Here is a 115,343-nt window from a genome sequence, read left to right on the forward strand (position 1 = left end):
GCCTTTTTTGAAAATTCAGGAGCAGCGCCTGTATTTTCTCTTTCTCTAAAATAGGTGTAATGTAATTTTATTATCCTTCGATAAATTCCTGGTATGCTTTCGAATCTAATAATTCCTCTAAATCTGCTTCATTCTCAAGTTCAATAACAATCATCCATGCTTTTTCATGCGGTGATTCATTCACAAGCTCTGGGCTGTCTTCCAGTTCTTCATTTACTTCTACCACTTTTCCGCTGACTGGAGCATACAGCTCGGATACCGTTTTAACAGATTCCACACTTCCAAATGGCTCTTCCAGCTCTAAAGAATCGCCGACTTCCGGTAATTCTACGAAAACAATATCGCCAAGCTCATCCTGTGCAAAGTCTGTAATTCCTATACGAACTTTTCCATCTTCTTTTTTTACCCATTCATGTTCTTTTGAATATAAATAATCATTTGGCAAGCTCATTTCGTATCCCTCCAACAAAACTTTATTCTCTTCAACTATACATGGAAGTCAGTTACATTTCTAGCACTATTTCCAGACAGATTCATAGGTTTCTTCTTTAAATCCGACAGTTACTTTCTTGCCGTCGGTTAAGACCGGTCTTTTGATGAGCATACCATCAGAAGCTAAAATCTCCGCCATTTCCTGCGGGGATAAATCATTTATTCTTTCTTTCAAATTTAATTCCCGATATTTTTTACCGCTGGTATTAAAGAATTTTTTAGGCGGCAGGTCGCTTGTTTCCATCCAAGACAGCAGTTCATTCGCACTTGGAGGCTCTTCAGCAATCGGAATCGCCTTATAATCAATTTGGTTTGCATCCAGCCATTTTTTTGCATTTCGACAGGTGCCGCATTTCGAATACCAATAAAAAGATAATGTCATTATTCTTCCTCCGCTTCTTCTATTGATCCTCTTTCGTTGGTCCCATAACGCCGGGCACCTCTAGGCCAGCCTGTCTAAGCAGCACAGTCATCTGACCGCGATGATGGATTTGATGACTGACCAGCATACGTAAAATACTTCCTTTCGGAGCAGGTCCGCCGAAATCACCTACTTCATTTACTAATGCTTCATCCGTCAGCTGCTCTTTTGCTTTCTCTGCAACGCTAGTTGAGATATCCTCATATGCTTCCAGTATGTCACTTGCTTTTGTTGGAACGGCGTCTGGATCATAAGAAGAGTCTAAATCAATTCCGACCAGGCTCATAAAGAAAACAGGACTATTCACCAAATGCCAGCCCAGCCAGCCAAGGCTGTTATGTCCTTCTACTATTGACTGATTTAATTTGTCATCCTCTAAAGCTTTTAATACAGATTTTGTACCATCAGCAGACTGTGACCATTCTGTTAAAAAATCATTTAAATTTCGATACATGCTAGTCCCTCCTAAGATAATGTTTCTTTTTTATTAGCGTACCACGAAACTTCTGCTTTAATCCAATATATTGAATCCATATCTGCTGGCCGTAAATGTAATCAGAAGTGACAAAATAAAAAAGTATTCGTACAATAATAGTTGTGGAAAAAAGAGGTCTTTTAAATTGTAATTCAAATTATTTTACATATCGGATGAACACTTAATAGAGAGAGGATATTTATTATGATAAAAAATTCTTTTCAAGCAAAATGTGCTGCGATTGCAGAAAACAAAATATTTACGAACACGATTATCGGATTAATTATCTTTAATGCTATTATTGTAGGCTTTGAAACGTACCCTGCTATTTCCAATCAATTCCCTTCTATCATTTATTGGCTGGATACTTTATTATTAGCTGTATTTACAATTGAAATTATTATTAGATTAATAGGAAGCTCTTCTCTTACAGCTTTTTTTAAGAGCCCGTGGAATGTGTTCGATTTCATCATTATATCGGCCAGTTTCGTATTCCTCGGCTCAAGTTACATCATGGTATTACGTATCCTGAGAGTTCTTCGTGTATTAAGAGCGATATCGATTATTCCGTCCTTAAGAAAAATGGTTAATGCGTTACTGCTGACGATACCTTCGATGGGAACAATCATGATTCTTTTAGGGCTGTTCTTCTATGTCTATGCCGTTATTGGTACCACTCTTTTTGCATCCATTTCTCCTGAATACTTCGGTTCTTTGCATCGAACCCTGCTCACCTTATTTCAGGTAATTACATTAGAGTCATGGGCAAGTGGTGTGATGTACCCTATTTTAGAACAAGATCCTTCCTCCTGGTGGTATTTTGTAACCTTTATTTTAATTGGCGCATTCGTTATTATTAATTTATTTGTCGGGGTTGTTGTCAATAATGTGGAAGAAGCAAGCCGGGAAGAGACACCATCGCCAACTGATTTAAAGTTGGAAGAAATGGAAAAAGAGCTGAAAGAAATTAAAGCTTTATTAAAAGAAAAATCCACGAGGGATTAGAACACGGGAGCTGTCATCAAATGCATCCTATGCATTTTGCGACAGCTCCTTTGTGTTAGTTAAACAATATATTTTTCTTCCTCAATAATCTTCGCAGCAATTTCACGTTTCTTCTTAACTACATTGATTGGTGTATGCCTTGTCAGCTTACGTAAAGAAGATAGCATGACGCGCAGTGAATCCCCTTCTTCCGCAGTAATCAGAATTTCTTTTGCTGCTGCTTCCATTCTGTTAAATGCTTCCTGTACATACACTTCCGTATATAGTAATTTCAGCTGTGCTTTTTCTGAACCGGCATTGGAAATGGCTTTTTCCGTACGAAGGATAGCAGATTCCATATTAAATACCTCTGCTGTCATGTCTGCTAATTTAACAAGGATTTCCTGCTCCCGGTCTAATTTTTTGCCGTATTTCTGTGCTGCCAATCCAGCTCCGAGCAAGATGAGCTTTTTCGCGTTCCTCAATAAATATTTTTCCTGCTCTAAGGCTTCTGTGCCGACTTCCTCCGGCATCATCATCATTAATTCTTCCTGCAGTCCCTGTGCCTTTTCCAATAATGGCAGCTCACCTTTCATTGCTTTTTTCAGCAATGTTCCCGGCACAAGCAGGCGATTGATTTCATTCGTTCCTTCAAAAATACGGTTAATACGGGAATCGCGATAAATCCTTTCTACTTCGTATTCCTGCATAAATCCGTATCCGCCATGGAGCTGCACCGCTTCGTCCACTGCATAATCCAGCAATTCGGAAACCATGTATTTTGCCATCGAGCATTCAATTTGATACTCCGCTATTGCTCTGGCAACCTCACGTCCATCCTGCAGCTGCTCTTCAGATAATGCGCCCATCCGCTGTTCAAATAATCCTACAATCCGGTAAACGGCACTTTCATTGGCATACAGTTTGGAAGCAATCGTTGCTAATTTTTCCTGAGTCAGCGAAAAGCTTGAAATCGGTGTTTGGAACTGCTTGCGCTCACTTGCATATTTTACAGCTAATTCCAGAGTACGCTTCGATGCTCCGATACCGCCGACAGCCAATTTATAGCGGCCGACATTCAAAATATTAAAAGCAATCACGTGTCCGCGGCCTTTTTCACCAAGCAGATTTTCTACTGGAACCTCGGCATCCTCTAAGACCAGTGTTCTTGTAGAAGAGCTCTTGATTCCCATTTTCTTTTCTTCCGGCCCTGTAGATACACCCGGATATTCTCTTTCCACAATAAAGGCGCTGAAATGCTCGCCGTCAATTTTAGCGTAGACGATAAAGACATCTGCAAAAGCAGAGTTGGTAATCCACTGCTTCTCGCCATTTAAAATATAATGCGTGCCGGCATCATTTAGTTTGGCTGTTGCTTTTGCACCAAGCGCATCAGAACCTGAACTTGGCTCAGTCAGTGCATACGCAGCAATTAACTCACCTGTGGCTAATTTAGGAAGATATTTTTCCTTCTGTGCATCGTTCCCAAAGAAGACGATTGGCAGCGAGCCGATTCCGACATGTGCGCCATGCGTAATAGAGAAACCGCCGGCGCGGGAGAACTTCTCTGCAATCAAGGAAGAACTGATTTTATCTAATGCGAGTCCTCCATATGCCTCCGGAACATCAGCACCTAATAAGCCTAATTCCCCGGCTTTTTTCAGCAAATCCACGGAATGCTCAAATTCTTGATTTTCCAGATTATCGATTTTAGGAACGACCTCTCCTAATACAAAATCCTCCGTTGTTTTCGCAATCATCTTGTGCTCATCGGTAAAATCTTCCGGTGTGATAATGTCTTCTGCCGTAATATCCTCTACTAAAAAACCGCCGCCTTTAAATAGTCTTTCTTTTGTTTCACTCATCGCAATTTCCCCTTTTCAAATAGATTATAGAAGTTCAAATACACCGGCTGCTCCCATCCCGCCGCCAATACACATCGTTACAATTCCGAATTGCTCGTTTCTCCGCTTCATTTCATGCATTAAACTGACTGTCAGCTTGGTTCCTGTACAGCCCAGCGGATGCCCTAATGCAATGGCACCGCCATTTACATTCACTTTAGCCGTATCTAGATCTAACGCCCGGATAACTCGAAGTGCCTGGGAAGCAAAAGCTTCATTTAATTCAAATAAACCGATATCCGATAATTCCAACCCTGCCATTTTCACTGCTTTCGGAATCGCCTCCACCGGTCCGACTCCCATGATTTCCGGTGCTACGCCAGCTACTGCAAAGGAGCGGAATTTTAAAATCGGTGTGAGTCCTTCCGCTTCTGCTTTCTCTTTATCCATCAATAAAACAGAGGCTGCTCCGTCACTCATTTGAGAAGCATTCCCGGCCGTGACACTGCCTTTTATATGGAAGGCTGGACGCAGGGAACGGAGTGTCTCTGCATTCGTTCCTGCCCGGACGCCCTCATCCATTTCAAAGGAAAATGATTTCTCTTCAATCTTATTGTTCTTCCCGACATAGCGCTCCTTCACCTCTACTGGAACGATCTCCTCTTGAAATAAACCGTCCTCTATGGCTTTAGCAGCACGTGCATGACTCTGTACTGCAAAAGCATCCTGATCGCTTCTTGAAATCTCGAAACGGTTGGCTACTTCTTCGGCAGTATGCCCCATGTTCATATAATATTCTGGTGCATGTTCCACCAAGGCCGGATTAGGCTTAATCACATGTCCGCCCATTGGGATCATCGACATCGATTCAGCCCCGCCAGCGATAATCGTATCTGCAGCGCCAACCATAATTCGTTCCGCACCGTAAGCAATCGTCTGTAATCCGGAAGCACAGTAACGATTTACTGTGATGCCCGGTACATCCTGGCTTAATCCGGCAAGTCCGGCAATATTCCGGGCCATATTCATTCCCTGCTCTGCTTCCGGCATCGCACAGCCAATAATCACATCATCGATCGAACCCTGATAATCGCCAGCTCGTTTTAACGTTTCTTTCACCGTAAGCGCTGCCAAATCATCTGGTCTGACATTCCGCAATGAACCTTTATTTGCTTTTCCTACTGGTGTTCTTGCACCAGCTACAATCACTGCTTCTTTCACGGATGTATCCTCCTTTGAACTTTCTTTAATTCCGTAATGGCTTTCCTTTCACAAGCATATGCTGCATCCTCTGCTGAGTCAGCGGTTCGGCAATAAGACTTAAGAAGGCCTCTCTTTCTAAATCCAGCATGACCTGTTCATCAATCTCCGTACCTTCTTTTATTCTTCCGCCAGATAAGACATAGGCCAGTTTTTCAGCAATTTTTAAATCATGCTCCGAAGCATAGCCGCTGTAATGCAGCGATTTAGCTCCCATGACCATGGCTGCATAGCCCGCCTCTCCGACAACTGGAATTTTCTCACGCGCAGGTTTCTCATATCCCTCATCGGCTAAAGCTAATACACGTTTTTTCGCATCATGGAGAACATGATCCGGATTCCTGCTGATACGGTCATTTTTATTGAGATAGCCATTCTCCATTGCTTCTCTTGCAGAAGTAGAAACTTTTGCTGTTGCTACTTTTTCAAATACATCATTCGCTACCTTGGTTAAATCAATATCTACACCTTCTGGGATATTACGAAGCTCTTTTAAATAAAGCTCTTTCGTTCCTCCCCCTCCAGGAATAAGACCGACACCAAATTCAACCAGCCCCATATATGTTTCCGGAGAAGCCTGAATCGCAGCAGCCGGCAAGGATACTTCTGCCCCTCCGCCTAATGTCATATTAAATGGAGCAGCCACCACAGGTTTATCAGCATATTTAATATTCATCGCCATGTTTTGAAATTGACGGACAACGAGATCTAATTCAAATATATTATCATCCTGTGCCTCCATCAGCATCATTGCTAAATTGGCGCCAACACAGAAATTCTTGCCCTGGTTTCCAATCACCAGCCCTCTGTAATTTTTATTTACTTCCTCAATGGATTCATTGACCATCTGGATAATATCAAGACCGATCGCATTACTTCTGGAATGAAATTCTAATAAAGCAACATCATCCCCGATATCGATTAGACTGGCGCCGGTATTTTTCTTGATGACACCTTTTTGCTCCTTGATTGCCGCTAAGGAGATTTCTTTCTTATTGACGTCCTTTTGTTTATAGGCATCTTCATGAAAGAAGTAAATAGCTCCATTTTCTTTTTTATAGAAGGTTTCGTCCCCTTCCTCCAGCATATCCAGCACCCAGCTTGGCACCGCTGTCTCTTCATCCTGTATTCGTTCCACTGCAGCCCTTACGCCAATTGCATCCCATATTTCAAATGGTCCTGACTCCCAGCCAAATCCCCATTTCATCGCATCATCAATGGAGACGACATCATCGGCAATCTCTCCGACTAAATCAGCAGAATATAATAATACCGGCTTGATAATAGACCAAATAAAATCGGAAGCTTTATCTCCCTTTTGATTAATAAGCGCTTTCATTTTTCTGTTTAATCCTTTTTCCTGCTTAGCTAATTCAACAGCAGCTGTTTTCAGCTTCTTTCTTTCCTGATACTCCAGCGTGCTTGGATTTATTTCTACAATGCTTTTATCCCTCTTCTTTTCATAGAATCCCTTCCCGCTTTTCGCACCAATCCATCCTTTTTCAATCATTTGCTTTAAAAAGTCCGGAACCGTAAAAATGGCTTTCTCTTTCGGGTCGGATACATGGTGGTAAACATTATTCGCAACATGGTAAAAGGTATCAATTCCAACGACATCCAGCGTCCGGAACGTAGCGCTTTTGGGTCTGCCAATAAGCGGGCCGGTAACCGAATCTACTTCACCGACACTTAATCCCTGCTTCTCCATTTCCTGGACAGTTACTAACAGTCCGTAAGTTCCAATCCGGTTTGCAATAAAGTTTGGCGTATCCTTCGCTTCGACAACACCCTTGCCTAATACATCCTCTCCAAATGTTTTCATGAAGGAAAGCACTTCTGCCTTCGTTTTTTCTGTCGGTATAACTTCTAACAGCTTTAAGTATCGCGGCGGATTAAAAAAGTGCGTCCCTAAAAAATGCTCCTGCATATCTTCTGAGGAATCTGCAATCATGGCGTCCACAGAAATCCCGGATGTATTAGAGGTAACCAGGCTACCTTCCCTGCGATGTGCATCCACCTTTTTAAACAGCTCTTTTTTCGCCTCTAAATTCTCAACAATCACCTCGACGATCCAATCTGCTTCAGATAATAATGCCAAATCATCCTCCAAATTGGCAATCCGAATCAAATCTAAGCTTTTTTTTGATGTAATCGGTGACGGCTTTTGTTTTAATAATTTCTTTTTACTCTCACTCACAAGCCGATTCCTGACCTGCCTGTCTTCTAAGGTAAAGCCCTGCTTCTTTTCCTTGTCTGTCAAGGAATCTGGTACTCTGTCAAACATTGTTACAGATATTCCCACATTTGCTAAATGAGCGGCAATTCCAGAACCCATCACACCTGAACCTATTACTGCTGCATGTTTAATCGAATAAGTCATTTCACAATCCTCCAGCCTCTCTTGAATGAATGCTCATTCATTTTTAAGCCAAAAAATAAAGATATTGGCAAATCGCATATCTCACGTTACTTATACTATAACGGATTATTAATTTTTTGGCAATATATTTAGCAATTTTTTGTAAGGGGTTTCAAAGTGAAAGTTTATTATTTTCTTTTTCAAAATAAGGCCTACTCCTGAAAACTGCTTACATGCTCTTCCTTTCATACAGCTTTTATATAAAACCGTTATTCAAAATAAGCGTGAAAAGAATTCCATTGCTATTCCAGCAGTAATAATCGCAGCTAAACATAACGTGTTCCTTCTATATTAATATGCATTTTCATTCAGGTGTTTCTAAAAATCGTAATCGTTCCTATTTACAAACAGAAATCCTTACGATATCATAGGTAGAGTACGAACTTGAAAGTACGTTCCATTATTATTTTAAAATGAATGGGGGAATACGATGACAACACCAGTTGTGTCTATGTCAAATATTAACTTCCATTATGAATCTCGTAAAGTCTTAGATAATATAAACTTTGAAATCCCTCAAGGAGCTTTCATGGGATTAGTCGGACCGAATGGCGGCGGAAAAACAACATTGATCCGGCTCATTCTCGGCCTGGAAAGACCGGAAACGGGAGAAATAATGGTTTTCGGACAATCGATTCAAAAGCTTAAAAATAGAGATCGAATCGGCTTTGTCTCGCAAAAAGCAAATGCATTTAATAAAGGATTTCCTGCAACCGTATATGAAGTAGTTGCTTCCGGGCTTACTGCACAGCTTGGTTATTTAAAATTCTTAACCAAAAAAGATAAGCAAAAAATTCATGGAGCAATTGCCCAGGTTGGTATGACAGAGTATACCAAACAGAACATCGGGAATCTGTCAGGTGGTCAGCAGCAGCGCATCTTTATCGCACGCGCTCTGGTCAGCGACCCTGAGCTGATTATTTTGGACGAACCTACTGTAGGAATCGACTATGAAAATGTAAAAATTTTTTATGAGCTGCTTTATAAGCTTAATACAGAATTCAAGAAAACATTACTGCTGGTAACACATGATACAGGCACAATGACCCAATATGCGACAGATATTGTTTGTTTAAATAAAACACTGCATTTTCACGGAAATCCGGATGAATATGCATCACTTACAGAAGCAGACTTTTCTCAAATATATGGTCATCCAGTCAGCCTGGTTACGCATTAATTATCGTTGGAGGAAAGACAATGCTTTTGGATTTTTTAACTTACCCCTTTTTAAGATATACGTTTCTCACAGGTATCTTAATCGGTATCATCGCACCATTACTAGGAACTTTTATTGTTGTCAGAAGACAATCATTAATAGCAGATGCTTTATCGCACGTTACTTTAGCCGGAATTTCATTTGGGCTGATGACTGAGAAGGTATACGGCTGGGTTATCTCACCGATATACAGCGGCATGTTTTTTTCCGTACTCGGCTCTATCTTTATTGAAAAGCTGCGTACCGTGTATAAAGCGTATCAGGAAATTTCCATTCCTATCATTTTGTCGGCCGGCGTCGGCTTGAGTGTTATCTTCATTTCCGTTGCAGACGGGTTTAATACGGATTTATTCAACTATCTATTCGGATCTGTATCTGCCGTAACGGTTAATGATTTTTACGTCATTTCTGGAGTCGCCGCCTTTGTACTTGTCATTATCTGGCTTTTCTTTAAAGAACTATTTACCATGTCCTTTGATGAAGAGCAAGCAACGATTGCCGGACTGCATGTCAAATGGATCAATATGCTGTTTATTGTATTAACAGCGCTTGTCATTGCTGCTTCCATTCGTATCGTCGGCGTGCTGCTGGTTTCCGCTTTGATGACACTCCCTGTTGCAGCAAGCATGCGAATCGCTAAAGGATTTAAACAAATGATATTCCTGTCAATTCTCTTTGGTGAAATTGCCGTGATATTTGGAATTATTTCAGGCTATTATTTAGATATTCCACCTGGCGGAACAATTGTCATGACGTCGTTAATTTTATTATTAATTGCTATAGGAATGAAAAAACTACGAAAGTAAACGGAGGTTTTTTCGATGAATCTTCAAGATGCCATCACTGTTTTAAAAGAAAAAGGATATAAAACTACCGGAAAACGGAAGGATATCTTAGAATTTTTTGCATCCGAGGATGGATATCGTCCTGCTAAGGATTTAATTGTCCATCTCGAAAAAAAATATGGGACAATCAGCTTCGATACCATTTATCGGAACCTGCACCTATATTATGATTTAGGGATATTAGAAAAAACAGATTTAGAAGGTGAAAAGCATTTCCGCCTAAGCTGCAGCCATCATCATCATCACCATTTTATCTGCAAGGATTGCGGTAAAACAAAAGAAATTGAAGTATGTCCAATGGATTCTGCTTCTGCGGAGCTGTCAAATTATGAAATTGAAGATCATAAATTTGAGATTTATGGCAAATGCCCGGAATGCCTTCACGCTTAACATGTTTCAATTAATATAAGAATAAAACATCAGAAAAAAACTGCGGATTCGCTATTGTACGAGCAAACCCGCAGTTTTTCTCATGATTTACACATTTTTTTTGGAAATTCTATTTCTTTATGTCGAAAAGTTATGTATACTACTTTTAGAACAATTATATTAGGAGCAGAGTAGTATGCGTAAAAGTAGTAAATTTCGATTATTGTTATTATTCATCGCAGGAATTATCTTTATTGTATTTGTTTTAGTGATGCAAAGACAATTTAACAATCCAGATTTCGACTTTCAAAATGAAGCATCTGAAGTAAACGAATTGGAAAATGATGAAGAAACGGAAAAAGCAGATGCAGCAGATGAGGATGCAGATACAGATGAGGAATCGGGGGATTCTGAATCGGAGGAGGAATCTGAAGAAACGGATGCGGACACTGGCGACTCCAATGAAGAGGAGTATGAGGTTACTGCAGAGGTATTAAATATCCGAAGCAGCCCCAACGCAGACAGTGAGGTTGTAGAAACGCTGGTTAACGGGGATATTGTCCAGCTTATCGGTGAAGAAGACGAGTATGAATGGGTTGAGATTTCTTATCAAGACGTCACTGGCTATGCAAATGCCGGATACCTGGAAGCTGTTGAGTGATTAAAAAGATTTTTTCTCTTGACTGAAATTATTAAAGGATTATCTAAGCTTCCTATCCTCATAAAAAAAACGAACTTAAATCTCCTTTTCATTTATGGAATGGATAGAGATTTAAGTTCGTTTTTTTATTTATAGAGAAGATAGTTTAAGAGATTTTGCATCATTATCTATTTAATCGAGTACAGTATCTAAAACCTTACTCTCCTCGTGATCCAGCATATTCTTTAAGATGACCTCTTCTACCTCTTTATTCATTTCTGTTTCCAGTGTTTTGGAAGCAGGTGCCTCGCCGACAATGAAAATACGTTTCCATTCTCTGTCTTTTGCCTGCTTATCCAGTTTAGGCGCAATACTTTTATACCATCGATATTGGTTCGCTTCATAGCGGTCATTGAATAGATCTTTTTGTACACTGCTTGCTCCAAGTCCCTGCTTCGCTCTGCCATGACGAGGGCCTTGTTTCATCTTCCATGTATCCTCCTCCACATCCAGTTCATATTCTGCTGTATCCTTTACCTGATTTAGATTGGTGTCCATCAGTTTGACCTGATTTTGCTGCACTAGAATAATTCCTGTTTTCGGATACTTTTCAGACAGTGTCTTTAATTGATCTAATACAGGTGTCTCCTGCCACTCAAATTCATTTTGCAGATGCATTTGTACACGCTCAGCAAACCAGACCTCGCCGTCAGCTGAAGCAATAATGATAACTCCGCGCATGAGATCTCTTTCTATTTCTCCCATAAAATCTTTCACACGCTGTTTTATTTGCCTAAAATTTTTGAGTTCTTCCTGATCATCTGCTTCTTTTAAATAATGCTCAAAATTATTCAAACCATTTTTCAGATGAATCTTCCACTCCCCGCTTTGCTGATCCGGGTCGCTTAAATCTGTATTTAGGTACATGGTAAATATCTTATTTGCTCCTGTTCCTCTCACATTCTCTAACTCTTTCACAATATCTTGAATATCCTTCATGATAAGCCTCCTCGAAAATCAGTATCTATTTAGTGTGTAACCAAAATAAAAGGAGTTTAAACTTTAATATCTGAATAAAGGATATGATAGAGTTATTTTAAGCTATAAAAAAGGAAAGAGCTTCATCACTCTTTCCTTCTTCACCATCAAACTTTATTGTTTCAACTTTTTTTATTTACGTTCTAATCTTGTTCCATTTCTTCTTCTGATAAGGTTTTAGTGATTCTCACTCTTTTAATCTGATACCCGTCTTTTTCAATCAGAGTAAATTCATACCCCTCAACCTCCATCACCGTTCCTACATCCGCTTCAAGGTTATGGGTGAAGAACCAGCCGCCGATGGTGTCCACTTCATCATCTTCCAAAGTAATACCCAGCTTTTGATTGATATCATCCAAGCTGACACGGCCTGCTACTAAATAAGTAGTATCATCAATCGTTTCAAAATCAGGTACTTCGTCTTCATCAAATTCATCCCGGATATCGCCAACGATTTCTTCCAGTATATCCTCAACCGTTACTAACCCGGCCGTACCGCCATATTCATCATTGACAATCGCCATATGGATGCGCTCCTTTTGCATTTTTAAAAGGAGATGACGAATTGGGGTAGCTTCGGATACATGAATAATTGGCCGAATATAATCTTCAATCGTCGCAGGTTCATCCTTGCTCAGCTTTCCAGTAAACACTTCTTTTAAATTTACCAGACCGATAATATTGTCCTTATCCTGATCAGCAACCGGGTACCGGGTAAACTGGCCTTGATGAATCGTTTCTAAGTTTTCTTCAAAACTGGCTTCTGTCGAGAAATAAATCATTTCTGTTCTCGGTGTCATAATTTCTCTGGCTACCCGTTCATCAAATTCAAATATATTGTTTACATACATCATTTCAGATTGATTGATTTCACCACTTTTATAGCTGTCAGCCAGAATTAAACGCAGCTCCTCTTCTGTATGTGTTTCCTCATGCCCGCTCATTGGCTGTAAGCCAACTGCTTTGGTTAATAATCGTGCGGATCCATTTAATAACCAGATAAACGGAAACAACAGGCGATAGAACCAGGTCAGCGGTCTGGCTACAGCCAATGTGACCTGTTCTGCTTTTTGAATTGCTAATGTTTTCGGCGCAAGCTCCCCGACAACCACGTGCAAGAACGTTGCAATCAGGAAGGAAATAAAAATGGAAAGGGTTGTAACAAGACCTGCTCCAAGATTAAATTCCTCCAAAAGGGGATGTAACATTCTCTCAAATGTCGGTTCGGCTAAGCGCCCAATTCCAAGTGCTGTAATTGTAATCCCCAATTGACAGGCAGATAAATACTCATCAAGATGGGTAATGACTTTCTTAGCTGAAGCAGCTGAACCTCTTCCCGCTGCAATATGAGGCTCCAGCTGAGTACTTCGAATTTTTACTATAGCAAATTCTGACATAACAAAAAAAGCAGTTAATGCGATTAAAATAGCAACCGCAAATAAATTAATCATGGTCGATATGTCCAATTAAGATCCTTGTGTAACATTACACAAGGATTTCACCTCCTGAAATTTTAAAAATTATTATAAGTTCATGTTCAAAAGTATCCAATTGTGTTTGAAAATCAAGAAGCTTCTTAAATACAGGACGGCGATTGCAATTATTCGTCTCACTGAAAATTAATTTACTCCTTCCGCAATTCCATTGGATAAAAACTTTTTGAACATCCTCTTATTATCTTTTCTGCACGCAGATAATCCAAATGATTAGGCGCAATGGATAGTCCTGCATGATAAACATATATAAAGTTCCATATTACCTTCCCATCGAATCACCCTTTCTCTTATTCTTTATTATAATGGAAAGGGGCACACTGTGTCTACTTGACTATGAAAGTGCTGCAGATAAATATTAATACAATAAAATAAACCGGCTGTTATCAAAAAACAGCCGGTTTATTTTATTTCACAGATTATTTTTTTAGCTTGTCGTTCTCTTCTCTCTGCAATATTTTAATAAAGGAAATCATCAGCATGATAATAATTATGACAAAAGGAAGCGCTGATGTGAGAGATGCTGTCTGCAGCGCTTCTAACCCTCCAGCAACTAAAAGGACGACTGCAATAGCTGTAATGAGTCCTCCCCAGATAAATTTTGTAATCAATGCCGGATTCAAACTTCCTCTTGATGTCATGCTTCCTAAAATATACGTTGCAGAATCTGCTGAAGTAACTAGGAACGTAAAAATCAATACTATCGCCATCAACGAAGTGATGGTACTTAATGGCAAGGTACCAAACGTTTCAAATAAGGCGACAGCTAAATCTTGATCAACAGCTTCAGCAATCATCGTTCCATTTTTCAAATCACTATATAAGCTGGTTCCTCCAAAGACAGCGATCCAAATACAGGCAATGGCAGGAGAGGTGACAAGTACGCCAAAGATATACTGACGGATAGTACGCCCTCTCGATACACGAGCGACAAAAGCTCCCACAAATGGCGACCATGAAATTGCCCAAGCCCAATAGAAAATAGTCCAATCTACTACCCAGGTGTCTCCAGTATACGGAGTTAAACGTAAGCTGTATTCGACAAAGTTAGTTAATAATCTCCTAATCCCAGCACAATGGTTTCTAATATAAATACAGTTGGTCCCATCAGAAAAACAAAGACAAGCAGAATTAAACAAAAGGATAAGTTAATGCTGCTTAACCATTTCATTCCGCGGTTTAAACCACTGACAGATGAACCTAAATAAACAAGAAGCATAGCTAATGCAATTGCAATTTGCATCCATACCCCGTCTGGCAGCCCAAAAACAGATGACAGACCGCCGCTCATTTGCATAATTCCTAATCCTAGAGAAGTCGCTACTCCCATAACAGTAGCAATTACAGCAAGCGAGTTGATAGAAGTGGCCGTAATAGGGTTATTTCCGACAACGGGCTTTACTGCTGTTGAAATTAACCCGTCTTTTCCTTTGCGAAATTGTAAGTATGCAATAACCAGTCCGACTAACGCAAAAACAGACCATTGGCTAATGCCCCAGTTAAAGAAAGCATATCCCATAGCCACCCTCGCAGCTTCTTCTGTTTGCGGTTCCAAGCCTGGAAATGGTGTATTAAAAAAGTGACTCATTGGCTCTGCTACGCCCCAGAATACCAGTCCAGAGCCGAAGCCTGTGGAAAATAGCATTCCAATCCAAGGAAAGAAACCGAATTCTGGTTTCGAATTTTTTGGACCTAATTTTATTTTACCGTATTTACTAATCGATAAGCCAATTAGAAAGAGGACAAACACAAAAACGGATATTAAATAGAGCCATCCAAAATTCTGTGTCGTCAAATCAAATAATAGAGTTGCTACACTTTGAAAGCCTGTAGAATTAAACGCACCAATTATAACGAATGCTAAAATTACTGATGCAGAAATAAAAAATACAGGATTTAAAAAACGTTTATTTCTTTTTTTCATACCTCCATCCTTTCTATGTTTATTTACTGCGAAAATGGGATATATAATTCTATACCCATTAGCCGAGATAGTAAACGATTTAAATGAAGTGGTTAGATTGGTTATTGAAATAGTCTCTTATGAAGGAAGATTATTACCGCATTCATTCAGATAAAATTCAATAACCGCTTGAAATAAATAAATAGATTTAAGGGAGTTTATTTCCATTCATACAGGGAATGGATACATAAAAGAGCCACTTGTCATTAGTTTTTAATTTATTATATAAAAAAGCCCTCACATGAAGCTTATCTTCATGCAAGGACCCTTGGGATTAAATATTTATTGTACGCGGCGTACTGTTCCGCTAAATTCTCCGCCCCAGTAGCTTCCTGGTGACATATCAGCAACAGCAACTCCTGTACTGCTTTGTGAACCGATAAATTTATTTCCGCCAAGATAAATACCAACATGGCCATTTGTTCCATTCGTATTGAAGAATACTAAGTCTCCAGGCTGCATATTACTTGCAGATACAGATGTACCTGTATTAACTAATGCACCTGTGTAAGACGGGATGGAATATCCAGCTTGAGCGAATGCCCAAGATACAAATCCGGAGCAGTCAAAACCAGTGCTAGGGCTTTTTCCTCCCCAAACATACGTGTTTTGGTGTGTTTGGCTCTGTGCAGCACTAAGCACTCCACTGATTCCAGAACCGGTTGATGGTGCAGGCTCTTCTGCTTTTTCTTCTTTAGGTTCTGATTTATTTTGATCAGAATTGCTGGAACTACTGTTGGACCCGCTATTAGAGCTTGTATTAGAGCTTGATTCATTTGAGCTCGCAGTGCTACTACTGCTTTCAGAATTGTTATTGCTGCTATTATTACTGCTGCTATTGTTGTTATTGCTGCTGTTATTATTGCTTTCGCTATTTGAAGAAGTTTCTTCTTGGTCTTCATTGGAAGAAGTTTCTTGCTGTTCTGGTTCACTTGCTTCTTCTTCAGCTTCATTTGCAGATTCAGTTTCTTCTTCAACCTCTGCTTCTGCTTCTTCATTGCTGCTTTCATCGCTAGAGCCTACGCTGACACTTGCTACCAATGTTTCTGGTGCTGGAGCAGTTGCTACTTCCAAACGATCTGCTACATCCTGCTCAATAGCAGCCAAGCGGGAATCTTCAATTTCTAAATCTTCAATAAGTGCTGTTAAATCTGCTTCTTTATCTTTTAATGAAGCTTCTTTATCCTCAGCAGCATCTTTTTGCTCTGTAATTGTATTATTAATTCCTGTTAAATCTGTTTTCAATTGTGTTAATTCATCCAATTTTGTTTCAACTGCTTCTTGTTTATCTGCAACTTCTTGTTTATCTGCTTCTTGCTGTTCAAGTAAAGCTAAATCTGAATCAGTAATTTTATTCACTGCAGAAACACGATTTACAAAATCACTGAAATCCTGTGCTCCGAACAATACCTCAATATAGCTAATATCTCCGCCATTTTGCTGTAAAGCAACCGCACGTTCTTTTAAGATATCCGTACGTTTTTCAATTGCTTCTTCTAATTCTTTGATTGCATCTTCCAATTCACTAACTTCATCTTCCGTAGTTGAAATATTTTCTTCTGTTTCATCTAATTTCTGTTCATTTTGTTGAAGAGCAGAATTTAAATCATCAATTTCTTTCTGTAAATCTTGTAAATCAACTAAAACATCTGCTACTTGATTTTCAGCATCTGATAGATTAGATTGAACAGAATCACGATCATCCTGTACTTCAGTCTGTCTGTTTTCCAGGTCTTCTACTGATTCTGCTTTTACCGGCCCTGCAAAAAATACACTGCTCAAACCTACTACGGAAGCCGCAGTCAATGTCATTACTGTCTTTTTCAACTTCTATTCCCCACTTTCAAATTTTGCACCGCAAATATATTATCTATGTATTTGAGTTCCCGAACATTTGCGATTAGTTTTTTATATTAATATTTTTTATATTCTTCTTCTAATTTGTAACTTTGTAAAGCTTAACATAAGAAAATGTCATGCATATTATAGAAATATTACATTTATGTTTCAATAACGACAAAACTCTTTCAAAATCGTCATAGAATACGCAATAACACCCGTCTGACAATGTTTTTCATTTTAGTAGATTTGTCTGGTGCTCCCCAATAAATATACCTAATCTAATTTTTTTCGTCATTTAATTTACGCAATAAATGATACAATACAATATAATAAATGAAAATATCTTATTAAATTTATTTGTTACAAATTATTTAACATGAGGAAAAGTAGGGATTGACGTGAAGGTTCAAACTATCATTGGAAATAGAGTGATTAAAACGGGGATTGCTGTATTTTTCACAGCGCTTATTTGTAAATGGTTCAATTTCCCGCCGACATTTGCCGTTATTACAGCTATCGTTACAATTGAACCAACTGTGACAGATTCTATTAAGAAAGGACTTGTCCGTTTTCCTGCCTCGGCGATTGGCGCTGCCTATGCCGTTATATTTCTGGCTATATTCGGTAATTCACCGTCTACTTATATGTTAGCTGCAATACTTACTATTTTCACTTGCTTTCGCTTAAACCTTCATGCAGGGTTACTGGTTGCAACCTTAACAGCAATTGCAATGATTGAATTAGTGGACGACAGTTATTTTCTTAGCTTTCTTATTCGACTGGCAACAACAACAATTGGATTGTCTGTCTCCACACTGGTAAATATGTTTGTTTTTCCGCCAAATTACCATCGTTCGATTGATAAACAGATTGTACCTATCCGCAAGCAATTAAGTAATCATATGAAGCGATGTTATTATGAATTGATTTTCACAAAAACACCTCTAGATTTTGGTGTAAATGAAAAAGTCGGCAGTGTATACAAAGAACTTGAAAGAGTAGAGTTGCTTTCACTCTACCAAAAGAAGGATTTGAAATTCCATCATATTTTAGAAAAACGCGAGGATGAATTAACACAATTAAGACAGCAGATTCATTATCTGCGAATGATTCAATATCATGTTACTAATATAGCAGAGCAGCCTACAATGAAATTTGAATGGGATGCACTGAAACAAAAACACGCTTTTGAAACAGTATGTTATTTTGCAAATGTGCTGGCTGGCAAAATCGACTTTGAGAAAGAAGAATGGATTGCTAAACGCGGACAGCTCAATCAGCTATTTCAAGAAATGTTAAAATCCAATCAAATGAGCAGTACAGAAAAATTGCCGATAGAATTAGTTGCTATCTATGAGTTGATTTCTATTGTGGAAATTATAGAAGATTATTTCTCATTGGATGAATAATTTATGAAAAAGAAACAAAGTTTTTCAGATAACTTTGTTTCTTTTTCTAATACTTTACCCAAAGATAAAGAGCATAATAATGTTTCTACTCTCTGTCTAATTCTTCTTTTATCATCGCTGTTTCCTTATCTGACATTCCAGTTATATTTTTTACAAATAAATTATCCATCCCTTGTTCAAATAAGTTACGTGCAACGACTTTTCCATAACGGATAACCACCTTCGCCGCTTCCCGATTAGCAAGCACTGCATTTTCTTCTGCTTTTATTCTTTTCTCTCTCTCCTCTATCAGTTTAATTTTTTGCTGTTTATATTGATTTTTCATTTGATTATAATTCAGCTCTGCAACTGTTGCTCTTTCTTCTGCTTCCTGTCTTTTTTCTTCTGATTTTTCTATCTCTTTTAAAAAGTGCTGTTCTATCATATGTCGATACCTGTCCTGATAGGTCAATTGATTTTTTTCCGTATTGCTGATATCTCCCCAGTATTTCATAGCGATATTTAAATCTTGATCAACCATTGCCAGTTTCTCCAGTTCTTTATAGATATCCAGATGAAAATAATTATTACCTGCATCCACCGCAGCTAAAAGCAATAACCATCTCGCTAAAGTATCTTTCTCCAGATTTAACTTTCCTTGTTTCCAGCTGCGGATCAGCTTAGGTATCTCAACAAATTGATTTTCCTGCAGATTGGTCAGCGGGATATTTTTATCTTTATCTGACAATCTGAATACGCTATGGAATTCATCACTTTCATGGAATATTTCAAAATTCATGATGCTTATGGTTACCACGGAATGCTGGCTTTCCAAATCTGAATCTGCTTCAAATTGCCGGCGGTACATTTTTGACCAAAAATATAAAGATTGATTTTCCGGGGTATCTTGATCCGGGAAAAGTATTTCTACAAAAACCGCTTCTTTATCTTCTGTCTCAACAAACAATGATAAAGAAGTGTTCTCGCCTTCGTCAGCTGCATTCTTATTTTGAAATTCAAGATTCTGGATTTGTGCTCTGTCGGAATTGGTAAAAAAAGCATTTAAAAAGGCTATTATAATCTTCTTATTGCGCTCATCACCAAACAGCATTTTAAAGGCATAATCAATTTTTAAGTCCATCAGTCGATTTGGACCATTTTTAGGAATAGCATTTTTGTATACTTCGCCATTTTCGCATATCTGAGGGAATAATAGTGTTGCGTTGCGAGGATAAATCATGGAAACACATCCTTATGTTTTAGTAGAGGACTTACCAAGAAGAGGTTCTAAATACAGTTAACCAAACATATGTTCTTTTGTCAACAAAAAACTTAAAAAAACTGCAGGAACATCCCTACAGTTTTTCTTTCTTTCTTTTCCTGATATACCAGGCAATGAAAATGAATATTCCTGCAATGATAAAGGTATAGACAACATTAGAATAGATATCCATAAAAGCTGCTACACGATGCCAATTCTCTCCCAAAATGGTTCCAATACCGATGAGGATACTGTTCCAAATAATAGAACCTGCTGCTGTTAATAGCATAAACATCCAGAAGTTCATTCTTGCCATCCCTGCTGGAATAGAGATTAAGCTCCGCAGCAGCGGCACCATCCGGCAAAAAAATACAGTCCAATAGCCATACTTTCCGAACCATTCATCTGCCTTATAAATATCTGTTTTTTTCAAACGCAATAGATGCCCGTACCGGTCAACAATTTTCTCCAGCCGCTCCACATCGAGTATCATCCCAATACAATATAAAAGCATGGCGCCAATCAGCGCTCCTAATGTGGCTGCTGTTAATACACCGGTATAGGTTAATGTACTGCCTATTGTCATGAATCCTCCAAAAGGCAGGATGATTTCAGATGGTATCGGCGGGAATAAATTCTCTAACGTCATCATCAGAAAAATTCCAAAATACCCAAATTGCTCCATCATGGCTGTAACCCATTGTCCCATAATATCCTCCATTTACGCTTGTCCTCTTTATTAAGGTATATTCTATCATGCTGCAGCCTATGATTTTTATTTCATTTTGAAAACAAGTGTTAAGAATTTAAGGGATGGCAGCTTTATTTGGTCTGGTTCATTATTTCTGCCAGCTGACGGTAAGAATATTCTCTTGCTTTATACGTTGGCGCCATCGTGAGCACCATTATTTCATCACATTGATATGCTTCCTGCAGTTTCGTGAGTTTTTCTTGTACGAGGGCTTTATCTCCAATAATTTGTTTATCGGCAAATTGGGCTTGCTCCTCCTGATCTGCCTGCGGAGATGGATCCTGCTCTTCTCTTTTGCGCTTTGCTTCTTCTGCTAATTCCAAAGCTTCCTTTTCTGTTTCAGCGCACAGAACAGATACCGCAACGATAGCGGAGGGACTCTCAGCTTGTCTCAGGTAGCCGGCCATAATTTCCGGTCCATTATCAGCGCCCATAAAGTGACCAAAAACATAAGGCAGTTTTTTAGTTACGGCCAGCTGAGCACTCCGCTGGCTTGTCCCCAACAGCCAAGGCACAGGCTGAACAGGAGGTACGGGGGCAGCGGTCACACGTGAATAAAGATGCTCCGGCGAAAAGTCATCCTGAAGGAAATGAAGCAATTCATCTATATAATCCGGCATTGCTTTCACCTTTTCCAAAAAGTTTCCAGCAAGGGCTATAGAAGCTTCTGCGGAACCGCCCGGCGCCCGGCCGATTCCTAAATCTACCCGGTTCGGATACAATGCAGCCAGCATCCGGTAGCGCTCAGCAATATTAAACGGCCGGTAATTCGGCAATAGCACTGCTCCTGAACCGATTCGGATTCTTTCTGTTCTGCTGCCGATAATCCCCAGCAATATATCCGGAGCAGTGCTCGCCAAGCCTTGCATGTCATGATGCTCCGCAACCCAATAACGTTCATAACCTAATTGGTCGGCCAGGACTGCCAGATCCATACTTGCTTCCAGCGCCTGCTTTGCGTCCGCATCTGCAAATAATGGAGATTGATCCAAGATACTTAATTTCATTCTTCGTGCTCCCCTTTCTGCTCTAATTGATCTACCAGGTTTTCCGCTGCCCTGCGGTAAAAGTTACTCATCCCTGTCAGACTGGTAATCAGTAATACTTGTTTTAGATATTCATCATCTACAATATCTTTGTCCAATTCTGTCTCAAATATTTCTTCCTGGTTCTTCATATGTTCTTCAAAACTCGCTGCGTTTCTATCCATTAACTGAATGTAATTGGTATAAAAATTCGCCAGGTCAAAATCATCATCCTGCACTCTCTGATTCATCTCTTCAAATGTTTTCCCGATATCCTTTATAGATAACACACTTTTCATTTGATAAATCATACTAATCAGCAGCAAATGCTCTTTCGAATATTTTTTATTATTGATAGGGAAGAATAACTTAGCCTTCGCATAATTGTTAATCATGGTTTTCGTTAACACTTTATCTTCTTCATACCGCTTGGAAGAAGCAAATTTACTTTCAAAAAGTTGAATAACCTGATCCATATATAAATCTAAATCGGGTATTTCTTCCGATTTCAACTGGTTCTCTAAATGAAGTCCTTCTAATTGCTTTTGTATATCCACGAAATGACCTCTCTCTCATAATATAAAGATAGTAAGCAAAGCAAGAAATTTAATTATTTATCGTTCAGCTATCTACTTTTCATTATAGACGTAATTCGTTAAATTTCAAACATTGACTACTTGATGAAACAGGTATATAGTTATTACATAGTATTTGAAACTACATAACGGATTGGAGATGTTTTTTTGAATAAATTTATTCGGGAACCAATGAATGCTTTTACTCATTTTATTGGGATTGTTTTATCTATCGTCGGACTGATATTACTTGTTGTCAAAGCAGCACGGGTCGGAACGCCATTAGACGTCGGTGCTGTCGCAGCTTTTGGTATTAGTTTAATTCTATTATATACTGCTTCAACGGTTTATCATTCTGTGATTGCCGGTCCAAAAACAATTGCTTTTTTGAGAAGAATGGATCATTCCATGATTTATGTACTGATTGCCGGCACGTATATTCCACTATGTCTGATTGCTCTCGAGGGAACGGTTGGCTGGGTACTATTCTGGGTAGTTACGGGATTGGCAGTCCTTGGCGTTCTATTTAAATTAATATGGTTTCATTCCCCGAGATGGCTGTCTACCCTTCTCTATGTTTTAATGGGATGGATTGCCATATTTTATACAGGCCCGCTTGCTCCAATTATCGGGACTGGCGGAATAACCTGCTTAATTGTGGGAGGAATATTTTATACGATTGGGGCATTTATTTACTGGTTAAAGCCGGAGTTTCTGCGTTCCCGCTATTTCGGCTTCCATGAGATATTTCATATTTTTATCCTGCTTGGCAGTATTTCACACTTCTTGTGTATTTATCTGTACGTCATTTAAATAGGCTAAAACCTCGAATTCATTCTTGGAGAATTCGAGGTTTTTTTCGAGTTTATTCGAATATATTTATTCAAGCACTCTTACTTTATAATACAACTTCTACTTTACTATTTTCGTAACCATTTTAATTAATTCCTGCTGATAATTCTTTATATCAAAGCTTTCACTTTGCAGCAGCATACTCTCACTCGCAGCGCCATTTATCAGTATAGCCGTTGCTTTGGGGTCAAAGTCAGCTGAAAAGATACGTTTCTCCTGTCCTTCTGACAAAATGGTTTCTAATCGCAGGTAAAGCGGATCTTCTTCCTCTTCATTCAATTTATAGTAAGGAATATTATCCTCCGTCCGGGCATTAAAGATGATTTCAATCAGTGCTACATTATTTTCAACATATTCATTTTGGTACGTGAGCGTTGCTGTTATATAAGCCAGCAGCTGCTCAAAGATATCTGTCTCTGCCTTCATCCGTTCTTCAATAAATTCGAGCTGGGCACCAATTAAGTAATTTAAGGTATGCTGGATCAGCTCTTCTTTATCGGCAAAATGATAGGAAATCAATCCCGTGCTGATTTTCGCTTGTTTTGCTATTTTAGCAAGACTTAATTTGACATAGCCAATATCATTCAACACATCAATCGTCGCTTTTAAAATTTGTTCTCTCCGCGCTTCAGAGATAAATGTTTTTTCCTTCGTCACTTCATATCACCCTCTTATCATTCGGACATACTGCCGCTTGTCCTCATCACGAATCACAGCTCCCTTAGCCGCTAAATCCTTCCGCAGCACCGCTGCTTCTTTTACATTATCTTCCCTCAGCACCTTTTCTCTCGCAGCAAGCAAACTGTTCACAGAAGCAGGAAAATCAGGATGCTCCGGAATCCAGCGCTGGTAATCCGCTTGATAAGGATCCTGAGACTTCCAGGGAAAATAGTGTTCCAAAAAAGCTGCTTTTATTTTCGGCTGCTTTACATCTGTTTGCGACCGATACAGCTCCTCTCCTTTTTGGCCTAAAACGACAATATCCTTTCTATCCATATAAATTGCTGAAATATCATTTTTTTGCAAGGTAACTTCTTGATCATACCTTTTCATTGTAACTTCTTGATCTGCAATCGTCATTTTTAATGATTCACTGAAGGCATACACCGCAAAGAGAATTCCTGCAATCAAACCAACAATTACTCCGATAATCGATACCCAGGAGCTATTCCAGGATACAATCCATTCAAAAAACGGACCAAACGGGACAAATGGAATTTTAATCAGCCAGCTCGAAATAATTTGAATAAACCAGCCAATAATTGCTCCAAGAAGCGGACCTCCTATAATAATAATCGCTTTATCCATTTTTGATAAACCAAGTACGGTTTCATTTTGCATATTTTATATTCTCCTCTGGATATAGTTTATTTTTTGATTGGTTAATCAAATTCTAACATAAATAATTAAATTTCACTAGTTAAGAGGAAGCAATCCGTATTTTAAAATAGAATAAAAGGTTAAATTGATTTCAGCCATAAATGGATATGTTTTAATTCACTTAAACCGGGAAAACACATGATAGAACAAACATTAACAGGAAGGATGATTATTCATGAGAAATACACAATATCAGCCAGCAAAAAAGAGAGACATTGCTGACGCTCAAGAGGTCCATTACTCTAAAGAATTTAAGCAGGCAGATATTGCTGGCGGCTATCGGAAACCTCGTGTTAATGAGGCAAAATCCGAGAACCCTAAATTAAAACAATAACTAGTTACCTTTTTGACAATATAAAATTTTTAAAAGGAGCTGCAGCACAATCAGTAACTGATTGTGCTGCAGCTCCTTGATTTTTATCTTAAACTCTGAATTCTTGCATCCCCTTCATGCACCACTATATTTTCGCGAGAATGATAAAGAAAAACCAGAATACCGCTTGGTCTTTAAATCACAGGTGTCCTCGCCAAAGCGATGTCCGCTGCGGGAAGTCGCTTTCCGCGGGCAACGCTTCAGTCTCCTCGGAAGAAAACCGCTTCCTGCGGGGCATAAGTGCGACTATGCTTGTGTCTGTTCCTGCCGGCTTGCCAATCAGCAAGTCTTCTTTAAAGGAGATGAGCTCGGGGCCTATGGAAAGCGTAGTATTTTTCCGCAGCGGCTATATTCAGCTTTTTTTATATACTTTCTTATTCTTTGAAAAAAACAATATTCACGATCAGATTGATCTTTTCTTCATTCTTCCTATCGATTCATTCTTACAATTGCCAAAAAGCTGCCTTTTGCGTTGAACAAAAGACAGCTTCCTGCTTCTTAACGTCTATTAACAATAGTGATTTTCCGCATAAACGGAAAACCTATCAAGTAAAAAACAATACCGATGAAAAACATGCTTACAAAGGTCATTATAGTCACATCAGAGAACAGATTGACAACGGCATCAACCAGCCAGCCTTCAAAAGCACCATATAGGGTAACAACCATCAGGACTCCCAGCACAGTTCCTCCACCGACTAATCCCGTCCGGTAAAATAGTAATGCAATGTAATACAATACAGCCATAATTAGGAACATGACAAGGGCATCCACGACAATCCGCATAATCCAGTTATCTGTCAAAAACATAGCCGGATGAACATAAATATAGTTTGTCACACCAACTGCCTGGAATAACCATTCTGTTACCTGCTGCAGGGTGCTTCCAATAAAAGCTATCGCCAAGGAGTATGCAAACATAAAATACAGCTGCATGACATACATGTTTTTACGGGTAGCTCCCATTTTTAATCCAAACGGAACATTGCCTTTCACTAATTGAAACCCGACAATACCAACGTTAAAGTATGTTGCAAACGGGATGGCGAAATACATTTTAAATTCATCGACTCCCAATAATAAATAACAAATAATAGCTGATGCAATGATGATACCTGTTAATATGGAAAAAAATATTTTAGCGGTTCGAACCACATCAACCGTATAATAATAAAACATGCCTTTTATTTGATTGTTCATGGATTAAGCCCCTTTCTTCTTCTCTGTTAAATGAATCATCAGCTCCTGCACCGGAACACCTTCCACTTCTAGACCGGCTTCTTCTGCTTCTTTCCTGCTGCCGAAAGCATATGCCATGGAGCTGCCTGCTAAATCCGTACGCTGGATAATATCCTTATCCACTAAATAAGCATCCACTTTATCCTTTGGTCCAGAAACAGCGACTGTCTTTGCCCGCAATTCTTCCGAGCTTTCCTGGAGCACGACAGCACCCTTTTTAAGAATAATAACCTCTTCAAACATTAAACTGACTTCATCAATCAAATGCGTAGAAAAAATGATTGTCCGGGGGTTTTCCTGATAATCATCCAATAGGATGTCATAAAACATTTTACGGGAAGGAGCATCCATACCGATATAGGGCTCATCAAATACAGTGATAGGTGCTCTGCTTGCCAGACCGGTTGTAATTCCTAACGCAGACTCCATTCCTTTTGATAACGTCTTTACTTTTGCAGATTGCTTCAAATTAAACGTCTCTAATAATTCTTCCGCCATTTCCTGGTCCCAGTTCGGGTAAAAATAAGCAAAAATCTTCAATACTTGCTTTATCTTTAACTCTGGACTGAAATTATTCGCTTCTTTGATCAGACAGATGGATTCTGTGAGCCGCTGATTTTCAAATGGGTTCTCTCCATCAATGGTGATATCTCCCGAAGATGCTAACATTTGACCACTTAAAATATCCATGAAAGTCGTCTTTCCTGCTCCATTTCTGCCAAGCAGACCATAGATTTTATTTCCTTCCAAAGTAAAGGAAACTTGATCCAAAGCATGATTGTCACCATAGGTTTTACTTAATTGATTCACTTTAATTTCCATGTGCCTCATCCTCTCGATTAAGCATATTAATTAGTTCCTGTCTATCCATTTCCAGCTTCTCCGCTTCCCTTTTCATTGGAAGCAGGTAATTCTCATAAAATGTCTGCTTTCTTTTTTCAATCACAATGCTTTTCGCTTCCTCTGTCACAAACATGCCAACGCCCCGTTTCTTGATTAAAATACCTTCCAGGACAAGCTCATTGATTCCCTTGCCTGCTGTAGCCGGATTAATCTGATAAAATTTCGCAAATTCGTTGGTGGAAGGCGCCCTTTCTCCGCCATTCAATGAGCCATCGATAATGGAATCTTCAATTTGCTCTTTTATCTGCAGGAAAATCGGTTTGTTTTCATCTAATTCTTTTTTCATTAGCCTCATTCCTTAATTGGTTAATTACTTATGTAACTAACCCTATAACATAATCAGTATAAAGTCAACTTGTTTATTTAAAAATAATCTGCTTATATTCGTAGTGAAACCTTGTGTACAAAGGGGGATTTACACACTTTTATTTTTCATTTTGAATTGTACAGTTTTGTTAGAGAGGTCTATTTTTCACGCAAAAAAATAAGACCAGGTAAGGTACCCGGTCTTATTCTTCATTCCATTATTCCTCTGCCATTTCCGACTGCACATAATGATAAACCAAATTCTCCGTATGTTTAAGAGATAATTCGTGTGTGCGTTCGAACGCATGCGATGCATCAATTCCCGGTCCAATTAAGCCATGAACGACATCATATCCAGCTCGGATAGCTGCTGATGCATCGGATTGATAGTACGGATAAATATCTAATTGATATTCGATGCCGTTCGCCTTAGCAATTTCTGTAAGATAATTGCGCAGACCGTAATGGTACGGCCCGGAAGCATCCTTCACACAAATCGATACTGTATATTCATCGGTTCTCTGTCCGTCTCCGATAGCCCCCATATCAACCGCTAGGTATTCTACCGTTTCCGGCGGGATATTCGAATTGCCGCCATAGCCGATTTCTTCATTATTGGAAAAGAGAAAATGTGTTGTGTAAGGCAGCTCTGTCAGATCTGCTGCCAGCTTTTCAATCACGTTAATTAAGATTGCTGCACTTGCTTTATCATCCAAATGACGCGATTTAATAAAGCCGGATTCTGTTAATTCTACTCGCGGGTCAAAGGAAATAAAATCGCCTACTTCTATTCCCAATTTACGGGTGTCTTCTTCATTCTTCACCACTTCGTCAATACGCACTTCCATATTTTCCGTATCTCTTTTCAGTTCGCCTGCTTTTCGATACACATGGACAGCGGTTTGATGCATTAAAATCGTTCCCGTATATTTTTCTCCGCTCACGGTATGGATGGTACAATATTCCCCTTCCACAAAATTTAGCGGGAAGCCGCCGATGACTTGTATTTTCAGGCGGCCGTCTGCTTTGATTTCTTTAACAATGGCTCCTAGTGTGTCTACATGCGCTGTCAAGAAGCGATGTTTTGAAGTATCCTTCCCTGGCAGCGTTGCAATCAGACCGCCTTTATTGTTGCGTTTGGTTTGTACGTTACTTTTCGCTAATCGGTTTTCAATAAATAGAATGGCATCTTTAGTATAGCCGCTTGGACTTGCTATTTTCACTAAATCTTTAATTAGTGTTTTTGTTTCCTCTACATTGGGAAAACTACTCATTATATTACCTCCTCCAGGTTTTGAAATGAAGATGAACTTGTCTATTACAGTTTATCAGAAAACGCAGCGTTCGATAAAGCGCATCTCAACAGCTCATTTCACTTTCTTAGCGGCCTTACGCACAAGTCTTCAGGTGCGCACAAAATTACATTTATACCAAAATAGAAAAGCCTTCCTTTTATGTTTGCCTGGAAATTGCATTGTCATGAATTGTTCATAGTTCAAGGAAATGTTACTTTTTTGATTTGACTATACTTGTCTTACACTTTATTCTGCTATAAGCTTAAATCTGGAGAAATTATACTGAATTCAATAAATAGAAGGAGGAAAAACGATGAAAAAACTTACAGGGGCGTTCGCTTTTGTTGTCTTACTTTTCGCATTTAGTGCAAGTCCTGTCTTTGCACATACACATCTTGATACGTCTGATCCAGAGGAAGGCTCAACGGTAACAGATACGTTAGACGATATTACGCTATATTTTGAAACAGTGATTGAAGATAGTGCTGTGATGGAGCTTCATGCTGAGGACGGCACAGAAATCGCGCTTGATAATCTGACTGTCAATGAAGATGAGTTTTCTGCTGATGTCACGGAGCCTTTAGAAAATGGAACATATACCCTCAGCTGGGATATTATCGGTGTAGATGGTCATCCAATGGAAGACTCTATTTCATTCGAAGTGGACATAGAGGAATCTGCCGTTGAGGAAGAGGAAGACACCAATACTGCGGAAGATGAAGAGAATACAGCGGATACACCCGAAGAGCAGGCTGATGAAAATGAAGCAGCCGCAGAAAATAATGTGCAGGAAGAAGCTGCAGATGATACGAATTCCAATACCTTGCTAATTGCTGTGCTGGTTATTGCTATTGTCGCTGTCATCGCCATTGTACTACTAAAAAGGAAGAAATAATGTATGTTTTATGTAACCATTTTTACAGAAACGTTCTTATATCTTTGCCTTGCATTTTTAGCGGGAAGCTTTCTGATTCGACTGCTTCCTGCCACTTCTCATATCAGGGTTAACATATCTTCCAATCTGCAGCTTGCTGCAGTCTGGGGGATTGCTTTATTTGCATTTGTCCCTCTTATCCAGTTAATAACTCATATCGCAGGCCGTTCTACCTTAGGCTCCGCGTTTGAAGATGTTCTATTATCCTTTCGAATTGGAAATGCATGGCTATTCTTATTTATTATTTGTATTCTTTTCAGTGTTTACATTGCTTATATCAAAAATACAGACAGTAAACAGGCAGCTTGGGTCGGAATGGTGTTCACAGGCTTTGCGGCATTTGGAGTCGGCTGGGCAAGCCACGCAGGTTCTTTCGAGGGATTTCTTGGCGTCTTCACACATGGCGTACACATGCTGGCAGTCAGCGCGTGGATTGGAACGCTGTTGATGGCCTCGTGGTTTGTACCAAAGTCTATGGATTGGCAGCGTTTTGTCACCAGCTACCATCCCTTTGCACTTATCTGTTTTGTCATTGTTGTCTTAAGCGGTATTTTATTAGCCCAATTCACCGTGGATTTCAGACAGTATGATGAAGCCCTGCTCGTTTCTTACGGCCAAAGTTTATTCTTAAAACAATTATTTATCATTCCATTAGTCATATACGCTATCTTTAACGGGATTTGGATGAAACGGCGTTTACAGGCCGATGCAAGCCTTCAGGCAAGACCTTGGATACGTGTAGAGTTCTTTATTATTTTATTTATCCTGCTGCTGACAGGCATCATGAATGAGCAATCACCGCCGCTTTACATGGAAAGCCTTATCGAACATAGCGGTTACGCTCCTATTTTAAATATGTTTTATGATGGAACCATGGATGGCGCAGCAATTAGCTTAGCTTTAGACGGCTCTGTTTTCTTCTTTATTGCCTTAGCACTTGCTTGTATTGCCGGCAGTATCTATATTTTTAAAGCTAAAAAACACCCGGCGCTTTCTTGGCTGACCTCGCTGCTCTTTGTCGTCATGGGATACTTTGCTTTTATTCAAAGCATTGTAATCAACTGATTGTCTTTTATTAAACTGAAAAAAGTCTCAAAATGGATAGAAGTGCATTTTGCGACTTTTTTTGATGATAAAAATTTACCTAGATGCAGGTTCTTATTAAAAGTACTCTGACTGCTGATATATCCCTAACAAAAACGCATGTGTTCCAAATAGTATTCAGAACACATGCGTTATATTTACATTATCTCAGTATCGTAACTTTTACATCTTTTCTTCCCCAGCTGAGTGCTTGAGATTGATCCGATACGAATACATCAATTTTATTTCCATTGATTGCTCCGCCGGTATCACGTGCTACAGCTACACCATAGCCTTCCACCTCTACCACACTGCCAAGCGGAATAACGCTAGGGTCAACAGCGATTACTTTTGCACCTGGATTGTTCTTTAAATTAAATCCAGTTGTTGTAATGCCGGTACATCCGCTGCAATCAGCTGTATAAGCTGTTGATGAAACGGTAAATGTTTTACCTGAGCTTTCTTCCTTACTTGAACTCTCTTCTTTTTCTGCAGAATCTTCTTTCGGCTTAGAAGTCTCTTCCTTCGATTCTTCTTTCTTTTCAGGCTCTTCTTTTTCTGCAGGAGCCTCTTCTTCTTCCGGGTCATTTGTGATTGTTTTTGATGCTACACTTGTCTCTTTTTCTTGATGGACTTTAGTTTCTTCTTCCTCTGCTGCTTCCGCTTCTTTAGCTGCTTTTTCTTCTGCGGCTGCGAGCTTAGCCGCTTCCTCTTCTTTTGCTTTTTCTTCCGCCGCAGCAATTTCTGCTTGCGTATCCGCTTCTAAAGAGGCTAATTGGGAATCTGTGATTTCCAGTTCATCTACAAGCGCTTCTAGGTCTGCCTGCTTCGTTTCCAGTTCATCCTTTTGTGCATTGCTGTCAGCAAGTGCAACTTCTACGTTATCTTTTGCAGCGCTTTGCTCTTCTTTTAAGTCATTCAAAGCATTCATTTTTTCAGTTTCTTCTTTTTGCTTGTCTTCTAAAGAAGCAATATCTGTTTCCTGCTGTTCAATTAACTTCGCATCGGAATCTGCTATTTTATTCACTGCATTTGCGCGTGAAATAAAATCTTCAAAGCTCTGTGCGCCGAAGAGAACTTCCAGATAATTGATGTCTCCGCCGGATTGCTGAACAGATACCATCCGCTCTTGTAATAGTTCAAAACGTTCCTCTATCTTTTGTTCAAGCTCTTGCATTTCATCTTCTAAAACAACAATATCGTCTAATAAAGCATCAATCTGTTGATCTGTTTCATCAATCTCCTGCTGCTTTGCTTCTAATTCATTTTCAGTACTTGCGATCTCACTCTTTAACTGCTCCAGTTCTTCTAATACGGAAGCAATCTGTTGTTCAGAATCAGATAACTCTGTTTTAACATCTGAACGCTGATCGCGAATTTCTTCAAGATCATCAGCAGTTTCTGCTTGAACTGGTATAATACTTGAACTCATGAAACCAACTATCATTACTATCGCTAGCAAAAATGATTTCTTCAATTCTACTCCCCCTGTTCCTGCATCACTACTACATAGCTCTCTCTCTGTAAAAGGACATTGATCCTTTTGCTATTATGCAGCTTTGTGAATCATAGGATAAATTTAACACTATATAAATTCCTAATGAAGTGTAACATCTACAGATTGCAGAAAGGTTATAGAAATATTACAGTTTTGTATCGCCGGAAGCTGGTTTTCACCTTAAAGCCTGTCATACGAATGCTTATGGGTGTAATATTACATTCTAATTACAATACAGAATATAAATGAATTTCCCATGGTGAATCCTGGTCTTCAAATGTTTCCTCCAACGATAATCCGATATCTTCCGCATTTTCAATCGGGACAGCAGACAGGATGTAATCTCCTCCCAGATCCTTCAGTGCGTCTGTATCAATAGCCAAGTCCTGAATCGGTTCATTTTTGTTTCTAGTATACATATAATCCTTTCCATGCTCGGCTACATACATGTACAGCCTTCCGCCCCATGTATCAAAATAGTGTTCTAATGTCGGACTCTTATCCAGCTCTCCGGCAATTACTTCGCGAAAACGATGCTTATAATCCAGCGGGAAGCTATTGTTATACGTATCCAACGTGTAGAAGCCATTAAATTGAGCGATGGTCGGATGTAATCCGATGCTGACCACGCGGTAATCACTCGGATCTTCTCCAATATAATCTTGAATCGATGTAAACAGGTCCTCTGAATAAAACTCTTTAAAGGTCGGTGTGTTTACTTCCCGGTACTTAAACTCTTCTGACTGCCCGAAAAGCAGTATACTCTGCCAGATAATCAGGACGGCAACAAGAACCTTCCCGACTTTTTTCAGCTGCCACAAAATAAGTAAGGCTAGTGCAAAGGCAATATACCAGATTGGCGGATCCATAAAATGAATCCGTGCAAAATTAAATGTATTCAAAACAGAAATGCTCTCTTTTAATGGCTGCCAGCCTTCCCAATACCAGAAAGCGTACCAGAAGGAGAGGGCTAAATTAATCAAAAACAGGGTGAAGAGCCATTTTGGCTGCCTGTTTTTAAATAAGGCAAGCAAGATAGCTATTAAAATAACCGGAATAATAATATAAGCCTGTACGGCCTCGTCATGGGTGTGCCCATATAAAAAATTCTCCCATGCTAATTCATAGCTTCGTTCAAAGGTATTTCCGCTTAACTCCAGCTCCTCCCGGTGAGAAGTAAAGCTGTCATCGAAAAACATGGAGGTAATCAATAAATAATCCTTCATCACAAAGATACCTGCCATGATGGCAATGGCAGCAAAAAAAGCACCATTCCATTTTTTATTGCGAATCCAGTCAATCAGCCACAGCAAGCCAATAACTGCTAAAAAGAAAACAAAGCTGAGGACAAAATTAGCAAAAAACGGAATCAGGCATAGCAGTATCCATGTATGCTTCGGCGCCTCTGTCCGGTATTTGCGAATCATTAAAAAGACATATAAAGCAAGCGGCATCCCTGCAATGGAAAGAACTCCCGAAGGCCAGTAAGGAAGCATCGCAAACGCAAGCGAAACGCCTACCGTTATCCAAGGTGTTGTCTCTTTTTTCACAATAAAACGCGTTAATAATAAATACATGCCAAAAAACGCTGCAAAGCGCATAATAGTCTGGCTGATGGTATAGGCTGTGATTGGTTCAAACAGTACATAGAGCCAAAGCGCCGCATCAAAAGCAGACGGCAATGCACTTCTCGGCAATCCGTCAATCGCATACGGCAGCGGCACGTCTGTTAACGTGAAAATAGACCCGCTCTCTGCAAGTACTTTATACCAGACAATATTAGAGTCCATGTTGTCATGGACTCTAATATGTACATCTTCTCCATAAATCACATAAGGAGATAAGTAGGCAAGCAAAACAAGGCAGCCCACCCATATCCATTTATTGTGCATAAAATTGCTGAATGCTTTGAATGACATATGCTACATCCCCTTTACTTATCCCATAGTAAAGTGGTAATCGTATCAAACGTTCACTTTCTATCGTTGTATATCTGTCTTCTCCAGAGAAGACGCCGCATGCTTTTCCTGCGACAGATGAATGCAGCGGGACATAGTGCGTTGCTGTCATAATACCAAGCTGCTTTAAATAACGGATCAATTGACTCCGCACTTCTATATTTCTTGTTTTAATAAAGAATATGTGTCCATTGAAGGCTCTACCTTCTGGAATATAAGGAAGCTCTATCTTTCCTGCATCTGCAAGATCAGCCAATCCTTCTTTATACATTTGCCAGGTTCCGAGACGATTATCATTTATTTCCTTCGCATGCTCCAGCTGTACAGACAGATAAGCTGCATTCAGCTCGCTGAGCAGATACGAGGAACCAATGTCTCTCCAAGAATATTTATCCACTTCTCCACGGATAAACTGTGAACGGTCCGTCCCTTTCTCTTGAATCATCTCCGCACGCTCAACGAGAGAAGGATCATTAATATATAATGCCCCTCCCTCCCCGCAAACATAATTTTTGGTTTCATGAAAGCTGATCGTTCCCATGTGGCCAATCGTTCCCAATGCTTTTCCTTTATAAAAGCTCATTAATCCTTGTGCAGCATCTTCGACCACCCATAGGTTATGTTTCTCTGCAAGCTCCATAATCCGGTCCATATCACAGGATACGCCGGCGTAATGAACGACCACGATGACTTTTGTCTTTTCGGTAATTGCCGCTGCAATTTGTTCCGGGTCGACATTCATTGTCCTTGGTTCGACATCTGCAAAGACAATGTTCGCGCCTCGGAGGGCAAATGCATTTGCTGTCGAAACAAAGGTGTATGAAGGCATAATGACTTCATCTCCTTCTCCAACCTCTGTGAGCAGCGCAGTCATTTCCAGTGCCGCTGTGCAGGATGGAGTAAGCATGACTTTTTTCACGCCCATATTTTCTTCCATCCATTGCACACACTTTTTCCCGTAAGGGCCGTTTCCTGATAATTTCTTTCCTGCGATGGCATCTTTGATTGCTGTATTTTCTTTTCCTATATAACATGGTACATTGAATGGTATCATGGTATCACCTCATTATCAGAATACCTGCTACTACAAAAGCAAAGCCGATGATTTTCTGTGTACTGATTGGTTCTCCAAATAAAAAAACCGAGAATATAAAAACAAGAATAAAAGAAAGACTCATAAATGGATAGGCATAGCTGATATCAAATTTAGTCATCGCAGCCATCCAGCTTAATGCCGCTAAGAAAGCAGCAATAAAACCGGAGAGTATCCAGGGGTTCCAGACAAGCTGAAATAAAAATAGAAATTTATCAAAGAGCCCATCCGGCAATTCCCCTTGCCGATCCATTGTCCACTTAATAATTAATTGTCCATAAACGGTAAACAAAACGGTTCCAGCAATATAAAAATAACCCAAACCTCTCTCCCCCTGACATTCCTTTGTATACTTCTACCGCGATACAAAATAAATGGATATGTGTTTAATAGTATCTGTTTAATAGAAGGAACCGTTCACCTTATGATAAATATCCTTCCCAGCCCGCAACCGGAATCCTAAGCCGATGAAAACATTTAATGACGCCGGATTGCTGGGTGAAATCGATGTAACCAGCTGCTCCCTGCCAGTACGCTCAAATTGCTCTTTGACGCATGCAGAAGTAAAAGGTTTAGCAAATCCCTGTCCGCGAATGTCCTTATGCATTGCTAAAAGCAATACATTTTCTTCCTGATAAGCAAAGAATCCTTTCACACGGCCATCCTGCTTATAAGCAAGAATCAGCTCCTGATCAATCAAGTCCTTTACCCAATTTCGGTAGCGGAGATCGGCCATTTCATTCGGAACATGAAAATCACGGTGATACCTGCCGCCTTGAAATGCTTCTTCGGCAATCGTTAAAATGTCAGCTGCATCATAATTTTCATGGAAGGTAACATCTCCAGCTTCTTCTTCTAAAAATTTATTGCGGTAACAATAGGGCTCCATTAATGTATCTGCATAATAAAAACCATATTTGTGAAGCAATGCCTTATCAGCCAGCGGATCTACTTTAACGGTAAAATGCCCCTCGACATCTGCTGCAGCCTGCAGCGCAGCTTCACTATATTCGGTTAATTGAAAGGTATCAAGCGGGAAATTCCGGCTGTCCCAAGGCGTCGGCTTTAAATATTCACTCATTTTCCTCTTCCTCCCTGTTTCACTTCTAACGTTTCATTTTTTTGGATTTCCCCTTTTATGTCCTTAATTAAATAAATAGGACGGTTCTTCGCTTCGTTGAAAATTTTCCCAAGGTAGAGACCAATAATTCCAAGCTGGAAGAATAGTAAACCGCCAATAAAAAAGATGGACACCATCACACTGGTCCAGCCTTGAACAGGCTCATCCAAAAAGAAATAGCGGGAAAATAAATACAGCGCATAGATAAACGAAGCGAATGCCATCAGAAAGCCTACACCAATCGAAAGCCGGAGCGGTTTATTCGATTGGGAGACAATCGCATCTGTTGCTAAAGCGAATAATTTTTTCAATTGATAGGAGGACTTTCCTTCTTTTCTGGCATCATGCTGTACTTCTATTTTTGTCTGCTGATATCCCATCCATTGAATAAAGAAAGGAAAATAACGATTTTGCTCGCGCAGCTTACGAAAGCTCTCCACTACTTTTTTTCGGGATATACTGAAATTGGCAATTGTTGCATCTGTCTTCTTCCCGGTAAAATAATCATAGACTTTATAGAAGGCTTTTGATGTGAGTTTTTTTACATTCTTATCCTGCCTTTGCATGCGCTGTGCAAAGACAACATCATAGCCGTCCTGGGCCCGTTCGTACAGCGAAGCAATTTCTTCCGGCCGGTCCTGCAAATCACAATCCATCACAACCACCCAGTCTCCTGAGGTAAAGTCAAGACCTGCCGTGATGGCATGATGCTGTCCAAAATTACGGGACAAATTAATTCCTTTTATTTTTTTATCTTTCTGATGAAGCTTAAGCATTGTTTCCCAGGCATGGTCCGGGCTCGCATCATTTACCATAATGATTTCATAATCTGCCGGAATGGACTGGATAGTTTGAATAATGCGTTCTGCGAGCTCGACAAGGCAGCGTTCACAGCCATAGACCGGGACAACAACTGAAATCAAATCGGTACGTTTGTTTTCCATTTTGCTACATACCATTCCACAGTTTTTCTCAGTCCATCCTCTAAATCAACTTGCGGCTGCCAGCCTAGTTCCCTTTGAATTTTACTTGCATCGATGGCGTATCTCTTATCATGTCCTTTTCGATCCGTCACAAAGGTAATCAAATCAGAAAAATGCGCTAAACGATACTTTTGCAGTAAATCTGGTCTTTGCTCGTCTAATAAATAACAAACGGCATTGGTGATGGTGATATTTTCCTGTTCATTATTTCCGCCGACATTATAGGTTTCCATCGTTTTACCCTGATGATAAACCATATCGATTGCTCGGCAGTGGTCCTCAACAAACAGCCAGTCACGGATATTCTTCCCATCCCCGTAAATCGGTATCGGCTCATTTGCCAAAGCCTGCCGGATAATCGTAGGCAGAAGCTTCTCATCATGCTGTCTTGGTCCATAATTATTCGAGCAGGAGGAAATAATCACATTCATCCCATACGTATGACCAAAGCTTTTTACTAAAAAGTTCGCTCCAGCTTTCGATGCGCTGTATGGATTTCTTGGGTCATAGGGCGTGTCCTCTGTAAATTTTCCAGATTCACCTAATGAGCCATAAATTTCATCCGTGGATATGTGATGAAATCTGCGCTCACCAAGCTCTCCTTTTTCCTCCCAATCTGCTCTCGCCGCCTGCAAAAGATTCAACGTACCAACGACATTTGTATCGATGAACGGGCTCGCATCATGAATCGAACGGTCTACATGGGATTCTGCAGCAAAATGAATAACCCCTTCAATATCATACTCTTTGAAAATCGCTGCTACGGTTTTCATATCTGCAATATCGCCATGAATAAATTGATAATTCCCGTTATTCTCGACTTCAGTTAAATTAGCTAAAGAGCCGGCATAGGTTAGCTTATCTACATTAATCAATTGCTGATCAGGATATTTCTGCTGGTAATAGTGGATGAAGTTGGAGCCGATAAAGCCAGCTCCGCCAGTAATTAAGATAGCCCTACTCATTTTCAACCAGTCCTAACATCGGATGATGGTCGATGGTATCCCAGTATTGCTGGCTATGCTTGCGATTGGCAATTTCTATTAAATATTGCCCATAATCGGTTTTTTCCATCGACTTTCCTTTTTCATATAATACATCTCTTGATATATATCCCAGATAGAAAGCAATCTCTTCCAGGCAGGCAATTTTAAATCCTTGGCGCTGCTGGGTCGTTTTGATAAATTCCGCTGCATCAAACAACGACTCCTGGGTGCCTGTATCCATCCACGCAAAGCCTCTGCCTAACAGCTCTACATGAAGCTGATTCCATTTTAAATATTCTTTATTTAAGTCGGTAATTTCTAATTCCCCTCGTTCTGAAGGTTTGAGCTTTTTAGCAATCTTCACTGCTCTGGAATCATATATATACAGCCCTGTTACGGCAAAGTCTGATTTTGGATCATCTGGTTTTTCCTCAATCGAAATTGCTTTTTGATGATGATCAAATTCAACCACACCAAAGCGCTCGGGGTCTTTAACCCGATATCCAAATACAGTCGCATGCTGATGGTTCTTTATCGCATTCCGCAATAAGGTGGTAAACCCTTGGCCATAGAAAATATTATCCGCAAGAATCAGCGTAACATTATCCTTTCCGATGAATTCTTCAGCAAGAATAAAGGCTTCAGGAATTCCTTTTGGTTCAGCCTGTTCTTTATAGACAATTTGAATACCTAATGCCGATCCGTCTCCCAGTAATGTCTCGAAACGAGCAATATCTTCTGGTGTACTAATAATCATCACTTCTTTAATACCACCCAGCATCAAGACAGATAGCGGATAATAAATCATCGGCTTGTCATAAACAGGCAGCAGGTGCTTATTCATACTATCTGTACTCGGAGACAGACGTGTTCCACTTCCTCCAGCCAGAATAATTCCTTTCATGATACACACCCTCCATCAAAATATATTTTTATTGTTTTTAAAACATAGGTCTTGTTATTATCTACATTATTCCTTTAAAGACCGTTTTGTAAACTTACATTCTTGTTTCAAATTTATTTCGTGAATAGAAAAGCTGTTGCAGATTTACCATGAAATTGCCACAATTGTATAGAAACAGGAAATGATGCGGATTTATTTTATCGCAGGTGCCTGTTTTTAATATAATAAACCATCTCTATGTTTGCTAAAAATGTGTATGCGAATAATTTAAAACGCACTATTACAAACAGAAATCTGTTAGAGTAATAGCTAAAATAGAAATAGATTAAGTAAGGAAGATTTTAAATGAACAGACAGCAATTAGAGAAAAACATATACAAATATGCCTCTGAGTTACTTACGGAGAAAGGTTATGTCAGTCCAATCGATGTTTTGATGAAAATGGAGAAATTATCAAAGAAGCAAGCTGAGGATTGGCACTTTAAACGGATTCCTTATTTGGAAAAATGCGGCTATCCCATGCCAAAAAAGCGATATCCTGCTTTAAGAAACTCACAAACGATGAGAGAAAAACAATCGAATTATAGATGGATAGAAAATGACGCAGCCTATGGATTGTACACATAAGCTGCGTCTCTTTGTATTACATTTACCTGCCTATCGTTGAACGCTATCTTTCTCTTTTGCGATACATTTCCTAATATCCATCATCGCCTGCAAATGCATGCCTTCATGAAAAATCGTCCGTATTAAAACCTGTTCTATTGTATAATTCCCCATATCAATCGGTGCAAATTGCTCTGTCAACCGGTGCTGATACTGCTTTTTAATCACATTGGGCTGGTCTCTCAGCAAATTCTTCAAGGCTTCAAAAGCTGGTGTTTCTGATGTAAAGTCTTTTGGCGATGTACCAAACCCAAACCATTGATTAAAATATTTCGTTGCTTCGGAGGTTTCTTGAGTCAATGCTTCTATCCAAAGAAATTGATCCAATTGAACTACCCCCACTTATCAACCTTATAGGCTGCTTGAAGTAGGAGATTCCTAAGAACACCAACCCATTGGTCAGTTATGGATTAGGCTAGCCCCGCAGTCCCTGCGGTTATTCGTAATGCTTCCTTACGAAGATTCCTGCTTGCGTTAATATCTCTTTGATGATGGCATTGACAGCTACACGTCCATGCACGCAAAGCAAGGTTTTTAACGTCTTTGTTTTGGTGCCCACAATGAGAACATAACTGACTGGATGGATAGCTTTTCGAAACTACAACAACCTGCTTTCCATACCAGGCCGCTTTATATTCCAGCATCGTTCGGAACGTTGACCAGGATACATCGCTAATCGCTTTTGCAAGATTATGATTTTTCAACATGTTTATCACAGACAAATCTTCTATTTCGATGATATCGTGGTTTTTGATTATCTCGGTGGAGATTTTATCTAACATGTCTTTTCTTTTATTAGCAATTTTTTCGTGAAGTCGAGCTACTTTTCGTTTTTGTTTCTGCCAATTCGACGAGCCCACCTGTCGCCTTGAAAGAATCACCTGCGCTTTTGCCAGCTTTTTTTCTAATGTCCGGAAAAACCTTGGATTTTCATACACCGTCCCATCGGAAAGGGTTTCAAAATCGGTTAATCCGACATCGACGCCTACAGAGGAACCTGTTTTTTCATAGTGCTTAACTTCCGTTTCCGCCACAATCGAAACAAAGTATTTTCCTGATGCGTTGCGCCTAACTGTTACATTGATAATACGCCCTTCCACTTCCCGACTTTTGGCAAAACGGACAAGCCCGAGTTTGGGCAGTTTGATATGTTTATCCAATACAGCAATATTTCCATTGACATGTTTGGTTGTATACGATTGAATAGGGTTCTTCTTTGATTTAAAACGAGGAGCCTTGTTCTGTTTCTTGTAATAACGTGTATAGGAATCATTCACGTTTTCAACAGCTTTTTGAAGGGCAATACTATCGACTTCTTTGAGGAAGGGATAGGTTTTCTTCAATTCTGGAACCGCTTTGATTGCCTTATTTTTATTGAAAAATTCGCTCTTCCAATTATTTTGAAGAAGCTGTCCGTTTTGTACCATTTCATTCACCGTATGCCAATAGTGGTCTTTTTCTTTTTGTTTTCCTGTAAAATAGTTGTAGACAAAGCGGGAGCAGCCGATTGTCTTATGGATGAAGGTGATTTGTTTTTTGTTCGGATAGATACGAAAACGAAATGCTTTTTTTACTTTCATGGCTTCTTACCTCCTCCTGTCTATTATATCAGAAGAAGGATGTTTTTGGAACGTTTGTTCGATTCGATGTTGAACAATTGAGACACTCTAAAGCAAGCTTTTGTGCATAGGAAATTCACCTCCCCCTTACCTCTACGCGCTTGAAGAGGGAGTTTTCCCTCCTTTTTTCGATAAATAAAAGGCATGACGCTCATCTCTTAAAGAGCAACATACCTTTTATTCAACATCTATCTATGCTTCCCTCTTGTATTTCTTATCCGCAGCTGACTGCAAAGTTGATTTTTTCTCTGTTATTCCATACCAATAAGCTGCACCAATGAAAACTGCCCCGCCGACAAGATTTCCAAGGGATACCGGAATCAAGTTAGCAGCAAGACCTGCAAAAGTAATTGTTTCCGGATGCGGGATCATTAAAGCAGTTGACAGCACAGTCATATTTGCCACACTATGCTCAAAGCCAGATGTGATAAAAGCGAATAAACACCAGAAAATCATGATGAGCTTTGCTGTTTCATCCTTTAATTTAACAGAGCACCAGACGGCCAGACAGACCAGAATATTACAGAGAATCCCGCGAACAAACAGCTCCATAAATGGTCCGCTCATCTTGGCGCTTGCAGAGGAAATAATGAAATCTGCCGTTCCTCCCGTAGCCAATCCCGAATAAAAGAATAATCCAGCTACAACAATAGACCCGGCAAAGTTGCCAAAATAACTGAATACCCATATCCGCAGCACATCTAAAACCCTTGTTTTCTTTGTTAAAAAGCCAATTGTCATTATCATATTATTTCCCGTAAACAAGTCAGATCCAGCCATAATGACCAGACTCAAAGCAATCCCAAAGGAAACACCCATGACAATCGATGTTCCGGCAAACTCTGTCGGAGCAAGCATCCCGCCGATAGTAAAAATTAAAATAATTCCTAGACCGACAAAAAATCCTGCCAGCATCGTCATGATGAGATATTTGCTTTTACTATGATTCAATTGTTTTACCTTGGAAACAGCTGTGTTACTGAAAGTGGTTATGGTCTCCATCATTTTTTGTTCCTCCTCTTTGCATCCCATTCTATCGCATTCTCAGTCCTACTTCTATCCTGTTTTTCCAGCTTCTCTTTCAACTCTTTGGTAAGTACCAGGCCGGCGTCAGATGTTGAAAGTGCCACTGTCAATTTTTCCTGACTGAGTCCTGCTAAAGCAATAAAATTAGATAGCTCATTTTGACTTGTATCATGGACCCACTGGTTATCTGCCGCACATCGGCAAACATACGCGTTGACTGCTTGATTATCCGTTGCCGCAAAAATGAGATGTGCATTTTTTATGTCTTGTGCTTCAAATTTTTTCTGCTTCCAGACCACATCATGCATTTTAAATAGCTCCTCCCGTATCCCCGGACTGATTACGGTGATTTTGGCTCCTGTTCCTGCCAGTTCTTTTGCCTTACGCAGAGCTGTCTCCCCGCCCCCGATAATTGCCACCCTTTTTCTGTCGAGGTTCATCATCACCGGATACATCTTCTCCATCACACGCTTCCTCCATTCGCTTGATTAACGTTTTTTTCATCAGCTCATCAAATTCTAAGTTTGGGCAAATAACAAAAGTATCCTTTGAAGAGAAAACAATCTGTTCTATTTTTTCAAGCTGCAGACCAGTAAATAACAAATATGGCATCACATAAACTTTTTTATATCGATAAGGAAGAAATTCCAATGTTTCTTCCAGGCTGGGTTTCCCCAGCTGCAGGAATGCTGTATACACCGGAATATCCAATTTCTGCTCAACGCTCTTTCCAATCTGCTGCAGCTCTTGAATAGGCCTGAGATGACTGCTCCCGCCGCCAACAAGCATAATTGCTGTATCCTTTTCATTTTTTTCAGCTCCGATACGTTTCACCACAAGATCAACCATATATGGATGCGCTCCAAACGGCTCCGAGATTTCAAACGAAATAAAGGGATATTTCCTTTGAACCGCACGCAGCTCCTCCGGAATATCCAATTGGTGTTGAATTGCTGAAAAAAGAAGAACAGGCACAATCAAAAACCGCTTTGCCCCATCAGCAATTAACTTTTCCATTGTCTCTGCAATGGTCGGAGCGGTTAATTCCAAAAAAGCTATTTCCTGGTTTGGAGAAGCAACCTCCTCCTTCACAGATTCAATAAATCTCTTAAACTGAGCTTCTCCTTCTTCACAACGGCTTCCATGACCAATATAAACCACTGCATCAAACATGTGTATCCCTCCCATTTATTCGATTTATTTTTGGCTGTATCCGCTTCTCCAGTTTTATAGAATCTTTGTTACATCATGTATTCTAATATTCTCACATTTATCAACCTGCTTTTTAGCAGCGATTACACGTCCCGCCAAGATCATTTCGCTTATTCCTTACATTCTTTATACATTATTAAATCTGTAAAATTATTTGTGAATAAATTCACAAATATAGTTAAAAAAAAGAGACCTTCCAGTTTTTCTTTCCAGAGAATAACTCCCTCACTGTTAGTGTAGCACATTCTATTTTTGAATTGCGTTGATTTTTTGAACAGTTTGTGTCTGGTTTAGTAATGTTGGGTGAATCAGCGGAAAATGCCAGCTGCCAAACAAGCAAGATGCTTCATTCTGATTTCCGGGACACAGATATGTTTAACATCGTGTTTCATATATTCGGCAGGAAAGAAGCATTTCTTCCCTGTCGAAATACAATGCAAATCATCTATTTGCGGATAATAAATACATTCTCATACAGGAACATTTAAGGCCAAAACCCCAGCCATTTCCACCACGTAAAAGCAACAAGAAGCGTTATGAGCGTGCTGGCAAGCGTGGATAATAAACCAGGCAGGTAAAAGTCCTGTTGATTTATCATTCCGGTTCCGTGAACGACAACGTTGGGCATCGTTTCTACAATTAACACATATCCGAATAAAATGGTTAGTGCAGAAGTAAAAGCAATCACTACCGGATCAAGATTTGCCTGAAACGACAGACTGATAAGCACAGGAAGTAATGTAACTACCGCTGTTGATACATTCGTAACCCCTAAATGGTAAAGCTGCGATATTAAAATAACGATAAGTATCGCGAGCCATGGATTCGCAAATATATTTACGATTTGTTCCGAGGTAATCAGCACCTCCAGGATTTCAATGGCTCCGGATTCAATTAAGGCGAAACCTAAAGAGAGCGTTGCTCCAATTAATAGAACTAAATCAAAATTGACACCGACCAGCTTCCGCCATTCTACAAAACCTATTTTAGGCATTGCCATTAAAACGACCGCCATTAAAGCCGGGACGGTGGGGTGATAGCCATGGAGCGGCTCTGTCATCCAGAGAATAACTGTTACCAACAGGATAATCATACATTTCAGTTCTGCACCGTTTATCCTCCCTAATTCTTTCTTTTTCTGTTTCATTTCGTTCGATAAGGTTTCAAAAGAAAAATTTTCAGGCGGGTAGCATTTCCAAACAATATACGGAATAACGATAATTAATAAAGTCCATATTGGAAAAGCATATAACAGCCAGTCTAAATACGATAGGGTGCGCCCTGTATATAATTGTAAAATTTCGATGGTCAAAATATTCCCGATAGCTGCTGTTAAAATGGCTGTCCCGCTGACATTCCCTGCATAAGCTGTTCCTACCAGCATCAGCTTGCTAAAGTTGCTCCCCTTTTTCGCACCTACGGATTTCAAAATAGACAGAACAACTGGTACCATCAGCGAGGCGCGCACTGCAGTTGCAGGTATAAAAAAAGCCTGGATTTGCATAAGTAAAAACAAGCCCATAAAAATCCCTTTAGCTGAAGCTCCCCACTTAGCCAGCAATATGTAAGTAATCCTGTCCATCAAAGAAGTTTCGTTTACTCCTTTGGCAATCATCATGCCAGCCACAATTAAAAATACCGCCGGAGACCCGAAGCCGCTTAAGACAACATCAATGGAGACAGCGTGTAAAAATAGTAATAATACCATGGTAAGAACAGATGTCATTCCAAGCGGAAGGGACTCAAAAGCCCATAACAAAATTCCATACACCATGATGCTGATTGTAGCTTTTGCAGACCAGGGAATCTCTGCCGGCAAAAAAATCAATAAGCCGATAAAAATAATCGTAGATATCAAAAACGTTATAATTTTTCCATTTACATGGATTCGACCTCTTGGTTGGTTCGTTTTTTTCCTGAATAACATAAGAGCAGCCTTCTTTTTATCATTTTAATTTTTCCTATCTCAATGAGCTAAAAACTATTTTAACAGGAAATCCATACCATAACAGTACGGATTTCCAATTTACTAGTCAAGATGAGGCACTGATATCTTCATGTGTCACAGCTTGCCGAGGGTCAGACTTATTAATAAACTTTTGAATACCTATTAATGCAATTGTAAGAATAATCCCAATCACATCTGTCTGAATCCCGGAAAGCATAAACATAATTGCTGCACCTAAAAGAATGATTCGGCTATACCAGCTGGCCGTTTTTCCAAAAAACCATCCCTGAACAGCAGCAGATAATAAATATACTCCTATCAATGCTGTAATAACCGCCAGGATAATGGAGCCGGTTGTCCCGCTTTCCAGCAATAATTCTGGGCTGAAGAAAAACATAAACGGCACAATAAAGGCAGCAAGTCCAATTTTAAATGCTTCTACACTTGTTTTCATAGGATCTGTCCCTGATATACCAGCCGCTGCAAATGCTGCCAGCGCAACTGGCGGTGTAATGGCAGAAATAACAGCATAATAGAAGACAAACATATGTGCAATAATCGGTTCTATTCCTAGATTCACTAATCCCGGGGCAATTACAGAAGCGGCGACAGCATAAGCCGCTGTTGTCGGCATCCCCATGCCTAGAATAATAGAAATGGCCATGGCAAAAATTAAAGCGATAAGAAGATTATTATCTGCTATCGTAAGCAGCATCGAACTAAATCGCTGACCAACCCCCGTTAACGCGATGACACCCACAATAATCCCGGCTGTAGCTACAATGGCAATCAGTTGAATGGCATTTTTCATGCCTAATTCTAGTGCTTCTAAGATCTTCATCAGACCCATTCTATTTTCTTTACTAAATAGACTTAAAATAAAACAAGCCACGATTCCAACAGTACCTGCAAAGATTACAGAAAATCCATTTACTAACAGATAGATTAATAAAACTACTGGCGTAAATAGATAGAATTTCTTCATTAATTTTTTTAAGTTAGGCAGCCGGTCCCGAGATAAACCAACCATTCCACTTTTCACAGCCTGGAAATCTACCATAAAATAAACGGACACAAAATATAAAATCGCTGGAATGGTTGCCGCTATAATAATACTTGAGTAAGGCATTCCAGTAATTTCCGCCATCAAAAATGCGCCAGCTCCCATAATCGGCGGCAGCAGCTGACCCCCTGAGGAGGCAGTTGCTTCTGTTGCTGCGGCAAACATGGGGCGGTATCCAGTCTTTCTCATCAGAGGTATTGTCAAAGATCCAGTCGCAACAACATTACCTGCTGAAGTTCCGTTTATCATCCCCATGAGGCCCGAAGAAACCACAGCAACCTTTGCCGGCCCGCCTCTGAGTCCGCCTGCTATCCTGAAGGCTACATCAATAAAATACTGGCCGACACCAGACATTTGCAAGAATGCGCCAAAGATGATAAAAAGAATAATATATTTGGAGGAGACATCTGTCGTTACCCCAAATACCCCATCTAAACCATATACATATGTTGCGAACCTCTCCAATGAATAACCATTATGATTTAAAATCCCTGGCAAATACGGTCCTGCAAAAGAATACAGAATAAACACAAACGCCAATATAGGTAAAATCCAGCCGCTCGCCCGACGAGTTATTTCTAAAACTAACAATAAACCAAGAGCTGCAACAATAAAGTCCATCGTAGTAGGCGCTACTCCAAACCGAAAGACAAGCTGACTCAAATTGATATAAATATATAAAGCAACGAAAATAGCAACTGCAATAAGCAGCCAATCTATAATAGACACTTTATTTGACTTTGTCTTCCAGCCTTTGTAAAGCATTAAGGCAAGTACTGTGCCAAAAGCCAGATGCGTACTTCGGAATACCCAAGGGTCAATTGGATTAAAATTAAGTATATACAAATGATAGAGTGCTCCAATAACAGCAATAGCTAAAAACAGGTAGCGTACAAATCCAGATAGATTTCGTATCTGCTCTGAAGTTTCTATCTCATCTTCTCCAAGCGTGGTATCTATTTTTTTATTTTCGTTTTCCTCTTTTTTTTCTACCTGCTTTTCACCTTCTTTATTCCAATTTTTTTGTTTTTTCTCTTTTGACATATATTGCCCTCCTTGTTAACACGCCGAAATGATAATATTGAAACTTTATGATAGCTTTTTATTCAAATGGATATTATCTATTGAGCAGGGATATAGGTGGGACTTGGAGGCCCCACCATCCCTTCATGTATATGAAGTACCCTTCTCCCGCTGTTTTATTTAAGCGAATTAACCCTTCCGATAAAACGCTTTCATCCAATTCATCATTGTTTTAAACCTTATTACAATAAAAGCGTGTTTAAGATTTGCTATAACAAAGGCTAGTTATCATTGTGTCAATAAATAAAATTCATATTTTCCTTTTCCTCGCCCGCATTTATTCCCACTCGGGCGGATAAACAGCTTCTGGAAGTTCAATACCAATCTCCTCATAATAGCGAATTGCTCCAGGATGCATCGGATACTCTTCATTTCTCAGAATTGTTTCCGGATCTTCAGATTCTTGAGCTGATGCGTGGGTAGAAATCATTTGATCAATATTCTCATGATATGCTTTCACCAAATCATAGACAAATTCCTCATTCGCATCTTTTTGAACAACACCAAAATTAAACTGAGCTATGGTCTCCTCATCACTATCCAAGGAATCATACGTACCGGCCGGAATGACAAAATCCTCGAAATAAGGCAGTGCTTCTTTTACTGTTTCACGTTCTTCCCCATCGATACCATAAATGTTAATATCCATCTGTGTTTCTACCTCTGTTACCGCAGCAATTGGCATTCCTGCTGAAAAACCAATATGATCTAACTGCCCGTCAAGCATTTGAGATGCTAAATCACTTGCTCCTGCTGCAACCTGTTCACCTGTTTCAATACCAAGCGCATCATAAATCAATGGATTATATGTGCCCGGTGTACCGCCGGAAGGGCCTATACCAACCCGCTCTCCTTCATGTTCTGTAATGCTTGTGACGTCAGAATCTGCGCTGGACCACCAATGGAACGGTGTATCATACATTGGGAAGATAACACGAATATCATCATATTCTTTTTCAGCCCAATCCCCCTCATTATAATATCCTTCAAACAATGGTCCGGTTGTAACCATGCCAAGTTGAACATCGTCCACATCCAAAAGTTGAATATTGTGTACTGGTCCGCCTGTTACTTCTACATTTGACGTAACATCCAGATGATTTTCCAGCAATGTAGCTAAGCCGCCTCCCCAAATGTAATAGGTTCCGCCTTGTGAAGCTGTCCCAATAGTTACCGTAGATGGATAATCTTTTTCTTCAAACTCTCCATTATCTTCTCCACTTGCTTCTTCATCCCCACATGCCGCTAAAAATATAAGTCCTAATATAAATGCGAATAGATATAGCTTTTTTAAACCTTTCATAAGAAATCCCCCTTATATTTTTAAATATTCTGTCAAAAAAACTCAAAAATCTGGCTGTCGTACTTCTTCATTATCAGCTAACTCCAAGGTACTACGAAATAAATTTTCCAACTTAATTTTATTCCGCTTTGAAATCCAGTTCTAGAAAATCTAAGGATCAGATGGCGGTCTCTAAGAAGGCGTCCTTTACTTAAACTGCATGTTCAAAAAACTGCCCGCAGGTAATAGGTCTTTTTGATTAACTTCTTCAAACATTTCGACATTCTTCATCATGCAAATGGTATTCTATTAACTTCCCCCTTTATTCATACCTAAAATAGAATTGATGATATAAAGCGCTTACATTATTATAGGAAATATTTTCGGGATATTGTAGAACTGGATACAATTAATTGTAGAGCATAATAACTATTTTGTAAACTATTTTTAGAATTATTTGTTTTTATTAACTTAACTTGAAAATCTTATTATAGCACCGTTTGATATGCCTTCATCCTTTCATGAAATTAAAATCAATTTCTTTTACATATCAATTCATGGACCATTTCAATCATTCGGTTATATAATTCGAAATCTCTATTAAATTATTATCCGGATCTCGAATGTAAGAAGAAGTTATCGCTCCTAAAGCTCCTGTTCTTTTTACCGGACCTTCTTCAACTATCACTTCATAACTCTTCAAATGCTCTATCACATCTGAAATCGGCACATCGGTGATAAAACATAAATCAGCCGAGCCAGGCATAGGGGTTTTTGCTTTTGGTTCAAATTCTTTACCAGCTTCATGCAGATTTATTTTCTGTCCCCCAAAACGCAGTGCTTTTCTTCCCTCTCCAAATGTAATAACTTCCATTCCTAGAACCTGGCTGTAAAATGCACAGGTTTTATCCATATTCTTTACAGTCAGCACTAAATGATCTAATTTAGAAATTTTCATTGCATCCTTCTTTTTTTCTATTTAAATACATGCTTCAAGAGCAGCTAAAGATTTCCTGGCCAATTAAACCGACTAACGCCAAATCATTCGGCACTGCTTTTAAATGCAGCTTGTGATTCCTTATACCAATCCCTTCCCTCTGCATCATTAATAACCATACAAGGGAAATCTTCTACTTCTAATTTCCGGATTGCTTCCGTACCTAAGTCTTCATATGCTACTAATTCAACAGCTCGGATGCGCTTGGCTAATAAAGCTCCTGATCCGCCTATTGCGGCAAAGTAAACAGCCTGTTTAGCAGAAATCGCATCTATCACTTCCTGACTGCGGTAACCCTTTCCAACCATTCCTTTTAATCCTTTTTCAAGCAAAAATGGTGTATACTTATCCATCCTGCTGCTAGTTGTCGGTCCGGCCGCCCCAATAACTTCTCCCTCTCGTGCCGGAGTCGGGCCAACATAGTAAATAACCTGATTGGTTAAATCTACAGGAAGTTTTTCTCCCTTCTCCAATTGCTCTGCCATCCGTTTATGTGCAGCATCTCTCGCAGTAAAAATGGTGCCGGTTAGCAATACCTGATCCCCGGCCTGCAGTGATTGGATGATTGTTTCATCTTGAAATGGCACACGTATTTTTTTCGGAACCATACGCTCCCTCCTAAGTAAAAATAACGAATCAGATAACCAAATGCTTATGTCTGCTTGCATGGCAATTTAAATTAACAGCGACTGGCAAAGCAGCAATATGACAAGGGGCTGTTTCAATCTTTACATCTAATGTCGTTGTATTGCCGCCTAACCCTTGAGGTCCGATTCCTAATGCATTAATCGATTGAATTAATTCTTCTTCCAATTGAGCAATTTCTCTCTCCGTATGCCGTTCTCCAACTGGTTTAAATAAAGACTTTTTAGCCAGATACGCACAGCTTTCAAAATTTCCGCCAATGCCAATCCCTACCACTAAAGGCGGACAAGCATTCGGCCCGGCATGCTTTACCGTATCCAGAATAAAGTTTTTTACTCCCTCCAGCCCATCACTTGGTGTAAGCATTTTAAGTGCACTCATATTTTCTGCTCCGCCGCCTTTCGCAGTCATTTGAATTTCTAATTTGTCTCCTTCTGTTAATTCAATATGAATCACAGCAGGTGTATTGTCTCCCGTATTTTTTCTGCTTAAAGGGTCATCCACAATCGAATACCGCAAGTACCCCTCTTCATACCCTTGTTTAACCCCTTCATTAATTGCCTGATATAAGCTGCCGCCTGCAATATGACAATCCTGTCCAAGCTTTACAATAAATACGGAAACGCCCGTGTCCTGACACATTGGAACACGATTTTCACTGGCAATATTGGCATTTTCAATTAATTGTGTCAGCACACCTTTACCTATATCTGAGGATTCTGTTTGAACTGCTTGCTCAAACGCCTGGATAACATCCTGCCCTAAATCATAATTCGCTTCCTGACAGAGCTCTTTTACACGATCAACAATCTCTTGGTAATGAATTTGTCTCAAGAGCAAGCCACTCCTTTTTATTTTCAATCCGGTTTCGCATCATTTCGCTGTCCTTTTTAATGGATTTATTTCACTTTTGCGAATTCAAATAGATGCTCTATCGATTCAGCATTCTCTAATTGTAATAGGTTAGTGGATAGAACATGCTGCTCGTTCTCTGTTAAATCCGTTGTCAGGGACCGAAATTTCTCTAGAATCTCATCTACAGATAATTTATTCTCCGGATCTCCTTTTGGAAAGTCGATTTCCTTTTGAATCTTTTCTCCAGAGGTTAAATTCACTTCTGCGATAGCTCCCCATTTTTCAGGATAATGATTTTGAATATCCTCATCTACGCTTACCTCAATACGTTGCATCAGAGCACGAATCGCTTCATCCCAAAGGGCGTCTTCATTAAACGTATCAACACTTCCCTTGCCTTTCAGCAAACTTACAGCTGTACAGAATTGCATGCTGAATTTAGAAGCATATATCGTATCTGGTTCAGGATTATCTGTAATATCGATGGCTGCCTGATATGTTTTGACACGGATACTCTCTACATCCTCCAAACGAATATGCCGTTCTTTAGCCAAATCTATCATTAAATCCATCACATGATGTGTGTGCCTGCAGGAAGCATGGACCTTAAAGGAATTTTCTAAGATTTTAAATTCCTCTCCCAGCCTCTCTGTTACGTTTGAAAGGGTATATACCTCACTCATCGCTTCAAAAAAACCACGTTTGCCTTCTAAAATCTGACTAGCTCCAGTAAAGTTTTTTTCTGCCAAAAGCGCACTAATGACACCATTCATTGCAGCTTTTCCTGGATGCAGCTGCTTTGACATCGCTCCATCCTCTATAAATTCCCATAAACCGGCAGCCTGTGTTCCTGCACTTCCAAGCGCATGAATAATTTGCTTTTTATCTAATCCCAGTAATTTGGCTGCCGCCGCTGCTGCGCCAAATGTCCCGCACGTTGCGGTATTATGCCAATAATAGTAATGAGACGGAGTGACAGCTTCACCGATCCGGTAGCATACTTCATAGCCGATCACGATAGATTCAATAACATCTTTGCCAGAAAGATTTTTCCATTCCGCTACTGCTAATGCAGACGGGATGACAACTGTAGCTGCATGAATAATAGAGGCTTTATGAATATCGTCCTGCTCCATGATGTGACTTGCCGCTCCGTTCAATAATGCTGCATGCGTTACTGATGTTTCTCCACCTGTTATTAAAGAAGCCTGAGGCGTTCCTCCAAGTTCTTTTACCAATTCATCGATTTTTTGCACGGGATATTGGCTTGCTCCTGCAATCGCAGACGAAAAGTAATCTATGATGCATAGCTTGGTAAATTCAACCACTTCCTTTGGCAAATCCTCATAATCTGTATCAATAATATAGTCTGCAAGTTTTTCGCTTAATCCCACAGGAATAACCTCCTACTTTTTTATTTATCACACTTACTATTCAAAAAAAGGGGTTAATATGACCTCGGCATTCCAAGCACATGCTGTCCAAGGTAAGCGAGAATCAGATTATTGTTCACCGGGGCTACCTGATACATCCGCGTCTCCCTGAATTTACGCTCGACATCATATTCATCAACAAAACCGTTTCCTCCGAATGTATTGATGCAAACATTTGCTGCTTCCCAGCTTGCTTCACTGGACAAGAGCTTTGCCATATTGGCTTCTTCTCCGCAGACTTCGCCGGAATCAAATTTTTCTGCAGCTTCATAACGCAGGAGATCAGCTGCTTTAATAGATGCATAGGCACGTGCAATCGGAAATTGAACACCCTGATTCTGGCCGATTTTTCTGTCAAAGACTTCCCGTTCGTTTGCATAATCTACCGCTTTATCAATGAAAAAGTAACCGTCTCCAATCGTTTCTGCAGCAAGCAGAATTCGTTCTGCATTCATCCCGTCAAGTACGTATTTAAAACCTTTTCCTTCTTCCCCGATAATACAGTCATGCGGAACCTTCATCTCCTTATACCATACCTTATTGGTGGCGTAGTTGAACATGGTACGCACAGGTTCAACGACAAAGGAATCGGGCTGATTTTCTCTGACTTCACGTAAATCGACTAAAAAGAGGCTGATTCCATTTGATTTTTTATCTACCTGCCCGAGTGGCGTTGTTCTGGCTAATACGAGTATTAAATCAGATTGTAAAACACGGCTGGTCCAGTTTTTATGGCCCGTAATCACGTAGCCGTCCTCTGTTTTTTCAGCGAAGGTTTTGATTCCGGTCGTATTCGATCCTGCTTCCGGCTCGGTTATGGAAAAAGCCTGTAACCGAAGTTCTCCTTTGGCAATCCCAGGCAAGTATCTTTCCTTCTGATCCGGGCTTCCATGTCTTAATAATGCTCCCATCGTATACATCTGCGCATGACAAGCAGCTGCATGCCCGCCGGCCCGATGGATTTCTTCCAAAATAATGGTTGCTTCAGCAATCCCATATCCTTTTCCGCCATACTCCTGAGGAATCAATACGGATAAATAGCCTTCTTTGGTTAAGGCATCTACAAATTCATGCGGGTATTCATGAGGGACATCTAATTTTCTCCAATAAGCGTTTCCGAAAGATTCGCATAATTCACGTACAGATTCTCTTAATTCTTGTCGTTCTGTTTCATTCAATTGAATCGGCTTATCTGTTTGTTTTGCATCAATCATTCCGAACATCTCCTTTATACTTTTACACACTATCGAAACGCAGCTGTTCTATTTCTCCATACTTACTATTTGTTTTGCAGTTCTTTTTCCAGTACCTGTTCCAATAATTTATTCTCCCTTATCGGGGCAGAATCCTTTTTATAAATCATAAATGTTCGTTTAAATGTAATCACAACTTCTCCCCTTTGGTTATAACCGCTTGTTTTAACATTGACAATGCCAACATTGGGCCGGGATTTCGATTCACGTTTATCCTGCACTTCCGAATAGGAATAAATCGTATCTCCCTCAAACACCGGATTAGGCAGACGAACTTCATCCCAGCCTAAGTTTGCCATGGCATTCTGGGAGAGATCCGTCACAGACTGTCCTGTTACCAAAGCTATGGTAAATGTAGAATCGACTAGCGGTTTTCCAAATTCAGTCTGCTCCGAATAATAATCATCAAAATGAATCGGGTTTGTATTCTGTGTCAATAAGGTCATATAAATATTATCTGTTTTTGTTACCGTTCTTCCTAATGGATGCGAATAAATATCTCCTACTTCAAAATCCTCATAAAATCTGCCTTTCCAGCCTTCCTTTATACTCATTGTTATTCCTCCATTTTATTATATTTTTGATTGTGCCAATCCCAGCTCTTCTAAAATAGCTTCGGTATGCTCGCCAAGGTCTGGTATCGGATTCATCACATAATCTATTCCAGCCATAGTCACCGGCGGTTTTAGTGCAGCAATTTCTCCTTGCGGTGTCTGGACCTGCTTCCAACGCTTACGTGCTGTCAGCTGTGGATGCGCGAAGAAATCCTTCATCGTATTTAACCGTGCATTGGCTATTTTGGCCTCTTCTACCCTTTCAATAATTTGATCGGATGTAAATGCTTCAAACTTTGCTTCAATAATCTGTTTTAATTCGTCTTTGTTTGTTGACCGATCCGTATTTGTAATAAATCTAGCGTCTTCACTTAAAGCGGAATCTTCTAAAACAAACTCGCAAAAGCGCTTCCATTCTCTTTCATTTTGTAATCCGATAAATACAGTTTTGTTATCTCCGCATAGAAATGGTCCATACGGATAAATCGTTGCGTGGCTGGCTCCGGACCGTTGAGGCTCTTTTCCGCCATATGCCGCATAATAAGCAGGATAGCCCATCCACTCGCCAAGTGCTTCAAGCATCGATACCTCCATAACAGTTCCTTTTCCTGTTTTCATCCGATTAAATAAAGCAGTCAGAACGCCCGTATAGGCATACATTCCAGCAGCAATATCCGCGATTGAAATCCCCGCTTTTGACGGTGTTTCTTCACTGCCAGTTATTGAAACAAGTCCCGCCTCACATTGAACCAAGAGGTCATATGCTTTCTTCTGCTCATAAGTACCGCCTTTTCCATATCCTGATATACTGCACACAATCAATTCGGGATGCTTCGCAGTTAACTCTTCCGGTGCAAAGCCCATTCTTTCAATTGCTCCAGGAGCTAAATTTTGAATCAATACATCCGCTTTTTCTATTAAACTGCTAAGTATCTCTTTTCCTTCATCTGATTTCAAATCAAGCTCCATTGACTCTTTTGAACGGTTGCACCAAACAAAATGGCTGGACATTCCATTCACCGTAGAATCATAGCCCCTGGCAAAGTCCCCGACATCCGGTCTTTCTATTTTAATGACTCTCGCTCCTAAATCTGCCAATTGCCTCGTAGCAAATGGAGCGGCGATTGCCTGCTCTAAAGCAACAACGGTGATTCCTTCTAATGGCAACATATCCTTCTCCCCCATTTCAAAAACATTCGTTCATTACATGTCAGCATGTGATAGTACCTTTCTTGCCCGTTCAACCACGGGAGCGTCAATCATCTTTCCATCTATCTCAAGCGCACCTTTTCCATTTTTTAAAGATTCTCCATACAAAGCAATAATTTTTTCTGCTTCTTTCACCTGCTCACGTGTAGGTGAAAAAGCATGATGTACAGGCGCAATTTGTTTTGGATGAATAAGCAGCTTCCCTTGGAATCCAGCACACTTTGCACGTTCCGTTTCCTTTTCTAATCCTGCTTCATCTTTAAAATCGACAAAAACAGAATCAACCGGCGGTTCTTTTCCCGCCGCTTTGGAAGCAATCACCAGCTGTGTTCGGGCATACATTAAATTTTCTCCCATTTCCCCTGCATCGATATGAAGGTCAAGCATAAAATCCTCCGCTCCGAAACAGAGACATAAAATCCGATTACTCGCACAGACGATTTCTTGGACATTCTGAATTCCGGAAGCGGTTTCAATTAATGGTACGATAGCAAGCGAGCCTTGTTCTAAACCATACTTTTCCTCCATTTGTCCAAGCAAATAAGCTGCGATGATAATATCGTGTTGATTATTCACTTTAGGCAGAACGATTCCAGAAAGATTCTCTGCGATAATTCCATCTAAGTCTTCTATAAAATAGGGTGTAGTTAAATCATTCACACGTACAAAATTCACTTGGTGACTTATCTTACAAATTGCTTCTTTCACTTTTTGTCTGGCTATTACTTTTTCATTCACTGGTACAGCATCTTCCAAATCATAAATAATCACATCGGCCTGCAAATCCTTTACTTTGTTCAGATTTTTTTCTTGATTCCCCGGAACAAATAGCCAAGATCTGTACATCAGAATCTCTCCTTTCCACGTATGTTTCATGGGAACTAATAAATAAGCATTTTCCAGATTGGATATTGGATACAATTTAATAATAATATATACAATGCTTTCTGTAAATGTATTTTTTGATTTTTTTAAAATTTAAGTCTATGTTAACGACTCCCTATACTCTCTTATTCAAGCATACCTGTAATTTTCAGCAATAAGAAATTCAAGTCTGATTATGTATACGGGACAGAACAGAGTTAAACTTTTTCGTTCATCTATCCTTTAACGCTGCTTCTGTCCCTGCTTTTATCATGATATATGCGATAAACTAAATAGATTTTTTTAATGACAACCTTTTTACCACGGAGAAGAACAAAAACTCCCACTGAATGAAGTTTCGTTTTATGGAAACTTCATTATATCTTAATAATAATTCTGGATGACTCCCCTTTCGCCAGCTTATCAAATCCTTCATTTATCTCTTCCAGCTTAATAATATCAGTAAGCAATTTATCAACCGGCAGCCTCCCTTGATTAAATAAGCGAATATAATTCGGAATATCCCGATCTGGAACACAGCTTCCTACATAGGATCCTTTAATACTTTTTTCTTCTGCAGTTAAACTCACATACGGAAAGGAAAAATGATGGTCCGGATGCGGTAATCCTGTTGTAACTGTCGTTCCGCCGCGTTTTGTTATTCCATAAGCCACCTCCATCGCCGGAACGGCTCCAGCAGTTTCAAATGCAAAATCCAGTCCACCATTCGTTGCTTCACGGATCTGTTCGATGACATCAGGGTCCTTCGAATTAAATGTATCCGTTGCACCCAGCTCCTTCGCTTGTTTTAATTTGGATTCATTGATATCTACAGCAACCACTCTGCTCGCACCTGCAGAGATTGCTCCCAGCAAAGCACTTAATCCAATTCCTCCAAGACCAATAATCGCAACAGTACTCCCTAATTTAATATTAGCCGTATTGACAACAGCACCCACGCCGGTAATCACAGCACAACCAAATAGTGCTAGTTTCTCAAAAGGAATCTCTTTAGGGACTTTAATTAATGAATTTCTTGATACGACGGCATATTCGGCAAAAGCGGATACGCCAACATGATGATGGATGGTTTCTTCCTTTTCGTGCATGCGAATTCCTCCGCCAATCAAGGTTCCTGCTGTATTGGATTCCGCTCCAGGTTCACATAATGCCGGACGGCCTTCCTTACAAGGGATACAGTGGCCACAGCTGGGGACGAAGACACAGACGATATGATCCCCTGCTTCTAAATCTGTTACCCCTTCTCCTGCTTCTACAACAACACCGGACGCTTCATGCCCCAGCGCCATCGGCAATGGTCTTGGTCTGCTGCCGTTAATAACCGATAAATCAGAGTGACAAAGGCTGGCCGCTTTTATTTGAATCAATACTTCTCCTAATTCTGGAGCATCTAATTCGACCGTTTCAATTTTAATTGGTTTGCTTTCTGCATAGGGTGTTTCAGCTCCAGAGGTTCGTAACACTGCTGTTTTCACATTCATGATTATCTACCCCTCATTCTATTTTTGTAAATTAGAACATTATATAGTTGTTCGATGCATCCGCGGGTATTGATAAGCCAATCATAAATACTAAAATCAATAGAGCTTTATACCAACAAATTTTGTATCCAGCATGTCTTCTATCGCATATTTAATTCCTTCTTTTCCAATCCCGCTATCTTTGATGCCTCCGTATGGCATATGGTCATAACGCCTGACGGATACTTCATTAATCCAGACTCCTCCTGTTTCAATGGCATCCGCCATACGCATGGCACGGTTGATATCACGTGTAAATACGCCGGCATGCAGCCCTAAATCCGTATCATTTGCATAGGCAACGACTTCTTCTTCCGTAGAAAAGGGAATGACACTTACAATTGGAGCAAAGACTTCCATGCAAACGACCTTCATATTGGGAGTAGTGCTTCCAATGATTGTCGGCTCTAAAACTGCTCCTTTTCGATGTCCTCCGGTTAATAATGCCGCGCCTTGTGCCACAGCTTCTTCTATCCACGACTGTGCCCGTTCTGCTGCTTCTTCTGTAATCATCGGGCCTAATTCTGTCGACTCTTCACGTGGATCGCCAAGCTTTAGAGCTTCTGCTGCTGCAACTAATTTTTCTGTAAATGCCTGATAGACACTGTCGTGGACATACACCCTCTGTGCAGAAACACATGCCTGACCGGCAAAGGTATAACCGCCTTGCAGGATGGATTGGACAGCAATATCTAAATCCCCATCCTCAAAAATAATATTGGGAGCATTGGATCCTAATTCAAGTGTTACTTTTTTCTTTTTCGCCATTTCGTGAATTTTCCAGCCGACTGCTCCGCTTCCCGTAAACGTCACTTTTTTTACATCCTTATGGGTTACCAGCGGTTCTACAAGCTGCTGTCCCGGCCCCATCACAATATTCAACGCCCCTTTCGGCAGCCCTGCCTCTTCCAATACGTGATAAAGCATCATCGAAGATAACGGTGTTTTTTCTGCTGGTTTAAGAACGACTGTATTCCCGGCTGCTATGGCAGGTGCAATCTTATGAAGCGCAAGATTTAATGGAAAGTTAAAGGGAGTAATTGCTGCAACTACCCCTAGCGGTACACGCTTTGTGATCCCGATTTGATGTTCTCCGCCGATGGCACTATCCATTGGAATCTGTTCACCATAAATCGACTTTGCCCCTTCTGATGCAAAGCGCAGCACTTGAATCGCCCGAATAACCTCCCCGCGGCTTTCGTTGATTGGTTTCCCAGCCTCCAGCGTCAATATATCAGCAAATGCTCCTTCTTGTTCTTCCAAGCGTTCAGCAGCTTTCCGCAAAATAGCAGAGCGTTCATGTGCCGGCATCTTCTTCATAATTTGAACAAAAGTCTGCTGTGCAGTATCAATGGCGTCATGCACATCCTCTGTGGTTGCACATGCTATTTTTCCAATAACCTCCCCATTATATGGATTGGTTACAGCCAGTTCTTCTCTTTCTCCATTTCTTTCTTCTCCATTAATGATGGACCCGGTAATATTTTCATGGATATCAATCATCGTCGTCCCCTCCTTGCCATGCTTTCATAAACAAGCCTCATGACGTTGCTGCATACAGGTCATAAGGCTGTTTATTCTGATTATCGATTACTCATAAAATCCTTCTGTCGATTTTACAAACTCCCTAAATTGCTTGGCATCATGCCCAAACCAGACCTGAGAATTTGTCCTTTCCGCATATTTTCTAATTTTTTCTACCGCATTTAAATATCCGATTGAATCATAAATAATTCCTGGCGGCTTTACAGGAGGACCAAAGCTTTCCGAGGTATAGACTGCATCGGAAGCTAAAATAATTCCTCCCTCACCCGGTAATTCTACATGCAGGCCAAGCAAGCCCCATGCATGTCCGGGACCAAAGTTCAGAATTTTAACCCCTTTCGCCAGCTCCAGTTCATCTTCATTCGGCATAACCGTTTTCCATTTTAAATCATTGGTAATCCAGGCATTGATATCTGCCCAAATGTAAGCTCCCATGTCTTTGGTCATCGCATACTGCTTCATGGTTTTCGAGAGCTCTGTGTCATGGACGATAATGGTTGCATTTGTAAATAATTCCAAACACCCTGCATGGTCTAAATGTAAATGCGAAGCAACTACATATTTAATATCCTCCGGGCGGGTGTTCAATTGTTCTAACCGGTTGATTAAATAGCAGGATTCATCCTGAAAGGACGGAAACATTTTTTGCACGCCCTCCGGCCAGCGCCCCTCTTCTCCCATACCGTCCGGATTACATCCCGTGTCAAACAGGATTTTACCTTCCGGATGATCAATTAACACTGCATATACTGGAAATTCCACAAACTCGGCTGGCGGACTGGGATTATCCACGCTTGCCGGATTGTGCATGGCAATCATATAATTTTTATCCATTTTCATGGTGCCTGTGTCCAAAACAAATAACTTTGGTTTACTCATAAGTCACCCTCCATGTGTTAAATAGATTTTTATTTCTCACCTGATTCTGTTGACTGTTAAAACCAAAATCCAGACGCATAACCCAGCAGTACATTTATATTTAGCCGCTATCACCACCCATAATAATGGTTCCTCTCGTTACCTCTCTTGCTGCCGATTTATCCAATGCTGTTTTAATATCTTCTAATGTAAACGCGGCATCCAGCAATTTATCAAAAGGATATATATCCTTTGTCTGTGAAAGAAATAGCAGAGCCTTACTTAAATACCAAGGGTTATACCTGACAACAGGGATAATCTGAATCGATTTTCTGGTTAGCAGACCTGGATCAAACTCGACCAGCTTTCCAGGTGTTATATTTCCAATCGTGACATATTTACCTCCTGGTCTGATAAAGTGGATACCTTCTGCAAAGGCGGCAGGAACGCCGGCGACTTCTAAAGCAACATCAGCTCCTATTCCATTGGTTAAATCTAAAATAGCATTCGTTCGGTCTTCCACCGTCTCATAGTCATTTATATTTATTGTATAATCCGCTCCAAATTTCTTTGCCTGCTGTAATCTGCTCTCTACTCCATCTATCACAATCACCGTTGCTCCCCGTTCTTTTGCAACAGCTGCCGCATTTAAACCAAGTCCTCCAGCCCCTTGAATGACAATCGATTGATTAAAGGAAATACCAGACTTATCTAAGCCAAAATAAACCTGCGATAAGGCACAGTTGGCACTTGCAGCTGCGGCATCGGATACATCGTCAGGGACTTTATAAAAATACTGATTCGGATGAATATAATAATGGGACGCGAATGTACCATGGAAATGCGGCATTGCCTCTGGCTGCATATTCCAGAAATCATAGGCATGCTCACATAAATGAAAGTGTCCCTCCCGGCAGGCAGCGCATTTTAGACACGTAATATAATAGGCGGAAACAATACGGTCACCTATTTTTACGGGACTGCCTGCATAATCCGTTTCCACGCCTTCTCCAAGCGCATATACTTCCCCAACCATTTCATGCCCGAGCACGCCCCGTTTCTTCGTCGGATGCAGCCCTTTCCATATATGCAATTCAGAACCACAGATATTGGACCGCCGTACCTTTAATAAAACCGCTCCTTTCTCTACCTTTGGAAGCTTATATTCCTTATAGCTTAACTTTTCCGGCTCTTCCATCACAGCTACTCTTCCGTATTGCTCCTCCGATTCCTGTCCCATTATTCATATCCTCCTTTGTAATAGATGAATTTACTTCATAACTGCTAATAAAACAGGTATTCCATTTTTTGAAGCGCTTTCATTTACAAACAACAAAACTTTTTGGATATTGTAACTTTGGATACAATTAAATTCTATGATATATTATTTGATTTGTAAACTATCTTTTGAATTTTTTGTTTTTATTTTACTCTATGGCAAACGATTCTCTTTGAATACAAAAAAGAGTGAAGTTTATCCTCTCTGATATTCTCCACTCTTTGAATCTATTAATGGCTCTGATTTCATGCTTTTATAAATGTTGTTATTTTATTTCTCCAATATAGCAAGCAGCTCTTCCCCAGTCCGTTGAATGTGCTTTGCAAGTGCGTCCGAAGCCTTTTCAGCATCTCCGTTTTCAATTGCTTCTAAAATCGTCGCATGTTCTTTATTTGATTTTTGAATTTGACCGGGAATGATTTGCGGCGTATCCAATGCAAAGCCCATGGAAATGGTATCAATAAAGCTTACTAAGCGGGAGCTGTCACAACGGCTGATCAACACTTTATGAAATTTCGCATTATTTTCGACATAGGCTTCATTGGATGCAGTATTCAGCATCGATTGATGAAATTCCGATAAGGTTTTGAGATCTGCTTGGGTAAAATGCTCCATACTTTTCTTTAATGCCAACGCTTCTAGAACGGAGCGTAATTCATATATCTCTTGAATATCCGCTTTCTTTATCTCCCGGACGACCGCTCCCTTATGCGGCTCCATGGTAATAAGTCCCTCCAGCTCTAATGTTCGAAGCGCCTCTCTAATTGGCATACGACTTACCCCAATAAGTGAAGCAAGCTCGGTTTGCACCAAACGTTCTCCCGGTTTAAAGTCTCCTTTAAGGATTGCTTGCCGTAACACACTGCATACACGATTATGCAGCATTTCTCTATCACCGATTTCTAAATTTATATGATCAGGCATAAGCTTATCTCCTATTCTCCATTTTGAATATTGTATCCACATATTATAGCAAATGAAGAATCTAAATAAAAGATTTTACTTTTTTAAAAATTTACTAAACTAAAATTAAATAAAAGAAATGAAACAACGATTAAGTTTTCCACTGTGAAATCTTCGTTCTCGTACATATCAGAAAATCTTAACAGAGCATCTTAATCTCCAATAATACTCAACGAAAAATTCCCACACTTTCCCAAATACCAAGGAAATTTATGTTATGATTAGTAGATTATTATAGTTACAGAAAGAGAGGCGGAGATATGGGCGAAATACCAACTAATTCTAAAAGTATTTTTGTTTTGATCACATTTCTTTTCATAACAATCGGTTTTACATGGCTGTATATCCATTTCAGCAGCACTATTAAAGATGAACCAGTGGAAGAAACGATTGAATTAAAATACAGCAAAAAAGGATTGTATTTATACCCGCGTTATGAAATCCTTGTCTCCAATTCAGATCGGCCAAGCACCGTATCTAAAGAGCAATTTGAATCGATTGAAGCAGGAGATACGATTTCTGGATACATGAAAAACAAAGATACCTTTGTAACAGAAAAAGACATTCAGTTTGAAAAACTATTAGGGATTCCGATTCTTATTGCTTTATATCTAGTTGTGTTCATCTTTGGTGCTGGCTTACTGAAAAATACAACATTTATTAAAAATAAGCTGGCCTATAAAAACATCGTGCAAAAAATATTTATGACAAGCCTTTTAACGCTTTTAGGGCTCTATCTTCTGACAGGGTTAATTCTCATTGCACTAATAACAACAAATATTTTTCATAAAATAAATCCATGGAATCAAACAGAAGTAACAGCGACTGTTTTAGGCGGAGACCATAATGAAACACGATCACAAAGAGGTGCTTCTTACACAACATATGAGCTATTCCTTCATTTTCAAGATCAAGAAGGGAACGATTACATAACCAAAAAAGCAGTCACCGGTACGACATATAATAAATATGATTTAGGCGAAAGCATTCCACTGATTTATCGTAATAATAACGCAGATGATACCTTTATCGCTACGAAAAGTGCCAACGAAATCTGGCCTGCCTTTTTGAATTTATATACTTTTTTTATCGGCTTTTATTTATTTTCCGTATTTGCCATGATTAGAGGATGGCGTAAAAAGAAAAAACGGCAGCAAGAGAAGGATACTGCGCTTCATAATACAATTTGAGACTTGCATGGAATAACTTGACAAGGCTGGTTAGCCAGCTTTATCAAGTCATTCTGCAAATACTTCTCCCTTTGATTTTTTTATTGTATAATAAAGCGTAATCCTATCTATACTCAACTGCCAGGACAGTAGTTTTAATCAATTTACGCTTATATCAATAAATTCGTATTTATTTGTGAATCACGTCACAAATAAATGGAAGGGGAGAAGATAAGTGCAACGACAAATGAAAATGGGGACGATGATTCATGGTGTAGGAGAAAAAATGTCTGATTGGAGACATCCTGAGCTACCGTCAGATGCAAGTGTCAGCCTTAAATTTTATATAGAACAGGCGCAAAAGGCTGAAGAAGGTAAATTTGATTTTGTTTTTATTGCGGATGCGTTACACATTAATGAGCATTCTAATCCACATTATTTGAATCGTTTCGAGCCGCTTACGATTTTATCTGCGCTGGCAGCTGTTACCTCACATATTGGATTGGTTGGCACATTATCAACAACCTATAGCGAGCCTTTTTCAGCAGCACGCCAGTTTGCCTCTCTGGATATGATCAGCGGTGGCAGAGCGGGCTGGAATGTGGTCACATCAGGCCTTGAAAAAACAGCCTTGAATTTTAGCCAAGAGGTAAAAGATCATCCTGATCATGCGGCGCGTTATAGAAAGGCATCAGAATATATCGATGTGATGCAAGGGTTATGGAAAAGCTGGGAAGATGACGCGTTTATAAGGGATAAAGAAACAGGAATATTTATGTATAAGGAAAAAATGCATGAATTAAACCATGCTGGAGAGTTTTTCTCGGTTAAAGGGCCGTTGAATATCGGCCGCTCTAGACAAGGTGAACCAGTGATTTTTCAGGCAGGCTCTTCTGCTGATGGGAAGGATTTAGCAGCGAAAAAAGCGGATACCGTATTTGCAATCATCCCATCTATAACAAAAGCTCAAAACTATTACCATGATTTGAAACAGCGCGTCGAACAATATGGAAGAAATCCAGAAGATGTGTTTGTCATGCAAGGAATCTCACCTATTATTGGCAAAACAGATAAGGAAGCTGAGGCAAAATATCAAGAACTCGCTCGTTTAGTAGAGATAGACCAGGCACTGGCATTTCTCAGCAGACTGTTTGAATTTCATGATTTTTCAACATATCCGCTAGACGAACTCTTCCCTGATGTCGGAGATCTAGGGAAGAACAGTTTTAGAAGTGATACAGACCGAATCAAGCGGGAGGCAATCGAGGAAAGCCTTACGCTGCGTGAAGTAGCTTTACGTGAAGCAACACCTCGGCCGCTTTTTATGGGAACGCCTGAAAAAGTAGCGGACCTGATGGAAGAATGGTTTGAATCACGTGCGACTGATGGATTTATCATTATTGCTAATTTGCCAAGTTATCTGGGAGACTTTATTGATGCGGTTGTGCCTATTCTGCAGGAACGGGGCCTTTTTCGAAAGAACTATGAAGCAAATACATTGCGTGAAAATCTTGGACTACGTATTCCAAGACACTATTCTATGACAGTTATTTCCAGATAAGGGTAGATTTATATTCGATGCTTCATTTGTAACACTGCTTTTTTACGCGTTTAATGAATGAAGAAGCAAAACAGATTTATAAATAAATTGGAATAAAGAGGAAGATATAGGCAGATACACTGTGCTTGTCTTCCCCTTTATATACTTCACGCTCATAGAGGGCAATTTAAAGAAAATGACTGTGGATAGAATTCAGCATGCTCACTGTTTATTATTAAAATAAAAAGTGCCAAAACCCTATTATCAAGGATTTTGACACTTCATGAAACTAGTCGATAAAACTAAAATGGAGACGGAGGGAGTCGAACCCTCGTCCAGAGATATCGCCACTCAAGTATCTACACGCTTAGTTGGTATATTATCATTCGCTCACATGTCGGCCTGCCAACAGGCTTCCATGGAGCTAGTCTGATTCAGTTCTTCTGCCCATCCTCAGACGGTGGATAGCAGTATAGCCCGCTTCATTTGAGACCCTTCAATCTGCCACACGGGCGATGGCAGGAAGGATCGTTTTAGGCTACTTACGCAGCTGCTAAAACAGGTTGATTGTTTTCTTTGCCAGTTATATTTAGGCGTAACGTTTTACGAGCCGTAACCTCGACGTGCAACTTGAGCTCAATCTATCCCTGTCGAATCCGTAACGTCCCCGTATCATAAAAAACACAGGGAATAATTAAGCAAACTTAAATTATTCAACTGTACCCTGCTATCCTGATAGCAGCTGTTTTCTTCACAGCATACCACGAATAGGGTACCTTTCATTATAACAAACCATACCTAATTGTCAAGTATGCTCCGGATTACCGCATATGATCTTTAATGGCCCTGTCCACATCCCGTTTCATTTGTTTACGTTTCAGGTCTTCACGCTTGTCGTATTTCTTTTTCCCTCTTCCAAGACCAATTAATACTTTTGCATAGCCATTTTTAATATAAATCTTTAATGGAACTAATGCATAGCCCTGCTGCTGGGTTAAGCCGATTAATTTATCAATTTCCTTCCGATGAAGCAGCAGCTTTCTTGAACGGGTCGGGTCGTGATTATACCGGTTCCCCTGCTCATATTCGGCAATATGCAGGTTCACTAATTGCACTTCCCCTTTTCTGTCGATTCGCGCATGGGCGTCCTTAATATTTACTCTGCCATTCCGAATAGACTTGATTTCTGTCCCCTGCAGGACAATGCCTGCCTCGTAGGTTTCTTCAATAAAATAATCGTGGGAAGCTTTTTTATTTTGTGCAATGGTTTTTCCATTTCCTTTTGGCATTTGAAATCATCCTCTTCCATCGAACTTTGAAAAGTTCTTATTCACTCAAAAAGAAATTCATTTCTCCATGAATGAATCCTCATTATAGTTTACCAAAAAATACGCCTTATCTCAAAGCTTTCACATAATTAAAACGTTTCTATCGCTGTGCGAAAAAAACGATAAAATCTCCTGAAAGAGATTCTATCGTTTCGGTTTATTCTTTTTCTTGTTTTTGGGTTTTGCTTTGCCTTTGCCTTTTGGCTTGCTTTTGGATTTTTCGTTGTTCTTTCCAGGAGATTGGATAACTCTTCCTGCGGGCTTCTGCTTTCTTTCCTTCCGGCGCGGAGAACCTAAGGATGTCAATTCGAAGTCGACCGTGTATTCTTCTAAGTTTACATCAGCCACTTTAATATCGACCTCATCGCCGACGCGGAATACTTTGGCCGTCCGCTCGCCGATCATCGCCTGACTGCGTTCATCATAATGATAATAATCATCTGTCAAATAGCTGACATGAACCAGTCCTTCTACCGTATTTTCCAGTTCCACAAACATGCCAAAATTCGTTACCGAGCTGATAATACCAGTAAATTCTTCGCCGATTTTATCTTTCATAAATTCTGCTTTCTTCATATTATCGGTATCACGCTCTGCATCGACTGCCCGGCGTTCCATTTCAGAAGTATGACGGGCGATTTCCGGCATTCTGTCCTTCCAGTGCATCATCGTTTTCTTACCGATTTTCTTCTCAATCAAATAAGTGCGGATTAACCGGTGCACAATCAAATCTGGGTAACGACGGATTGGCGACGTGAAATGGGTATAAAAATCCGTTGCCAGGCCAAAGTGACCCACACTTTGCGGAGAATATTTTGCCTGCTGCATCGAACGCAGCATTAATTTAGATACAATCATTTCCTCAGGGTCATCTTTAATTGATTCTAATACCTTTTGCAGCTGCTGCGGATGAACCTCGTTAGCCGTTCCTTTGACAGAAATGCCCAGACCAGCTAAGAATTCATAGAATTTCTCCAGCTTCCCTTCATCCGGCTCCTCATGGATACGGTGGATAAATGGGACATCCATCCAATGGAAATGCTCTGCAATTGTTTCATTCGCTGCCAGCATAAATTCTTCAATTAATTTTTCTCCGACAGAGCGCTCACGAATAACCACATCGGTTGGATGGCCTTTTTCATCGACAAGCACCTTTGCTTCTTTAAAATCAAAGTCAATGGCGCCGCGTCCAAAGCGTTTCCCGCGTAAAATAGCTGCCAGCTCTTCCATATTCTCAAACATTGGAACAAGCGGCTCATATTTTTGGCGCAGCTCTTCGTCCTTGTCGACTAAAATCTTGTTCACATCCGAATAAGTCATTCGTTCATTTGAATTAATCACACTTTGGAAAATTTCATGGTTAACGACTTGTCCGCTCGTATTGATTTCCATCTGACAGCCAAGTGTCAGTCTGTCCACCTGGGGATTAAGCGAGCATATCCCATTTGATAAGCGGTGAGGAATCATCGGAATCACACGGTCAACTAAATAAACACTTGTTCCCCGCTCAAAGGCTTCCTTATCCAGTGGCGTACCTTCTTCCACATAATGACTGACATCAGCAATATAGACTCCAAGCTGGTAATTTCCATTCTCAAGACGTTTGACGCTTACCGCATCATCTAAGTCCTTGGCATCTGCGCCGTCAATCGTAACGACGACCTCATCACGCAGATCCTTTCTCCCTTGGATATCATCTGGGTCAATTTCTTCAGGAACTTTATTTGCCTGCTCGATAACTTCTTCTGGAAAATCAATCGGGATTCCATGCTTATAAATAATGGAGAGAATATCAATTCCCGGATCATTTTTATGACCAAGAATCTGGATAATTTCTCCTTCTGCACTTTTTCTTCCCTCCGGATATTTGGTAATGCGGGCGAGTACTTTATGACCGTCAATCGCTCCATGGGTATGTCCTTTAGAAATAAAAATATCATTTGGAATCCGCTTGTCATCCGCGATAACAAATCCAAAGGAACGATTATCTTCAAATGTACCGACTACGGTGACGACTGCACGTTCCAGAATACGAATAACCTTTCCTTCTGGGCGCGTGTCCTCCGTATCCTTTTTTTCCAGGCGGACGAGCACTTTATCCTTATTCATGGCAGAGCCCATATCATTTGCATGGATATACACATCTGTTTGGTCTTCATCTTCCGGAATCAGAAAAGCAAAGCCCTTGGCATGCATTTGGAGAGTTCCTTTGACCAAATTCATTTTATCCGGCAGTCCAAATCGATTTTTTCTGGTACGGACAAGGTCTCCCTCTAATTCCAGTTCATTTAAAGCGACAACCAGCTCCTTAAACGCCTCTGCGTTTTCTAAAGCCAGCGCCTCTTCTAATTCTTGGACAGACAAGGGTTTCGTGCTGTTCTCTTTAATATAATCTAAAATGCGTTCTTTCATAACGTTCACCTTCTTTCTGTTTATCTTTCCATCTTTCTACTTTATACTTCCCAATCCAGGCTCTCTAAAAACGCATAAATATCTTCGTGAAGCTGATCTTTTTCTTTATCCATTGTAATCACGTGGCCTGAATTAGCATACCATTTGATTTCTTTTTGTGTGGATTCGACATTGTCATAAATATAATTCGCACTGTCTGTATTAATCATTTGATCTTTTTCAGCCTGTACGACTAAGGTAGGTGTGTAAATCATATCAATATTTGATTTTACTTCCTTCACTGTGTCCCTGACACCGATAAAGAGGTTCTTGGAATTATCCATAATCGTATCAACTTCTTCTTTTATAACCGCTTCGTCCTTTTGTTCCAGCTGTTTAAACTCTTTAGAGAATTCCCGGAATCCTTTGGTCAGTTCTTCCTCATTATCAAAAAACATTGGAGCACACATGGATACCATACCTTTAATTTTCTCCGAATAGGCAAGTTTTAAACCTAATACGCCTCCAAGAGACAGACCGGCAACTGCAATTTCCTGATATCCAAGTTCCTTCAGATGGTTAAAAGCAGCTTTCACATCTGCCCACCATTGATCCGGATTACTTTTGATCAATTCCTCCGGCGGCAGTCCATGTCCGCGATAAATCGGCGCATGGCTTGTGTAGCCTTTCTTTTCTAGAAAACGCCCAAGCATGCGGACATCTGCAGAGTGTCCGGTAAATCCATGCAGTAATAATACAGCACGTTCTCCTGCTTCAAATGTAAACGGCTGTGGTAACTTTATTTTCACAATCATCCATTCCTTTCATCTTCTTGAAAAATAAAACTGTCCGTTAAATTGTGGGAAATCATTTTTCCCAATTCATTTCTAGTATACCCTGTATTATGAAAAGCGAAAATAAAAAAACCTTACCACACTACTGTGATAAGGAATATCATTTATTGTAATACGTACGCTGCCAAGAAAGCTAATAAAAAGAACAGCACCGCTGTAACAATTGTCATACGATGAAGCACCAAATCAATTCCGCGTGCTTTCTGTTTTCCAAATAACTGCTCTGCACCGCCGGAAATCGCTCCTGAAAGACCAGCGCTTTTTCCAGACTGCAATAAGACAAGTGCAATCATCACGATAACGTCAATTACTAATATCACATTAACCACAGTTAACAACATGTTTTCATACTCCTCCTATGTTCCGACAATCCCTATCTTATACTTTATCATACTTTGAATTTGTTGTGCAAGATTGATTTGTGAAATACTTCTTTACTATACACCCCTCGTGATTCATCCCTTATTTGAATTTGTCCAACAACCCGTCTTCAACGTATAATGAATGTAGCAGTCCCGCGTAAATAAAAAAGCATCGTGATTAATGATACCAAGGGGGAAGAAAACATGGAGATGAAAACAGATTGGCTGACAGTGTCTGACGGAACCCGCATCTATATCAAACAATGGCTTCCGGAAAGAAGACCTGTTGGCATCCTGCAGATTGCCCACGGCATGGTGGAACATATTGAACGCTATCATGATTTCGCTTCCTGCTGCACTTCTTTAGGTTACATCGTGATCGGCAATGACCATCGCGGACATGGGAAAACAGGTGATTTAGGAATACAAGGCTACTTTACAGAGAAAAATGGTTTTCAGCGCGTCGTGACAGATTTGTATGAAATCATGCAATATGGAAAAAAAGCTTTTCCTCATCTTCCCTATTACTTCTTGGGGCATAGCATGGGTTCTTTTTTAATGCGGAATTTCATTCAGCATTATAGTAATGAAATGGATGGATTAATATTAACCGGTACAGGACATTATTCCAGACTTCTTGCCACCGCAGGAAAAACAGCAGCATCCCTCCTGCCGTCAAGGAAACCTTCTCCTCTCATGAATCAGCTCGTTTTAGGGAACAGTATGAAACAGGATAAGCATTACAAACACGAATGGCTTACAAGAGAAAAAGCATATGCAGACGCTTATGAAGCAGACTCCTATACCGGCTTTATTCCGACAGCCCGTTTCTTCTATGATTTATTGGAAGGTATCTATCAGACCAGAAAGCAAAGTCTCAATCAAAACATACGTAAAAATCTTCCGCTTCTCCTTATCAGCGGTGACGAGGATCCTATTGGTCAATATGGAAAGGGAGTATGGAAAACAGCTTCTCTCTTTCAAAAAAATGGCCTGGAGAATATTGTCGTTCAGGTTTACGAGGGTGGAAAGCATGAATTATTAAATGATACCTGCCGGGAGGAAGTATATGCGTTTATCGGAGATTGGCTGAAGAATGCTGGTAAAAAATAACGGATTATATTGATTTTAACAATTGAAGAAAACCCTTTAAACTTGCACGTCAGCCCACGCTAATTTAGTATAGATATGTTATAATTAATAAGATAGTTTTATTAAAGAAAGGATGCTCTCATAATGAAAAAATTGAATGGAATTGCTGCATCTAGTGGAATTGCCATTGCGAAAGTATACGAACTGAAAGACCCGGATTTAAATTTTGAAAAAACGTCTATTGATAATCCAGGACAAGAGATTGAGCGTCTTGAAAGCGCATTAGAAGTTTCTAGACAGGAACTGGAAAAAATCAAAGCACATACATTAAAAGAACTCGGGGAAGAGCATGCAGAAATTTTCTCTGCGCATTTGCTTGTATTAGGAGACCCAGAGCTGATTAATCCGATTAAAGATAAAATCAACGATGATAAAGTAAACGCAGAAGCTGCCTTGGACGAAGTTGCTACGATGTTTATCGACATGTTTAAAGCCATGGATAACGAATATATGCGCGAACGTGCAGCAGATATCCATGATGTAACCAAACGTGTCATGTCTCACCTGCTTCAGGTTACCTTCCCGGACCCTGCTTTAATTGATGAGCAAGTGATTGTTATCGCAAGAGATTTAACACCATCTGACACCGCTCAGTTAAACCGTGAATTTGTAAAAGGGTTTGCAACCGATATCGGCGGCAGAACTTCTCACTCTGCTATCATGGCCCGCTCCTTAGAAATTCCTGCTGTGGTAGGTACAAAAGAAATTACCGGCGCTGTGAAAAAGGACGACCAGATTATTGTCGATGGCATTGAAGGTACAGTTATCATCAATCCGACAGAAGAAGAGATTAAAGTATATGAAGCGAAACAAGCTGCATTTGCTAAGCAGCAGGAAGAATGGGCAAAATTAAAGGATGAGCCTACTTTCTCTGCAGACGGTGAACAAGTTGAGCTTGCTGCAAACATCGGTACACCGAATGATGTAGAAGGTGTTCTTAATAATGGCGGCGAGGGCGTCGGACTTTATCGTACCGAATTCCTTTATATGGGTAACTCTGAATTGCCTTCCGAAGATGTTCAATTTGAAGCTTATAAAGCTGTATTAGAAAAAATGGGAGACAAGCCTGTCGTTGTAAGAACACTTGATGTCGGCGGCGATAAGGAAATCAGCTACTTAGATATGCCGCATGAAATGAACCCGTTCTTAGGATTCCGTGCAATTCGTTTCTGTCTGGAAAATGAACATGTCTTCCGCCCGCAATTACGTGCATTACTGCGTGCGAGTGCTTACGGCAACCTGAAAATCATGTTCCCGATGATTGCTACATTGGAAGAATTCCGTCAGGCAAAAGCGTTATTGCTAGAAGAAACAGACAATCTTAAAAAAGATGGCGTTAAAGTTTCCGACAACATTGAAGTAGGAATCATGGTAGAAATTCCATCTACTGCAGTGATTGCAAAACAATTTGCGAAGGAAGTCGATTTCTTCAGTATCGGAACAAATGACTTAATCCAATATACGATGGCTGCTGACCGTATGAATGAACAGGTTTCTTATCTGTATCAGCCATATCACCCAGCTATCCTGAATCTGGTAAACAATGTCATCGAAGCTGCTCACGCAGAAGGCAAATGGGCAGGCATGTGCGGTGAAATGGCAGGAGATTCTACTGCTATTCCATTGCTTCTTGCTCTTGGACTGGATGAATTCAGCATGAGCGCAACTTCTATCTTACCGGCAAGAACTCAGATTCTTAGCTTGAACAAAAAAGAGCTTGCAGCACTTAAAGATGAATTCCTTTCCTTAAGCACTGCAGAAGAAGTGGTTGCATTAGCGGAGAAGACGATTAATAAATAAGTATACTGAAAAACCCTGATTATTGTTTGCACAACAATAATCAGGGTTTTTTATTAATACATCCGCGCCATTCCCGCAGAATTCGGGGCCGTATGACGAAAGCCGAACTGTTCATATAATTTATCAGCGGGAATATCTGCAATCAAGCTGACATAAGAGCCTTTGTAGGTATGGTTATCTAAATAAGCCATAATCTCCTGCATAATGACCTTTCCAAGCCCTTGTCCCTGATAGCTTGGTTTGACCACGATATCTACTACGTGAAAAACAATTCCCCCATCTCCCACTACTCTGCCCATCCCAATCAACGTATCACCGTCATAGATGGATACAGCAAATAACGTATTAGGAAGCCCAATTTCAATCGCTGCTTTTTCTTTATTGCTTAATCCAGCCTCGACACGAAGCTCATTAAATGCTTCGACTGCTGGTGTTTGATGACTGATCTGATAACGTTCATTCATTGATTCCCATCCTTTTCATCCTATTTATTTCTTCTATTTTACCATCTAAGTCTATTTCCTATCATATTTTCTTATCTCCTTTGATTAAAAAACACGATTATCCACAGATAACAAAGAAGACTATAATGAATGATAACAACACCATTCAAGGAGGGAATGCTTTGGATTTTCACAGTAAAGATAATATGTACAGCTATACTGGCCGGGACGCGGATGCAGCGTGGAAAGAAAAAATCAGAGAACTCATTGATATTTCATCCATTCACCATGCTGCGGACATAGGCTGCGGAGGCGGAATTTATTCAAGAGCTTTAGCTGCTATCGGGATACCATCTATCCTAGCCATCGATTCTTCCAAGCCAATATTAGAAGGTGCGAAGAAAGACTGCAGCAGGTACCCGAATATTTCTTTTCAGCTTGGGCTGGCAGACAAAACCGGCCTGGAATCGGAAAGTGTTGATTTGATACTAAGCAGAGCATTGGTCCATCATCTTAAAAATCTTGATTCCGTATTTGCAGAAGCATACAGGGTATTAAACAGCAATGGCTATTATCTTATTCAAGACCGGACATTGGACGATTGTTTACTGGAAGGGAGTAAAGAGCACATCCGCGGATACTTTTTTGAAGCTTTTCCGAAATTAAGAGAATTTGAAAAGAAACGGAGATACTCCAGTGATGATATAAAAATAAGTCTTCAACAGGCTGGTTTTAAAGAGATAACAGCGCATCGCCTCTGGGAGATTAGAAAAACATATCCAAACAAACGAGCACTTCTCGCTGATATTCAATCCAGAACGGGACGAAGTATTTTACATGAATTATCAGATGAGGAGCTGCAGTATTTAAGCGATTATATCGATTATTCGATTGGGGATGATATGGAAGAAGTTGTTGAAAAAGACAGATGGACATTGATTAAAGCAGTGAAATAACTATACTGAATCGTTGAATCTCTATTACTCAAATGCCCGATATAATATCCCCTTTATTCTCTTTCAAAAAACCATTAAATACGTATTGTATATTTATACAATACGTATTATAATTAACCGAAGCTATTTTTCATCTAACCTTAAAAATAACTATAAACAGCTTAGATAAATTATATTTTATGTCTTTTATAATAATGTATATTTATCATACATCTTATGCAATAATTGTTTTATCACGGAGAACCGCCCGTAAAACTCCCGCCTCAAAATAAAGAGCGAAAATAAATTTATTTAGGCGGGAGATAACGGGCGCTAACTCCCTGAATCACTTAACTAATCATTCAGCGGGAGAAGGGCGAAAACTCCCACTGAATGAAGTTTCGTTTTATCGCAATGTAATGAAATGGAGGATTTAAAATGGAAAGAAACCAAAAAGATTGGGAGCATTTAGTTGATTCGATTGGAAACTTCCTTGCTCCGAGTATGGCAAAAGACCATCCTAACTTGCCTGTTGTAAAGGCAGAGGGCTGTTATTACTATGGGACAGACGGCAAAAAATACTTAGATTTCACTTCAGGGATCGCTGTTGAAAATGTTGGACACCGTCACCCCAAAGTCGTGCAGGCTATCAAAGACAGCGCGGATCATTTGATTCATGGACCATCCGGCGTGATTATCTATGAATCTATTTTAAAATTGGCAGAAGAGCTTCAGGAAATACTTCCGCCCAAGCTGGACAATTTCTTTTTTGGAAATAGCGGAACAGAAGCAATTGAGGGAGCCCTAAAACTCACAAAGCATGTATCTAATCGTCCTTATGTAATTTCTTTCACAGGCGGATTCCACGGACGGACCATCGGCTCACTCAGTGTTTCTACCTCTAAAAGTAAATATAGAAAACACCTTCAGCCTTCCTGGTTAACTTACCAGCTTCCATACGCACATTCGGAAGACTGTCCGGCCGGGGAAGATCCGGAGGTATTTTTTGCAGAAAAGCTTGAAAAAGAAGCAGCGAATTTATTCCGTCATCAGGTTGACCCGGAAGAAGTTGCCTGTATGATTGTAGAGCCTGTGTTAGGTGAAGGCGGCTATGTTATCCCGCCTAAATCATGGCTGAAGAAAATGCGGGAGATTTGTGACCGGCATGGGATTTTATTAATTTTTGATGAAGTACAGACCGGGTTTGGCAGGACAGGAAACTGGTTTGCAGCCCAAACCTTTGACGTGACACCAGATATCATGGCTGTTGCAAAAGGAATTGCAGCAGGGATGCCGCTTGGCGTAACAATTGCTTCCAAGGAATTAATGGACCAATGGCCAATGGGGTCCCACGCAACGACTTTCGGCGGAAATCCTATCGCCTGCGCAGCAGCACGGGCATCCATTGAAGTCATCAAGGAAGAAAAACTTCTTGAAAATGCACGTACTGTCGGGGATTACGCCCTTAACCAGCTGATACAGTTAAAAGATAAATTTTCGATTATTCATGATGTTCGCGGTGTTGGATTAATGATTGGAATTGCGCTAAAAGATGCAGAAACCGGTGAACCTGACGGAGAAGCCGTGATGAATGTATTAAACAGCTGTCTAGAGAAAGGTGTTCTCTTCTATTTATGCGGAAATGCCGGGGAAATTATCCGGATGATTCCTCCATTAACGGTAACAAAAGCACAAGTAGATGAAGGAATAAAAGTACTTGAAGAGGCATTGACTGCTGTTCAAAACGAAAAATAAGCTCACGTTTTTATAAGGAGGTAGACCATTGAACCATAATAGTGAACAAACAGAAGAGCATACCGTGTCCGAAAAACATTCCAAAAAAGATTTCCTGAAATTTTTGCTGCCCTCCTTATTTGGTATTTTTATATTTCTTTTTCCCATCGTCGATGGAGATACGTTTAATATACCGCTGGGCATTATAACTGAATTTCTTATTGAACAGCTGGAGAACCTCCTGCCTGGTATCATTACATTTACAATGGTTATTTCTACTGTTCTTACGCTCATTGCAATGCTGCTAAAGCCAGCATTTATCGTAAATTCAGAGTTTCTTTCATCCTTATTTAATGTATCTTTTTTCTGGATGGTTGTCCGAGTGCTCGGAACTATTTTCGCTGTGATGACATTCTTCGGAGCCGGGATTACATTTATCCATTCCGAAATTACCGGGCAAGTGATGTTCGGATTATTGACAACCTTGATTGTCTGGTTTTTTGTAGCCTCCTATCTCTTGCCTTATCTCATTAATTTTGGGGCGATGGAATTTGTGGGGACATTACTTCGGAAAGTCATTAAACCATTATTTACACTGCCGGGCCGTTCTGCCATTGATTTATTGGCGTCATGGGTCGGAAATGTCAATGTTGGAGTTGTTCTTACAAGAGAGCAATATCAGGATGGATTTTATACAGGACGTGAAGCAGCAGCAATTACAACCTGCTTCTCAACCGTCTCTCTGCCATTCTGTCTCGTCATCGCGAATATGCTGAATGTTGGACATATGTTTCCTGTCTTTTATTTAACGATTGTCATTGCAGGAGTCATAAGTGCCATCATTATTCCGAGAATTCCGCCTGTTTCCAGAATTCCGGATACGTATTATAAAGAAAGTCATTTCCAAGAAGAAATTCCAGCAAACACTTCCCCGCTTAAATGGGGAGTTGATCAGGCTGTCAGAAGAGCAAAAAAAGCAGGCACGTTAACAGATCAATTAAAGCAGGGCTCTGAAATATTTCTGGGAATTATTTTCGTTTTATTGCCGCAAGTCATGGCGATTGGAACCATAGCTCTTATTATTGCTGAATTCACACCTGTTTTCCATTGGATTTCCCAGCCGATGATTCCGCTTTTATATCTATTGCAGATTCCTGAAGCGGCAGCTGCTGCACCAGCATCCATTATTGGCTTTATTGATATGTTTTTACCAGCTGTGCTGGCCTCTGGAATTGAAGCCGAGATAACACGATTTGTGATTGGTGCTTTATCGTTAGTTCAAATCATTTATTTAACAGAGATGGGCACCCTGTTGCTGATTTCAAAAATACCGGTTAAATTATGGCACTTACTCGTTATTTTTATTGAACGTACCCTTATTTCATTACCGATTATTGCTTTAATCGCACATATGATTTATTAATTTTTAGTGAACAACTGGCAGGTGGATAGATTTTGTTATATGTTGAAAAACTTTACGAACAATTAGGCAGGGAAAAAGTAACGCAGCAGGAATCCGAATTAAAAAAGCACAGCAAGGATGAATCGATTCATGAAGCAGTGACCCCGGATGTGGTATGTTTTCCGGAATCAAAGAAAGATATACAAATGATCCTTCGTATCGCTTCCAAATATCAGATAGCTGTGACCGCCTATGGGGCAGGCTCCGGTTTGGAAGGACAGGCTATTCCTGTACAAAAAGGAATCAGTCTCGATTTTCGAAACATGAATCAGATTTTGGACTTTTCTCCAGAGGATATGCGTATTACCGTACAGCCGGGATTGATGAAAAGTGAATTGAATCAGTTTGTCCGTCAGCAAGGATTATTTTTTGCAGGAGGTCCTGATTACGATGCAACCATCGGCGGCATGGCAGCTACAAATGCGAGCGGAACCAGAGCTGTACGATACGGGGTAATGAGAGATCAATTACTGGATTTAGAGGTGGTACTGGCTGATGGAATGACCTTTCATACCGGAACAAAAGCAAAAAAATCCTCTTCCGGGTATCATTTAACCAGCCTTTTTGCCGGCTCAGAAGGCACATTGGGGATTATTACAGAAATCACCTTAAAACTCTATGGCATCCCGGAATATTCAACCGTAGCAAGATGTACCTTTGAAACACCGGAGCTATGTGCGATTGCAGCGCAAACCATACAATTAAAAGGCATCCCGGTTATGCGGATGGAATTGATAGATTCTGTCAGCATCGGTATCATCAATGAGCAATGCGGACTTGATTTCCCTGTAAACCATTCTTTATTTTTAGAGTTTGCCGGGCCAAAAAATACGGTTGCGGAAGAGGTAAAGCTCGCTTCCGAAATCATGCATGAGCTTGGCTGCGAGGACTGGGCAGCAGCAAGTGATCCGATCGAGAAACAGAAGCTTTGGGAAGCGCGGGTAAAATTAGCTGTTTCCTTTCAACATTTAAAAGAATTAAAGGAAATTGGCGGAGATGTATGTGTTCCTATTTCTCAGCTCCCAAAGCTTGTTTCTTTCACCCGTCACAGCATGGATACAAGCAGATTAAAAGGAGCAATCTGGGGGCATATTGGAGATGGTAATTTCCATACCAGCATTATGTTTAATCCAAATGCAGATGGAGAACAAGCATTGGCAGAGCAAACCAATGATGCCATTGTCAAGCTGGCCATTGAATCAGGCGGAACCTGTACTGGTGAACATGGAGTTGGTCTTGGCAAGAAGAAATTTCAGGAAGCGGAGCACGGCACCGCTTTAGAAATGATGCGGCGCACGAAGCAGCTTTATGACCCTAAAGGGATTTTAAATCCAGGAAAGATTTTTTCTTAAACATAAACCTTTTTACCGTAAATGACTAAAATAAGGCAGTTATTCTTTTGAACCCTTTTAGAGAATAGCTGCTTTTATTCGTGATAACCGTGCTGATTCCTATAAGTTTTTAGTGTTCAAATAACGATATTACGTTTCTGTATAATGCATTTTTATCATCTAAAACCTCATAAGGAACGCCTTCATTGTCAATCACATAGCCTTTTCCTACTGTATAGGATAAACTGTCCCCATTTCTTAATTCTACCTCTATCAGATACTCGTTTTCTTTGTCATCTTTCACCCTATCTACACTATTTATCTGATATATCCTGTAATCGCTATTAATATATTTGCTTATTTGCTCAGACCCTTCCATCACAAATCTTCTCTCATCCTCTGGAGGGATATAATCCGATAGATTATTAAAATCTTCTGGTATTTCACCAGTCATTTCAATCTCTATTTTTTCAATGTCATTTACGGTAGTTCCCGCGTTATCCTCAACCACCTTATCGAAGGTAGTCGGTAAAGAAAAAGATAAATTAAATATCCACATAATGACTGTTACAACGATTGCCAGTAATAAGATAATATCAAATAACTTATTTAACCTGGACTTGGGCTCACGCAAGTTATACCTCCTTTGTTTTCAAATTTTAAATAAATTTATTTATACGAAACGCTAACTTCATACCCTTGCTACTCTATGTATACCCGAATTTTCAACACAATAAAAACCCCCTGCCTACAATGAATTTATCATCGTAAACAGAGGGTTCTGCATGTAAACTGATTTATTATTTATCAGCCAAGTTATAGAAAGAAGTCAATCCGCCATACTCGCCCATGCCAGCTAGTTCATCTTCAATGCGAAGTAACTGGTTGTATTTTGCTACGCGGTCTGTACGGGATGGAGCTCCTGTTTTGATTTGACCGGCATTTGTTGCAACTGCGATATCAGCGATGGTTGTATCTTCTGTTTCACCAGAGCGGTGAGAGATAACAGCTGTGTAGCCAGCGCGTTTCGCCATTTCGATTGCTTCAAATGTTTCCGTAAGTGTACCGATTTGGTTCACTTTAACAAGGATTGAGTTGCCGATGCCTTGCTCGATACCTCTGGAAAGTTTAGCAGTGTTTGTAACAAATAGGTCGTCACCTACAAGCTGTACTTTATCACCAAGACGGTCTGTTAATACTTTGAAGCCGTCCCAGTCGTTTTCATCTAAACCATCTTCAATTGAGATGATTGGGTATTTTGAAATCATTTCTTCATACCAGTCAACCATTTCTTCCGAAGTACGTACCACGCCTTCTCCTTTAAGGTTGTATTTACCATCGTTGTAGATTTCAGAAGCAGCTACGTCCATTGCAAGTTTCACTTCTTCGCCTGGTTTGTAGCCGGCAGCTTCAATTGCTTCTACAATGGTTTGAAGTGCTTCTTCGTTGGAACCAAGGTTTGGAGCAAATCCGCCTTCGTCCCCAACAGCTGTATTGTAGCCTTTAGATCCTAATACTTTTTTCAATGCGTGGAAGATTTCAGCACCAGTGCGCAATGCTTCTTTGAAAGAATCAGCGCCTACAGGCATAATCATGAATTCTTGGATATCCACGTTGTTATCCGCATGCTCTCCACCGTTTAAGATGTTCATCATTGGTGTTGGAAGCGTTTTGGCATTGAATCCGCCAAGATAGTTGTATAAAGGCACTTCCAGGTGATTCGCTGCTGCACGAGCTGCTGCCATCGATACGCCCAGGATAGCATTTGCACCTAATTTCCCTTTATTTTCTGTACCATCTAAATCGATCATTAATGCATCAATGATGTTTTGACGTGTTGCATCTAAACCGATTAATTCAGGAGCGATGATTTCATTAACGTTTTCAACCGCTTTTTCAACGCCTTTTCCTAAATAACGATCTTTATCGCCATCGCGAAGTTCTACCGCTTCATATTCCCCTGTAGAAGCACCGCTTGGTACGATTGCAGAGCCAAAAGCTCCAGATTCTGTGAAAATTTCTACCTCAATAGTCGGGTTACCTCTTGAGTCTAATACTTCTCTTGCGTATACGTCAGTAATATATGGCATTATTTTCTCTCCTTTAATAACATTTATTTTTATTTTTTAATTAAGGATGAACCAGTCATTTCTTCCGGTTTCTCTACATCAAGTAAATCTAATAAGGTTGGTGCTAAATCGGCAAGAATACCGCCATCCCGCAATGTTACGTCATCTTTTGTCACGATAACAGGAACCGGGTTGGTTGTGTGAGCAGTCATCGGTTGATCTTCCAAGGTGATAACCTCATCAGAGTTCCCGTGGTCAGCGGTAATAATCGCATGTCCGCCTAACTCTGTAATTTTATCAACGATTTTACCCAGACATTCGTCTACTGCTTCAATCGCATCGATGGTTGGCTGCAGCATTCCGGAATGTCCAACCATATCCGGGTTTGCAAAGTTTAAAAGAATGGCGTTTTGGGTTCCAGCATCCAGTTCTTTTAATAAAGCATCTGTTACTTCATAAGCGCTCATTTCTGGCTGCAAATCATAGGTTGCTACTTTGGGCGAATCAATCAGAATCCGTTTTTCGCCTTCAAATTCTTTTTCACGTCCGCCGCTCATAAAGAAGGTAACATGCGGATATTTTTCTGTTTCGGCAATACGTAATTGGTTAAGCTTATTCTGTTCCAGAACCTCCCCAACGGTATTGTCGAGATTAACTGGTTTATATGCAACATGGCCATCTACCGTTTCACTGAAGTTGGTCATCATGACGAATTCAAGATTTTTCGGAGCGCTCTCGCCGCGGTCGAAATCTCGGAAATCCTCATTCGCAAACGTTCTGGAAACTTGAATTGCACGGTCAGGACGGAAATTGTAAAAGACAATCGCGTCTTCGTCCTGAATTGTTGCCACAGGCTTGTCATTTTCATCTGTAATCACAGACGGAATAACAAATTCATCATAGATTTCGTTCTTGTAGCTGTCTTCAACCACTTCTGCAGCACTATGATAAGAAGGTCCTTCGCCATAAACCATAGCATCATATGCTTTTTTCACACGATCCCAGCGCTTATCACGGTCCATGGAATAATAACGACCGGATACCGTTGCAATTTTACCTACGCCAAGCTCTTTCATTTTATCCTCTGTCTGCTGCAGATATTCACCGGCAGTTTGCGGACCAACATCACGTCCGTCTAAAAATGCATGTACATATACTTCTTCTAAATCATACTGTTTTGCCATTTTTAATAACGCAAACAGGTGGTTGATGTGGCTGTGTACACCGCCATCAGATAACAGACCGAAAAGATGCAATGCTTTGCCCTTTTCTTTCGCATGTTTTACAGCATTCACAAGCTCTTCTACCTCAAAAAAGTCGCCTTCTTCAATCGACAGATTCACACGTGTCAAGCTTTGATAAACAATGCGGCCTGCTCCAATATTTAAGTGACCCACTTCAGAATTACCCATTTGCCCCTCTGGCAGGCCAACAGCATTTCCAGACGCTGTCAACTGGTTATGGGCATAAGCATTCCAATAGCGATCAAAATTCGGTGTGTTTGCTTGCTTGACTGCATTTCCTTTTTCTTCATCGCGGATCGCAAAGCCATCCAGAATAATTAATGCAGCTAATTTATCTTGACTCATTTTGTACCTGCCTCCACTAATTGAACAAATGATTCAGGCTCTAAGCTTGCGCCGCCGACTAGTGCGCCGTCAATATCTGATTGAGAAAGCAACTCATCAATGTTCGCCGGCTTAACGCTTCCGCCGTATTGAATAACAACTTGATCAGCAATGTCTCCGGAAGTAACTTCTGCAATTACCTTACGTGTTTTTGCACAAACTTCATTGGCATCTTCACTGGAAGCTGTTTTCCCTGTTCCGATTGCCCAAATTGGTTCATAAGCAATAATCGTCTGTGTTACCTGTTCATCCGATAATCCTGCTAATGCTTTTTTCACCTGGCCGCCGACAACATTCATTGTTTCGTTTGCTTCGCGCTGTTCTAACGTTTCACCTACACAAACAATTGGAGTTAAGCCATGTGCAAAGGCAGCTTTTGTTTTTTGGTTAACAGATTCGTCTGTTTCTGCATAATACTCACGACGCTCGGAGTGTCCAATAACGACATGCGTTACACCGATATCTGTTAACATAACTGGGCTCACTTCCCCAGTAAAAGCACCTGATTCTTCAAAGTGCATGTTTTGAGCAGCAACTTTTACATTGGACCCTTTTGCTTTTTCAACAAGAGCAGGTAAATGTACGAAAGGTGCACAAACAATTGCTTCTGTATTCCCGCCTGGAGCTTTTGGAATCACAGCATCCATAAAATCAGTTGCTTCTGCTAATGTTTTATTCATTTTCCAGTTTCCCGCAATAACTACTTTCCGCATGCGCTCACCTCATCCATTCTAAATTTATTATTTATCGTTAAGTGCGTCTACTCCCGGCAGAACTTTTCCTTCCATAAATTCCAAGGAAGCTCCTCCGCCTGTAGATACATGATTCATTTCACTTGCCAGACCGAATTTTTCTACTGCTGCTGCAGAGTCTCCTCCGCCGATAACAGAGAATCCTTCTGTTTCTGCTACTGCATCAGCAACAGCTTTTGTACCGCCGGCAAATGCATTTAATTCAAATACACCCATTGGTCCATTCCAAATAACCAGTTTAGATTCTTTGATAATCGAAGCATATTCTTCGCGTGTTTGAATGCCGATATCCAACGCTTCCCAATCAGCAGGGATTTGATCAATACCTACATTTTTTGTATTTGCATCTTCTGAGAAATCATCAGCTACGACAACATCTGTCGGCAATACAAAGTTAACGCCTTTGTCTTTCGCTTTTTGCATGAATTCTTTTGCTAAATCCATTTTATCTTCTTCTAATAATGACTTCCCAATTTCATGGCCTAACGCTTTTACAAACGTATAAGCTAATCCGCCGCCAATAATCAAATTATCCACTTTATCAAGCAAGTTATCAATCACATTGATTTTATCTTTTACTTTTGCTCCGCCGATAATGGCTGTAAATGGCCGTGCCGGATCTTCCAATGCTTGTCCAAGAACTTCAATTTCTTTTTCCATTAATAGTCCTGCCGCGGCTGGAAGCTTTGTAGCAATACCTGTTGTGGAAGCATGTGCACGATGTGCCGCTCCGAATGCATCATTGACATATACGTCTGCCATTTTAGCGAAGGCATCAACAAGCTCTGGATCGTTCTTCTCTTCACCAGCTTCAAAACGAACATTTTCAATTAATAACACATCGCCATTGTTCAATTGGTCGATGGCTTTATTCACTTCTTCTCCGTAGACTTCATCCGTTTTAAGAACCTCTTTGTTTAAGAGTTCACTTAAACGTTTTGCTACCGGGTCTAAACGAAGTTCATCCACAGCAGTTCCTTTTGGACGCCCTAAATGGCTCGCTAAAATAAGTTTTGCTCCTTTATCCGTCAGCTCACGGATCGTTGGCAATGCAGCACGAATACGCGTATCGTCCGTAATTTCACCGTCTTTTAAAGGCACGTTAAAATCGACACGGCAAAATACGCGTTTCCCTTCTACTTGTAAATCAGCAATGGTTTTCTTGTTCAACGGAATCCCTCCTAGTTTGGTATATGCAACTCTTGTTATTATACCATTTTATCTTGCATTCCTGCTAATTCTACAAAAATGAATGTTCTAAAATGAAAATAGAGGAGGAATTGCTCCCTCCTCTATTTCATACCGTTCGGAGAGGCTTGCCTTACAACGAACGTCAATTATTATTTTACAGTCCTTTTTCAGCCATGAATACAGCTAAGTCTACACAACGGCTGGAGTAACCCATTTCGTTATCATACCAAGAAACAACTTTAACCAGGTTGCCTTCCATTACGATTGTAGATAGAGAATCGAAAATAGAAGAGTGGTTGTTTCCTACGATATCAGAAGAAACGATTGGATCTTCTGTATACTCAAGAATTCCTTTAAGCGGTCCTTGAGCAGCTTCTTTCATTGCATTGTTTACATCTTCAACAGTTACTTCTTTATCAAGCTCTGCAACTAAGTCAGTTAATGAACCATCTGGAGTTGGAACGCGTACTGCGTTACCATTTAATTTACCATTAAGTTCCGGTAATACTAAACCTACTGCTTTTGCAGCTCCAGTTGAAGTAGGGATGATGTTTTGAGCAGCTGCACGCGCACGACGATAGTCTTTATGCGGTAAATCAAGGATTTGCTGGTCATTTGTATAAGAGTGGATAGTAGTCATTAATCCACGTTTGATGCCAAAGTTATCATTTAATACTTTAGCGAATGGCGCTAAGCAGTTTGTTGTACAAGATGCGTTAGATACAACATGGTGCTGAGCTGGATCATATTTATCATCGTTAACACCCATAACGATTGTTAAGTCTTCACCTTTAGCTGGTGCAGAGATGATAACTTTTTTCGCTCCTGCTTTAATATGCTTTTCTGCAGCTTCTTTTTCTGTGAAGATACCAGTAGATTCGATAACGATTTCTACGCCAAGGTCTCCCCATCCAAGGTTTTCTGGATCACGTTCAGAAAGTACGTTGATTTCTTTTCCGTCAACAACAAGATTAGAACCATTTACACTGATTTCTTCTTCTAGTTTGCCGTGAACAGAATCATATTTCAATAAGTGTGCAAGCATGTTAGCATCTGTTAAGTCATTGATTGCCACGATTTCCACTTGGTCATTTTTTAAAGATTGACGAAATACGTTACGTCCAATTCTTCCAAAGCCGTTAATACCAACTTTTACAGTCATATTAAATTCCTCCTAAGAATTTCTTGTTTTTTTATTTATATAAAGAGGTTATCCTCTTAATATCTTTTCTGCAGCACCTTGATCGGTTATCAGCAAATTGCTCTTCCCTTGTTTAAAGTAAGAATGAATGGCATGTCCCTTTGATGAGCCTCCGGCAACCGTAATGATATGCTTGGATTCATCCATATCCTCCAGCTGCAGTCCCACTGTTTTTACTTTGTAAACGACGCGTCCATCTGCGTCAAAGTAATAACCAAACGCTTCTGAAACAGCATTTTCTGACTCCAATACATCAATTACTTTTTCGGAAGACCTTCTTCGTTCTGCCATGCGCAGCGCATCACCAACACCGTGTAAAACAATGTCAGCATTTTTTATGACAGCTAACGCATCAATCACATGTGGTTCCTGAATAATTAATTCATATGTGGAATCACTGATTGGATCTGGTACATAAAGCATTCTATACTGGCCATTTGACCTTCTTGCCATCTCTGAAACAATACGTGATGCTTGATTCTCCACCTTTTCGCCAATGCCGCCTCTTGCTGGAACAAATAATACATCCGTTCCCTCTGGCAATGGTTTCATTGCATCAGCTACTGCCGCTATGGTGCTTCCGCCTGTCACGGCAACGGTATTGTTTTTCTGCAGAGTAGATTGCAAATGCGTCACACATGCTTTTCCCATCTCTGCCTTGATTTGAGGGTTATGATCACTATCACCAGGCACTACAATCACATTATCAATAGACAAGGTGCGTTTTAACTGATCCTCCAGATTTTCTAACCGGGACATATCTCCAATCAAAGCAGCTAACTGATCTAGAACTACTTTTCCCTCATTGGTAATAAACATACCTTTGGAGGTCACTTCGACTAAACCTTGTTCATGCAGAAAATCAATCTCTCCGCGAACATGCCGCTCTGTTAAATTTGTACTTTCTGCTAATGCCCGTCTTCCAATCGGCTGATGTAAATGCACATGCTGTAATAACGTGTACCTTTCCTGCATCAAACTTACCAATTCAGGTACGATTTTTCTCTGTAGGGCCATGATGGATTCCATATTAACCATTCTCCTCCATACGGGATTGAAAACGTCCCATGTGGTTGTTTTATGTCCCGATTCATTTGTATTATAACATACCTCTTATCAAAAGCAAAGAAAAACTCTTGAAAATAAGGCTGTTTCGCACCCCTTTTGTCTAAAAAACAAGGAACCTGTCCTGCCGCCAGTTAAATGCGAAAAAGCATAGGAGTGTTTTCGTTATACTTTTGTGATGAAGAGCAATTATGTCCCGGGGTGTGGTTACCTCCTTACCAAAACATCTGCTAAATCTTATAGCATAAAAAGGCATACAGTTTACTATTCCCATTGCATATGAACTTAAACACAGAATCGAATGTTTACAAAATTTTAATGTTTATATGCGCTGAAACATTTCTTCCGGGTCAATAATGTCCCGAAATACATGATAAGCGTTTAACCATACACATTCTGTTCTTCCATCCAGACAGGGGTACTTCTATATAACTCAACATTCGCACCTAAGAATAAGCATATATATCTTGCTATTCCAGGGTGAGCATGTTCTCCATTACCATGCTTGCTTTTTGGTTAAATATCCGTCCATTTGGGAATTAGTGATGATGCATAGCTCCGCTCCGGCCAACCACTCTCGCTTTCCGACGCAGCGGCGCTTTACACTTCACCTTCTATATCTTTATCAAGGGTGTTAGCGAAGGAACAATCAACTCCTGTTTCTATGGAAATAAAGTTACTTTTTAATGTGTGAAAGTTGAGTATATAATAAAAAGGCATTCTCTAAAGCACTTACATTTGCTTTAGAGAATGCCTTTTCCTTTATTCAGCTAACAGTCTGCTGATATTTTCTATGCTGATATCATTTCCATATAATTCATTATTCTTATAAACGATGACAGGAATCATTAATTGATACGTTTCCAGTAAATCATCTGATTGATAAATATCTATTTCCTCGACAGGAATAGGAGCTGTGTTCAGTAAATCTAATAACCCCTTCGCTTCTTCACATAGCGGACAATTCGTTTTTGTATAAAATTTAATCATTATTTCTGCTCGTTCTCCTTTTGCGCTTGGAGGAAGAGGGAATACCCAGCTCTTCCCGGTATTTCATCACCGTTCTTCTTGCTACATGCACCTGATACAGCTCTTCCAGTTTCCTGCGGATTTTTTCATCAGAAAGCGGGCGGGTCTGGTCTTCCTCCGCAATTATTTGCTGTACATATTGCTTCGCAACCACACGGGCGACTCCTCCCCCTTTCCGGGATTCACGCTGCAATAAATATTTGACTCGGAGGATACCAAAACTTGTCTGCAGATATTTATTGCTGATGGTCCGGCTGATCGTTGAAACATGCAGATCCAATACATCCGCTATCTCCTGAAGGGTTAACGGTTTTAATGCCGTTATCCCTTCTTCAAAAAAGGATAATTGTTTATTGACAATAATATGCAAAACCTGCTCCAAGGTCTTCCCACGGTATTGGATCGCCTGCTCCAGCATCTCTATCTCCTTCTTCTTCTCCTTCAAAAAGTCTGCTCCCTCTTTCGGCATATCAGCCTGCAGGATATCATCCCGAAGCTGAATAGTAGGGCTTGACCAATTGAAAAAGGACAGCTGCCACTCTCCCTTTTCCTTCAACACTGCCGCTTCCGGAATAATATATTCTGTCTCTTCTTCCTCCAATAATTTACCCGGATTCGGATGACAAAGCTTCATATTCGAAATTAATCTGCCAGCTTCCTCTTCTGTAATCCCGTAGGCTTCAGCTAAAGCCTGGGCATCCTCCTCGGCTATCAGGACCAAATCATTTTCAAAAAGCTCCTCTAAAAAGGGATAATCACAATCCATTTCTTTTAATTGCAGTTGGATACACTCCTGTAAGCTCCGGGCTCCAATTCCCGGCGGCTCAAGGGATTGTAAATAGGATAGAGCCTGTTCTATTTCTTCCATGGATAACTGACAGCCGGAAGCCCACTCTTCCATAGTAATATCCAGATAGCCATTTTCATTTAAGGAATCAATTCCAAAAAGAACCGCCTGTTTTAAATTTTCCTCCGAAATAGAAAGCATGTACACATTCTCTTTTAATTGCTCGTACATATTTTTTTTCGAAGCATTCATATTTTCAAATGCGTTTGTCTCTCCATGAAATTGACTGAGCACCTGCTGATCAATGGGACGGATATCCTCAATCAAAGGATTCTCTTCAGCAATTCTTTGTACATGATCATATAATTCAATACCAGAGAGCTGCAGGATTTCAATGGATTGATGAAGCGATTGATTCATTTTCCAAGCTAATGCTTGCTTTAACACCAGACTCTGCTGCATGCTTTAACCTCCATGCATTTCAGTAGGAAATCATTTTTTTCGTATTGCTGCCGTTCCCTGTATTACCCTATACAGATATTATACTTTCTTCACCTGGTTTTCCATAGTTCCAATTCCTTCTACTTCTAACTTCACCCGGTCTCCTTCCTGAAGCAGGCCGGATGGCTCCATTGCTAAACCGACACCATGCGGCGTTCCGGTTAAAATAATATCTCCCGGCTCCAGCGTCATGATTTCAGAAATAAAATTTATAAGGAAAGGGATATCAAAAATAAGATGCGCTGTATTAGAAGACTGGCGCACCTCCCCATTTACATAGGAGCGGATAGCTAATTCATGCGGATTATCCACTTCCTCCTTTGTCACAACCCATGGCCCTACCGGCGTGGTATGATCCAGTGATTTCCCCTGCAGCCATTGCGGCGTCCGTTTTTGCAAATCACGTGCGGAGGTATCATTGGCAAGGGTATAGCCGGCAATATAATCAAAAGCATCTTCTTTTTTCACTTTAGAAGCTGTTTTTCCAATGACAATGGTTAATTCTGCTTCATAATCTAATTTTTCAGTTATTGAAGGATAATAAATATCATCCTCCGGTCCAATAATAGCATTATCAAATTTCGCAAATAAAACAGGAAAATCAGGTATATCTGATTTCATTTCATGAACATGCTCCTGATAGTTTTTTCCAACGCAAATAACCTTTCTCGCTTCTCCGAGCGGCATTCCCAATTGCACATCCTGAAGGGAAAGGTTTTCATATCTGCCCGTTTCTGGAAGTATTTTCTGCAACGCTTCTATGTATTCGGATGCATGTGCATAAAATTCACTAGGATTCGCAGGAAGTGATTTTCCTCCAAATTGCTGCGACAGGCTTTCCACATCTGCAATGGATTCCGCATCTGTTAAAACACCAACACGATAATTTTCATCTTTGTTTTTCCGATAAGCTACTAGTTTCATGTCTATTCCTCCCTTTCCCTCATTATAGTAGAGTTAGAGTTGGAAAGGAATAAATATGTCATAATTTATTCAACCTCTCCTTTGGCTGGTCATGCTATACTAGGTGTCGGGAGACAATAATAGAGAGGGGTATACATAATAATGAAGAAAAAAATATTTTTTATCCTCATCGTTCTGATGGCTGCTTTAGCTGCTTGCTCAAATAATGAAGCGGATACAGCAGAGGAAGATGACACGGATTCCATGGAACTGCCTGTTCTGGAAGTAGATTTCGATGTGCCGGAGCATGTTGAAGTCGGAGAAACCATTGATTTAACAGCTCATGTCACCTTTGACGACGAGCCTGTAGAAGATGCTCGTGAAGTGTTATTTGAGGTATGGACACAGGGGCATGCGGATGACAGTGTGGAAATCGAAGGCGTTCATCAAGAGGACGGCACCTATACAGCCAGCTTTACCTTTGAAGAAGAAGCAGTTTATGAAATGTATGCTCATACTACCGCAAGGGAGCTGCATGTCATGCCATTGAAAACGGTTATTGCCGGTGATGCAGAGCCATCGGAAGAAGAAGCCCATGATGAGATGGATCATGAGCACCATGAACACGGTCATGATGCAGACGAACATAATCAGGAAGAGGAATAATTTAGCATCATTTTTCAAGCCATTCCTGGCCCGCACGCATTCCTTTTTGATTTAAAATTCGTTATAATATGAATATAGAAAAGAACGATTTGGCGGGGGGATATGCTTTGATTCAGGTTTATACAGACGGCGCTACAAACGTGAATACAGAAAAAAGCGGAGCCGGCATTTATATAAAGGCTGGGGAAAAGAAGCTGGAATATACTGTCCCCTTACCTTATATGTCCAATCATGAAGCCGAGTTTCACGCTATCATAGAAGCATTAAAAATTTGTAAGATGAACTTCCCTGAAGAAATCTTATCTTTTCGAACTGACTCTAAAGTAGCCGCAGACGTGATTGATAAAGGACGAACCAAAAACAAACAATTTCTTCCTTTGCTTGAAATCATCCAGGCTGAAGCAGCAGACTTTCCATTCTTATTTATTAAATGGATACCGGAAAAAGAAAATAGCAGAGCAGACCAATTGGCAAGAAAAGCAATCCATCAGCAATCATCGTAACGTGCTGGATGACGAGGGGGAATGTCATATGAGAGAAATACCATTAAAGGAACAAAGTATTGTACTAATTGGATTTATGGGTGTTGGAAAAACAACCATTGGTCAAGCTGTTGCCAAAAAACTGTATCGTGATTTTATTGATATCGATGAAGAAATTGAGCGCAGATTCGGAATGCCTCCGAAAGAGATTTTTGCGAAATATGGAGAAGCCGTCTTCCGTCAACATGAAAAAGAAATTATTTCTGAAATATGCCATAAGAAATTAAAGGTTATCTCTTTAGGCGGCGGCGCTTTTCTTCAAAAAGAAGTACAGGATGTCTGTCTCGCAACCACTACAATATTCTTTCTCGACCTGTCTTGGGACAGCTGGAAGGATCGAATCAGCCTGCTGATTGACAGCCGCCCCGTTCTACAGGGGAAGAATATGGAGGAAATCAAACAGCTTTTTGATGATAGGCAGCCAATTTATGGACAGCATCACTCCCGTGTAGTGACAGATAATCAAGAAATTGAAGAAATTGCAGATTATATTGCCGATTCCTTAAAATTAGCATGGGAGCTTTACGCTTAAAAACAAGAAATTGCACGTAAAAAACAGGCTAAGGTCACCCTAGCCTGTTTTTTTCGATTTCATGATTTATTAATGTTTACGCTTTGCGCTCAAAGATATCATCTATGATGCCATATTCTTTAGACTGTTCTGCACTCATGAATTTATCACGCTCTGTATCACGTTCAATAACTTCTAAAGGCTGACCAGTATTTTCAGACATGATGCGGTTCATACGTTTTTTAATCTCGATAATTCGATTTGCATGAATCTCAATATCTGTTGCCTGTCCCTGCGTACCGCCTAAAGGCTGGTGAATCATAATCTCACTGTTTGGCAATGCAAAACGTTTGCCTTTCTCTCCGGCATTAAGCAGGAAAGCACCCATAGAAGCTGCCATACCGATACAGATGGTAGATACATCTGACTTAATAAAGTTCATGGTATCAAAAATAGCCATACCAGCTGTGATAGAACCACCAGGAGAATTAATATATAAAGAGATATCTTTTCCTGGATCTTCTGCTTCTAAGAATAAAAGCTGTGCTACAATAGAGTTGGCTACATTGTCATCAATGCCGCTGCCAAGTAAAATAATCCGGTCTTTTAATAAGCGGGAGTAAATATCATATGCGCGTTCACCACGATTTGTTTGTTCAATAACTGTAGGTACTAAATTCATTTAAAAATCCTCCTTAAGTTGCCAACGTTAATGGCTGATGATTTTTTCTATACTTTATATGATAGCTCATTGGTCAATGAAGGTCAAACAAAAAGTTTCACCAAATTTCTACTTTAACCATCCTTCCCGATTTTATGTTTGTTAAACATGAACCATTTAAACTTATTGAAAGACGCATAAAATAATTTTTCATCTAAATTATATAAAAAGGACTTGTCTCAAAGGAACTTCCTATGTATAATTAAGATTGTGTTTTTAATTCAATGAGATGCGCCCATAGCTCAGCTGGATAGAGCACTGGTTTCCGGTACCAGGTTTGCCGGGGGTTCGAATCCCTCTGGGCGCGCTAGATAAAGTTAATAAAAAGACAAGGGATAAAGATGTTTGCTTCCCTTGTCTTTTTTTCTGTCTTCCAGAAGTTTGGTGCTATCTTTCCTCAAACACCGCCAGGCTTTTCCACTCGGTTGCGAATGAATACTCTATTTTCCTATATGTGATACCGTGATACCCCTTGCCTAATTAAAAAGAGGGACTGCCAGTTGTCGTACCTGACTCTGGCCGGTTAGAATCATTACTTGATTTATAGTTGGACTCAATAGCAGATTTAGCTTTAGCAGGCGCTGATGTCAGTCCCGTTGCCCAGCTTTCTATCGCTCTATCTGTTGATTGTTGAAATGTTTCGCTCCAGTTTACTGAACAAGTTTTTTCATCGCAATGAACACCATTTCCATAATCTGTCGAGGCTGCTTGAACTCCTGAGGTTGAAATAGCGGATAATCCTAACGTTAAGGCTGCTAACCCTAATTTCATTCTCTTTTTCATCACAGGCACTCCCTTTATATAATGATTTGTCTCTCAACCTAACATAACTTTTGCGAAGATTCAACAAGTTACCATGAAGAATGGAAAGCAAAATAGTCCGCCGCAGCGGCGCTTTACACTTCACCTTCTATTATTTAGATAGGGATTTATCCAAGATACGGTCAACTCCTGTTTCTATGGAAATGAAGTCACTTTTTAATAACAGAAAATTAAGTTTATTTATATTTGAAGCAGTCAAATTGTAATACTTATAGGTGCACCAGAAATTATATAATGCTATATAAATAAAAGCCCCCTTAAAATTGAGCAATGTAACTCGCCTTTAAGAAGGACTTTTTTAGCTGAGGTTTTACTATTTGGTGCTTTGTTTATCTGTTAAATAAAGCAAAGTTCGTTATACGGATAGCTTTAAACTTTTTCACGTACAAGGCTTGTTAAATATTCCAGCGCCTCTTCTTCATCTTCTCCTTCGATAATAAGCTTGATTTCTTCTCCTTTTGTCAGAGCCAGGCTCATTAATCCCATAATGCTTTTGGCATTAACCTTTTTATGATCATTCTCTAAAAATATGTGTGAATCAAATCGATTGGCCTCTTGTACAAAATAGGCAGCTGGCCTCGCTTGTAGTCCTGAATCTAATTCGATTTTCACTGTTTTCTCAACCAATAAATTCACTCTCCTGTCTTAAGTAAACGCCTCCATTTTTTTAGGAAGCAGAAAAAATTCTGCGTCTTTCTTTCGGCGATGTTCCATGATATTTACTGCATTATATCATATTCTTCGGATACTAGCATTAATTACCAAGCTGCAGTTCACCACGTTTGATTTTCTCTGCAAATTCATCAATTTTTTTCAAACGATGATTCACGCCTGATTTAGAAATCGTCCCGCTGGTAACAAGTTCCCCTAATTCTTTTAAGGAAACTTCTTCATATTGAATACGGAGCTTAGCTATTTCCTGTAATTTTTCCGGCAGCTGATCCAATCCAACTGTCCGTTCAATCAATTTAATGTTTTCAATTTGACGGAATGCTGCGCCGATGGTTTTATTTAAGTTCGCGGTTTCACAATTCACCAGTCTATTGACAGAATTACGCATATCACGGACAATGCGTACATCTTCAAATTTTAATAATGCTTGATGTGCTCCAATGACACTTAAAAACGTAGTAATTTTTTCGGCTTCTTTGATGTAGACGATATAACCATTTTTGCGCTCTAAGGTTCTTGCATGTAAATCATATGCATTAAACAATGTTTTTAATGCTTCTGCATGCTCCTCATAATAATTAAAAATCTCCAAATGATAGGAGGAGGTTTCCGGGTTATTCATTGACCCGCCAGCTAAAAACGCTCCGCGTAAATATGCTTTTCGGCAGCATTCTTTTCTTAAGTATTTCTCTGAAATGGTCCGGACAATCTGGTATTGATTTTCCATTAGATTCAAATCCTCTAATAAAGATTGAACACCATTTTTCATACGGACGATATATACATTATTTTTCTTCAGCTTCATTTTTTTACGGACAAGCAGCTCCACCGGCAACGTATAATTTTGTTTGATTAATGTGTAAATACGCCTTGCAATTGCTGCATTCTCTGTTTGAACATCCAGTACATAACCTTGCTTTGATATAGAAATAACGCCATTCATTCGAACTAATGCAGCTAGTTCAGCAAACTGACAGCAAGAATCCGATTGAATAGCGGTTAGTTCTTTCTTAATATCTGATGCGAAGGACATTGTATCACGCTCCTTCCCCTTTTCGAACACGCCTTGATACGTTTATTCAATGAAACTGTATTCAGCGGAATAATCCTGCATACCCCGCTGAATCTGACTTCCTTGTCTTTTTCATCGTACTTTTTGAACACTCACTACTATAAAAATTTATAAAGCATTTTAGCTATTTTATCATTATTATGACGGAGAGTTCCATCTTTATGCTTCACGACAATATTACCAGGAAAAACCTGGACATTCATCGCTTCTAAACGGGAACTATCTGCTACTACCGGAAACGCCTGTTCTTCTTTATAAATCTCCTGCGTTTCTGCATCGATTGGCTGATCATGAACAATCACATAATCAACACAATCATCGCCGACATGATCATGAATCGCTTGGACATGATCTGCTGCAGAATAATTCGTTGTTTCTCCATATTGTGTCATGATATTACAAACGTACACAATCTTTGCTTTTGTATTTAATAATGCTTCCTTCACTTCTGGAACAATTAAATTCGGCATAATTGAGGTATAAAGGCTCCCTGGAGAAATTACGATTAAATCTGCTTTTTGAATTGATTCCACAGCGTTAGGTAATGGCTGCAGCGGCTGCGGCTCTAGAAAGACCCGTTTAATCCGTTTGCCGGACAGAGGAATATTGGATTCCCCATGAATAATCTCTCCATCCTCCATAATCGCATGCAAAGACATGTTATCGTTTGAAATCGGATAGATATTTCCTTTTACATTAAGCACCCGGGAAATTTCTTTTATCCCTTGATTAAAATTACCAGTCATGGAAGTCATTGCTGCCAATAATAGATTACCTAATGAATGCCCTGTCAACCCGTTTCCCTGCTGAAACCGATGTTGAAAAAGCTCTAAAAGCATCGGCTCTGCATCAGACAGAGCTGCAATCACATTCCGGATATCTCCTGGTGCCGGCATTTCCATCTCGGAACGAATTCTTCCTGTACTTCCCCCGTCATCTGCTACCGTCACAACAGCAGTCAGATCTACGGGCAAATCCTTCAACCCGCGAAGCAAAACCGGCATTCCTGTCCCTCCGCCAATCGCTGTTATTTTCGGGAGATCGCTCATGAGGTTTTGGCCTTTCTCTTTTCAATATCTCTGTGGCTGACATGGGTAATATAATCATCGCTGAATTGCTTGGAGAAGTATTCGGCTAAAGCAACAGAACGGTGCTGTCCGCCCGTACAGCCAATGGCAATAACTAACTGTGACTTCCCCTCTTTTTTATACTGCGGGAGCATAAAACGGAATAAATCATTTAATTTCTCTACAAACAATTTCGTATCTGACCATTTAAACACATAGGAATTTACTTCCTGATTTAGTCCGGTCAATGGCTGCAGTGCAGATACATAATGCGGATTCGGCAGAAAACGTACATCGAAAACTAAATCCGCATCAATTGGAATTCCATATTTAAACCCAAAGGATACAAAATGAGTGGAAAATACTTCTTGTTTTTCTTCCTTGTACAATTGGAGAATCTTTTCACGCAAATCTCTCGGCTTGAGTTTTGACGTATCAATAATCCGCTGTGAACGGCCGCGCAGCTCATCGATAATAATACGCTCTTGATGGATGCCATTTAAAGGCAGTCCGCCGACAGCTAATGGATGAGAGCGTCTGGTTTCTTTATATCTTGTCACCAGCGTTTCATCCTCCGCATCTAAAAACAGGATATGGCTTTGAATCCATGGTGTATGGCTGATTGCATCCAATGCCTTGTATAAGGAATCAAAAAATTCTCTTCCCCGCAGGTCCATGACGAGCGCCACTTTTTGAATGGTGTTCGAAGCATCCTTCATTAATTCTAGAAATTTGGGAAGAAGCGCAGGAGGTAAATTATCTACACAATAATAACCTAAATCTTCAAAGCTTTGCACTGCAACTGTTTTTCCGGCTCCTGACATCCCCGTAATAATAACGAGCTTTGTTTCTTTTTCCTGATTCACTAAACTCTCCCCTTTCAGTCCTCTTCCAACACACAATTGCTTTTTACAGGTATAGGTACTGCAGCCCCAAAGAAGTTATCTGAGGTTTTAGCAGCCCGCCCCTTGTTATCGTGCTTCTTACATCTTAGTTCAATTATATTAGAAAACCTGACATTCGCCAAGCCTTTGAGTGAATGCCTTCGTTTGGGCTGCGAACACCGGTACGAAGATATCCCTTCTCTTATATAGCTGACCTGTGAAACTTCGCCGCAGCTGAGACACTCTCCCTTTTTCCATTTAAACAAAAAAATGGACAGGTGAGTCACCTGTCCCAAAACTAATCTATCTATTAAAAGGGGGTCAATTAGTTAACTCTATAATACCCTTTCATTGTTTCATGCGTGTTACAGCAACGTTAAGATGCAGTTACCATAGATTAATTTTTTTATACAAATCCTAACCAAAGATGGATATGATTTGTATTTTCGACAATTTCCAATAACTATCGTATTATGCATCTCCTAAAATACGACAATTTTGCTAATTAATCTTCTAATGTTTCTACATATTTAATTGCTGTTTCCGCTGCGATACTTCCATCACCTGTAGCTGTAACGATTTGTCTGAGGTCTTTTGCACGGATATCTCCAGCTGCAAAAATACCAGGTATTTTCGTTTCCATATTTTCAGATGTAGGAATATATCCTTCTTCATCCGTAATCCCTAAGTCCGTAAATGGATCATTTAAAGGAAGCATACCGACGTAAACAAATACACCGCTTGTTGGGAAATCATATACTTCATCCGTTTTTACATTTTTTAATGAAATGCTGCTGACTTTTCCCTCTGGGCCATTAATTTTTTCGGCAATCGTATCCCAAATAAATTCAATTTTATCATTGTTAAATGCGCGATCCTGAAGAATACGCTGTGCCCGCAATTCATCACGGCGGTGAACAATGGTTACTTTGCTTGCGAATCTTGTCAGATACACGCCTTCTTCTACTGCAGAGTCTCCCCCGCCAACAACAACCAGTTCTTTCTCTTTAAAGAAAGCACCGTCACAAACGGCACAATAAGACACACCGCGCCCGCCAAGCTCTTCTTCGCCCGGAATGCCGAGTTTCTTATACTGTGCTCCTGTTGCAATAATCAAAGCTTTAGTATGATAAACTTTTTTTCCTGCATAAATGGTTTTATATTTGCCATGATCTTCAATCGACTTAATATCACCGTATGCATATTCTGCGCCAAACTTTTTAGCATGATCGAACATTTTATTCGACAAGTCCGGTCCTAAAATATGGTCAAATCCAGGATAGTTCTCTACATCTTCTGTATTTGCCACCTGGCCTCCCGGAATTCCGCGTTCCAGCATCAGTGTATCTAAATTTGCCCGTGAAGCATACACAGCAGCTGTCATCCCTGCTGGTCCAGCTCCGGCAATAATCACATCATATATTCTCTCTTCGGACATTCAATCCCGCCCCTTTATCCTTATAATATTCTTATTCCACCGTATAGTGTAATGAAATTAAGATTTAACGTCTATCTTTTTGCTCATTTTTTTATCGCCCAAGGCCCTTCTTCTTCTGACAGCTTGGGATGCCGCTTCAAACCCTCTTCCCATAAACGCAATGCCTTGCTTGGGTTCCCCGATTGATAAGCTGTGATGCTATACCATTTATAATAGGATGCTCTTCTTTTAGCTTGCTCCCCAGAAATATTTTGATACCGTTCATAAGCTAAACCATAATTTGCTGTTTTCGCAAAGACTTCCGCAATCCGCAGCTTTTGTTCTTCATGCATCGGATAAATATTGTTTATAATGTCGATATGCGTCTGATAATCTGCCTCTCCCGTTTCATAATAAAACAGGGCTAAATTCAAATGGCTGTGCAAATTGTTGGGATAGTCCACGAGCATATCTTCTTCAATATGCATCGCCTGTTCTTTTCTTCCTGTATAGAATAAGGCCTGGGCATAATCATGGACAGCCAGCTTCTGCTCCGGAAAGTTTTCCATGAGCTCCTCAATAAACGGAATTGCTTTTTCCCATTCATCATGCTCCATATGATAAAATGCAGTCTCCTGCAGGACAATCAGTTCATCCTCATCCTCCAGAGAAAAATTTTCTTCCTCTTCATCCTCTATTTCAATGAAGTCAAGAAGCTGCGCAGCATCATTACTGAAGTCGCCTTCTGGTTTTTTATCTAAATACATCTGCGCATACTTTTTGGCATCTTGAAGCAATCCAAGATGCGCATAGTTGTTGGCAGCTAAATAATAACAATCAATATACTCTCCAGTCTGCAGCACTTCTGTCAGCAGCTGATTGGCTTTATGATAAGCACCGGTTTCTGTATAAATAATCGATAACTGACATTTATATAAAGGAAAATAAGGCTTGTCCTCAATGGCTTTTTGAATCCATTTAATCGCAATGTCAAACTTCCTTTTCTTAAATGCTTCGACACCCTTTGTATAGTAAAAGTCGCCTTCAGGAATAAATGGGGTTACGTTACTTGCAGTTGTCTTCTTTTTCTTCCTTCTTAACATGAATCAATCCCCCGTTCTTAAAGACAGTCGAGAAAAGTATACCATAGAATATAGCAGATTCCCATAAAAAATAAGACGCACGATCTGGCGTGCATCTTATTTTTTGTTTCCTTCATTTATTTATCTGGATGCGTTGTTTCGTATAATAGCTGCTCGAGTTCTTTTCGATAGGCTGCTGCTTCTTCCCTGGTCCAGCCGAGCTCTTTTTCCATAAATGGCAGGACAGTATCCATATGCGTCTCCACCCATGGACGGTTGAAGAATAATGCACCGGAGCGGCGAATGAAGAAGTCTACTGCTTTATATGCCATTTCTTCATTTATTGCATATATTACCTGTGCAAATACTGCCGGTTCGATGTTTTCTTTTGCAGCTGCTTCTTTATTCTCTTTATATAGTGTAAAAATTTTATCTACATTTGCGCCATAACGCTGTGTCAGCTCTGCTGCTTCATTTTCTGATAACCCAAGGCTGCTGCCTTCTTTGACTTTTTCTGCTTTAAAATTCTTGAAGCCTTTGGATCCGCCGACTTCTCCGCCGGAAATAGGCAGGTGCTTCGTTTGGCTCTCTGTATATAGGATGCCTTCTTCTTCTTTTAACTGTTTTGCTACCATATTGACAACATGCTCGCCCATTTTGCGGTAACCAGTTAATTTACCGCCTGCCATAGAAAGTAACCCGGAATCTGATTGGAAAATCTCATCCTTACGGGAAATTTCACTTGGACTGCTTGCCCCTTCTTCCGCAATTAACGGACGGATGCCGGCCCAGCTTGATTCGACTTTACTTGCATCAATACCAACAGATGGGAACATATAATTAATGGCATCTAAAATATAATCCCGGTCCTTCTCTGTCATCGTCGGATGCGCAATATCCCCTTTATAATCGGTATCGGTTGTACCTACATATGTTTTGCCGTCACGCGGAATAGCAAAAACCATTCGGCCATCCGGTGTATCGAAATACACTGCTTGCTTCAACGGGAAGACCGATTCATCGAATACAAGATGGACACCTTTTGTTAAATGAAGGGTTTTTCCTTTTTTGGAACCATCTAATTCACGGACATCATCCACCCAAGGCCCGCCAGCGTTAATAATTTTCTTTGCATAGATTGGATGCTTTTCTTTGCTGATTTGATCCTCGGCTACAACGCCGACTACTTTGCCTTCTTCATAGATGAATTCAACTGCTTTGGTGTAGTTGACTGCTTTCACGCCGTTTTCCACAGCTTTTTTAAGCACTTCAATCGTTAAACGTGCATCATCGGTTTTATATTCTACATAAAAGCCTCCGCCGCGAAGCTCCTCTTTTTTTACAAGCGGCTCACGTTCTAATACCTCTGCCGGCTTTAACATCTCCCGACGCTCTGATTTTTTTACCCCTGCTAAAAAGTCATATACACGCAAACCAATACTTGATGTAAACGGTCCTAAATTACTTCCTTTATGGAATGGCAGCAGCATCCATTCTGGTGTCGTCACATGCGGGCCATTTTCATAAACAACCGCACGTTCTTTTCCTACCTCTGCTACCATCTTCACTTCAAATTGCTGCAGATAGCGCAGGCCGCCATGCACCAATTTGGTAGAACGGCTTGAAGTACCGGCTGCAAAATCCTGCATTTCAATCAGGCCCGTACGCAGGCCTCTTGTCGCAGCATCCAGAGAAATTCCTGATCCGGTAATACCGCCGCCGATAACTAATAAATCCAGTTGATTACTTTCTAAGGCCCCTAGTGTTTCTTTACGTTCTTTACTTGAAAAATTATGCATTATTTCCACTCCCACTCCCAGTAATGATCTATTGTTTTTATTCCCTTTATTGAAGACGGTTATTCATCAAATACAGATGAAAAGCATGAATCTGCCCGACGAACATTGGCGGGCGGCTTCATTTCCAGCACAATAAAAAAGACCACAAATGCACTGGTGTCTATACACCAGATACTTTGCGGTCTCTCCTGCTTCTCCGTCCTTTATATTAACTTGATTATATCTTAACACAGATGACTTTTATTGTATAGTCACTTGCTCGATTCGGATTTTATCTATTGCACAGCCGGTATATTACTACGCGCTTGCCGATCAATCCTCTAATTTAAATACACGCGTCGCTTCCACCGCTTTCTTCCAGCCTTTATATAAGCGCTCACTTTCTTCTTTATCCATTGCCTCTTTAAATGTTTTCTCATTTTGCCACTGCTGTGAAATCTCTTCCTGGCTCTCCCAGAACCCAATTGCTAATCCCGCTAAGTAAGCAGAACCAAGCGCCGTTGTTTCCTGAACAACCGGTCGCTCCACGGTCACATCCAGGATATCACTCTGGAACTGCATCAAAAAGTCATTTTTTACGGCGCCGCCATCCACACGAAGCGTTTTCAAATCAATATTAGAGTCGGCAGCCATCGCCTCCATCACATCTCTTGTCTGATAAGCCAGTGATTCCAACGTTGCCCGGATAAAATGCTCCTTTTTTGTTCCTCTGGTTAATCCAAATACAGCACCGCGGGCTGCACTGTCCCAATAAGGCGTTCCTAAACCGACAAATGCCGGCACCACATAAACACCGTCTGTGGTATCAATTCTGCCTGCAAAGTCCTCACTCTCCGGACTCGATTCAATCATTCTTAAACCATCACGGAGCCACTGGATTGCTGAACCGGCAACAAAAATACTTCCTTCCAGGGCATAGGTTACCTTTCCGCCCAAGCCCCATGCAATCGTAGTAAGCAAACCATTTTCTGAACTAACCGGTTTTTCTCCTGTATTCATTAATAAGAAGCCCCCGGTACCGTACGTATTTTTAGCCATTCCCTTTTCAAAGCAGGCTTGCCCAAACAAAGCAGCTTGCTGATCACCAGCAATACCGGCAATCGGAATCTCTTCCCCAAAGAAATGATACGCCACTGTGTTGGTATAAATTTCAGATGACGGGCGCACCTCCGGAAGCATGGATTTCGGTACATCAAAAATGTCCAGAAGCTCCTCATCCCATTTTAAATCATAAATATTAAACATCAGTGTTCTGGAAGCATTGGAATAATCAGTAACATGTGTTTTTCCAGCTGAAAACTTATAAATCAGCCACGAATCCACTGTTCCAAATAAAAGGTCTCCCGCTTCTGCTTTTTCTCTGGCACCTTCGACATGATCCAAAATCCATTTCACTTTGGTTCCTGAAAAATAAGGATCAATCAGCAGCCCCGTTTTATTACGAACGGTGTCCTCATACCCCTGCTCCCTGAGCTCTTTACAGATACCTTCTGTTTGACGTGATTGCCAGACGATTGCCCTGTAAATTGGTCTTCCTGTATGCTTATCCCATACAATCGCCGTTTCCCGCTGATTGGTGATACCGATTCCTTCTACACTGCTCGGCTCAATCCCTGTTTTATTGATTACTTGAGCTATGCATCCCAATACGGACGTCCAAATTTCATTGGCATCATGCTCCACCCAGCCCGGTTTATCAAAAAATTGCTTAAATTCGTTTTGTGCCGTTTCTACAATATCGCCTTTTTGGTTAAATAAAATCGCACGAGAACTTGTGGTACCTTGGTCAATGGATAGGATATATTTTTCGGTCATGGTAAATTCCTCCTTTTCTAATGTAGCTTCCTAAACTAAAATAAAACAGGGATCAAAAAAAGTTCACAAAGACAAAACCATAATCTTTTAAAAGATATTCTGGCACATGATGAAGGCGCTTTACTTATGCACATGCTTTATCCTATTTATTTATACATTATAATAAATTGAAAGCGGTGTAAATAATTTCAAACCTTCTAATTAATCTGTTATAAAGTTAAGATTAATTAGGTCATTAGATAAATGACAACAGGAACAGTAACCAGACTCAGCACTGTTGATATCAAGGTTGCAGCAGACACATTATTCTCTTGTACCCGAAACTGGATAGCATACATTGTCGTATTTGCAGCAGTTGGTGTAGCAGCTACAATAACCATTATTTGCTTCGTCAATTCATCAAGCGGCAACTGCCATACGATAAATAATGCTAATAAAGGAGACAGCATCAGCCGCATAGAAAGACTGAATGAAAGTAATTTCCAATCCACTTTTCTGATTGTCATGTTTGCTAGTTGCATTCCTAAGGCAATCATAATCACTGGAATTGCAGCATCTGCTATAAAATCAATCCCTTTCATTAAAGTTCCCAAGGGAATATTCAACCAGTTAAATACGATTCCAAGTGTTGCCCCGTAAATCATCGGCATGCGCAAAATCTGTCCTGCTGCATCTATGCTCCCTACATTAAATGGACTCCCTTTCGCCGCATAATAGACTCCTAATGTGCTCATTAGTAATTGCTGTAAAACCATTAATACAATGGCTACCTTCATCCCTTCTGGCCCAAACAAAAAGAGAACTAGCGGCGTACCATAATTCCCATTATTCATAAACGCACTGGATAATATTAATCCACAACGTTGTTCCTCAGAATATTTCAAGACCTTTGTAAATAAAGTAATGAGTAAAATACTCAAAAAGCAAAGTCCAAGTAAAAAAATAATAAAATACATAAAGGAACTATCAATCGTCTGTAAATAAAAGGTACGAAAAACTAAAAAGGGAACAAGTATGTAAATCGCCAATCTCGATATCATGACAGTTTCTAACTTGAGAAAGGACTGCGCAATGTATCCGACAACAAACACAAAGAAAATAGGTAGCATAATTGATAGAATAAACACTTGATCACCTTGCTTATTTTATTTATTGATGGATAACAGGGCTATCCGCTTAGAATAGCCCTGTTATCCGTCTTGCGTTAACGTAATTATTGAAATACGATTAATTTTTCCTCTGTCATTTCTTCCATCGCATACTTCGGACCTTCTTTACCGGTGCCGCTCTTTTTCACACCGCCATAAGGCATGTGGTCTACTCTGTAACCAGAAGTATCATTAATAATCAATCCGCCTACTTCAATCTTCTCGGCTGCTTTCATCACAAAGCTTAAATCATTTGTAAATAACCCTGCCTGCAGTCCATACTCGGAATCATTTACTTTTTCAATCACTTCATCTTCATCATGATACGTATCTACCGCAACTACTGGTCCAAAGACTTCATTTCTGCATACTTTCATTTCCTGATTTACATTTGTCAAAATAGTCGGCTGATAAAAAACCCCGTCGCGTTTCCCGCCAACCTGCAGCTTAGCACCTTGGCTTATCGCTTCATCCACCCAATTTTCAACACGGACAGCTTCTTTTTCGGCAATCATTGGACCAATATTTGTTGAAGCATCCGCAGGGTCACCTACCTTGAGAGCTTTTGTTGTTTCAATCATTTTCTCCAAAAAGGATTCATAAATGGCTTCATGCACAAAAACACGTTGAACCGAAATACAAACCTGACCGGCATTATTAAAGCTTTTTTGCGCAGCCGCTGCTGCACTGATCTCAATATCAGCATCTCGATGAACAATCGTTGCTGAATTATTCCCCAGTTCTAATGCTACTTTTCTTATTCCAGTATTTTCACGTATAATTTGACCTACGCTCGGGCTGCCGGTAAAGGTGTACATGTTTATTTCTTGATTGGAGGTCAGGTACTCACCGATTTCTGCTCCCTCTCCAGTTAACACGTTTAAACGTCCGACAGGAAGACCAGCCTCTTCAAATATTTCCGCCAGCAACAGCGCGGATATAGATGTTTCTTCAGCTGGTTTTAATATCACACTATTTCCCGCAGCAAGACCTGGCCCAACTTTATGACAAACTAGATTTAAAGGAACGTTAAATGGTGTGATGGCAGCTACGACCCCAACTGGTGCTTTTATTGTCAAAGCTTTCCTATTTTCCGAACCCGGTGCTGACTCTATTGGCACTCCCTCTCCATGGATACGCTTTGCTTCTTCTGCCGAAACTTCCAATGTTAACGCCGCTCTTTCCACTTCACCAATTGATTCTGTTAAAGGCTTCCCAACTTCTTGAACAAGGACATTAGCAACGCTCTCTTTTCGTTCCAATAATAATTCAGAAGCTTTTTTTAAAACATGAAAGCGCTCGTAAGGTGGAAATGGTGTTTTTAAAGCCTTTTTAGCTGCTGCAGCACTTGCAGTTACATCGCTTTCTTCCGCTACAGAAATTTCAGCAATCACTTCTTGTGAATATTTATTGAAAACCGGAAGCTTTCTATCCCTCTCTGTCCATTTTCCATCAATGAAAAGACCATAGATATTTTTTAACAATACATTATTCATCATAACATCATCCTTTCATAACATAAGGTTACTATCTTTTGTTTTCTTATAAATCCTTTGCTTTTCCTTTGCTTCCAAATACCTTTATTTTTTCCTGAACTTTTTTCTTTAAATAATCTTTTCCGTTTCCTAATGAATTGGCTAAAACAATTTCATCCGGATTCTGTTTAAAAGTTTCTTTTACACCATTTGTAAACGCCTGACGCAATTCTGTATCTACATTAATTTTGGCAACACCTAATTGGATTGCTTTTTGAACCTGTTCATCAGGAACATCTGAGCCTCCATGGAGCACTACGGGACGTTGAACAGCCTTTGAAATAGCATCTAATCTCTCAAATCGTAATTGAGGTGTTTGTTTATACAGCCCATGAGCAGTACCAATAGAAACAGCTAAATAATCTACGTCTGTTGCTTCTACAAAGGCAACTGCTTCTTCTGTCGTTGTAATAAGGGCATCTTTTTCATCGACAGAAATATCATCTTCTGTTCCGCCTATTTTGCCAATTTCTCCTTCAGAACCGATATGAAGCGCTTTTGCTACCTGAACGACATCACGTGTAATGCTGCTGTTTTCTTCAAAAGATCTTGCAGAACCATCAAACATGACAGACTGAAAGCCAAGCTGAACAGCCTGCATTGTTTGCTCAAAACTCCTGCTGTGATCCAAGTGGATAGCGACCGGAATTGTAAATTGTTTTGCATAGATATCTATCAATGCTTTCATTGATTCCATTCCTAATGTCTGAATAACCTTTTGCCCCACTTGGATCATAATTGGCGCCTGTTCTTCTTCTGCCGCCTCTAAAATCCCTAAAATGGTTTCTGCATTATGCGCACTGAAAGCTCCAACGCCATATCCATTCTCATAAGCATGCTGAAGCATTACCTTTCCGTTTATAAATGACATGCTGTGTCCACTCCCTATCTTTTTAATTCAATACTATATTGATATTTATCGCTTCGATATCTTGTTTTGGTATATTCAATTGGACGATCGTCCATTCCATAGCTGACTTTTGTCATTTCTAACAGAGCTTCCCCCGGACGAATCCCTAAATAATCCGCTTCATCCATTGTTGCGTTAATTGCTCTGATGGTTTCTTTTGCACGCTTCAAATAAATATTATGCTGCTCTAAAATTTCATAGTAATGCGCTTCATTCAGATTATGTGTCTGCAATAATTCTCCAATGTCCTTTGGCCAGCAGGATCTTTCAATCGCTATTGGAATATCATCTGCCAGCCTGATTCTTTCCACCAGCAGGATAGGATCTTTTTCAGAAACCTCTAATATATCCTTTTCGAAAAAAAACGTTGATTTAAATTCGCTTCGTAAAACCTTTGCTCTAGGGATTTGTCCTCTTTCTCTTGCTTCTTCTGTAAACCCTTTTAGCTTGCCCAAGTGCCCTACCAGATTTTGCGGCCGGACAACAGTCCCTCGTCCCTGTTTCTTTTCAAGTAAATTATCCTGAACAAGCAAGTTTATTGCTTGTCTTATGGTCGTTCGGCTGACATCAAATTCTGAAATTAATTCTTGCTCTGTAGGAATAAGCGTATCCGCCTTCCAGATACCTTCCTGAATACGTTTATATAATTCTTTCTTCACTTGTAAATACAATGCCTCGCCTTTTTTAGGCTCAAAACGGCTCCCTGACATAACTATCTCTCCTAGGAATCGGTGAAGGATAAGAAGGAAGGTCTTCTCCAATTAATGGAGTCAACCACTCATAATATGCCTGATGATTATCAATAAAATAATCCGGCAGCAACCTTTCTCCCTCTTGAACTACTTCCTTCAAATCGACTGGTATTTTATTTATATTATAGTCGAATTGTTTCGTTCTTTGTAGGGAAACCATGATTTTATTTTTGCCTTCTCTTAACCATTTGCCCCCACAAATTCCAGCTTGAGATGCTTCCTTATAGTCCACTGGTGAAACAGACATGGAAGAACTGCGCTGGTTCATCCCCAGCAGCTCTGCTCTTGCCATTATCTTTAATTCCTTTTTTATTAAAAACTCGATTTCTGAGGAAATCCCGCCAAGTATCTTTCTGCCATCAACAACTTCCTTCTCAATTTGATCTGCTCCTTCCCATTTCACCCCCTCACTCACTACGATTACAGCACAACCATTCTTCTGAATTATTTTATCAACTTCTTTTAAGAATATTTCTTTTTTTACAGGTCTTTCCGGAATTAAGATGATATGCGGACCGTCCTCTTCATATCTGCGAAGAAATCCAGTAGCCAGCGCCAGCCAGCCGGCATTTCTACCCATCGTTTCTAAGATTCGGACCTGTTCAAAATTTCTCATGGAATAAAGATCTCTGCTGATATCTAAGGTTGATTGAGCAACATACCTTACCGCACTGCCAAAACCCGGCGCATGATCCGTTCCTCCCAAATCATTATCCACTGTTTTCGGTAACCCGATAACTTGTAATTCATACCCTGTATTTGCCGCTTCCTGTTCAATTTTACTTAAAGCTTCCATTGTGCCGTTACCACCGATTACGACAAGCGCATCTGCCTGTATGTTTCTTAATTGCTGAACACATTGTTCGATATGCTCAGCTTCCAAAGGAAATCGTCCAGACCCAAGGCAGGCTCCCGGCACATGTTTGTTTTCTACAATCCAGCTGTTTATTTCATCTGTTCCATCCAAAAAATTTCCGTAAACCAGGCCTTCGTAGCCGTTTTGTAAAAAGGTAAGGTTGTATTCATCCATCACTTCCTCTACAAAACCCGCTAATGTTGCATTGATAACAGAAGTTGGACCGCCTGCCTGTCCTATAACAACCTTTTTCATGAAAGAACTTCTTCCGAACGACTGTTATATACCACAGTTTCAATATTCAGCTGTTTGCCCAACTCGATTAATTCATCCGTTATATCTGCATATACAAGGGCGTAATGTGGTTCAAATCCTTCATCCATTAAATCATAAAGCGTATCTGTTACGTTTGTTCCCAATTCTACTTCTACAGAGGTTCCATTAAAACGCTGCGGTGTATCCAATGCTTCTCCTGACATGATAAGCATGCGGTATCCTTCCGGTGTATAGCTTACTCTGAAAATAGTTACTTTTCCCGGTTTTAAACCAAATTCCATGGTAAATCCCAGTTTTCTATTTGGATGGACCCCGGGACGTGCTCCAGTTTTTGGATTTGCTAAAGAATATGCACCTGCCCCGCAATGCCAAAATACCACAGAATTGCTTTCTTCATTAACATGTACCATATCTCCTAAATAAGGAGCACTTCCTCCTGACAGCTGCTGCAGAATTGACATCGAGATAGCCCCATGAATATCCGATTCACAAGCTGAAACGATACCGTCTTCAGTAAATTGTGATAGTGTTGAGCAGGCTGCAGCACCTAATTTATTGAAAAATTCCGGGTAACAACGTACTGCTGTTCCTGTAAGTTCCTCTTGATCAATTTGCTCTTTGACATAGGTGGTGAATTGTGCAAATCGTTCTACTGTTTCATCAGATCTGTTTAATCCAATCACCTGCTTCTCAGCTCTCTCAATGGCTCCAATCCATTTTTCCTTCGGGAGCTCCACACATTTCTCAAACGCTTCATTTAAATCAAAAAATTTCACCGAAACCCCCAGCTGTTCTCCAAGTTTTTCTTCATTTGTACCAGAGAAAAAGAATCCTGGTGGATGATCTCCAAAAACGCCAATTTTAATATTTTGAAGATCTTTAATAACTTTTTCTACTTCTGATTTTTGTTTCGTATTTACTTCAATCAGGGTATTAATTGTTTTTACGTTTCTTTCCTTTTCTTCTTGAACCCCATTTAGATAGTTCGATAATATTTCTTTGACTCTTAATTCTCCTGCATTGCCAAATACAAAGACATACGGATGTTTCGCAGCTTTTAGGTGATGGCTGGTTGCATTTCCTCCAGTTAGAGAATTTAACCGTAATCTTCCGCCAACACTAGGCTCTCTGACACTCCAGACTATAATCGGAGCTTTCACTACTTGAATCAGTTCTTCCACAGCAGCAGCATCAGCAAAAGTTGCATGTTGATAGACAACGTAGGATATATCATTTAAATCCTCTGTATTCAGAAAATCCATTACATCTTCAGTAGACGTAATAATCTCATTTGGTTCTATTAACGTATCAGCCAATTCACGTAAGAGTTTTGAGCTTTGTTCCTTCTGCTCTTCAGCAGCTTTTAAATCAAACGTTTTTCTTCCAATTGGAATATATACTATTTTATTAACCATGTAATTTCCCCTCTTTCCAAAAACATTTTATAAACACTGAATTAGAAATTGAACTTCAAAGTAACTCAGCTTTTTGAACACCTTCTTTATAGAAGGATTCTTTCTATCAGATTCTTCTTAGTTATTCACCACCGTGTCTTTCGGATTTGCAGCTAAAAAATCATTTATAATTACTTTTTCACCGGTTCTTAATGATTCTTCTGCCGCCAATCCTACAACGATAGACCAGAAACCTTCCTCTACAGTGGCAGTCGAAGTTGTTTTTCCTAAAATATTATCTACAAAGTAAACATGTTCATAATAAGTTGCTCCGCCATGTCCACTTTTTTGAATCTCTGTCGGATAAACCGGCGTAGAAGTTTTCGAAGGACTTCCTCCTGCACGAATAACCTCCAAATAGTTATCTGGTCCTTCTAATGGTACAAACCGTTCTGTTTCAGTAGCTTTCAGACGTCCTTCATTTCCACAAAGCACTAATTCTTCATAAAACATAGGTGAAAACATAGATAAATTAAAATTACATTGAATACCATTTTCATATTTTACAATGACAAAGCCGCTATCAATAATATCTGAACTTTCCCCCTCATATTGGAAGGTTTGAAAGTTTACTGCCTGGCTTCCTGTTGCATATACTTCTACAGGCTTCGATTGCGCAAATAAATTAAATAAATCGAAGTAATGACAGCATTTCTCTACAAATGTTCCCCCTGATTTTTCGGAGAATTTATTCCATTGCCCTACTTTATCAAGGAAAGGTACACGATGCTCCATAATGGAAATCGTTTTAATATCACCAACTAATTTTCTTTCCAGTGCTTCATGAATTGCTTCTACATAGATTGGTTTATAACGGTATTGCAAACCTATTTGAAAAATACTTGGGTAATCTTTAGCAATCTCCATGATTTCGTATGCATCTTCCAGGTTTGTGGTCATTGGTTTTTCTAAAAAAATATGTTTTTTCGATTTCGCCGCTACCCGCACAACATCTATATGCGTATAGTTTGGCGTACAGATTAACAATGCATCCGCTTCCGGATCATTACATGCTTCTTCTAACGATTCAAATACGTTTATATCTCCAGCCTGCAATTCATTAACAAATACGTCTTTCGCCTGCTCAATACTTTTTTCATTTGGATCATATAATCCATTAATGGTTGCCCGGCCTTCCAGTATGGTTACTTTCATATGTTCCTGCCCAATATTCCCTGTACCTATTAAATTGAATTTTAATTTAGGCTGATTCTCTGCGGTCAGATAACGATCTTCCCCTGGTAAATAATCAAATTTTGATTTATCGAAACCCGCTAAAATATCTAATTCCTGTCTTTCTACTGTCATTTCTCCATCTCTCCTTTAAATTTAGTAAATCTTATATCGTTTCTAATTTAAAATTTTCTCCAATAATTCCAGGATAGGCACCTTTAGAAATAAGCTGTGTTCTATCTGGATGTGCAAGCAGCCATTTATTTTTCATAAATAGCAGTTTGTCCTCTTCGGTTATCACTGATTTGCTGAAATCAATAGGTTCATTGGTTCCTTTAGGTAAGATAACCATACACTTAAAACCTTCCTCATTCACTTTACAAGGTGCAAAATGCAATGTAGTCTGATAAATTTCTATCATTGTTCCTTTAGGCAAATAGAAAATATCCAGATTTTCCGTTTTATACTTATTTTTGTGAATATCTCCGGTGTGTCCTAAAATAAGAATTAAATCGGTAACAGCAATGTTGATTTCACTGCCTTTATGATATTCTAACCCATTCAAATGACTATTGGGACCATTACAATATCCAACCTGTATCTCCATTCCTCCAAACAGGGTTGTTCGGATTTTTTCTGTCAGCTTTGCTTTTTCTAAAGCTGTATCAGAAGCAATATATTGATTTACATCCTGAGGAATCTCTATCTGCTTCATGGTTTCATTCCATTCGCTCCAATCAAATCCCGTTAGGATCCTGCCATATTTTTTAAATTTATCCGCTGTAATAGAGTGAATCGTCTTATTTGAATTATTTTCTTGCAATTTCTCTAGTAGATTATTCATCCTCTACCTCCCTCATATATAATGCTAAGCTTCTTTCTTTAGTTGCTCTTCATGACTGCTTAACAGTTTGTCTGCATATTTTTTATTCCACGATTTAAGTGCAATAAGATAAAGAATGATCGTTACAACGATAAGAGCAATCGTTGCCGGCCAGAACCAGCCTGAGATAATATTTTCCGGCGAAGCCACGCCAATTGGCGAGAATAAAATATAACTGAATACCATTGCACTTAATAACAGAATCGTTACTGGCAATGCATATTTCCAAGGAACCATGCTAACCTGCGCGTTAACTTTAAATACAAATGGCTCTTCTAAAGGCTTTACCATTCCAATCACAAGCATAAGCGCAACTTCAATTACAAACATTAGCCCTTGAATGTGAATGAAGTTGATAGCTAATTCCACATTAAAGAATGTTGGCAACCCCCAAATCAAGAAATAATATGCTATTACATGGAGTATAATCGTAACTTTCGGCGCTATGGAAGGAACGCGTTTAGAAAAAATCCCCACTAACACAATTGCAATAATTGGAATATTGAAAAATCCAGTAAACTGACGAATCAGAGTCCATAACCCGTCAGGAGCATTGATTAACAACGGAGAAATAAAAAACGTTATTAATGCCAAAATCGTTCCAAACCACTGACTGACACGTATCATTTTTCTATCACTGGCATCTTTGTTGATAACTACCTTATAGACATCATATACAAACAACGTAGAAGCACTATTTAATAAGGAGTTAAAGCTGGAAAAAACAGCTCCTAATAATACAGCTAAGAAAAATCCATTTAAAAATGTAGGGAAGATATCACTGATTAATGTTGGATATGCCAGATCCATTGTCTCTAACCCCGGTCCATATAAATGGAAAGCAATAATACCTGGAATCATCATCAAGAATGGAACTAAAATTTTTAGGAAACCTGTAAATAACGCTCCTTTTTGACCTTCTGCCAAACTTTTTGCACCCAGTGTTCTTTGAATAACATACTGATTTGTGCCCCAATAAAATAAATTAGCAAATAGCATTCCTGTAAAAATAGCTCCAAAGGGAACTCCATCATCACTTGATCCGATAGCATTCATTTTTTCCGGATGTTCTGTCGTAATCGTTTTCATTCCTTCGAATAAATTACCATCACCTAGAGCAATGAAACCCAGAACTGGTACAAGCAAACCAACAATCAATAATCCAATTCCATTGATTGTATCCGAAATAGCTACAGCTTTTAAACCGCCAAAAATAGCATAGATAGAACCAATAATACCGATAACCCAAACTACTACCCACATCGATTGCTCAAAACTAATCCCAAGCATATTAGGTATATCGAATAATTGTAATACCGCAATAGATCCCGAATAAAGTACAGAAGGGATTGTAATCAATCCATATCCCAGCATAAACAATAACACAATCAACAATCTCGTACCCTGGTCAAATCGGTTATTGATAAACCCAGGAAGTGTTGTGAAGGCTCCGCCCAAATATCTTGGAAGTAACACAAGAGCCAGCATAATAACAGAGAATCCAGCTGTAACTTCCCAGGCCATATTTGATAAGTTTGCACTATATCCTTGTCCATTTAAACCAATTAATTGTTCGGCAGATAGGTTTGTTAAAATTAATGATCCGGCTATAAACCCGCCGGTCAATCCTCTGCCAGCTAAAAAATAACCTGTTGAATCACTTACTGTATTCTTTGTTTTATGATAAGAATACCAAGCCACCAGTCCCATAAAGAAAGCACATGTTATTAATGTAAATGCAATACTCCCCATCCTTGCTCCTCCTTTTAGATAACACGTTATTTCGTATTTTTAAACGTCCTGCCCCTCGACTGTTTTATTTGTTATCCGTTTTTAATTACTCAAATTCAAATCTACCCCCTAGTTAACATCATTATGTTTAAACAAACATCACTATCTTTAAACATATTATATTGGAAACGTATTCAAAAATGCAAGCTTTTTTTTTATTTTTTTAATGAATTATAGTTTAACAGGGCATATTTATATAGAAAACTGTTGCAGATTCAGACAAAGGTCAGATAAAGAACTGCATTTCGATTATTATTTTTTCTTCATTACTCAACTTTCGCAGCTAGAAACAACGTTCAAATTAATTAGCTGTAAAGCTTATATCTGTTCCATTACGGCCATTGACAAATGAAATAAAGAATACGGTTTATCGACTTTTAAACAAGTCCACCTTTGCCGAGAGAAGATTTTTATTGTACCTGAGCAATCATACCATCAAAAAGTTAACAAACTTAACCGATCATAATTGGCCGAAAACATTGATTGTAGACGATTGTTCGCATAACCGTAACCACAGTAAATTGGTTGAATTATTGGCTCGCTATTTTAACCATTCATCCCAAAAAATGCGCTTTTATAAAGGATTTCGCATGCTTACTCTTGGGTGGCCCGATGGCGCCACTTTCATTCCAGTAGACTTTTCTTTATTAAGCTCGAAGGAAAGCCAAATTAACGACATTTCATCAAAGATTGACAAGCGTAGTTCAGACTATAAACGCAGAGTAGAAGCACTTCAAACTACAGCCGAACAAATACCTGGTA

The 115,343-nt window shown here is 39.9% G+C and carries 104 protein-coding genes, 1 tRNA gene, 1 other RNA gene and 2 pseudogenes (1 of these 108 cut by a window edge); 24 read left to right on the forward strand and 84 right to left on the reverse strand.

The features are described 5' to 3' along the window. Positions 1–70: 70 nt before the first annotated feature. The 3 genes from gcvH to ACZSMY_RS11025 form a co-directional block, all read right to left on the reverse strand. Positions 71–451, reverse strand: a complete 381-nt coding sequence (gene gcvH, locus ACZSMY_RS11015; protein ID WP_042530549.1) for a glycine cleavage system protein GcvH — start codon at positions 449–451, stop codon at positions 71–73. Positions 452–517: 66 nt separating this feature from the next. Continuing rightward, entirely contained in the window at positions 518–874 is a 357-nt protein-coding gene (locus ACZSMY_RS11020) for an arsenate reductase family protein (RefSeq protein ID WP_193063575.1), read from the reverse strand. Between the two features lie 19 nt (positions 875–893). After that, complete coding sequence (locus tag ACZSMY_RS11025) at positions 894–1,367, reverse strand: DinB family protein (RefSeq protein WP_042530544.1); 474 nt, start codon at positions 1,365–1,367, stop codon at positions 894–896. A 225-nt stretch (positions 1,368–1,592) separates the two neighbouring features. Between ACZSMY_RS11025 and ACZSMY_RS11030 the strand changes: the two genes are divergently transcribed. Beyond that, complete coding sequence (locus ACZSMY_RS11030; RefSeq protein WP_193063574.1) at positions 1,593–2,393, forward strand: ion transporter; 801 nt, start codon at positions 1,593–1,595, stop codon at positions 2,391–2,393. Positions 2,394–2,452: 59 nt separating this feature from the next. On the opposite strand, the gene ACZSMY_RS11035 is transcribed toward ACZSMY_RS11030, so the two are convergent. The 3 genes from ACZSMY_RS11035 to ACZSMY_RS11045 are packed head-to-tail and all read right to left on the reverse strand — an operon-like array spanning position 2,453 to position 7,856. Then, entirely contained in the window at positions 2,453–4,237 is a 1,785-nt protein-coding gene (locus ACZSMY_RS11035; RefSeq protein WP_256704952.1) for an acyl-CoA dehydrogenase family protein, read from the reverse strand. A gap of 24 nt (positions 4,238–4,261) precedes the next feature. Further along, the gene (locus tag ACZSMY_RS11040) at positions 4,262–5,437 is read right to left on the reverse strand and encodes an acetyl-CoA C-acetyltransferase (protein ID WP_193063571.1); all 1,176 of its coding nucleotides are present in this window, start codon (positions 5,435–5,437) and stop codon (positions 4,262–4,264) included. Between the two features lie 25 nt (positions 5,438–5,462). Then, positions 5,463–7,856 carry a 3-hydroxyacyl-CoA dehydrogenase/enoyl-CoA hydratase family protein gene (locus tag ACZSMY_RS11045; protein ID WP_368901419.1) on the reverse strand — a complete coding sequence of 798 codons (2,394 nt, stop codon included), beginning with the start codon at positions 7,854–7,856 and terminating at the stop codon, positions 5,463–5,465. A gap of 469 nt (positions 7,857–8,325) precedes the next feature. Here ACZSMY_RS11045 and ACZSMY_RS11050 point away from each other — a divergent pair, with 469 nt between their 5' ends. The 4 genes from ACZSMY_RS11050 to ACZSMY_RS11065 all read left to right on the forward strand — a co-directional run bounded on the left by ACZSMY_RS11050 (position 8,326) and on the right by ACZSMY_RS11065 (position 10,989). After that, positions 8,326–9,075, forward strand: coding sequence for a metal ABC transporter ATP-binding protein (locus ACZSMY_RS11050; protein ID WP_042530535.1), 750 nt, complete (start codon positions 8,326–8,328; stop codon positions 9,073–9,075). Positions 9,076–9,095: 20 nt separating this feature from the next. Then, positions 9,096–9,920 carry a metal ABC transporter permease gene (locus ACZSMY_RS11055; protein WP_212928765.1) on the forward strand — a complete coding sequence of 275 codons (825 nt, stop codon included), beginning with the start codon at positions 9,096–9,098 and terminating at the stop codon, positions 9,918–9,920. 15 nt (positions 9,921–9,935) lie between these two features. Further along, a complete protein-coding gene (locus ACZSMY_RS11060; RefSeq protein ID WP_042530531.1) occupies positions 9,936–10,349 on the forward strand; it encodes a Fur family transcriptional regulator in 414 nt (137 codons plus the stop codon). A gap of 175 nt (positions 10,350–10,524) precedes the next feature. After that, positions 10,525–10,989, forward strand: coding sequence for an SH3 domain-containing protein (locus ACZSMY_RS11065; RefSeq protein ID WP_289584333.1), 465 nt, complete (start codon positions 10,525–10,527; stop codon positions 10,987–10,989). A gap of 171 nt (positions 10,990–11,160) precedes the next feature. On the opposite strand, the gene ACZSMY_RS11070 is transcribed toward ACZSMY_RS11065, so the two are convergent. The 4 genes and pseudogenes from ACZSMY_RS11070 to ACZSMY_RS11085 all read right to left on the reverse strand — a co-directional run bounded on the left by ACZSMY_RS11070 (position 11,161) and on the right by ACZSMY_RS11085 (position 17,289). Beyond that, on the reverse strand, positions 11,161–11,967 hold the full coding sequence (locus ACZSMY_RS11070) for a VLRF1 family aeRF1-type release factor (RefSeq protein WP_042530528.1): 807 nt from the start codon (positions 11,965–11,967) through the stop codon (positions 11,161–11,163). Between the two features lie 182 nt (positions 11,968–12,149). Then, positions 12,150–13,457 carry a hemolysin family protein gene (locus tag ACZSMY_RS11075; protein ID WP_175297016.1) on the reverse strand — a complete coding sequence of 436 codons (1,308 nt, stop codon included), beginning with the start codon at positions 13,455–13,457 and terminating at the stop codon, positions 12,150–12,152. A 461-nt stretch (positions 13,458–13,918) separates the two neighbouring features. Continuing rightward, a pseudogene (locus ACZSMY_RS11080) lies at positions 13,919–15,423 on the reverse strand (BCCT family transporter). Between the two features lie 321 nt (positions 15,424–15,744). Beyond that, entirely contained in the window at positions 15,745–17,289 is a 1,545-nt protein-coding gene (locus ACZSMY_RS11085; RefSeq protein WP_193063561.1) for a C40 family peptidase, read from the reverse strand. 413 nt (positions 17,290–17,702) lie between these two features. Here ACZSMY_RS11085 and ACZSMY_RS11090 point away from each other — a divergent pair, with 413 nt between their 5' ends. After that, positions 17,703–18,713: an aromatic acid exporter family protein gene (locus ACZSMY_RS11090; protein ID WP_193063559.1), complete on the forward strand. Its 1,011-nt coding sequence runs from the start codon at positions 17,703–17,705 to the stop codon at positions 18,711–18,713. Positions 18,714–18,798: 85 nt separating this feature from the next. Here the strand turns inward: ACZSMY_RS11090 and ACZSMY_RS11095 are convergent, their stop codons facing one another. From ACZSMY_RS11095 to ACZSMY_RS11110, 4 genes are all read right to left on the reverse strand, one after another. Continuing rightward, positions 18,799–19,932, reverse strand: a complete 1,134-nt coding sequence (locus ACZSMY_RS11095) for an Rpn family recombination-promoting nuclease/putative transposase (RefSeq protein WP_193063557.1) — start codon at positions 19,930–19,932, stop codon at positions 18,799–18,801. Positions 19,933–20,047: 115 nt separating this feature from the next. Beyond that, positions 20,048–20,662 (reverse strand): DedA family protein, encoded by a 615-nt coding sequence (locus ACZSMY_RS11100; RefSeq protein WP_193063672.1) that lies wholly within the window; start codon positions 20,660–20,662, stop codon positions 20,048–20,050. Between the two features lie 113 nt (positions 20,663–20,775). Beyond that, positions 20,776–21,711 (reverse strand): MsnO8 family LLM class oxidoreductase, encoded by a 936-nt coding sequence (locus ACZSMY_RS11105; protein ID WP_465147783.1) that lies wholly within the window; start codon positions 21,709–21,711, stop codon positions 20,776–20,778. Next, positions 21,708–22,286, reverse strand: coding sequence for a DUF1836 domain-containing protein (locus tag ACZSMY_RS11110; RefSeq protein ID WP_042530516.1), 579 nt, complete (start codon positions 22,284–22,286; stop codon positions 21,708–21,710). The genes ACZSMY_RS11105 and ACZSMY_RS11110 overlap by 4 nt, the downstream gene beginning before the upstream one ends. A 186-nt stretch (positions 22,287–22,472) precedes the next feature. Between ACZSMY_RS11110 and trhA the strand changes: the two genes are divergently transcribed. After that, the gene (gene trhA, locus ACZSMY_RS11115) at positions 22,473–23,117 is read left to right on the forward strand and encodes a PAQR family membrane homeostasis protein TrhA (protein WP_042530514.1); all 645 of its coding nucleotides are present in this window, start codon (positions 22,473–22,475) and stop codon (positions 23,115–23,117) included. A gap of 99 nt (positions 23,118–23,216) precedes the next feature. Here the strand turns inward: trhA and ACZSMY_RS11120 are convergent, their stop codons facing one another. Together ACZSMY_RS11120 and ACZSMY_RS11125 are read right to left on the reverse strand one after the other, a co-directional pair. After that, on the reverse strand, positions 23,217–23,813 hold the full coding sequence (locus tag ACZSMY_RS11120; protein ID WP_042530512.1) for a TetR/AcrR family transcriptional regulator: 597 nt from the start codon (positions 23,811–23,813) through the stop codon (positions 23,217–23,219). 6 nt (positions 23,814–23,819) lie between these two features. Further along, a complete protein-coding gene (locus tag ACZSMY_RS11125; protein ID WP_193063552.1) occupies positions 23,820–24,497 on the reverse strand; it encodes a YqeB family protein in 678 nt (225 codons plus the stop codon). A gap of 214 nt (positions 24,498–24,711) precedes the next feature. On the opposite strand from ACZSMY_RS11125, the gene ACZSMY_RS11130 reads away from it, so the two are divergent. Continuing rightward, entirely contained in the window at positions 24,712–24,870 is a 159-nt protein-coding gene (locus ACZSMY_RS11130) for a YfhE family protein (RefSeq protein WP_139089027.1), read from the forward strand. A 537-nt stretch (positions 24,871–25,407) separates the two neighbouring features. Here the strand turns inward: ACZSMY_RS11130 and ACZSMY_RS11135 are convergent. The 4 genes from ACZSMY_RS11135 to ACZSMY_RS11150 all read right to left on the reverse strand — a co-directional run bounded on the left by ACZSMY_RS11135 (position 25,408) and on the right by ACZSMY_RS11150 (position 28,631). Next, complete coding sequence (locus ACZSMY_RS11135; protein WP_042530506.1) at positions 25,408–26,109, reverse strand: hypothetical protein; 702 nt, start codon at positions 26,107–26,109, stop codon at positions 25,408–25,410. A gap of 3 nt (positions 26,110–26,112) precedes the next feature. Further along, positions 26,113–26,970, reverse strand: coding sequence for an ABC transporter ATP-binding protein (locus ACZSMY_RS11140; RefSeq protein ID WP_042530504.1), 858 nt, complete (start codon positions 26,968–26,970; stop codon positions 26,113–26,115). Continuing rightward, positions 26,960–27,337 (reverse strand): GntR family transcriptional regulator, encoded by a 378-nt coding sequence (locus tag ACZSMY_RS11145; protein WP_042530501.1) that lies wholly within the window; start codon positions 27,335–27,337, stop codon positions 26,960–26,962. Before ACZSMY_RS11145 ends, ACZSMY_RS11140 begins: the two co-directional genes overlap by 11 nt. 238 nt (positions 27,338–27,575) lie before the next feature. Further along, the gene (locus tag ACZSMY_RS11150; RefSeq protein WP_465147784.1) at positions 27,576–28,631 is read right to left on the reverse strand and encodes a M42 family metallopeptidase; all 1,056 of its coding nucleotides are present in this window, start codon (positions 28,629–28,631) and stop codon (positions 27,576–27,578) included. A gap of 334 nt (positions 28,632–28,965) precedes the next feature. Here ACZSMY_RS11150 and ACZSMY_RS11155 point away from each other — a divergent pair, with 334 nt between their 5' ends. Together ACZSMY_RS11155 and ACZSMY_RS11160 are read left to right on the forward strand one after the other, a co-directional pair. Next, the gene (locus ACZSMY_RS11155; protein ID WP_193063544.1) at positions 28,966–29,547 is read left to right on the forward strand and encodes a copper resistance CopC family protein; all 582 of its coding nucleotides are present in this window, start codon (positions 28,966–28,968) and stop codon (positions 29,545–29,547) included. A 3-nt stretch (positions 29,548–29,550) separates the two neighbouring features. After that, the gene (locus ACZSMY_RS11160) at positions 29,551–30,651 is read left to right on the forward strand and encodes a copper resistance D family protein (protein ID WP_193063542.1); all 1,101 of its coding nucleotides are present in this window, start codon (positions 29,551–29,553) and stop codon (positions 30,649–30,651) included. A gap of 181 nt (positions 30,652–30,832) precedes the next feature. On the opposite strand, the gene ACZSMY_RS11165 is transcribed toward ACZSMY_RS11160, so the two are convergent. From ACZSMY_RS11165 to rfbA, 8 genes are all read right to left on the reverse strand, one after another. After that, a complete protein-coding gene (locus tag ACZSMY_RS11165; RefSeq protein WP_193063540.1) occupies positions 30,833–32,146 on the reverse strand; it encodes a PcsB-like coiled-coil domain-containing protein in 1,314 nt (437 codons plus the stop codon). A gap of 248 nt (positions 32,147–32,394) precedes the next feature. Next, a complete protein-coding gene (locus ACZSMY_RS11170; protein WP_256704964.1) occupies positions 32,395–34,086 on the reverse strand; it encodes a DUF6044 family protein in 1,692 nt (563 codons plus the stop codon). Next, positions 34,049–35,179 (reverse strand): dTDP-4-amino-4,6-dideoxygalactose transaminase, encoded by a 1,131-nt coding sequence (gene rffA, locus ACZSMY_RS11175; protein ID WP_042530487.1) that lies wholly within the window; start codon positions 35,177–35,179, stop codon positions 34,049–34,051. The genes ACZSMY_RS11170 and rffA overlap by 38 nt, the downstream gene beginning before the upstream one ends. A 4-nt stretch (positions 35,180–35,183) precedes the next feature. Next, positions 35,184–35,540 carry an EamA family transporter gene (locus tag ACZSMY_RS11180; protein WP_042530485.1) on the reverse strand — a complete coding sequence of 119 codons (357 nt, stop codon included), beginning with the start codon at positions 35,538–35,540 and terminating at the stop codon, positions 35,184–35,186. 78 nt (positions 35,541–35,618) lie between these two features. Next, positions 35,619–36,299: a GNAT family N-acetyltransferase gene (locus ACZSMY_RS11185; protein ID WP_193063536.1), complete on the reverse strand. Its 681-nt coding sequence runs from the start codon at positions 36,297–36,299 to the stop codon at positions 35,619–35,621. After that, on the reverse strand, positions 36,296–37,282 hold the full coding sequence (locus ACZSMY_RS11190; RefSeq protein ID WP_289584336.1) for a glycosyltransferase family 2 protein: 987 nt from the start codon (positions 37,280–37,282) through the stop codon (positions 36,296–36,298). Before ACZSMY_RS11190 ends, ACZSMY_RS11185 begins: the two co-directional genes overlap by 4 nt. Beyond that, positions 37,258–38,286, reverse strand: coding sequence for a dTDP-glucose 4,6-dehydratase (gene rfbB, locus ACZSMY_RS11195; RefSeq protein WP_289584337.1), 1,029 nt, complete (start codon positions 38,284–38,286; stop codon positions 37,258–37,260). The genes ACZSMY_RS11190 and rfbB overlap by 25 nt, the downstream gene beginning before the upstream one ends. Beyond that, a complete protein-coding gene (gene rfbA, locus ACZSMY_RS11200; RefSeq protein WP_193063530.1) occupies positions 38,279–39,211 on the reverse strand; it encodes a glucose-1-phosphate thymidylyltransferase RfbA in 933 nt (310 codons plus the stop codon). Before rfbA ends, rfbB begins: the two co-directional genes overlap by 8 nt. 345 nt (positions 39,212–39,556) lie before the next feature. On the opposite strand from rfbA, the gene ACZSMY_RS11205 reads away from it, so the two are divergent. Next, on the forward strand, positions 39,557–39,838 hold the full coding sequence (locus ACZSMY_RS11205) for a hypothetical protein (protein ID WP_193063528.1): 282 nt from the start codon (positions 39,557–39,559) through the stop codon (positions 39,836–39,838). Between the two features lie 30 nt (positions 39,839–39,868). On the opposite strand, the gene ACZSMY_RS11210 is transcribed toward ACZSMY_RS11205, so the two are convergent. From ACZSMY_RS11210 to ACZSMY_RS11310, 21 genes are all read right to left on the reverse strand, one after another. Beyond that, positions 39,869–40,204 carry a hypothetical protein gene (locus ACZSMY_RS11210; protein ID WP_368901418.1) on the reverse strand — a complete coding sequence of 112 codons (336 nt, stop codon included), beginning with the start codon at positions 40,202–40,204 and terminating at the stop codon, positions 39,869–39,871. 83 nt (positions 40,205–40,287) lie between these two features. After that, positions 40,288–41,457 carry an IS200/IS605 family element RNA-guided endonuclease TnpB gene (tnpB, locus tag ACZSMY_RS11215; protein ID WP_465147785.1) on the reverse strand — a complete coding sequence of 390 codons (1,170 nt, stop codon included), beginning with the start codon at positions 41,455–41,457 and terminating at the stop codon, positions 40,288–40,290. A 231-nt stretch (positions 41,458–41,688) separates the two neighbouring features. Next, a complete protein-coding gene (locus ACZSMY_RS11220) occupies positions 41,689–42,501 on the reverse strand; it encodes a formate/nitrite transporter family protein (protein WP_042530469.1) in 813 nt (270 codons plus the stop codon). Next, on the reverse strand, positions 42,498–42,986 hold the full coding sequence (locus tag ACZSMY_RS11225; protein WP_084612863.1) for a precorrin-2 dehydrogenase/sirohydrochlorin ferrochelatase family protein: 489 nt from the start codon (positions 42,984–42,986) through the stop codon (positions 42,498–42,500). Before ACZSMY_RS11225 ends, ACZSMY_RS11220 begins: the two co-directional genes overlap by 4 nt. Beyond that, on the reverse strand, positions 42,904–43,695 hold the full coding sequence (locus ACZSMY_RS11230; RefSeq protein ID WP_084612862.1) for a sirohydrochlorin chelatase: 792 nt from the start codon (positions 43,693–43,695) through the stop codon (positions 42,904–42,906). Before ACZSMY_RS11230 ends, ACZSMY_RS11225 begins: the two co-directional genes overlap by 83 nt. A gap of 523 nt (positions 43,696–44,218) precedes the next feature. Beyond that, entirely contained in the window at positions 44,219–45,661 is a 1,443-nt protein-coding gene (locus ACZSMY_RS11235; protein ID WP_042530467.1) for an SLC13 family permease, read from the reverse strand. A gap of 106 nt (positions 45,662–45,767) precedes the next feature. Beyond that, a complete protein-coding gene (locus ACZSMY_RS11240; RefSeq protein WP_084612861.1) occupies positions 45,768–47,789 on the reverse strand; it encodes a TRAP transporter permease in 2,022 nt (673 codons plus the stop codon). A gap of 316 nt (positions 47,790–48,105) precedes the next feature. Then, positions 48,106–49,131 (reverse strand): TAXI family TRAP transporter solute-binding subunit, encoded by a 1,026-nt coding sequence (locus ACZSMY_RS11245; protein ID WP_042530465.1) that lies wholly within the window; start codon positions 49,129–49,131, stop codon positions 48,106–48,108. Positions 49,132–49,681: 550 nt separating this feature from the next. Beyond that, positions 49,682–50,068, reverse strand: coding sequence for a VOC family protein (locus ACZSMY_RS11250; RefSeq protein ID WP_042530463.1), 387 nt, complete (start codon positions 50,066–50,068; stop codon positions 49,682–49,684). Between the two features lie 83 nt (positions 50,069–50,151). After that, positions 50,152–50,715 carry a Fe-S-containing hydro-lyase gene (locus ACZSMY_RS11255; protein ID WP_256704967.1) on the reverse strand — a complete coding sequence of 188 codons (564 nt, stop codon included), beginning with the start codon at positions 50,713–50,715 and terminating at the stop codon, positions 50,152–50,154. Between the two features lie 28 nt (positions 50,716–50,743). Continuing rightward, positions 50,744–51,586, reverse strand: a complete 843-nt coding sequence (locus ACZSMY_RS11260) for a fumarate hydratase (protein ID WP_339233693.1) — start codon at positions 51,584–51,586, stop codon at positions 50,744–50,746. A 65-nt stretch (positions 51,587–51,651) separates the two neighbouring features. Then, the gene (locus ACZSMY_RS11265; protein WP_341173159.1) at positions 51,652–53,001 is read right to left on the reverse strand and encodes an MmgE/PrpD family protein; all 1,350 of its coding nucleotides are present in this window, start codon (positions 52,999–53,001) and stop codon (positions 51,652–51,654) included. Between the two features lie 53 nt (positions 53,002–53,054). Next, positions 53,055–54,254: an acyl-CoA dehydrogenase family protein gene (locus ACZSMY_RS11270; protein WP_465147786.1), complete on the reverse strand. Its 1,200-nt coding sequence runs from the start codon at positions 54,252–54,254 to the stop codon at positions 53,055–53,057. Between the two features lie 65 nt (positions 54,255–54,319). Beyond that, a complete protein-coding gene (locus tag ACZSMY_RS11275; protein WP_193063515.1) occupies positions 54,320–54,847 on the reverse strand; it encodes a MaoC family dehydratase in 528 nt (175 codons plus the stop codon). A gap of 18 nt (positions 54,848–54,865) precedes the next feature. Further along, positions 54,866–56,017, reverse strand: coding sequence for a CaiB/BaiF CoA transferase family protein (locus ACZSMY_RS11280; protein ID WP_332094376.1), 1,152 nt, complete (start codon positions 56,015–56,017; stop codon positions 54,866–54,868). Between the two features lie 33 nt (positions 56,018–56,050). After that, positions 56,051–56,902 (reverse strand): HpcH/HpaI aldolase/citrate lyase family protein, encoded by an 852-nt coding sequence (locus ACZSMY_RS11285; protein ID WP_052484925.1) that lies wholly within the window; start codon positions 56,900–56,902, stop codon positions 56,051–56,053. Positions 56,903–57,297: 395 nt separating this feature from the next. Continuing rightward, entirely contained in the window at positions 57,298–58,422 is a 1,125-nt protein-coding gene (locus ACZSMY_RS11290; RefSeq protein ID WP_042530449.1) for a zinc-dependent alcohol dehydrogenase family protein, read from the reverse strand. Between the two features lie 96 nt (positions 58,423–58,518). Continuing rightward, complete coding sequence (locus tag ACZSMY_RS11295) at positions 58,519–59,964, reverse strand: aldehyde dehydrogenase family protein (RefSeq protein ID WP_042530447.1); 1,446 nt, start codon at positions 59,962–59,964, stop codon at positions 58,519–58,521. An 87-nt stretch (positions 59,965–60,051) separates the two neighbouring features. Beyond that, positions 60,052–60,885 carry an AhlS family quorum-quenching N-acyl homoserine lactonase gene (gene ahlS, locus ACZSMY_RS11300; protein ID WP_042530445.1) on the reverse strand — a complete coding sequence of 278 codons (834 nt, stop codon included), beginning with the start codon at positions 60,883–60,885 and terminating at the stop codon, positions 60,052–60,054. A gap of 100 nt (positions 60,886–60,985) precedes the next feature. Then, the gene (locus tag ACZSMY_RS11305; RefSeq protein WP_084612858.1) at positions 60,986–62,104 is read right to left on the reverse strand and encodes a zinc-binding dehydrogenase; all 1,119 of its coding nucleotides are present in this window, start codon (positions 62,102–62,104) and stop codon (positions 60,986–60,988) included. Positions 62,105–62,413: 309 nt separating this feature from the next. Then, positions 62,414–63,067, reverse strand: coding sequence for a GntR family transcriptional regulator (locus ACZSMY_RS11310; protein ID WP_042530443.1), 654 nt, complete (start codon positions 63,065–63,067; stop codon positions 62,414–62,416). A 299-nt stretch (positions 63,068–63,366) separates the two neighbouring features. On the opposite strand from ACZSMY_RS11310, the gene ACZSMY_RS11315 reads away from it, so the two are divergent. Then, positions 63,367–64,296 carry a DUF3592 domain-containing protein gene (locus ACZSMY_RS11315; protein ID WP_042530441.1) on the forward strand — a complete coding sequence of 310 codons (930 nt, stop codon included), beginning with the start codon at positions 63,367–63,369 and terminating at the stop codon, positions 64,294–64,296. 226 nt (positions 64,297–64,522) lie between these two features. Continuing rightward, positions 64,523–65,836, forward strand: a complete 1,314-nt coding sequence (locus ACZSMY_RS11320; RefSeq protein WP_465147845.1) for an LLM class flavin-dependent oxidoreductase — start codon at positions 64,523–64,525, stop codon at positions 65,834–65,836. 284 nt (positions 65,837–66,120) lie between these two features. On the opposite strand, the gene ssrA is transcribed toward ACZSMY_RS11320, so the two are convergent. The 5 genes from ssrA to secG all read right to left on the reverse strand — a co-directional run bounded on the left by ssrA (position 66,121) and on the right by secG (position 70,729). Then, positions 66,121–66,484, reverse strand: a transfer-messenger RNA (tmRNA) gene (gene ssrA, locus ACZSMY_RS11325). A 152-nt stretch (positions 66,485–66,636) separates the two neighbouring features. Next, positions 66,637–67,104, reverse strand: coding sequence for an SsrA-binding protein SmpB (gene smpB / locus ACZSMY_RS11330; RefSeq protein ID WP_040978930.1), 468 nt, complete (start codon positions 67,102–67,104; stop codon positions 66,637–66,639). A 183-nt stretch (positions 67,105–67,287) separates the two neighbouring features. Continuing rightward, complete coding sequence (rnr, locus tag ACZSMY_RS11335) at positions 67,288–69,555, reverse strand: ribonuclease R (protein ID WP_465147787.1); 2,268 nt, start codon at positions 69,553–69,555, stop codon at positions 67,288–67,290. Positions 69,556–69,596: 41 nt separating this feature from the next. Next, complete coding sequence (locus ACZSMY_RS11340) at positions 69,597–70,343, reverse strand: alpha/beta hydrolase (RefSeq protein WP_193063393.1); 747 nt, start codon at positions 70,341–70,343, stop codon at positions 69,597–69,599. 149 nt (positions 70,344–70,492) lie between these two features. Beyond that, positions 70,493–70,729, reverse strand: a complete 237-nt coding sequence (secG, locus tag ACZSMY_RS11345) for a preprotein translocase subunit SecG (protein WP_374705727.1) — start codon at positions 70,727–70,729, stop codon at positions 70,493–70,495. Positions 70,730–70,954: 225 nt separating this feature from the next. Here secG and ACZSMY_RS11350 point away from each other — a divergent pair, with 225 nt between their 5' ends. Continuing rightward, on the forward strand, positions 70,955–71,863 hold the full coding sequence (locus ACZSMY_RS11350) for an alpha/beta hydrolase (protein ID WP_341173215.1): 909 nt from the start codon (positions 70,955–70,957) through the stop codon (positions 71,861–71,863). A gap of 123 nt (positions 71,864–71,986) precedes the next feature. Beyond that, complete coding sequence (ptsP, locus tag ACZSMY_RS11355) at positions 71,987–73,702, forward strand: phosphoenolpyruvate--protein phosphotransferase (protein ID WP_193063389.1); 1,716 nt, start codon at positions 71,987–71,989, stop codon at positions 73,700–73,702. 53 nt (positions 73,703–73,755) lie between these two features. Here ptsP and ACZSMY_RS11360 read toward each other — a convergent pair whose 3' ends face one another. Next, complete coding sequence (locus tag ACZSMY_RS11360; RefSeq protein ID WP_042530430.1) at positions 73,756–74,166, reverse strand: GNAT family N-acetyltransferase; 411 nt, start codon at positions 74,164–74,166, stop codon at positions 73,756–73,758. A gap of 161 nt (positions 74,167–74,327) precedes the next feature. On the opposite strand from ACZSMY_RS11360, the gene ACZSMY_RS11365 reads away from it, so the two are divergent. The 4 genes from ACZSMY_RS11365 to ACZSMY_RS11380 all read left to right on the forward strand — a co-directional run bounded on the left by ACZSMY_RS11365 (position 74,328) and on the right by ACZSMY_RS11380 (position 79,628). Then, positions 74,328–75,101 carry a class I SAM-dependent methyltransferase gene (locus ACZSMY_RS11365; protein ID WP_244882334.1) on the forward strand — a complete coding sequence of 258 codons (774 nt, stop codon included), beginning with the start codon at positions 74,328–74,330 and terminating at the stop codon, positions 75,099–75,101. Positions 75,102–75,518: 417 nt separating this feature from the next. Further along, on the forward strand, positions 75,519–76,835 hold the full coding sequence (locus ACZSMY_RS11370) for an aspartate aminotransferase family protein (protein WP_465147788.1): 1,317 nt from the start codon (positions 75,519–75,521) through the stop codon (positions 76,833–76,835). Between the two features lie 28 nt (positions 76,836–76,863). Further along, positions 76,864–78,237 carry a YjiH family protein gene (locus ACZSMY_RS11375; protein ID WP_465147789.1) on the forward strand — a complete coding sequence of 458 codons (1,374 nt, stop codon included), beginning with the start codon at positions 76,864–76,866 and terminating at the stop codon, positions 78,235–78,237. A gap of 32 nt (positions 78,238–78,269) precedes the next feature. Further along, on the forward strand, positions 78,270–79,628 hold the full coding sequence (locus ACZSMY_RS11380) for an FAD-binding oxidoreductase (RefSeq protein ID WP_465147790.1): 1,359 nt from the start codon (positions 78,270–78,272) through the stop codon (positions 79,626–79,628). A gap of 109 nt (positions 79,629–79,737) precedes the next feature. Here ACZSMY_RS11380 and ACZSMY_RS11385 read toward each other — a convergent pair whose 3' ends face one another. The 10 genes from ACZSMY_RS11385 to ACZSMY_RS11430 form a co-directional block, all read right to left on the reverse strand. Further along, positions 79,738–80,241 carry a hypothetical protein gene (locus ACZSMY_RS11385; protein ID WP_289584404.1) on the reverse strand — a complete coding sequence of 168 codons (504 nt, stop codon included), beginning with the start codon at positions 80,239–80,241 and terminating at the stop codon, positions 79,738–79,740. A 166-nt stretch (positions 80,242–80,407) separates the two neighbouring features. Continuing rightward, positions 80,408–81,697: a phosphopyruvate hydratase gene (gene eno / locus ACZSMY_RS11390; RefSeq protein WP_042530417.1), complete on the reverse strand. Its 1,290-nt coding sequence runs from the start codon at positions 81,695–81,697 to the stop codon at positions 80,408–80,410. A gap of 29 nt (positions 81,698–81,726) precedes the next feature. Next, positions 81,727–83,265, reverse strand: coding sequence for a 2,3-bisphosphoglycerate-independent phosphoglycerate mutase (gpmI, locus tag ACZSMY_RS11395; RefSeq protein ID WP_042530415.1), 1,539 nt, complete (start codon positions 83,263–83,265; stop codon positions 81,727–81,729). After that, positions 83,262–84,017, reverse strand: coding sequence for a triose-phosphate isomerase (gene tpiA / locus ACZSMY_RS11400; protein WP_042530413.1), 756 nt, complete (start codon positions 84,015–84,017; stop codon positions 83,262–83,264). The genes gpmI and tpiA overlap by 4 nt, the downstream gene beginning before the upstream one ends. A gap of 27 nt (positions 84,018–84,044) precedes the next feature. Then, the gene (locus ACZSMY_RS11405) at positions 84,045–85,226 is read right to left on the reverse strand and encodes a phosphoglycerate kinase (protein ID WP_193063371.1); all 1,182 of its coding nucleotides are present in this window, start codon (positions 85,224–85,226) and stop codon (positions 84,045–84,047) included. A 175-nt stretch (positions 85,227–85,401) separates the two neighbouring features. Continuing rightward, positions 85,402–86,409: a type I glyceraldehyde-3-phosphate dehydrogenase gene (gap, locus tag ACZSMY_RS11410; protein WP_042530410.1), complete on the reverse strand. Its 1,008-nt coding sequence runs from the start codon at positions 86,407–86,409 to the stop codon at positions 85,402–85,404. A gap of 48 nt (positions 86,410–86,457) precedes the next feature. Further along, positions 86,458–87,477: a sugar-binding transcriptional regulator gene (locus ACZSMY_RS11415; RefSeq protein ID WP_042530408.1), complete on the reverse strand. Its 1,020-nt coding sequence runs from the start codon at positions 87,475–87,477 to the stop codon at positions 86,458–86,460. Positions 87,478–88,275: 798 nt separating this feature from the next. Then, positions 88,276–88,503, reverse strand: a complete 228-nt coding sequence (locus ACZSMY_RS11420) for a glutaredoxin family protein (RefSeq protein WP_052484923.1) — start codon at positions 88,501–88,503, stop codon at positions 88,276–88,278. Beyond that, positions 88,496–89,791: an RNA polymerase factor sigma-54 gene (gene rpoN, locus ACZSMY_RS11425; RefSeq protein WP_465147791.1), complete on the reverse strand. Its 1,296-nt coding sequence runs from the start codon at positions 89,789–89,791 to the stop codon at positions 88,496–88,498. Before rpoN ends, ACZSMY_RS11420 begins: the two co-directional genes overlap by 8 nt. Positions 89,792–89,869: 78 nt before the next feature. Beyond that, entirely contained in the window at positions 89,870–90,754 is an 885-nt protein-coding gene (locus tag ACZSMY_RS11430; RefSeq protein ID WP_042530402.1) for a fumarylacetoacetate hydrolase family protein, read from the reverse strand. Between the two features lie 141 nt (positions 90,755–90,895). On the opposite strand from ACZSMY_RS11430, the gene ACZSMY_RS11435 reads away from it, so the two are divergent. From ACZSMY_RS11435 to ACZSMY_RS11445, 3 genes are all read left to right on the forward strand, one after another. After that, positions 90,896–91,399 carry a FixH family protein gene (locus tag ACZSMY_RS11435; RefSeq protein ID WP_042530400.1) on the forward strand — a complete coding sequence of 168 codons (504 nt, stop codon included), beginning with the start codon at positions 90,896–90,898 and terminating at the stop codon, positions 91,397–91,399. A 107-nt stretch (positions 91,400–91,506) separates the two neighbouring features. Next, positions 91,507–91,902, forward strand: a complete 396-nt coding sequence (locus tag ACZSMY_RS11440; RefSeq protein ID WP_042530397.1) for an RNase H family protein — start codon at positions 91,507–91,509, stop codon at positions 91,900–91,902. A gap of 28 nt (positions 91,903–91,930) precedes the next feature. Then, positions 91,931–92,473, forward strand: a complete 543-nt coding sequence (locus tag ACZSMY_RS11445) for a shikimate kinase (RefSeq protein ID WP_042530395.1) — start codon at positions 91,931–91,933, stop codon at positions 92,471–92,473. Positions 92,474–92,549: 76 nt separating this feature from the next. On the opposite strand, the gene clpP is transcribed toward ACZSMY_RS11445, so the two are convergent. Then, positions 92,550–93,134 carry an ATP-dependent Clp endopeptidase proteolytic subunit ClpP gene (gene clpP / locus ACZSMY_RS11450; RefSeq protein ID WP_040978891.1) on the reverse strand — a complete coding sequence of 195 codons (585 nt, stop codon included), beginning with the start codon at positions 93,132–93,134 and terminating at the stop codon, positions 92,550–92,552. A gap of 270 nt (positions 93,135–93,404) precedes the next feature. Between clpP and ACZSMY_RS11455 the strand changes: the two genes are divergently transcribed. Then, positions 93,405–93,480 (forward strand) — tRNA-Arg (locus ACZSMY_RS11455). Between the two features lie 173 nt (positions 93,481–93,653). On the opposite strand, the gene ACZSMY_RS11460 is transcribed toward ACZSMY_RS11455, so the two are convergent. From ACZSMY_RS11460 to ACZSMY_RS11545, 18 genes are all read right to left on the reverse strand, one after another. Next, a complete protein-coding gene (locus tag ACZSMY_RS11460; RefSeq protein WP_052484915.1) occupies positions 93,654–93,956 on the reverse strand; it encodes a leucocin A/sakacin P family class II bacteriocin in 303 nt (100 codons plus the stop codon). A gap of 408 nt (positions 93,957–94,364) precedes the next feature. Further along, a complete protein-coding gene (locus ACZSMY_RS11465; RefSeq protein ID WP_042530267.1) occupies positions 94,365–94,622 on the reverse strand; it encodes an HPr family phosphocarrier protein in 258 nt (85 codons plus the stop codon). Between the two features lie 127 nt (positions 94,623–94,749). Continuing rightward, a complete protein-coding gene (whiA, locus tag ACZSMY_RS11470) occupies positions 94,750–95,700 on the reverse strand; it encodes a DNA-binding protein WhiA (RefSeq protein ID WP_042530265.1) in 951 nt (316 codons plus the stop codon). Between the two features lie 137 nt (positions 95,701–95,837). Then, complete coding sequence (locus tag ACZSMY_RS11475) at positions 95,838–96,788, reverse strand: gluconeogenesis factor YvcK family protein (RefSeq protein WP_465147792.1); 951 nt, start codon at positions 96,786–96,788, stop codon at positions 95,838–95,840. After that, positions 96,785–97,672, reverse strand: a complete 888-nt coding sequence (gene rapZ / locus ACZSMY_RS11480; RefSeq protein WP_084612854.1) for an RNase adapter RapZ — start codon at positions 97,670–97,672, stop codon at positions 96,785–96,787. The genes ACZSMY_RS11475 and rapZ overlap by 4 nt, the downstream gene beginning before the upstream one ends. Before the next feature lie 523 nt (positions 97,673–98,195). Further along, positions 98,196–99,128, reverse strand: coding sequence for a thioredoxin-disulfide reductase (trxB, locus tag ACZSMY_RS11485; RefSeq protein WP_042530261.1), 933 nt, complete (start codon positions 99,126–99,128; stop codon positions 98,196–98,198). Positions 99,129–99,211: 83 nt separating this feature from the next. Then, positions 99,212–100,210, reverse strand: coding sequence for a tetratricopeptide repeat protein (locus ACZSMY_RS11490; protein ID WP_465147793.1), 999 nt, complete (start codon positions 100,208–100,210; stop codon positions 99,212–99,214). Positions 100,211–100,326: 116 nt separating this feature from the next. Continuing rightward, a complete protein-coding gene (locus ACZSMY_RS11495) occupies positions 100,327–101,988 on the reverse strand; it encodes a glycerol-3-phosphate dehydrogenase/oxidase (RefSeq protein ID WP_332094384.1) in 1,662 nt (553 codons plus the stop codon). A 312-nt stretch (positions 101,989–102,300) separates the two neighbouring features. After that, positions 102,301–103,803, reverse strand: coding sequence for a glycerol kinase GlpK (gene glpK, locus ACZSMY_RS11500; protein WP_042530256.1), 1,503 nt, complete (start codon positions 103,801–103,803; stop codon positions 102,301–102,303). Positions 103,804–104,030: 227 nt separating this feature from the next. Then, positions 104,031–104,930, reverse strand: a complete 900-nt coding sequence (locus ACZSMY_RS11505; RefSeq protein ID WP_465147794.1) for an AEC family transporter — start codon at positions 104,928–104,930, stop codon at positions 104,031–104,033. Positions 104,931–105,016: 86 nt separating this feature from the next. After that, positions 105,017–106,447 (reverse strand): aldehyde dehydrogenase family protein, encoded by a 1,431-nt coding sequence (locus ACZSMY_RS11510; RefSeq protein ID WP_465147846.1) that lies wholly within the window; start codon positions 106,445–106,447, stop codon positions 105,017–105,019. Positions 106,448–106,493: 46 nt separating this feature from the next. Next, the gene (locus ACZSMY_RS11515; RefSeq protein WP_042530248.1) at positions 106,494–107,357 is read right to left on the reverse strand and encodes a class II fructose-bisphosphate aldolase; all 864 of its coding nucleotides are present in this window, start codon (positions 107,355–107,357) and stop codon (positions 106,494–106,496) included. A 14-nt stretch (positions 107,358–107,371) separates the two neighbouring features. Further along, positions 107,372–108,106, reverse strand: a complete 735-nt coding sequence (locus ACZSMY_RS11520) for a GntR family transcriptional regulator (RefSeq protein ID WP_042530246.1) — start codon at positions 108,104–108,106, stop codon at positions 107,372–107,374. Next, a complete protein-coding gene (locus ACZSMY_RS11525) occupies positions 108,087–109,259 on the reverse strand; it encodes a diphosphate--fructose-6-phosphate 1-phosphotransferase (protein WP_042530244.1) in 1,173 nt (390 codons plus the stop codon). The genes ACZSMY_RS11520 and ACZSMY_RS11525 overlap by 20 nt, the downstream gene beginning before the upstream one ends. Beyond that, a complete protein-coding gene (locus ACZSMY_RS11530; protein WP_465147795.1) occupies positions 109,256–110,695 on the reverse strand; it encodes an L-fucose/L-arabinose isomerase family protein in 1,440 nt (479 codons plus the stop codon). The genes ACZSMY_RS11525 and ACZSMY_RS11530 overlap by 4 nt, the downstream gene beginning before the upstream one ends. A gap of 117 nt (positions 110,696–110,812) precedes the next feature. After that, positions 110,813–112,042: a Gfo/Idh/MocA family protein gene (locus ACZSMY_RS11535; RefSeq protein ID WP_465147796.1), complete on the reverse strand. Its 1,230-nt coding sequence runs from the start codon at positions 112,040–112,042 to the stop codon at positions 110,813–110,815. A 31-nt stretch (positions 112,043–112,073) separates the two neighbouring features. Then, positions 112,074–112,751, reverse strand: coding sequence for a DUF4867 family protein (locus ACZSMY_RS11540; RefSeq protein WP_465147797.1), 678 nt, complete (start codon positions 112,749–112,751; stop codon positions 112,074–112,076). Positions 112,752–112,775: 24 nt separating this feature from the next. Next, a complete protein-coding gene (locus ACZSMY_RS11545) occupies positions 112,776–114,542 on the reverse strand; it encodes a solute:sodium symporter family transporter (protein WP_042530235.1) in 1,767 nt (588 codons plus the stop codon). Positions 114,543–114,937: 395 nt separating this feature from the next. Between ACZSMY_RS11545 and ACZSMY_RS11550 the strand changes: the two are divergent. Continuing rightward, positions 114,938–115,343 (forward strand): annotated as a pseudogene (locus ACZSMY_RS11550) (transposase); its annotated part runs 167 nt beyond the window's last position; the annotation flags it as partial.

The sequence above is a fragment of the Oceanobacillus sp. B139/18 genome, assembly GCF_055524595.1.

Bases quoted from the DNA above. Each gene is read 5' to 3' on its own strand.
- gcvH (WP_042530549.1), bottom strand. From the start codon at position 451: ATGAGCTTGCCAAATGATTATTTATATTCAAAAGAACATGAATGGGTA.
- ACZSMY_RS11020 (WP_193063575.1), bottom strand. From the start codon at position 874: ATGACATTATCTTTTTATTGGTATTCGAAATGCGGCACCTGTCGAAAT.
- ACZSMY_RS11025 (WP_042530544.1), bottom strand. From the start codon at position 1,367: ATGTATCGAAATTTAAATGATTTTTTAACAGAATGGTCACAGTCTGCT.
- ACZSMY_RS11030 (WP_193063574.1), top strand. From the start codon at position 1,593: ATGATAAAAAATTCTTTTCAAGCAAAATGTGCTGCGATTGCAGAAAAC.
- ACZSMY_RS11035 (WP_256704952.1), bottom strand. From the start codon at position 4,237: ATGAGTGAAACAAAAGAAAGACTATTTAAAGGCGGCGGTTTTTTAGTA.
- ACZSMY_RS11045 (WP_368901419.1), bottom strand. From the start codon at position 7,856: ATGACTTATTCGATTAAACATGCAGCAGTAATAGGTTCAGGTGTGATG.
- ACZSMY_RS11050 (WP_042530535.1), top strand. From the start codon at position 8,326: ATGACAACACCAGTTGTGTCTATGTCAAATATTAACTTCCATTATGAA.
- ACZSMY_RS11055 (WP_212928765.1), top strand. From the start codon at position 9,096: ATGCTTTTGGATTTTTTAACTTACCCCTTTTTAAGATATACGTTTCTC.
- ACZSMY_RS11060 (WP_042530531.1), top strand. From the start codon at position 9,936: ATGAATCTTCAAGATGCCATCACTGTTTTAAAAGAAAAAGGATATAAA.
- ACZSMY_RS11065 (WP_289584333.1), top strand. From the start codon at position 10,525: ATGCGTAAAAGTAGTAAATTTCGATTATTGTTATTATTCATCGCAGGA.
- ACZSMY_RS11070 (WP_042530528.1), bottom strand. From the start codon at position 11,967: ATGAAGGATATTCAAGATATTGTGAAAGAGTTAGAGAATGTGAGAGGA.
- ACZSMY_RS11075 (WP_175297016.1), bottom strand. From the start codon at position 13,457: ATGATTAATTTATTTGCGGTTGCTATTTTAATCGCATTAACTGCTTTT.
- ACZSMY_RS11095 (WP_193063557.1), bottom strand. From the start codon at position 19,932: ATGATTTATCCTCGCAACGCAACACTATTATTCCCTCAGATATGCGAA.
- ACZSMY_RS11100 (WP_193063672.1), bottom strand. From the start codon at position 20,662: ATGGGACAATGGGTTACAGCCATGATGGAGCAATTTGGGTATTTTGGA.
- ACZSMY_RS11105 (WP_465147783.1), bottom strand. From the start codon at position 21,711: ATGAAATTAAGTATCTTGGATCAATCTCCATTATTTGCAGATGCGGAC.
- ACZSMY_RS11125 (WP_193063552.1), bottom strand. From the start codon at position 24,497: ATGCAAAATGAAACCGTACTTGGTTTATCAAAAATGGATAAAGCGATT.
- ACZSMY_RS11130 (WP_139089027.1), top strand. From the start codon at position 24,712: ATGAGAAATACACAATATCAGCCAGCAAAAAAGAGAGACATTGCTGAC.
- ACZSMY_RS11135 (WP_042530506.1), bottom strand. From the start codon at position 26,109: ATGAACAATCAAATAAAAGGCATGTTTTATTATTATACGGTTGATGTG.
- ACZSMY_RS11140 (WP_042530504.1), bottom strand. From the start codon at position 26,970: ATGGAAATTAAAGTGAATCAATTAAGTAAAACCTATGGTGACAATCAT.
- ACZSMY_RS11145 (WP_042530501.1), bottom strand. From the start codon at position 27,337: ATGAAAAAAGAATTAGATGAAAACAAACCGATTTTCCTGCAGATAAAA.
- ACZSMY_RS11150 (WP_465147784.1), bottom strand. From the start codon at position 28,631: ATGAGTAGTTTTCCCAATGTAGAGGAAACAAAAACACTAATTAAAGAT.
- ACZSMY_RS11155 (WP_193063544.1), top strand. From the start codon at position 28,966: ATGAAAAAACTTACAGGGGCGTTCGCTTTTGTTGTCTTACTTTTCGCA.
- ACZSMY_RS11160 (WP_193063542.1), top strand. From the start codon at position 29,551: ATGTTTTATGTAACCATTTTTACAGAAACGTTCTTATATCTTTGCCTT.
- ACZSMY_RS11170 (WP_256704964.1), bottom strand. From the start codon at position 34,086: ATGTCATTCAAAGCATTCAGCAATTTTATGCACAATAAATGGATATGG.
- rffA (WP_042530487.1), bottom strand. From the start codon at position 35,179: ATGATACCATTCAATGTACCATGTTATATAGGAAAAGAAAATACAGCA.
- ACZSMY_RS11185 (WP_193063536.1), bottom strand. From the start codon at position 36,299: ATGAGTGAATATTTAAAGCCGACGCCTTGGGACAGCCGGAATTTCCCG.
- ACZSMY_RS11190 (WP_289584336.1), bottom strand. From the start codon at position 37,282: ATGGAAAACAAACGTACCGATTTGATTTCAGTTGTTGTCCCGGTCTAT.
- rfbB (WP_289584337.1), bottom strand. From the start codon at position 38,286: ATGAGTAGGGCTATCTTAATTACTGGCGGAGCTGGCTTTATCGGCTCC.
- rfbA (WP_193063530.1), bottom strand. From the start codon at position 39,211: ATGAAAGGAATTATTCTGGCTGGAGGAAGTGGAACACGTCTGTCTCCG.
- ACZSMY_RS11205 (WP_193063528.1), top strand. From the start codon at position 39,557: ATGAACAGACAGCAATTAGAGAAAAACATATACAAATATGCCTCTGAG.
- tnpB (WP_465147785.1), bottom strand. From the start codon at position 41,457: ATGAAAGTAAAAAAAGCATTTCGTTTTCGTATCTATCCGAACAAAAAA.
- ACZSMY_RS11220 (WP_042530469.1), bottom strand. From the start codon at position 42,501: ATGATGGAGACCATAACCACTTTCAGTAACACAGCTGTTTCCAAGGTA.
- ACZSMY_RS11225 (WP_084612863.1), bottom strand. From the start codon at position 42,986: ATGGAGAAGATGTATCCGGTGATGATGAACCTCGACAGAAAAAGGGTG.
- ACZSMY_RS11230 (WP_084612862.1), bottom strand. From the start codon at position 43,695: ATGTTTGATGCAGTGGTTTATATTGGTCATGGAAGCCGTTGTGAAGAA.
- ACZSMY_RS11235 (WP_042530467.1), bottom strand. From the start codon at position 45,661: ATGTTATTCAGGAAAAAAACGAACCAACCAAGAGGTCGAATCCATGTA.
- ACZSMY_RS11240 (WP_084612861.1), bottom strand. From the start codon at position 47,789: ATGTCAAAAGAGAAAAAACAAAAAAATTGGAATAAAGAAGGTGAAAAG.
- ACZSMY_RS11245 (WP_042530465.1), bottom strand. From the start codon at position 49,131: ATGAAAGGTTTAAAAAAGCTATATCTATTCGCATTTATATTAGGACTT.
- ACZSMY_RS11250 (WP_042530463.1), bottom strand. From the start codon at position 50,068: ATGAAAATTTCTAAATTAGATCATTTAGTGCTGACTGTAAAGAATATG.
- ACZSMY_RS11255 (WP_256704967.1), bottom strand. From the start codon at position 50,715: ATGGTTCCGAAAAAAATACGTGTGCCATTTCAAGATGAAACAATCATC.
- ACZSMY_RS11270 (WP_465147786.1), bottom strand. From the start codon at position 54,254: ATGATTGATGCAAAACAAACAGATAAGCCGATTCAATTGAATGAAACA.
- ACZSMY_RS11275 (WP_193063515.1), bottom strand. From the start codon at position 54,847: ATGAGTATAAAGGAAGGCTGGAAAGGCAGATTTTATGAGGATTTTGAA.
- ACZSMY_RS11280 (WP_332094376.1), bottom strand. From the start codon at position 56,017: ATGTTGCCATTAGAAGGAATCACCGTTGTTGCTTTAGAGCAGGCAATC.
- ACZSMY_RS11285 (WP_052484925.1), bottom strand. From the start codon at position 56,902: ATGTACAGATCTTGGCTATTTGTTCCGGGGAATCAAGAAAAAAATCTG.
- ACZSMY_RS11290 (WP_042530449.1), bottom strand. From the start codon at position 58,422: ATGAATGTGAAAACAGCAGTGTTACGAACCTCTGGAGCTGAAACACCC.
- ACZSMY_RS11295 (WP_042530447.1), bottom strand. From the start codon at position 59,964: ATGATTGATATCCATGAAAATATTACCGGGTCCATCATTAATGGAGAA.
- ahlS (WP_042530445.1), bottom strand. From the start codon at position 60,885: ATGAGTAAACCAAAGTTATTTGTTTTGGACACAGGCACCATGAAAATG.
- ACZSMY_RS11305 (WP_084612858.1), bottom strand. From the start codon at position 62,104: ATGGGACAGGAATCGGAGGAGCAATACGGAAGAGTAGCTGTGATGGAA.
- ACZSMY_RS11310 (WP_042530443.1), bottom strand. From the start codon at position 63,067: ATGCCTGATCATATAAATTTAGAAATCGGTGATAGAGAAATGCTGCAT.
- ACZSMY_RS11315 (WP_042530441.1), top strand. From the start codon at position 63,367: ATGGGCGAAATACCAACTAATTCTAAAAGTATTTTTGTTTTGATCACA.
- ACZSMY_RS11320 (WP_465147845.1), top strand. From the start codon at position 64,523: ATGAAAATGGGGACGATGATTCATGGTGTAGGAGAAAAAATGTCTGAT.
- smpB (WP_040978930.1), bottom strand. From the start codon at position 67,104: ATGCCAAAAGGAAATGGAAAAACCATTGCACAAAATAAAAAAGCTTCC.
- rnr (WP_465147787.1), bottom strand. From the start codon at position 69,555: ATGAAAGAACGCATTTTAGATTATATTAAAGAGAACAGCACGAAACCC.
- secG (WP_374705727.1), bottom strand. From the start codon at position 70,729: ATGTTGTTAACTGTGGTTAATGTGATATTAGTAATTGACGTTATCGTG.
- ACZSMY_RS11350 (WP_341173215.1), top strand. From the start codon at position 70,955: ATGGAGATGAAAACAGATTGGCTGACAGTGTCTGACGGAACCCGCATC.
- ptsP (WP_193063389.1), top strand. From the start codon at position 71,987: ATGAAAAAATTGAATGGAATTGCTGCATCTAGTGGAATTGCCATTGCG.
- ACZSMY_RS11360 (WP_042530430.1), bottom strand. From the start codon at position 74,166: ATGAATGAACGTTATCAGATCAGTCATCAAACACCAGCAGTCGAAGCA.
- ACZSMY_RS11370 (WP_465147788.1), top strand. From the start codon at position 75,519: ATGGAAAGAAACCAAAAAGATTGGGAGCATTTAGTTGATTCGATTGGA.
- eno (WP_042530417.1), bottom strand. From the start codon at position 81,697: ATGCCATATATTACTGACGTATACGCAAGAGAAGTATTAGACTCAAGA.
- gpmI (WP_042530415.1), bottom strand. From the start codon at position 83,265: ATGAGTCAAGATAAATTAGCTGCATTAATTATTCTGGATGGCTTTGCG.
- tpiA (WP_042530413.1), bottom strand. From the start codon at position 84,017: ATGCGGAAAGTAGTTATTGCGGGAAACTGGAAAATGAATAAAACATTA.
- gap (WP_042530410.1), bottom strand. From the start codon at position 86,409: ATGACTGTAAAAGTTGGTATTAACGGCTTTGGAAGAATTGGACGTAAC.
- ACZSMY_RS11415 (WP_042530408.1), bottom strand. From the start codon at position 87,477: ATGGAATCCATCATGGCCCTACAGAGAAAAATCGTACCTGAATTGGTA.
- ACZSMY_RS11420 (WP_052484923.1), bottom strand. From the start codon at position 88,503: ATGATTAAATTTTATACAAAAACGAATTGTCCGCTATGTGAAGAAGCG.
- rpoN (WP_465147791.1), bottom strand. From the start codon at position 89,791: ATGCAGCAGAGTCTGGTGTTAAAGCAAGCATTAGCTTGGAAAATGAAT.
- ACZSMY_RS11430 (WP_042530402.1), bottom strand. From the start codon at position 90,754: ATGAAACTAGTAGCTTATCGGAAAAACAAAGATGAAAATTATCGTGTT.
- ACZSMY_RS11435 (WP_042530400.1), top strand. From the start codon at position 90,896: ATGAAGAAAAAAATATTTTTTATCCTCATCGTTCTGATGGCTGCTTTA.
- ACZSMY_RS11445 (WP_042530395.1), top strand. From the start codon at position 91,931: ATGAGAGAAATACCATTAAAGGAACAAAGTATTGTACTAATTGGATTT.
- clpP (WP_040978891.1), bottom strand. From the start codon at position 93,134: ATGAATTTAGTACCTACAGTTATTGAACAAACAAATCGTGGTGAACGC.
- ACZSMY_RS11460 (WP_052484915.1), bottom strand. From the start codon at position 93,956: ATGAAAAAGAGAATGAAATTAGGGTTAGCAGCCTTAACGTTAGGATTA.
- whiA (WP_042530265.1), bottom strand. From the start codon at position 95,700: ATGTCCTTCGCATCAGATATTAAGAAAGAACTAACCGCTATTCAATCG.
- ACZSMY_RS11475 (WP_465147792.1), bottom strand. From the start codon at position 96,788: ATGAGCGATCTCCCGAAAATAACAGCGATTGGCGGAGGGACAGGAATG.
- trxB (WP_042530261.1), bottom strand. From the start codon at position 99,128: ATGTCCGAAGAGAGAATATATGATGTGATTATTGCCGGAGCTGGACCA.
- ACZSMY_RS11490 (WP_465147793.1), bottom strand. From the start codon at position 100,210: ATGTTAAGAAGGAAGAAAAAGAAGACAACTGCAAGTAACGTAACCCCA.
- ACZSMY_RS11495 (WP_332094384.1), bottom strand. From the start codon at position 101,988: ATGCATAATTTTTCAAGTAAAGAACGTAAAGAAACACTAGGGGCCTTA.
- glpK (WP_042530256.1), bottom strand. From the start codon at position 103,803: ATGACCGAAAAATATATCCTATCCATTGACCAAGGTACCACAAGTTCT.
- ACZSMY_RS11510 (WP_465147846.1), bottom strand. From the start codon at position 106,447: ATGAATAATGTATTGTTAAAAAATATCTATGGTCTTTTCATTGATGGA.
- ACZSMY_RS11515 (WP_042530248.1), bottom strand. From the start codon at position 107,357: ATGTCATTTATAAACGGAAAGGTAATGCTTCAGCATGCTTATGAGAAT.
- ACZSMY_RS11520 (WP_042530246.1), bottom strand. From the start codon at position 108,106: ATGTCAGGGAGCCGTTTTGAGCCTAAAAAAGGCGAGGCATTGTATTTA.
- ACZSMY_RS11525 (WP_042530244.1), bottom strand. From the start codon at position 109,259: ATGAAAAAGGTTGTTATAGGACAGGCAGGCGGTCCAACTTCTGTTATC.
- ACZSMY_RS11530 (WP_465147795.1), bottom strand. From the start codon at position 110,695: ATGGTTAATAAAATAGTATATATTCCAATTGGAAGAAAAACGTTTGAT.
- ACZSMY_RS11535 (WP_465147796.1), bottom strand. From the start codon at position 112,042: ATGACAGTAGAAAGACAGGAATTAGATATTTTAGCGGGTTTCGATAAA.
- ACZSMY_RS11540 (WP_465147797.1), bottom strand. From the start codon at position 112,751: ATGAATAATCTACTAGAGAAATTGCAAGAAAATAATTCAAATAAGACG.
- ACZSMY_RS11545 (WP_042530235.1), bottom strand. From the start codon at position 114,542: ATGGGGAGTATTGCATTTACATTAATAACATGTGCTTTCTTTATGGGA.